Here is a 115,343-nt window from a genome sequence, read left to right on the forward strand (position 1 = left end):
CCCGCGCTACGCCGGCATGCTGGGCGAGCGTCAGATCGTGCTGCGGCTCGGCGCGAAAACCGACGATCCGTCGGGCGTGCACGGCGAGTATCAGTACACGGACACGGGCGAAGTGATCCTGATCGCCGGCGACCGCGATGGCGATACGCTCGAAGTCGAGGAATCGAACGACGGCACGCATATCACCGGCAACTGGGTCGGCAAGTTCGCGGCCGACGGTTCGGTGGCCGGCGACCGCATGAACGTCGACGATTCGGACCCGCAGGCCTTCGATCTGAAGCCGCTTGCCGCTGGACAGGCCGTGCCGGCTCCCACTGCACCGGCTGCGGCCGACAAGGCCTTACCGGATTCTCAAGGGGCGACAGGCGCTGCCGCCGGCGCGGTGAAGCCGCCGCCTTCGGCTCCGGCCAACGCCCATGCGGTGGGTGGCGTCAACAACCTGCAAACTGGCGAATAAACAGGCTGGCCGTCGCGTGGCATCGCGCCGCGCGCCCGTTTTCTGTCAGGCAAAAACCTCTCGAGTCGCCTACTCTTGCGTGAGAGACGCATGCATCCATCAGGTGCTTCCCTCATTTCCCGCTTTTCATCGAACTCCACCATGACCCAATCCAGCTTCAAACGCGGCCTGCAAACCCGGATCGTGCGCGCCGAGGACCAGATCACACCGGGCTTCGAGTCGTTCGCGATGCCGGTCACGCGCGCCTCGACGGTCGTGTTTCCCGACCTCGCCACCATGCGCGCGCTCGACTGGCAAAACGACGCGCAATGGCGCTACGGCCTGCACGCGACGCCGACCTCGCTCGCGCTGGCGCAGCGACTCGCGGCGATCGAAGGCGGCCATCACGCGTTGTTGCAGCCGTCGGGTTTGTCGTCGATTTCGAACGTGTACTTCGGCCTCGTCAAGTCGGGCGACGATGTGCTGATTCCCGACAACGTCTACTCGCCGAACCGCGATCACGGCGACTGGCTGGCGCGCGATTTCGGCATCACGGTGCGCTATTACGATCCGATGATCGGCGCGGGCATCGCCGATCTGATCCAGCCGAACACGCGTCTGATCTGGCTCGAAGCGCCAGGCTCGGTGACGATGGAAGTGCCCGACGTGCCGGCCATCACGGCGGCGGCACGCGCGCGCAACGTGATCACGGCGATCGACAACACGTGGTCCGCCGGCCTCGGTTTCCGGCCGTTCGATCACGGCGTCGACATTTCCGTGCAGGCGCTGACCAAGTATCAGTCGGGCGGCGGCGACGTGCTGATGGGCGCAACGATCACCGTCGATCGCGAACTGCATCTGAAGCTGAAAGCGGCGCGCACGCGGATGGGGATCGGGGTGTCGTCGGATGACTGCTCGTTGATTCTGCGTAGTCTGCCGAGCATGCAATTGCGCTTCGAGCAGCATGACCGCGCGGCGCTCGCCTTGGCCAGGTGGCTGAAGACGCGGCCGGAGATCGCGGCGGTGCTGCATCCGGCGATTGCCGATTGTCCGGGGCACGAGTTTTTCGAGCGGGACTTTACGGGCGCCGGCGGTCTTTTTTCCGTGGTGTTCGATGCCCGCTACAGCGCAGCGCAAGTCGACACGTTCTGCGAGTCGCTCGAACTGTTTTCGATCGGCTGGAGCTGGGGCGGCGCGCACAGTCTCGTGATGCCCTACGACGTCGCGTCGATGCGCACGGCGGCGCAATGGCCGCATGGCGGCACCTTGGTGCGCTTCTATATCGGTCTGGAAGACGAGGCGGATCTGCAAGCGGACATGGAGCAGTGTCTGGCGGCGCTCGGCTAAACGCCCGGACGTTCTGCCGCACGCTTATCAGGCCCATCGGGATGTGTTTCCGGTGGGCTTTTTCTTTTGCCGATATTTGTCAATATAGACAGCAAGCCTAACCATTTGGCATTGCCAATGCCGCCTTCATGAATCGACCCACATCAGAACAACCGCAACAGGCCATCCAGTCCAACGAAATTGAATGCCACGCTGGCCGCTTCGCGGACCACCGGCTTCGCACGGAAAGCAACTGAAAGTCCTGCTTCGGCCATCATCTTCAGATCGTTTGAGCCGTCGCCCATCGCAATCGAACGGCTCGGCTCAATGCCCAGTTGGGCGCTTGTTTCGCGCAGGGTGCGTGCCTTTACGTCGGCATTGACGACCTCGCCGAGCACCTTGCCGGTCAGTTTGCCGTCCACGATGTCGAGCGTATTCGCGTGCGTGAAATCCAGGCCGAGGCGCGCCTTCAGTTTGTCAGTGAAGAAGGTGAAGCCGCCCGACACCAGCAGCGTTTTCAATCCGGCCGCCTTCGCGCCGGCCAGCATCTGTTCCGCGCCCGGCGACAGTTGCAGTCGCTCTTCGTACACGCGTTCGAGCGCGCTGGCATCGAGCCCCTCGAGCAACGCTACGCGGCGCGTCAGACTTTCGTTGAAGTCCTTGATCTCGCCTCGCATCGACGCCTCGGTGATCGCCGCCACTTCCGCTTTCAGTCCGCAGAAGTCGGCGATTTCGTCGATACACTCGATCGTAATCAGCGTGGAGTCCATGTCCATCGCGACGAGGCCGAAGTCGCTCAACTGGCGGCCGGGTTCGACAAACGCGTAGTCCAGTTGGTGGGTGCCGCAATACACATCGAGATCGGCGCGCTGGGCGACGCTTGCATCCGCGATACGAATCGCGTTGGCGTCGATAGCAGTCGCCGATGTGCCGCGCGCAAGCGCGACGAGCGTTGTGTGATGGTCGGCGGAAAGGGGCGCGAGACTTTGAATGACGAGGTTCATGGACGACGACGCAATGACGCGAATAAAGGACGGGCGCGCGGGGCGCGGACAATCCCGTTATTGTAACGGTTCGACGATTCGCGCCCACCCGCACGAGCGCTTGCCCAGAACATAGCGGAACCGTCCACGCCGGTGTTTTTTTTGCCGACCGAATGCAAGCCTTACAGTCTGGCGTAAGAGCCGATTCGTCGTGCGCGAGGCGCACCGTCGCGCGCGACCCGTGGCACGCTTGCTGCTTCACCTGAATTCTCAGGCCTAGGGAGCGCACGATGGCACACATGATCTGGAAAGGCGCAATCAGCTTTGGGCTGGTCCACGTACCGGTGCAGCTCTATCCGGCAACGCAGTCCGAGAAGGTCGGCTTCAACCTGCTGGACAAGCGCACGATCGACCCCGTGGGGTACAAGCAGATCAACAAGCGTACCGGTAAGGACGTGACGCGCGACAACATCGTGCGCGGGTTCGAGTACGAGAAGGACAAATACGTCGTGCTATCGGATGACGAGATTCGCGCGGCCAATCCGGAGTCGACGCAAACGGTCGATATCCTCGCTTTCGTCGACGCACCCGACATCTCGTTTCTGTATCTCGACACGCCGTATTTCCTCACACCCGACCGTAAGGGCGACAAGGTCTACGCGCTGCTGCGCGAAGCCATGAAGTCGTCCGGCAAGATCGGCGTGGCGAGCGTCGTGTTGCACAACAAGCAGCATCTGGCCGCGCTGATTCCAGTTGGTCCGATGCTGGCGTTGAATACGCTGCGTTGGGCGGCCGAGGTGCGTGACGTCGACGAATTCAAAGTGCCGCCGGACGGCATGAAGGCGGCGGGCGTTACGTCGCGCGAACTCGACATGGCCAAAAAGCTGATCGCCGACATGACCGATCCGTGGGACCCGTCGCAGTATCGCGACACGTTTCGCGACGACATCATGGCGCTGGTCGATCGCAAGGTCCGCGCGGGCAAGACGGAGGAAATCACCGACGTCGAAGCACCGCGCGAGTCCCGTCAATCCGCCGACATTCTCGATTTGTCCGACCTGCTTAAACGCAGCCTCGGCCGCGGCAAGGGCAAGGCGGCGTCCGGCGGCCGCAAGCGCGCCGCGGATGAGGACGACGGCGACGACGCTCGAAGCGACGGCGAAGCGGAAGCCGCGCCAGCCACGAAAAAGGCGCGTGCGAGCACGTCGCGCAGTCGCAGCGGCAGCGGTAGTGGTACAGCCAGCCGAACGGCAGCAAAGAGCGCGGCCAAACCCGCGGCGAAAACTGCAGCGTCATCCTCCGCCACGCGCAAGCGCCGCGCGGCGGCCTGATCGATTGTCAGAGCGCACGCCTTGCCGATTTGCCGACCGGCACGGTGAGCACCGCGCTACTCGAACCGCGAGGACGTCATCGACATGAACGACAGACTCGATCAATACACCCGAAAACGGCGTTTCGATGAAACGCCGGAGCCTTCCGGCGCCGTCACGGGCCGCACGCGGGCCGGTCGTAAAACGGCACGACGCGCGGCGGACGAGGCGCTGTCGTACGTGATCCAGGAACACGATGCGCGGCGTCTGCATTACGACTTCCGGCTCGAACTGAATGGCACTTTGTTGTCGTGGGCCATACCGAAGGGGCCGAGCCTCGATCCGTCGGTGAAGCGGTTGGCGGTGCACGTCGAGGATCATCCGGTCGAATACGGTTCGTTCGAAGGCGAGATTCCGCCCGGCAACTATGGCGCGGGCAGCGTCATCGTATGGGATCGCGGCACGTGGGAGCCGATCGGCGGTGCGGAGGAAGCGGCGCGCGCGTACGCGGCCGGCAAACTCAAATTCCATCTGCATGGCGAGAAACTGCACGGCGGCTGGACGCTGGTGCGCAGTCATATGCGGGGCAGTGGCGATAAGGAGCAATGGTTGTTGATCAAGGAGCGTGATGAGCAGGCGCGCGACGAGAGTGAATACGACGTGCTAAAGGCAATGCCGGGGAGCGTGCTGGAGGATACGTCGGGTGGGAGCGAAGCGAGAAAGAACGGGGCGGCGAAACGTAGCACGGGAAAGAACACTACGACAAAAAGCACCACGGCAAAAAGCACCACGACACAAAACGGAGCCACAAAAAGCGCCGCAAAAAAACGTTCCGCGAGCGACCCCAAACGACCCGACGTCGTCGCGACCCGCAGTCCCGAATCGCTGCGGGAGCTTGCCGCTGCGCCATCCATCGAGGGCGCATTGAAGGCGCGCTTGCCGGCCACGCTCAAGCCGCAACTGGCGACGCTCGTCGACGCCGCGCCGCCCGGCGATGACTGGACCTATGAAATCAAGTTCGACGGCTACCGCGTATTGACCCGCCTCGATTCGCCGGCCAAAGGCGCGAAACGGCCAAAAGGAGCGAAATCAGCCGATCGCAGCGCGGTCCAGATCTTCACGCGCGCAGGCAACGACTGGACCAGCAAATTCGGCAAACTGGTCGAAGCATTCGAACGACTCGACATCGACAGCGCGTGGCTCGACGGCGAAGCCGTCGTACTCGACGAACGCGGTGTGCCGAGCTTTCAGGCGTTGCAAAACGCCTTCGATTCGAACCGTCCGCAGGACATGGTCATCTACCTGTTCGACCTGCCGTTTCTGAACGGCTACGACTTGCGTGGCGTGCCGCTGGAGCAGCGACGGGCGATTCTGCACGCCCTGCTGGACCCGTCGGACGACAGCGTGCTGCGCTTTTCCAATAACTTCGATTTCAGTGCCGATGATCTACTCAAGAGCGCGTGCGACATGGCGCTCGAAGGCATCATCGGCAAACGGCGCGACAGCGGTTATATGTCGGGTCGTTCGTCCGCGTGGATCAAGCTCAAATGCCGGCGACGTCAGGAGTTCGTGATCGGCGGCTACTCGGAGCCGTCCGGCAGTCGCGCGGCGTTCGGTGCGCTGCTGCTCGGCGTGTACGACAACAAAGGGCAATTGCAGTACGCCGGACGCGTCGGCACCGGTTTCGACGCCGCCTTGCTGCGCTCGGTCAAACAGGCGCTCGACGCGCACGCGACCTCGCGCATGCCGTTCGCCAGCGCACCACGCGAGCGCAGTCGCACGCCGGTGCATTGGGTCAAGCCGGTGCTGGTCGCCGAATGCAACTTCGCCGAATGGACGAGTGACGGCATCGTTCGCCAGGCGTCGTTCGTGAGCCTGCGCGACGACAAACCGGCGCGCCAGATCGTCAAGGAAGCCCCCCGTCAAGGAGCCGACGTGCAACCGCAAACCGACACCACGGTCGACATCGCCCCGAAAAAGCGCGCAGTGTCGAAAAAGTCCGCGAGCAAAGCTGGCGCAAAGTTAGAGAGTGGGAAGTCCGCCGCGACGGCGAAGTCCGCTACACCCGCGAAGTCCGCTACACCTGCGAAGTCCGCTACACCCGCGAAACCTGCCGCGACCGCGAAGTCCTCCACAACCGCCAAATCTTCCACGACCGCCGACATCGCTGGCGTGCGCATCTCGCACCCCGACCGCGTCATCGACAAAAGCACCGGCACGCGCAAGATCGATCTCGTGCAGTACTACGAGTCGGTGGCCGACTGGATGCTGCCACATCTGCGGGATCGGCCGGTGTCGCTGGTGCGTGCGCCGGAGGACATCGGCGGCGAGCTGTTTTTTCAGAAGCACAGCCAGAAACTCTCGATTCCCAACGTCGAGCAACATCCCGGCCTCGACCCCGGTCATCCGCCGCTGATTACCGTCGATACCATCAGGGCATTGGTCGGCGCGGCGCAAATGGGCACGGTGGAATTTCACACGTGGAATGCGGTGGCATCGAATATAGAAAAACCCGATCGTGTCGTTTTCGACCTGGACCCGGACGCCTCGCTCGGTTGGGAGCGCATGATCGAAGCGGCGCAACTGACGCGTTCGTTGCTGGAAGAACTGGGCCTCACATCGTTTTGCAAGACGAGTGGCGGCAAAGGTCTGCATGTCGTGGTGCCGCTCGCCAAACAGGCCGGCTGGGATGAAGTAAAAGACTTCTCGCAAGCCGTCGCGCAGCACATGGCGACGACCTTGCCGAAGTACTTCAGTGCCAAAATGGGCGCGCAGAACCGCAAGCAGAAAATCTTCGTCGACTACCTGCGCAACAACCGCGGCTCGAGCACGGTGTGTGCGTTCTCGGCGCGTGCGCGGCCCGGCCTGGGCGTGTCGGTGCCGCTTGCGTGGGACGAAGTCGCCAGTACCACCAGCGGCGATCAGTGGAACATCGCCAACCTGCACGAACGTCTCGCGCAACTCAAGAGCGATCCCTGGGCGCAGTATGCAAAAACCCGTCAGCGCATCACCGCAGCCATGAAAAAACGCCTCGACCCGGCATAACGATGGCGACTGAGCCGGACCCGGTTCACCACGAAAAGGAGCATGACCATGAAGACCTCACCGCAATCCTCGGACGGCGACAAGCAGGCCGATCCGCACGCCACCAAGCATGCCCGTTCGATGCAGGATGCCGCTGCGCCGTTGCCGCACGAAGCCGATCAGAATCCCGAGTCGCAGCACGAGGACGGTCCGCGTCACGTGGGCAAGCAGGCGCATCGCGATCTCGAGCGCGGTCTGAAGGACACGGACCGGCGCGGCGGCGACGAGTATCAGCAAAAAACCCAGAACGACACGCACACCGACGTCAATTCCGACGGCAAAGCAGGCGGCGCGAAGCACGGCAAACACTGACGGCGCCCGCGTCTGCGCGCGTCTGTGAATCGCGCCCGCGTCTCCAGACGGCGCAGGCGCCGTCAGGCCGGCTCCCGGTCCCAGTAAGGCGGGTCGCCGAAATGCGCGATCAGGAAGTCGATGAAGGCGAGCGTCTTCGGCGGTACGAAGGCGCGGCTCGGATATACCGCCCAGATCGCGACTTGTTCGGCGAGCGGATACGTATCGAGTACGCCGACGAGTTCGCCGCTGCGCAGATAGGCTGCGACGTCCCAGGTCGATTTGAGCGCGATGCCAAAACCTGCCAGCAGCGCGTCGCGAATCACTTCGCCGTTGTCGCTGACGAGGCGTCCGTTCACGCGGACCGTCAGCGGGCCGGCGGGCGTCGTGAAGGCCCAGTCGCGCTGATCCGAGAGGATGACGCATTCATGCGCGGCAAGGTCCGACGGATGATGGGGCGTGCCGCGTGCGGCCAGATAAGCGGGCGACGCGCACAGCACGCGCCGGTTCACCGCCAATCGTCGGGCCACCAGCGAGGAATCCTTCAGAACGCCGATACGGATCGCCACGTCGATTCCGGCGTCGACGAGGTCGACCAGTTGATCGGTCAGCCGGAGATCGACGCTGACGCCGGGATGACGGCGCAAAAACTCGCTCAGCACCGGCGAGACATGCTGCCGCCCGAACGAGGAGGGCATCGTGACCCGCAGGCGGCCCTGCGGCTCGGTCTGGGCGCTGCCGACCGAAGCGCGCGCAGCGGCCGCCGCATCGAGCAGGGCCTCGGCGCGCGTCATGAATACTTCACCGTCCTGGGTGAGGCTGATGCGTCGCGTAGTCCGGTGCAGCAATCGCGCGCCGAGGAGCTTCTCGAGCTGCGCGATCCGCGAACTGGCCACCGCCGCCGACAACCCGAACTCTCGGCCGGCCGCCGATACGTTGGCGAGCAGCGCGGCGCGCACGAACAGCGCAACGTCGAGCAGATCGAGCCGCTCGCGCTCGCTGGACGCAGTGCGCGCAGACGTGGCCGGAAGGTCCATTCTTCTGAATTCCAAAAAGATGTTTCAGTCATTATGACGGTTTTATAAGAATAAGAACCGCCTTAGGATGGTGTCCATGGCATCGATGTGCTGCGACAGCGACTGGCGCGCAAGTCACATCGGGCCGTCCCTCTTATCTGAACGAACAGGAGCATCCATGAAAGCCGTTGGTCTTTATCGTTATCTGCCGATCGACCAAACCGAGTCGCTGATCGATGTCGACATTCCGAAACCCGAGGCCACCGGCCGCGATCTGCTCGTGAAAGTCGAGGCGATCTCCGTCAATCCGGTCGACACCAAAGTGCGTGCACCGAAAGACAAGGTCGAAGACACGCCGCGCGTTCTCGGTTGGGATGCCGCCGGCACCGTGGTCGCGGCCGGCCCGGACGTCACCTTGTTCAAAGTCGGCGACCCGGTGTTCTACGCGGGCAGCATCACGCGGCCCGGCGCCAACAGCGAGTTCCATCTGGTCGACGAGCGGATTGTCGGACGCAAGCCGGCATCGCTCGATTTCACGCACGCGGCCGCTTTGCCGTTGACGGCGATCACCGCCTGGGAAGCCTTGTTCGACCGCCTCGGCGTGTCGCCGCAAGGTGCCGACGAAGGCCGCACGGTGCTGATTTTCGGCGGCGCGGGCGGGGTCGGCTCGATCGGTATCCAGTTGGCCAAAAAGCTGGCGAAGCTCAAGGTGATTGCCACCGCCTCGCGTCCCGAGTCGGCGAAGTGGGCCACGGAGCTGGGCGCGGATCACATCGTCGATCACTTCGGCGACGTGCCCGCGCAACTGAAAGCGCTCGGCATCGACCAGGTCGATTACGTGTTGATGTTCAACGACACCGACAAGAATTTCCCGGTTGCCGCGCAAGTCATCGCGCCGCAAGGCGGGATCTGCACGATCGTCGAAAACGTCAAACCGGTGGCGGTCGAATTGCTCAAGGCAAAGAGCGCGGCATTCCACTGGGAACTCATGTTTACGCGCTCGATGTTCGGCACGCCCGACATGATCGAGCAGCACAAGTTGCTGACCGAGGTGGCGCGTCTGATCGACGCCGGCACCTTGCGCACGACCGTCGGCGACAACTTCGGCACGATCAACGCGGCGAATCTGCGCCGTGCGCATCAACTGCTCGAGCAAGGGCGCGCGATTGGCAAGCTGGTGCTAACCGGCTTCTGATTTCCGCGACGTTTCGATGACAGCGCATGGCCGGCGTCGCAGCATTGCGCGCCGGCCATTTTCATTGGATACGCCGTGCCGCGCGACGATCTGGCGAGATTAACGCCGTGGTCCGCCGCGCGCAGAAAATGCCTTTGCGCAAGCGGGTTAACACCCGATCTTTGCGCAGCGCGCGCGGCCGCGCTTGGCGTTAGACTGGCAGGGCATCATGCTAAAACAGTTGCGTGTCTCGCGGCCCCGGCTGGCCATGGGCGGTTCAGGTTCAGTCAGGCGGCGCACAGGCAGTAGCGCTGAAGTGAGCGCGCAGCGGCACAACAACGAGGTGACAGTATGAGCTCAAGCTTCAAACTCTCCGCCGTGTCCGTTGTCGCTTCTCTCGCCTGCGCGCTCGCGCCCGGCATGCTCGTGACGATGGCGCACGCCGCCACGCCGATCACGGTGACATCGCAATCCGCGCTCGACGGTCCGATCCGTTACACGGTCCGCGTCACGTCGAAGCAGTTCGGCAATTCACAGGAAACCCGCACGATCCGCTCCGGCGAATCGGACGACTTCACGTGGAAAACCGTGCCGCCAGGCGGTCCGGTCGCCGCCACCGACGCTTGCCCGAACTACGCATCGCTGCCGATCGATACCAACGGCGCGATGATCCGGCAAACGCAGATCCGCTTCGCCCCGGTCGTCGCGACCGACGGCACCGCGAGCGTGCAGTTGAGCTTCCAGGCGCAGACGCCGCACGGTGTGAAGAGTGTGACGAGCGGCGGCAAAACGCTGCAGTGTCCGAACGACGTCACCGTCAGTCAGATTCTGCGTTTTACGATGCCGGTCAACGGCAGCACGAAAACGCTCACGCTCAACGACGGCACCGAAGTCGCGGTCAGCGCGAAGCGCTAGCCCTGTCGCTCGAAGCGGGCGTGCACCCGGCACGGCTCATCGCCGTGCCGTGGTTCGTTTGCGTTCGACCAGCCGCGCCGACAGAAACCGGTGCTCCGCCGAAAAAAGCCGCCGGTACGTGAGCAGCACCGCGCCCACCGTCCCCAGTGCGGACGACGCGGCGATCAGGAACATGATTACGATCTGATAGCGCACCGCCTGCAAGGGCGACTGACCGGCAAGCACCTGGCCGGTCATCATGCCGGGCAGGCTCACCACGCCGACCACCGCCATCTGATTGAGCGTCGGCATCATGCCCGCGCGCACGGCCTGGCGCGCGGGCATCTGGGCGGCTTCCCAGCGCGTCGCGCCGAGTGCGAGCGCCATGTCGACGCGATCGCGCCGCGCGGTCAACTCCTCGGTCATCCGTTCGATGCCGAGCGAGACGCCGGTGAGCGTATTGCCGAGGATCATGCCGAGAATCGGAATCGCATATTGCGGCTCGTACCACGGGTGAATGCGGATCACGACGAAGAGACCCACGGCCGCCACCAGCCACGAACTGACCCAGATCGACAGCACGCTGTCCGCGCGTTGTCCGGCATAGGTGCGGCTGCCGCGCTGCGCGCCCGCGAAGCCCGCGATGAGCGTCATCAGGATCATCAGCGGCAGCACCACGAACCAGTGGTCGTAGCGGAACACCCAGCCGAGCACGTAGCCGATCGCCAGCAACTGCACGACGGTGCGCAACGCCGCCCACGCGAGTTGCCGCTCGAGGTCCAGCTTTAGCGCGACCGACACTACGCCGTTCACGACGATCAGCAGTGCGGCGATCGCGACGTCCCAGAGACTCAGGTTTTGCAAAGTCATGGACGACGCTCCGGAAGAACAGTGGGCGCCGCCGCGGTCTCGTCGAGCACGCCCGCGCGCATCGTCAGATGCCGCCCGCTCATGCGCGCGGCTTGCGCCGGATCGTGCGACACCCACATCGACGCATGGCGCGCGGGTGCCGCCGCGAACCACGCGTGCACCAGTCCTTCGATGGCATGCGAGGACTCGGGGTCGAGCGAGGCGGTGGGTTCATCGAGCAGCAACACTTCCGGAGCGAGTTGCAGCACGCGGATCAGCGCGGTGATCTGTGCCTCGCCGCCGGACAGTTCGCTCGCGCGCTTGTCGAGAAAATCGGCGCCGCGGCCGGCTTGCGCCACGAGATTCGCCGCCAGTGCACGATCGAAACGCACGTCGCGATAGACGCGCAACTCGAATGGATACCGCAGATTGTCTTCCACGCTGCCGTCGACCAAAGCGGGCCGTTGCCGGATATACGCGACGTTGCGCCGGTAGCGCGGAATCGCCGTGCGCTCGACCGGCGCGCCATGCCACATGATGCGCCCCGCATCGAGTGGATCGAGCAGCGCGAGCGCGCGTAGAAACACGCTCTTGCCCGAGCCCGAAGGCCCGGTGATCGCCACGCGCTCGCCGCCGTGCAGGGCGAAGGTGGTCGGCTGCAGCAGCGTCTGGGCGCGTAGCGCATCGTGCCGGGCGATGCCGTCGGCGAAGACGAAGGGAACGTCGGTCATGGATCGGGTGTGGGGTAGCAAGCGCGTCAGCATCATAAATCAGGTCCCCGCGTCGCGACGCGCCTGACGCGAAAGCGGACCGGTTCGGGCACGTTACGTGCTGGTTGGAGCACAACGTAGAAAAACCGTGGAGCCTCTCAATGGCAGTGTCGAGCACGATCGGAAGGCGGATCGGAAAAATCATCGCGTGGCTGTTGGCGATTATCGTCATTCTGGTTGTCGCGCTGGTCATTTTCATCCTGATCTTCGACTGGAACCGGGCGCGTCCCTATATCGACGACAAAGTCACGCAGGCGATCGGCAGACCGTTCGCGATCAATGGCGATCTGAAAGTAGGCTGGAAGCATCCGGTCGGCGAAACCGGCTGGCGCGCCTGGGTTCCCTGGCCGCGCTTCTCCGCGGCCAACATCACCGTCGGCAATCCCGACTGGACCAAACAGCCGCAGTTCGCCACGCTCGACGAAATCGACTTCGAAGTCATGGTGCTGCCGCTGCTCGCGCATAACATCGTGATTCCCGCGATCAATCTCGTGAACCCGTCGGTGGATCTCGAACGCCTGCTCGACGGGCGCAACAACTGGACCTTCAAGCTGGCGTCGTCCAGCGGACCGTCGGAGTGGAAGCTCGAACTGCACGACATCGCCTTTGCCAAGGGCAATATCGCGCTGTCCGACCAGCAGAAGAAGGTCGAGATGCAGATGGTGATCGACACGCTCGGCCAGCCGATTCCGATCGGCGAGGCGATGAAGCAGCAGGAAGCGGCGTCGCGCAGTGCCTCGGCGGAAGCGATCGGTAAAGCGGGCGCCAGCAAGCTGACGGCGCAGGCCAATGCCCAGGCTGCGTCGGAGGCGGCTGCGGCATCGGCGGCAGCGGCGTCGGGCGCGTCGTCGACCGATATCACGGCATCTGGCACGACGGCCGCGACGGGTGCCTCGGGCGCGCTGGTGGCGGGCGGCTCCAGCGGCGCGAGCGCGGCGCTCAGCGAAGGTGCGAGCGGGGCGGCGATAGCGTCGGCGCCGGGTTCGGGCGCGAGTGCGGCCAGCACCGAAGCAGCCGCGAAGCGGGAGATCCCGCCGTACGCCATCGGCTGGACCATCAAAGGAACGTACAACAAGACGCCGGTGTCCGGCAGCGGCAAGGTCGGCGGCGTGCTCGCCTTGCAGGACGCCGACCGGCCGTTCCCCGTGCAGGCCGACGTGAAGGCGGGCGATCTGCATGTCGGGCTGGTCGGCACGATCACCGATCCGACGCATCTCGCGGCGGTCGATCTGCGCCTCTGGCTGCAAGGCAACAGCATGGCGCGTCTCTATTCGCTGACCGGCGTGACCTTGCCCGACACGCCGCCCTATGCTACCGAGGGGCGTCTGGTGGGCCAGTTCAAGGAAAGCGGCAACGTCTTCAAGTATGAAAATTTTACAGGCCGGGTGGGCGGCAGCGATCTGAACGGTTCACTGACCTATACGGCGCGCCAGCCGCGTCCCTTGCTGCAGGGTGAGCTGGTGTCGCATCTGCTGCAGTTCTCCGACCTCGCTCCGGTGATCGGCGCGGACTCGAACGCCAGCAAGGCCAAGCGCGGCGACGCCACGGCCCAGCCGTCGAACAAGGCACTGCCGGTCGAGGAGTTCCGCACCGACCGCTGGAAGGCGATCGACGCCGACGTGAAGTTCACCGGTCGGCGCATCGTCAAGGACGCGAATCTGCCGATCACCGATCTGTACACGCACGTCGTGATGACCGATGGCGTGCTGTCGCTGGAACCGTTGAAATTCGGCGTGGCGGGCGGCTCGCTCGCCTCGGACATCCATCTCGACGGCAGCACGACGCCGCTCAAAGGACGTTTCGCGACCTCGGCCCGGCATCTGAAGCTCAAGCAACTGTTCCCGAACTTCAAGACGATGCAGAACGCGCTCGGCGAAATCAACGGCGACGCCGCCCTGACCGCCACGGGCAATTCGCCCGCTGCGCTCGCGGCGACTTCGAACGGCGAGGTGAAGGCGCTCGTCACCGACGGCACGGTGAGCCGGCTGATCATGGAGGCGGCCGGGCTGAACGTGGCGAACGTGGTGTACGAAAAGCTGTTCGGCAATCGCGATGTCCGGATCAATTGCGCGGCGGCCGATTTCGTCGCGACCAATGGCGTGCTCGACTCGCGTGTCTTCGCACTCGATACGGACGACGCGGTGATCAACATCGACGGCAATGTGAATTTGCGCGACGAGTCGATGGATCTCGGCGTGCATCCGCATACCAAGGGGTTCCGCGTGTTCTCGCTGCGCTCGCCGCTGTATGTGAAAGGTACCTTCAAGGACCCGCACGTGGGGGTGAACGCAGCCGCGCTGGCGCTACGTGGCGGCGCGGCCGTGGGGCTCGGCCTGATCAACCCGTTCGCGGCGTTGATTCCGCTGCTCGCGCCCAGCAACAACAAGCCGCTGCCGTGCGGGCAATTGCTCGCTCAGGTTCGTCAGGCGCCGACGGCGCCGCCGCCTGGCGTCAAGCAGCAACCGAAGGCGGCGATTTCGCTGGATGGCGCGCCGGTCAACAAGTCTTCAGGCGGCAAGTCGGCGCCTGCTGCGGCCGATAAAAAGCCGGCGACGCTGTCGCCGGCCAGTGCGGCCGAATACAAGGGGAGCTGACCGTGTCTTCCTTATTGCCTGTGCACTGGTGGGACTGGACCTTCGGCGGCGGTTTGTCGATGGTCTTTCTCTGGCTGATCAGCGTGGCGCCCGCGCGCGGGCGCTTCCATGAAACGCTCGGGAAGTAGGGCGCCCTGCCTGAAGACGGACCTGAAGACGGACCTGAAGACGGAGAGACGACAACGCCGCTGTTGACCCGTCTGAACGTGACAGGGACAGCGGCGGCGTTGCAGGAATCTGAAATTGCTGCCTGACCTAACCGGTCGGGCTATCTGAGCGAACGCGGGGCGGCGTCGCCCGCTGCATCCTGGCGGCGCACGCCACGACGCGTTCCGCCGACGCGGGTTGCGCCGAATTCCGCGAGGATCTTGCCGCGCGCGCGGCTGGCGAACACCAGGAAACCGAAACCGTCGGCTTCGTACCAGTAGCCGCCGTTCTCGAGTCCGTCGAGCGGCTGTTCCAGCGCGTTGGTGATGGATTCGACGCAACGCCGACGTAACTCGGCGGGGGCGGGATAGGGTGGTTGTGCGCCGCGCACGCTGCACAGGAGCACGTCGAGCCCAGGCAATACATGCGCATAAAGGACGGGCTCGTCTTGCGCACGGGCGCGCGCAATCTTGGTGTCGAGCTGACTGAACGGTTTGAAATGCCGTAGTACCGCGAGGAACGACTCATCGCCGTCCACCTTCGCGCGCCTACGCTTTTTCGGGAAGGACATAAAAATTCGCCTGAAAAAGAATTGCAAAAAACGCAGCGTCCTCATGCGACAACTCCCGGCTTCGCGCGCCGCACGTCGATCTTTTATAGCATACGACAAGGCCGGATTCACGATGATTCGACGACTACGCCGCTCCACCGCCTCCCGCACGAATCATGCCGAACCGCCTCGCCGCGCGCTTTCGCTTCCCAGCACATCTGTTTCCATCATAGACGCACGTTGCGCCGAAAAATCATCTCATACCAATAAAAAAGTCACTTTTATGTGGGGCAGCGCTTCTTGCCGCGACATTGAAATATCTCGAATTCACGTCGATAATGGCCCGTCCGGCTGCGCCGTGCCGTGGCCGGTCCGCGCGAGCCGCCGCAGTGCGAGTGACCCTTCGCGACCCTTCGGGCGAACATGAAACTATTCACCAAGGGTTTGCTGCTGATCGCGGTGCCGAGCGTGGTCGAGCTGGCGCTTCTTGGCGTCGTCTTCGATACCCAGGAGCAGACGGCGCAGGCCGCGCAATGGGTCACCAATAGCAAGCAGATCCTCTATCAGTCGTCGGCGATCGTCGACCCGTTGCTGCGTCAGGCGGCGCGGGTACGCACGGGCATGGTGACGGGCGACGCCACCTTGATCGATCGCCATACGGTATGGGTCGACCTCGGCGACCGTCTCGCGAATCTCGATGCGCTGGTGGCCGATACGCCGCAGCAGGTCCAGCGCGTGCACGCGATGCAGCAGGCAATCGACGCGTACCGGGCGCAGACGGTCGAAATTTCGAAACTGCTGCATGCCGGGCGCAGCCCGGCTTCATTTGCCGCGCGCGACACCGACGCGTTGCCGCAGCAGATCGCCGTGTTTCGCGACCAACTCGCCGCTTTCGGCGACGAGGCCGCGCGGCTCGATGCCGACCGTGGCGCGGCGCTCACGCGGCGTCGCGAGCGTCAGCAATATGCGTTGATCGCCGCCGTGCTCGGCTCGATGCTGATCTGGGCGGCCACGGCGGTGGTGTTTTCACGCGGCATCGGGCGGCGGCTGGAAGTGCTGACCGACAACGCCGAGCGTCTGGGCAACGGACGGCCGCTCGCCGCGCCGCTCTCGGGCAACGACGAAATCGCCGCGCTCGACGCCGTGCTGCACCAGACGGGCGCGCGTCTGCGCGAGGCGGAAGCCGAACAGGTCATGCTGAAAACGCGGCTCGAAGCACGGGCGCGCGAACTGGCGGGCGTGAACGAAGAACTGCGCCAGGAGACGCAGGATAATGAAATGTTTATCTACAGCGTGTCGCACGATCTGCGCTCGCCGCTGGTGAACCTGCAAGGCTTTTCGAAGGAACTGCAGGTCTCGTGCGATGAACTGGACAGCGTCGTCGAGGCGGCGAAACTGCCCGAAAAGGAACATCGACGCATGGCGCATATTCTCGATGGCGACGTGCGCGAATCCTTGCAATATCTGCGCACCGCGGTGACACGCGCGGCGGCCATCATCGAGGCGTTGTTGCGGATTTCGCGCGCTGGCCGGCTCGAATATCAGTGGCAGCGCGTGAGTGTCGGGCGGGTCGTGGGACGAGTGGTCGACGCCCAGCAGGCGGCGATCCAGCAACGTGCGGCGGTGATCACAGTGCGCGAATTGCCGCCGGTCTGGGGCGATCCCGGCGCGGTCGAACAGATTTTCAGTAACCTGATCGGCAACGCGCTGAATTATCTCGATCCGGCGCGCAATGGGCGGATCGAAGTCGGCGCGCTGGAGCCCGAACCCGTCGACGAAACCGAGCCGCGCGCCGCGCGCATGCGAACCTACTACGTGCGCGACAATGGTCTCGGGATTCCGGCCGCGTATATGTCGAAGGTGTTCCGGGCATTCCAGCGTCTGCATGGCGACATCGTCAGCGGCGAAGGGATCGGTCTCGCGGTGGTGCGGCGTACCGTGGAGCGGCATGGCGGGCGCGTGTGGGTCGAGTCGGCGGAAGGGGCGGGGTCGACCTTTTTCGTCGTGCTGCCGGAGCAGCCCGCGCGTCTCTGAGCCAGTATGACCAACAACGATGTGCATCAACGAAACGTGAATGCGGAGAGCGTATGAGTCACGGGGAAACGGTCAGCATCGTATTGATCGAGGATGACGACGGCCATGCCACGCTGGTCGAGCGCAATCTGCGTCGCGCCGGGATTTCCAACGGTTTCGTGCGCTTTCGCGACGGTCAGCAGGCGCTGGATTATTTTTTCGGGCCGGCTGTCGCGGGTACGTCGGCTGGCACGCCGGTGGGCACTGCGGCGGGCGCCGCCGCGAGTCCGGCCGGCAGTCCGCCAGCCGGTGCGCCGCCCAGCGCCTTGCCCGCGCCCGAGGATCTGACCAATCTCGTCGTGCTGCTCGATCTGAAAATGCCGCGGGTGGACGGCTTCGAAGTGCTGCGGCGGCTGAAAGATTCCCCGCTGACGGCCTCGGTGCCGGTGATCGTGCTGACCACGACCGACGATCCGCGTGAAATCGCGCGATGCTACGAACTCGGCTGCAACGTCTACATCACCAAGCCGGTCGAATACGATGCATTCATCGAGGCGGTGCGCCGTCTCGGCTTTTTCCTGCAAGTGGTCAAATTGCCCTCGGGACATCGTCTCGCGGCGCCTTAAACGGCTCGCATGAAGCCGACCGAAAGCCGCGCATGACAAGATAGTCCATCAGACCTAGCCAAAGAAGACTCCGCATGACCGAAGAAGTGTCCACGCAGCACGCCGCGTATGTGCTGGTCGTCGATGACGACGAAGGCATCCTGCGGCTCGCGCGCAAATCGCTCGAGCGCGCGGGTTGCCGCGTCGCGATCTGCGCCGGCGTCGAAGCCGCCCGCGAGCGCCTCGCCGAGGGCGGCCCCGACCTGCTCGTGCTCGACTATCAACTGAGCGGTCCCGAAACCGGGCTCGACTTTTTCCGTCGCCTGCGTTCGGAGGGCGTGCGCATTCCGGCCATCCTCGTGACCGGCTTCACCGACGAATCCCGGGTGATCGAGGCATTGCGCGCCGGCGTTTCCGACGTGGTGCCGAAATCCGGCGATTACCTTGGCTATCTGCCCGAAGCGGTGGAGCGGGTGCTCTCGCAGGTGCGTCTGCAACGAGCCTCGGACGAAGCCCTGCTGCTGCGCGATCGCGAGCAACATTACCGCACCTTGTCGGAGGCGCTGCCGCACCTCGTCATGACCTGCGACGCGGCGGGCGATTGCGATTTCCTCTCGAAACAGTGGCACGACTACACGGGCCTGGCCGAGCACGCCTCGCTCGGTCTGGCCTGGCTCGAAGCGGTGCATCCGGGCGATCGCGAGGAAATTCGCCGCAGCTGGCTGAAAGCCGTGACGAACCGCGCCGACGACTACCGGCACGAACTGCGGATTCGCCGCCACGACGGCGAGTACCGCTGGTTCGACGCGCGCGTGGTGGCGATGCGCGACGCCGAGGGCAACGTCAGCAAATGGTTCGGCAGTTTCACCGACATTCATCCGCAGCGCGAGGCGATCGAGGAACGCGAACGGCTGCTCGCCTCGGAGCAGGCCGCCCGCCAGACCGCCGAGGACGCGAATCGCGCCAAGGACCGCTTTCTGGCCATGCTGTCGCACGAATTGCGCACGCCGCTCACGCCGGTTCTGGCGGGCGCCAGCGTGCTGGAGATGATCCCCGGGCTGCCCGACCAGGCGCGCGCGAGCGTGCGCATGATTCGCCGCAATGTCGAACTCGAGGCGCGGCTCATCGACGATCTGCTCGACCTCACGCGGGTGGCGAACGGCAAGCTGCGGTTGTCGCTGGAAACCGTCGACGTGCACGATGTGATGGACAGCGTGCTCGAACTCTTTCGCAGCGAGATTCAGGTCAAGCAGCAGGACGTCCACGTCCAGAAGAACGCCGTGCATCATTTCGTGCTGGCCGACCGCGCGCGCTTGCAGCAGATGCTATGGAACCTGATTCGCAACGCCGCCAAGTTCACGCCGGACGGCGGCCACATTTATGTCCGCACGCGCGACGAGCGCATGCACGTGCAGATCTCGGTCGAGGACACGGGAATCGGGATCGAGCCTGAGCAGATCGGCAAACTGTTCAACGCCTTCGAGCAGGGCGATCAGAACAACACGCGGCAGTTCGGCGGGCTGGGATTGGGACTCGCCATCACCAGGGCGCTGACCGATGTGCACGGCGGCACGGTCATCGCACAAAGCCCTGGCGCGCACTGCGGCGCCACCTTTACGATCACCTTGCCGACCGCTGCGCCGCCCGCGCCGGTCTCGCCGATGCCGGTGATGGAGGAAGTGCATCCGGCAGGCCTGCTGAATATTCTGCTGATCGAAGACCACGTGGACACCGCCGAGGTGATGGACCAACTGATTCGCAGCCTCGGTCACGAAGTCACGACGGTAGGCCGCGTGGACGACGCGCTGGCCGCGACCCAGTTGCAGACCTTCGATCTGGTTGTCAGCGATGTCGGTTTGCCGGATGGCACCGGCCTCGATTTCATCAAGGCGTTCCGCGAAAGGTCGGACGTGCCCGCCGTGGCGCTGACCGGATTCGGTACCGATGAGGACGTGCGTCGTTGTCTGAGCGCCGGTTTTTCTTCGCATCTGACCAAGCCTGTCAATTTCGGCCAGCTCGAAGCGATGATCGAAGGCGCGGTGCATCAGAAGGCGCAGAAGGAAAAGTAAGCGGAAACGCTGCTTGAACGGACGATTGCGTGGCTCGGACCGGAATGAAAAAAGCCTGTTGCGATTGTTTTCGCAACAGGCTTTCTTTTGGGTTCTGTCGGAATTGGCTAGTGCGATATTACGCATGCCATGGCCGAAACTTTAACGCGGCGAGTTCCTCAGCGAATCGCGGATTTCACGCAGCAGAAGAACGTCTTCCGGTGTGGGCGGCGGTTCTGCCGGAGCGGCTTCAGCAGGTTTGCGCAGATTATTGATGAACTTCACCATGATGAAAATGATGAACGCGAGAATGATGAAGTTGATCAGGACGGTGATGAACGAGCCATAACCGAATACCGCCACGCCTGCGGTCTGCAGATCTTTATACGATTCCGGACTGCCTTTGAACGTGGGCGGAATTTCGCCGAGCCGAATGAATTTGTTGGAGAAATCGAGGCCGCCGGTGGCAAGGCCGACAACCGGCATGATCAGGTCTTTAACAATTGAATTGACGATGGTGGAGAATGCGCCGCCGATAATCACACCGACCGCGAGATCCATTACGTTGCCCTTTAGGGCGAATTCTTTAAATTCCTTAACCATGCTCATAGGGGTTCCTCCCAGAAGTCGATAATCGAATGATACCAACCTGAGAAGGATAGGCTAGTGTTTTAGCCCGGAAAGCGATGATCGTTTTTTATTCTGGGAACTGTGACTCACCATGACGCGCTCTTTCGATATGCGCGGCAAAACTGACCGGATCGGTATTGGTCCCGCACAGCAGAACGCCGACCCGTTTGCCTTGCAGCTTTTCGCGCAACGGGCCGAGCAGTGCCGCGGTGGCGGCCGCGCAAGCCGGCTCCACGGCGAGCTTCAGTTGTCCGAACAAGGTCAGCATGGCCGCGCGCAATTCGTCGTCTGACACCGTGACGAGCTGGTCGATATGGCGACGGCACAACTCGTAGCTGTATTCCTCGGTGTGCGGCGACATGAGCGAATCGGCGATGCTGTGCATGTGGCCCATCCTGATCGTGTGATTGGCGGCGAAGCTCTTGCCCATCACATCCGAGCCTTCGGGCTCGACGCCGTACACATGCACGCGCGGATTCGCCAGACGCATGGCCGTGGCGACACCGGCCGCGAGACCGCCGCCGCCGATCGGCAGAACCACCGCTTCGAGGTCGGGCGTTTGCGTGGCCCATTCGTAGCCGAGCGTGGCCGAGCCCAGCACCGTGCGATAGCCATTGAACGGATGCACGAAGTAGCGGCCTTCTTCGGCCTCGATCCGGCGCACCAGTTCGAACGCCTCGGCGATGTCTTCAGCAAACACGATCTCGGCACGATATTGCCGGCACAGCGCGACGCGCGCCGGATTGGCCGCATGAAACAGCACGACCTTGGCGCTGATGCCGAGGCGCATCGCCGCATAAGCGACGGCCACCGCATGATTGCCACCCGATACGCAGGTGACACCCGCGCTGCGTTGCGCTTCGTCGAGCGCAAGCAGGTTGGTGAACGCGCCGCGCGCCTTGAAGCTGCCACCGGCCTGCAACAACTCGAACTTGAAGTTCACCACCGTGCCTTCGAGCGATGCGAAATCGAGCCGGTCGAAGACCGGCGTTCGCGTCACCCACGGCGTCAACGCAAAATGCTGCGTCGCGATGTCGTCGAGCGTGGGAATCGGCTCGCCGTCGATCGTGTGATCGGTGTGCTGTGGCGTGGCGGTGGACATGGCGTGGGCGTGAGTTAGTCGATAGATATCAGACTCTTTTTCAGGCGCACAGTTTCAATGCGCGTGGGCTTCCACCGACATGCTGTGAATGAGTTTTTGCAGGAAGCGCTCGCATGCCACCAACTGATCCAATGCGACGAATTCGTTCGCCTTGTGAGCCTGCTCGATGTCGCCGGGGCCGCAGAGAATGCTCGGAATGCCTGCCAGCGAAAACAGGCCCGCTTCGGTGCCATAGGCCACCTTGCGCTTGTCCTGGTCGGCGGTGAGTGCGCGCACGAGTTGGGTGATCGCCGCTTGTTCAGACGAATCGAGGCCCGGCGCCGCAGCGATTCTGGTGATTTCGATGGCGGCCGAAGGATGCTCGCGCAACATTTTCGGCAGCAGCGTTTCACGTGCGTACTGTTCGATACGCGCGAAGATCGGCTCCGGATCGAGCGTGGGCAGATTGCGGAATTCGAACTGGAATTTGCATTCGGCCGGCACGGTATTCAACGCATTGCCGCCGCTGATCGTGCTGGTTTGCGAGGTGGTGAAGGGCACGTCGTAGAGTTCGTCGAACGGGCCTTGCTCGCGGAACTGATCGGCCATATCGCGGATATAGCAGATCAAACGCGCGGCGTATTCGATGGCGTTCAGGCCCTTCGGCGTGAGCGACGAATGGGCGGCGTGACCGCGCACGCAGCACTGGTAAGCGTTGATGCCCTTGTGCGCCACGATCGGGCGCATGCTGGTCGGCTCGCCGACGATGCAACCGTCCGGCTTCACGCCGCGCTTCATCAGATCGTTGATCATGAGCGGCGCGCCCGCGCAACCGACTTCTTCGTCGAACGAAAGCGCGAAGTGAATCGGCCTGGCCAGCTTGGTGCGCTGCATTTCCGGCACCAGCGAGAGCGCCGCGCCGATAAAGCCCTTCATGTCGCAAGTGCCTCGGCCATACAGTTTGTCGCCGCGAATCTCAGGCTTGAACGGGTCGCTGTCCCATTGCTGGCCGTCCACGGGCACGACATCGGTGTGGCCCGACAGCACCACGCCGCCATTGGTCTCGCCATTGTGAGCGGGGATGGTCGCGAACAGGTTGGCCCATTTGCCGCTTGCGTCGTGCGTGAGCGTGGCTTCCACACCGACGGCGCGCAATTCGTCGCGCACGGTTTCGATCAGACCGAGGTTCGGATTGCGGCTGACCGTGTCCATCGACACGAGGCGGGTGACCCAGGGGAGGGAGGCGGGCGTTGTGGAATTCGAAGCAGACGACTGCGAGGACTGCGCTGATTCAGCGACGTGAGACATGACAAGACTCCGGCATTTTAGTCTTTCGATCATACCTAAAATAAATGAGTCCGTATGCTGCGGGGCGCGTTTGCGCACCGCAGCATGAACGAAAAAACACTAGACGTCCCGCGTTTTTCGCACCGCGCGAACGCCGCGCGAAACCGCGAAGTTCAGCGGGCAGACGCGGGCGTTGCGGTGCCGCGGCTCGGCGAGCCCAGCGCGCGCAAGGTTTCCTTGACCGTGGCAACCCGCACCGTGAGATCGGGGCTGCGCGTTTCAATGCGCAGCTTGTCCTGTCCCGCGAGCTTGATGTGCTTGTGTTTCTGCACCATCTCGATGATCCGCATGGCGTCGACTGGCGGGTTGGGGATGAACTGCAAAGCGATCACCGTTTCGCCCGCGTCGATCTTCGAAATACCCAGAGGCTTGGCCGCGAGCCGCAAGCGATGAGTCTCGACCAGCGCATGCGCTTGCGGCGGCAACTTGCCGAAACGGTCGATCAACTCCTCCTGAATGCCGTCGATCGAATCGTTGTGCTCGCAATTGGCCAGGCGTTTGTACAGCGACAAACGCTCCTGCACATCGCCGCAATAATCGGCGGGCAGAATCGCCGGCGCGTGCAGATTGATCTCGGTGGTCGCGGCGAGCGGCGCGGTGAGGTCGGGCTCCTTGCCTTCCTTGAGCGCCTTCACCGCATCGTTGAGCATGTCGGTGTAAAGCTGGAAACCGATCTCGTGAATTTCGCCCGACTGCTTGTCGCCGAGCACTTCGCCCGTGCCGCGAATTTCGAGGTCGTGCATCGCCAGATAGAAGCCCGAACCGAGTTCTTCCATCTGCTGGATGGCTTCGAGCCGGCGTTGCGCCTGCTTGGTGAGCCCTTGCGGATCGTGCACGAGCAGATACGAGTACGCCTGGTGATGCGAGCGGCCGACGCGGCCACGCAACTGGTGCAATTGCGCGAGACCGAACTTGTCCGACCGATGGATCAGGATCGTGTTCGCGCTCGGCACGTCGATGCCGGTTTCGATAATCGTCGTGCACAGCAATACATTCGCACGTTGCGCGACGAAGTCACGCATCACGCGTTCGAGTTCGCGCTCGTGCATCTGGCCGTGCGCGACTGCGATACGTGCCTCGGGTACGAGCGCTTCGAGCATCTGCCGACGGTTTTCGATCGTCTCGACTTCGTTGTGCAGGAAGTAGACCTGGCCGCCGCGCTTCAACTCGCGCAACATGGCTTCGCGAATCACGCTGTCTTCTTCGCGGCGCACGAAGGTCTTGATCGCCAGACGCTTTTGCGGCGCGGTGGCGATCACGGAGAAATCGCGCAGGCCTTCGAGCGCCATGCCGAGCGTCCGCGGGATCGGCGTGGCGGTGAGCGTGAGCACGTCCACTTCCGCGCGCAGCGCTTTCAGGGCCTCTTTCTGACGCACGCCAAAACGGTGTTCCTCGTCGATGACCACGAGGCCCAGCCGCTTGAACTGCACGTCCGACGAGAGCAGTTTGTGCGTGCCGATCACGATGTCGATGTTGCCTTCGTTGATCTGCTGGATCGACGCGTTGACTTCCTTGGTCGACTTGAAACGCGACAGTTCGGCGATCCGCACCGGCCAGTCGGAGAAACGGTCGGTGAAGGTTTGCGTGTGCTGTTCGGCGAGCAGCGTAGTGGGCGAGAGGAGCGCCACCTGCTTGCCGCCCATCACCGCGATAAAGGCTGCGCGCAACGCCACTTCGGTTTTGCCGAAGCCGACGTCGCCGCACACGAGGCGGTCCATCGGCTTGCCGCTCGTCATGTCGCCGATCACGGCTGCGATCGCGGCGGCCTGGTCCGGCGTTTCTTCGAAGCCGAAGCTCTCGGCGAACTTCACATAGTCTTTCGGTTCGAGCGAGAACGCATGGCCTTCGCGCGCGGCGCGACGGGCGTACAGATTCAGCAATTCGGCGGCGGTGTCGCGAATCTGCTGTGCGGCCTTGCGCTTGGCTTTTTCCCACTGGCCCGAGCCGAGCGAATGCAGCGGCGCGCTTTCCGGATCGGCGCCGCTATAGCGCGAGATCACATGCAGTTGCGCGACCGGCACGTAGAGTTTGCTGTCGCCCGCGTATTCGAGGTGCAGGAACTCGGTATCGCCTTCGCCGAGATCCATCGTGACGAGGCCCATATAGCGGCCGATGCCGTGCTGCGAATGCACGACCGGATCGCCAATCTTCAACTCGGACAGATCGCGCACCATCGAATCGACGTTGCTCGCCTGTTCCTGGCGACGGCGTCCCGTACGACGCGCGAGCGGGCCGTACAGCTCCGTTTCGGTGATGACCGCGATGCCGTCGCCCGGCACGGCAAAGCCGTTGGCGAGCGGCGCGACGCCTAGCGAAAAACGGGCGTCGCCGAGCAGCCAGTCCTGGAAGCTGTCGCTCGAAGCCGGCCGCAGGTGATTGTCCGCAAACAGTTGCAGCAGCGTTTCGCGCCGGCCCGCCGATTCCGTGGCGAACAGCACGCGGTTCGGCGTGGTGTCGAGATACGCGCGCAGCGCTGCAACGGGATCTTCCGCATGGCGGTCGATTGCCAGATTCGGCAACGGGATCGACCAGCCGCCGCCCGCGTTGGACGGCAACGCGAGCCGCGCAAACGGCTTGGCGAGCGTAAAGAAATCTTCGTCCGAGAGGAACAGGCGCTGCGGTTCGAGAATCGGCCGGTCGCGATCGTGCGACAGGAAGTTGTAGCGCTGCTTCGTGTCGTTGGTGAAGCGCCGGATCGCCGCGTCCAGATCGCCGACGAAGGCGAGCTGCGCGCCTTCGGGCAGATAGTGGAACAGCGTGGCGGTGTCTTCGAAGAAGAGCGGCAGATAGTATTCGATGCCCGCCGACGGCACGCCGTTGCCGATGTCCTTGTAGATCGACGCGCGGCTCGGATCGCCCTCGAAGGTCTCGCGCCAGCGGCTGCGGAAGGCCGTGCGCGCGGCTTCGTCGAACGGGAATTCGCGGCCCGGCAGCAGGCGCACGTCTTTCACCGGGTAGAGGCTGCGCTGCGTGTCCGGGTCGAAGGCGCGGATCGAGTCGACCTGGTCGTCGAACAGGTCGATCCGGTACGGCAGCGGCGAGCCCATCGGATAAAGATCGAGCAACGAGCCGCGCACACAGTATTCACCCGGCCGCACCACCTGGCTCACGTGCTCGTAGCCGGCCAGCGTCAACTGCGCCTTCAGTTTGGCTTCGTCGAGGCGCTGGCCCTGCGAGAACGAAAAGGTGTAGGCCGCGAGGAACGACGCCGGCGGCATCCGGTAAAGCGCCGTGGTGGCGGGCACCAGCAGGATGTCGCAACGGCCTTCGCCCAGATCGTGCAGGGTGGCGAGGCGCTCGGAGACCAGATCCTGGTGCGGCGAAAAGGTATCGTAAGGGAGCGTTTCCCAGTCCGGCAGCAGGCGCACCCGCGCTTCGGGCGCGAAAAAGCCGATTTCCTGCGACAGACGCTGCGCATCGACGGCGCTTTCGCAGACCACCGCGAGCAGCGGCACCTTCTCGCGATAGGCGAGATGGTAGCGGGCGATCAGCAGCGCGTCGGACGAGCCGTGCGTGCCGTCGAAGGCGAAACGCTGGCCGGCCTTGACGAGGGCGACGGGCGGGGAGGACTGCGATGATGCGGCGATGTCTGGCATAAATGAGAAAAAGCGGCCTCGGGCTCACACGTGATCGGCAAGTTTACGCGTGTCGGGGCATGGATGCGAAGGACCTATTATAAAATCCGTCCTTTACTTTGACTTCGCGGCCTCCGCACTCGTGACTTCCCGTCTATTTGCCCTGATTCCAAGCGCTGGCACCGGCAGCCGTTCCGGCGCCGCGATGCCCAAACAATATCGCACTGTCGCCGGTCGCGACATGTTGCATTACTCGCTGGCGGCGTTCGACGCCTGCAGCGAGTTTGCGCAAACCCTGCTGGTGATTGCCCCAGACGACCAGCACTTCGACGGTCGCCGCTTCGGCGGCCTGCGTTTTGCCGTGCGCCGCTGCGGCGGGGCATCGCGCCAGGCGTCGGTGCTCAACGGTCTGCAGGCGCTCGCCGAATTCGGTGCGCACGACGACGACTGGGTGCTGGTGCACGACGCGGCCCGGCCGGGCATTACGCCCGCGCTGATCCGCGCGCTGGTCGGCGCGCTGAAGGACGACGCGGTGGGCGGCATCATGGCCTTGCCGGTGGCGGATACGCTCAAGCGCATCGACGCGGCATCGAGCGACAGCCGGATTGCCCGTACCGAATCGCGTGACGGCCTCTGGCAGGCGCAGACGCCGCAAATGTTCCGCATCGGCATGTTGCGCGAGGCCATTCTGCGCGCCCAGGCCGACGGTCACGATCTGACGGATGAAGCGAGCGCGATCGAATGGCTCGGTCATGCGCCCAGACTGGTGCAGGGCAGCTTGCGCAACTTCAAGGTGACCTATCCGGAAGATTTCGATCTGGCTGAAGCGATTCTGTCGCGGCCTTCGGCTTCGTGAAGGTGCCTGCGGATTTCACATTTAACGAACGGACTTGAGGACTAGACGCATATGGATTTCAGAATTGGGCAGGGCTACGACGTGCATGCGCTGGTGCCGGGACGTCCGTTGATCATCGGCGGCGTGACGATTCCTTATGAGCGCGGCCTGCTCGGACATTCGGATGCGGACGTATTGCTGCACGCGATCACCGATGCGATTTTCGGCGCGGCGGCAATGGGCGACATCGGCCGTCATTTCTCGGATACCGATGCGAAGTTCGCGGGCGCCGATAGCCGCGTGCTGCTGCGCGAATGTTTTGCGCGCGTGAAGGCGGCGGGGTTTTCGATCGCCAACGTGGATAGCAGCGTGGTCGCGCAGGCGCCGAAGCTCGCGCCGCATATCGAAGGCATGCGCGCGAATATCGCGGCGGACCTCGATTTGCCGCTCGACCGTGTCAACGTGAAAGCGAAGACCAATGAGAAGCTCGGCTATCTGGGCCGGGGCGAGGGTATCGAAGCACAGGCCGCTGTGCTGTTGACCAAGAAGTGATTGAGGCGGCTGCCTGCTTCTATTAACGCAGGCAGCAACGCAATGCAGGGCGCGCAGCGGCGATAACGAGTCGACACATCTCACTCCTCTCATCGCACTGCACGCGCAAAAACGATTATTTGCCCTCAGCGGCAATGCACTGCGCGGTCGCGTTAATCACCGCTGCGATCCGGCCTACGTCGCGCAACTGCGTCGAACTCATGCCCTCGGCAACCAGCGTGTCGAAGTGCGATTTCACGCAGAAATGACACTTGCCGATAATCGACGCCGCCAGTGCATACATCTCGAAGCGCCGCTTATCCACACCGCCGTGCGACGCGTAAGCGTTCATGCGTAACTGCGCCGGTTGCGATTTCAGATCGGCGCTCTCCGTCATCTCGACGTACGGATACCAGACGTTGTTCATGCCCATTAACGCGGCAGCGGTCAACGCGCCATTCGTTTCTTCGGGCGATAGCACGCCCGCATTGCGAATCGCGCCGACGATCACCGTGCTCTTCGCGGCGAACGCCGCCGCCAACGCCACGCCGACCGCGTCATTCCCTTCGAGCGACGAGCGTGCAATCGTCCCGTCCAGATTCAGCCGGATGTCTTTGGCATAGTCCGGCACCAGCGCCTTAATCGAAGACAAGAATTCCATCGATATCTCCTATCGGGTTGTCGATAAAAAAACCCGCGGCTCTTTCAAGCTCGGCGGGCTTTTGACGGCACGGCTTAGAGCGTTGCGCCGCCGACGGCGCGGTTGCAAGGACACAGTTCGTCCGTTTGCAGGCCGTCGAGAATCCGCAGCACTTCTTCGGGGTTGCGGCCGACGTTCAGGTTGTTGACCGAGACGTGCTGGATCGTATTGTCCGGATCGACGATGAAGGTGGCGCGCAGTGCGACTCCGGCCTCCTTGTCACGCACGCCGAGCTGGTCGATCAACTCGCCTTTCACGTCGCCGAACGCGTAGTGATTCAGCTTGTCGAGATCCTTGTGCTCGCGGCGCCATGCGAGCTTCACGAACTCGTTGTCGACGCTGCCGCCCAGCAGCACGGCGTCGCGCTCTTCGAAATCCTTGGCCAGTTTGCCGAACTCGACGATCTCGGTCGGGCACACGAACGTGAAATCCTTCGGGTAGAAATAGATGATTTTCCACTTGCCCGGAAACGACTGTTCCGTGATCTCTTCGAACGCCGAGACGCCGTTTTCTTCGTGGTTGTTGAAGCCAGGCTTGGCAGCAGCAACGGTGAACGCTTCGAGTTTATCGCCAACGGTTTTCATGCGAGTGCTCCTTCGTGTGTTGGAAAAACAGCATGTTTGAGGCTACTAGCTCGTCATCACGAGCGCGTTACACGTTTTTCACTATAGCTCTATTAAACTATCCGTTCAATAGTTTTTTTCTAACACCCCGGATAGTTATTATTCAACGCGTCTTGTGGCCGCGAGGGCCGCGTTGGCGCCGGGCGGCGCCGTTTCAGGTCAGACGCCTTTGGCCAGCGGGAACTCGATCGTGACCTCGAGACCCGGTCCAGGCGTGCGATTGCGTAGACGCAGTGCGCCGCGATAACGGCCCACGAGACGCTGCACAATTGCCATGCCAAGGCCCGTGCCGTTGGCTTGCGTACGCGCCGAATTAACACGATAGAACGGTCGTGTGACAAGCGCCAGTTGGTCTTCCGGAATGCCTGGGCCTTCGTCCACCACGGACAATTCGACGCGCGAATGCGAGACTCGCGTTTCGAGAATGACGTGGGGAATGCCGTCGCCGTCGCTCAGACCGTATTTGCGGGCGTTCTCCAGCAGGTTGCCGACCACCCGGCGCATATCGGTTTCGTCCGCCTCGATCACCGCCGACGGCGCAAGCCGCGTAATCAGCCGCATGCTGTCTTCGCTCTGCATCCGCGCGGCCAGCTCTCCCGCGATCACCGACAGGTCGACAGGTTCCGGCACGCGCTGCACCGGGCGCGCGTAATCGAGGAAGCGGCCGATGATCATGTCCATCTGCTCGATGTCGTCGACCATTGCGTCCTTGGTGCTCTGATCGGACGGGCTCATTTCGGTTTCGAGCCGCAAACGCGCGAGCGGCGTGCGCAGATCGTGCGAGATGCCCGCGAGCATCAGCGCACGGTCGGCCTCGAGCTGTTCGAGGTCCTGCACCATCTGGTTGAAGCTTCGATTGGTTTCGGCCGCGACACCCATGCCGCGCTCGGGTAAGGGCTCAGGCGATTGCCCCGAGCCCACTTTGCGCGCCGCCATGGCGAGGCGCGCGAACGGCCGGTTCACGAGACTCGTGATGAAGGCCGCGCCAAAAAGCGATAGCGCCAGCGCGAACACGCCCCAGCCGGCCCATTGAAGACCCGTGGCGTTGTCGAGTTGGTCGCGGTCGAGGGCGACCCAGTAATCGTCGTCGTCGATCTTGAAGCTGATCCACACGCCGGGAATATCGTTGACGCTCTGCGCGATAACGGTGTCGTCGCCGAGCCGGCCGCGAATATCGTGTTCGATCAGCCGGTTCAGTGACTCGTCGGGCTGGAGTTTGTACTTGTCGGTGGTTTCGCGCGGGTACACGCGCACCCCTTCATTGCTCTCCAGATCCTGCAGCAGTGCGCGCCGCAGGTCGGGATCGGAATAGAGGAGTGCGGTACGCGTGAGCTTCACGATGGCGACGAGTTGCAGCGCCACGCGCTGTGCGCGCGGCTCGCGCTCGATCACCCGGAAGCTCTGGAACCACGCGGCGAGACTGACTGCGATCAACAGCGCGATCAACAGAAAGGTCCGCCAGAAAAGGCCGCCGAACGCGAGCGTCAGGAGGCGCCGGTCGATCCGCATGGGCCCTTCTTATATGCAACTGCTTTGCATGGGACCGGAGTGCGCGCCAGGGCGCCAACTCCGGTCGATACAGGAGACGAGAACAAACTCAGGCTGCGCCGTCGGGAATGAACACGTAACCCAAACCCCACACGGTCTGAATGAAACGCGGGCTGCCCGGATCGGGTTCGATCAGCTTGCGCAGACGGGAAATCTGCACGTCGAGACTGCGGTCGAACACTTCGTACTCACGGCCGCGCGCGAGCTCCATCAGCTTTTCGCGCGACAGCGGCTGGCGCGGATGACGCGCAAACACCTTGAGCACCGAGAACTCGCCCGTGGTCAGCGGAATTTCCTGGCCGGCCTTGGTGAGCGTGCGGGTAGCGAGGTTCAGCGCGAACTCGCCGAACTCGAACACCTCGGTGGTTTCGGACGGCGCACCCGGCAACTCGGACGGCGACTGACGGCGCAGCACCGCGTGAATACGGGCGACCAGTTCGCGCGGGTTGAACGGCTTGGGCAGATAGTCGTCAGCGCCCATTTCGAGGCCGACGATACGATCGACGTCTTCACCCTTGGCCGTCAGCATGATGATCGGCGTGCGGTCGTTGCTGCCGCGCAGACGGCGGCAGATCGACAGGCCGTCCTCGCCGGGCAGCATCAGATCGAGCACCAGCAGATCGAATCGCTCACGCACCCAAAGCTTGTTCATGGACGGCGCGTTCTCGGCGACATAGACATTGAAGCCCTGTTCACCGAGGTAGCGGCGCAGCAGATCGCGCAGGCGCGGATCGTCGTCGACGACGAGGATTTTCGAAGGGTTTTTAGTTTCCATGGACGGCATCTTAGCGCGATTAGAAAGGGGTGCGCGGTTGCATCATTTACCGGGTTACAGTCAGTTACAAAATTTACCCGCACTGTGGCACGACGTAAAGCACGGACGGTTAGACTCCTTTACTGAATGCGGCTGTTCGGTGGATACTTCACTCGACAAAACTCTCGCACCCGGCTCGTTACCGGGGTTTGTATACGCATTTGAGGTAGCCGGGTTGCCGCGCCACGAAGGGAACAACATGAAGGGAGGGGTTTGGCCGAATGTGCGCCTGAGCGTCATTGCACTGGCGGTTGCCAGTACGCTCGCAGGCTCGCTAGGACCCACGCTCGCCCATGCCCAGCCTTCCGCCGACAGAGCTGCGAGCGAGCATGCGCCGAGGTCGGGCTTTGGCAGAGCCAATCGCCACGCGCCTCCCATCGAGCACCCCGCATCCGACGTGATGTTGCGCACTGCAGTTCCCCCCGATCTTGATCAACGCCGTCGTGATGGTCATATGACGCCCGACGAACGGCGTCTGTTAAGGCAGCACATCGAAGATGCTGTCCGCGAACTCTACAAGCGGTAGCCATTTTCGTGCCTGGCCTCGGGCACGCACTTCACGCGGAAACCCTGCGTGAAAAATTTCGTTGCACTTCCCCCGTCAACTTTCCCGTCCAGTCTGCCGTTGAGTCGTCAGAGCGAAGCGCTGTCTGTCTGCGCGAATGCCTTTACGTGACGTCCCGCCAACCCGGATGACCGATGATGAAATGGCTCACCAGTGGTAATCGTGGCCGATGCTTTGCAGTTTCCGCGCTTGCCCTGGCGGCCATGCCTGGTTTGGCGGGTGCTCAAGCCGATGCGCAGCAAACGGCACCCCACGCGGTTCGTGCGAAGCATCGCGCGGTGGTGGCGTCGTCCGCTTCGTCGAACGATAAAGAGAGCGTGCTCGATGCCGATGATGCGCGCTTCTTTCTGACCCGTACCGGCTTCGCGCCCGACAACGCAGAGCTCGTTCAATATGTCGGACTCACACGCGAGCAAGCCGTCGACAAGGTGCTGGCGGCAGTCCGGACCGAAGCCGTCACGCCGCTACCGGAGTGGGTGCTCGAACCGGTTCCGACGCGCGACATGCGCCGCGCGTGGACCGACGATCAGCGCCGCGATGAACAGAAACTGCGCGGCCAGCGTTACGAACTATTACGCGCGTGGTGGGTGCGGGAGATGTTGAGCACGCCGTCGCCGCTCACCGAGCGTATGACGCTCTTCTGGCACAACCACTTCACGTCCGGGCAGGACAAGGTCCCGTATCCGCAACTGATGGCGCAGCAGAACATGCTGTTGCGCCGCGACGCGCTCGGCAATTTCGGCGAGCTGCTGCACGAGGTCGCCAAAGATCCCGCGATGCTGCAATACCTCGACGGCGCGAGCAATCGTAAGGGCAAGCCCAATGAGAATTTTGCCCGCGAGGTGATGGAGCTGTTCACGCTGGGCGAGGGGCATTACTCGCAGCGCGATGTGTCGGAGGCCGCGCGGGCCTATACGGGCTGGAGCCTCGATCCCGACACGCTGGCCTACGTGTGGCGGGCCAATCAGCACGACGACGGCGAGAAAACCGTGCTTGGCGAGGCCGGTCCTTTCGACGGCGACCAGGTGCTCGACATTTTGCTCGCGCAGCCGGAAACCGCGACCTTCATCACGAGCGAACTGTGGCGCGAGTTCATCTCCGATACGCCGGACCCGGCGCGCGTCGCGCCGATCGCCGCGCAGTTCCGCGCGAGTCACTACGACATCAAGGTGGCGTTGCGCGGCCTGTTCCTGAGCGATGCATTCTGGGACGACGAGGACCGCGGCGTACTGGTGAAGTCGCCGGCGGAATTCGTGGTCGGCACCTTGCGCGAGTTCGATATCGGCTACGACAACACCGCGCCGTTCGCCGCTCAGATACGCAACCTCGGCGAGAACCTGTTCTATCCGCCGAACGTCAAGGGATGGCCTGGCGGCACGACCTGGATCAACAGTTCGACGCTGCTTGCGCGCAAGCAGTTCGTCGAACAACTGTTTCGCGCGACGGAGGTGGCCAATCCGAAGCGCACGAACAATCCGATGAGCCAGCCGCTCGGCACCAGGATGGCGGCGAGCGGTGCGGTAGGCAACCCACCGGTGCAGCGCGCCATGGCGCGGGCCGGTCAGGGTGGCGTACGCTTTGACGTGCAGACGTGGCTCACACACTACAACGCTGCGCCGACGGCGCGGCCGGGCCTGTCGGCCGAGTTGCAGATGCAGCACGCGGTCTTGCCGATCACGCCGGTCGACGCCATCGAAACCGACTCGACTGCAAGCGCCTATCTGGAAGCGTTGCTGATGGACCCGGCTTACCAGTTGAAATGAGCCGGCAACGGCGCTACGCGTGACGCCGACATAATCGAACGAGGTGCAGGATGAAACGACGCAACTTTCTCTCGATGGGCGCAGCCGCGAGCGCAACGCTCTGGTTGCCGCGCGCGTTCGGCGCGCAGCTGGCGGGCGTGGACGCCGCGCAGGCTCGCGGCTATGACAACCTGCTGATCCTCGTCGAGTTGAAGGGCGGCAACGACGGCCTGAACACCGTGATTCCGTTCGCCGATCCGGCTTACTATCAGTTGCGCAAGAACATCGGCATCAAACGCGAGCAGGCAATCCAGCTCGATGAGCGCACCGCGCTGCATCCCTCGCTGCAGGCGCTCATGCCGCTTTGGCGTAGCCAGCAACTGGCCATCGTGCAAGGCGTCAGCTACGCACAGCCGAACCTCTCGCATTTTCGTTCGATCGAGATCTGGGATACCGCGTCGCGCTCCGATCAATATCTGCGCGAAGGCTGGCTAACGCGCGCGTTTGCGCAGGCGCCGGTGCCCAGCGGGTTCGCCGCCGATGGCGTGGTGATCGGCAGCGCCGAAATGGGACCGCTCGCGAATGGCGCACGCGCAATCGCGCTCGTGAATCCGGCGCAATTCGTCAAGGCGTCCCGTTTGGCCACGCCGGTGTCGTTGCACGAGCGCAATCCCGAACTCGCGCACATTCTCGACGTCGAGAACGACATTGTGAAAGCCGCCGACCGCCTGCGTCCGACTCAAGGCCAGGCACAGTTGAAGACCGTGTTTCCCGCCGGCGCGTTCGGTAGTTCGATCAAGACCGCGATGCAGGTATTGGCCGCGGGCGACACGCCGCAGGAGACGCCGAAGAGCGGTCAGGGCGTGGCCGTGATCCGTCTCACGCTCAATGGTTTCGACACGCATCAGAATCAGCCCGGCCAGCAGGCGGCGTTGCTTAAACAACTCGCGGAGGGGTTTGCGTCGATGAAGTCGGCGCTGGTCGAACTCGGTCGCTGGGACGAGACCTTGATCATGACGTACGCCGAATTCGGGCGCCGTCCGCGTGAGAACCAGAGTAACGGGACGGACCACGGCACGGTGGCGCCGCACTTCGTGATGGGCGGACGGGTGCGTGGCGGACTGTATGGCGTGCCGCCAGTGCTGGCGCGGCTCGACGGCAACGGCAATCTGCCGGTCGGAGTCGATTTCCGCCAGCTTTACGCGACGGTGCTCGGATCCTGGTGGGGGCTCGACGCGCCGGCTATCTTGGAGCAGCGATTCGAGCCGTTGCCGTTGCTGCGCGCGTGATGCGGGATCGAGCCACGCGGCGGCGGATGAGTTGCCTGCGGGTCGCCGCTCCTGCGACTATTTCGCGCGCCACGCGATCCACAGCTTGCGGATCGGCGTCAATGCGATTCGCTGATGCAGGACGTGATAACCGTCGCGTTCGATTTCATCCAGCAGCGCCAAAGCCAGCGCCGCTTGCGCGAGCAGCACGCGCTGCGTCCGGCGCTCCGCGGCAGGCACGGCGGCGAGCGCGGCATGCAACGCGTCGCGGGCGCGTTTGGTTTCGAAGCGCATGAGTTCGACGAACGCGTCGGAATATTTCCGGTTGATCAGATCCGCGGCGGTGACATTGAAGCGCTGCATTTCATCGATCGGAATGTAGATGCGACCGTGGCGCGCGTCCTCGCCCGTTTCGGCGACGAACTGCGCGAGTAGCAGCGCCTCGCCGAGCGACGCGGCCCAGCTCGATACCTGCGCGGGCTCTTTCGCGGTGGCGCGCGCCACCAGCGAAGCGAAGGTGCCGCCGACGCCTTGTATATAGCGCCGCAGATTCGGGTAGTCGAGATAGCGCGCCTGGTCGAGGTCCATCTCGAAGCCGGTGAGCAGGGCCTGCAACTCGGGGTAGTGGGCTTCGGCGTCGGGCAGGTAGGCGGCCAGCGCCTTGGCAACCGGATGCGACGGCGAGCCCGAAGCCAGCGCGCCGAGTTCGTTTTGCCACCAGGCGAGCTTGGTGCGGCCGATAGCCGGATCGCTGGTCTCCTTGACCGTTTCCTCGAACTCGCGGCGCAACGCGAACAGCGCGGTTAGAAGCGGCTGGCTTCTGGCGGGGGCCTGGCGAAGCGCGTAGTAAGTGCTCGAACCGGGGGGCGCCGCTTTCTGCTGGCAATATTCGTCGAAATTCACGGGATTGGGCGTGTGGGGAAGGGCAGTCGAAGAGGGGCACGGTGTGCGTGCGGTCAGCCAAAAATTGTAGCATCGGCGCCGCCTGGACAGATGCGGCTCAAATGCAGACAAGCGCGAATCTATCGGTTAGAATCTCGCGCTTACGCTTTCGGGCACGTGTTTTGTGGCGTGAACGGCGGCATGCAGGACATCGGGCAAGACGCATTGCGGCGCGCCCGGCTGCGAGGGTGGCGAAATTGGTAGACGCACCAGGTTTAGGTCCTGACGCCCGCAAGGGTGTAGGGGTTCGAGTCCCCTCCCTCGCACCATCTATTTGCAGCAGAGAACCCCGTTAAGTCATTGGACTGACGGGGTTTTTTGTTTTTCAGACGCCTGGTGTCGCGGACGCTGCCTGCTCGCCCGGCAACTCGGCTTGCGCGGCGCCTTCGAGAAAACGCCGGGTCGATTCGAACGCCTGCAGCATCGGCTCGGGCCAGGGCGTTTGCAACATCACCGCCTGATGGTTTTCGAATGCCGACGACAGCAGTTTGACCAGCTCCGGCGAGCGCAGATGACGCAGCAACACGCTGACCGCAATGGCGGTGGCCTGACTCGCGCCGGCGGTCTGGAGTTCCGACGCGGTGAGCGCCGCGACCTGTTTGTTGATGTCCACTGAAGCTTTCCCTGAATGAATGTGGGTGACGGTTGGCCCGAGGGCCGGTGCCGAATTTTGACATGGTTGGCGGCTTGTCGCGAACCCGGCCGCCTCGCTGTGTTCGTTCGACAGCGAAGGGTTTGGCCGTAGTTGATATATTGCGTGGAGTGGGCGCGATACGCCGTCGTCGAGCCGTGACGGAACGGGCTGTCACGACGCGGCAGTATCGTGCGAATCGGATGGTTTGACGCAAGTGGGTGCGAAGTGGATGAGAAGTTCGACGGAATCGGTTTGAAGTCGCCGCCAGGCGGTCGCTTCCCGCCGTTTCCGCCCGAGGCCGTGGTTCTGGAAATCGAGCAATGAAGCATGTCTTGAAACTGACCGGATGGTATTGCGCGCTTGTGGCCGTGCTGGCGTCCTCGCCCACGTTCGCTGCGGACGAGTTCGCGCAGCGTTTCGCGCTCCAGCTCGGCGGTGGCGCGGCCTACTACAACCTGACGCTGCCGGCCGCCGTCTACGCCGCCAGCCAGCGCAGCGATCTGGGCGATCTGCGCGTGCTCAACGCGGCAGGCGAGCCGGTGCCGTACGCGCTCGACGCGCCGGGCGAAGCGCCTCGCGCTCCGTCGACGCTGCATCCCGCGAGCTGGTTCTCGCTGCCGCCGCCCGAACCGGGCAGTACCGCCGGCACCCCCGGCGTAGCGATTGGCGCTGACGGTTCACTGCATGCCACTGCGGCGCCGCCGGCCCGCCAGCAACACGACACCGATCTGATCGACCTCGGGCCTCCGCCGCGCGCGAATCGGGTGAGCGCTTTGCTCGTGCATCTGCGCGACGACAACTACCAGGGACGTGTCACCGTCGACGCCAGTGACGACCTGCGTCACTGGCAACCGGCCGGCGGCGCGCAATTGCTGAAGGTCAGCTACAACGGCAGCACGCTCAGCCAGGATCGCATCGAACTGGATGGCGCGCGTGGGCGTTACCTGCGCGTGCATTGGCTCGACGGTTCGCCGTATGTCGAGTCGCTCGATATGGAAGTGCAGGCCACCGGTGCCGATCGCATGGCGCGCGGCGATGCGCAGCGGGCTTGGCGCGAGGGCATTGCCGCTCACGCCGGACCGAAAGCCGGGGAGTATTACTTCGCGACGGGCGGCTCGTATCCGGTCGACCGGTTGCGGTTGAACCTGCCGCAGCCCAACACGGTGACGCCCGCGGTGGTTTATTCGCGGCCGAGTCTGGATGCGCCCTGGCGCGAAGTTGCGAGCGCGACGCTGTTCCGCTTGCATAACGGCGACGTGGAGCAGACCAATCCTTCGCTCGAATTGGCGCCGGACACCGACCGTCAATGGCGCGTGATGATCTATACGCGCAACGGCGGCATCGGCAATGGCGATCTGAGCATCTCGGCGGGCTGGCGTCCGGCAACGTTGACCTTCGTCGCACAAGGCGATGCGCCGTTCACGCTGGCCGTGGGCAGTGCGGGCGCGGCGTCGGCGGCGGTGAGCCGCGCGGATTTGCATCTGGAGGCTTCGGCGGTCGCCGCGACGGCGCACCTCGGCGACCCCATATTCGTCACGCCGGATCAGGACGGGACGGCTGCGGGCAAGGATTCGGGCTTACAGCGTCGCTATTGGCTGTGGGGCGCGCTGGTTCTGGCTGTGGGCTCGCTCGCGGCGATTGGGTGGCGGCTTGCGCGCGGGATGCGCGTTCATGCGGCGGGCGTGGGTGCCGCGCCGGCTAGTGGTGGGTCCGGTGTGGCGAGCGCGACCGGCAGCAACATCAATGTAGGTGGTCCGGCCGACGCAAGCGGACCTGGCGAGCCAAGAGCCTGAATGCGGCCGGCCATCGAAACGATGGCCGGCGGTCGTGGAGTCTTACTTCTCGCTCGGGACCATCGTTTCAATGATCTTGTCGAGCGCGTGACCGAATGCGATCTTTTCCTGCTCGTCGAGGCAGTCGAACATATCGCCGTTCCACTTGCGCGCGATCGGCATCACCTTCCTGTACAGCGCGCGTCCTTCTACGGTTAGCGACACCAGCACGACGCGGCCGTCTTCCGCGCTCGCTTCGCGCTTTACCAGCCCCTGCCTGATCAACGCTTCCGCCGCGCGGCTCGCCTGGCTCTTGTCGAGGTTGGCGTGGCGCGCCAGTTCCATGATCGAGAACGGTCCAAACGAGCCGACCGAGGCGATCACCCGCGCTTCGGGCAAGGTCACGCCGAGCTTCTGCTGATACCGCTCGCTAATGCCGCGCTCGGCGAGTTTGTTGAGGACGTGCAGGCGGTACGTGAGGAACTGTTCGAGGCCGGCTTTAGCGGAGTCCTTCATGGTGTTCCCGTAGAGAGCGAAGCGGTCGCGGCGCTGTGATTGTTGCCGCAACCGTCCCGCCGGTCAACGCGCGCCGTATTTCAGGCGCGTCAGTTGTTCGGCCTCGTCGGCAAGCAGGCGGGCTGCATCGCGAATCGCGACCTCGAGCGTGATCGGTCCGGGTGCCGGCGAGAAGCAGCCGCTGAAATGTTCGGCGAGGCGAGGCAGCGCGGCCGGGTCCACCGCACCTGAAAGCAGCGTGGCCGGCACGCCCGCCGCCTGCGCGTGACGACAGGCGATGAAGGGTGCCTTGCCGTGCAGCGTTTGTACGTCCGAACGGCCTTCGCCTGTAATCAGCCAGTCCGCGCCTTCCAGTGCCGCGTCCAGACCGATCTGCCGTGCGACGGTCTCCGCGCCCGGCTCGAATTGCGCGCCGAGCATATGCAGCGCGAAGCCGAGCCCGCCGGCAGCGCCTGCGCCCGGCAAGTCGCGCGCGCTGCGGCCGAGCGCCGCCTCGAGCAGGTCGGCGAAGCGCGTGAGGGCGGCGTCGATCTCCGCGATCTGTTCCGGCTTCACGCCTTTCTGCGGGCCGAAGATCGCGGTTGCGCCGTGTTCGCCGGTAAGCGGATTGTCGACATCCGACATACCGACGAACTGGGTATCCACGAGCCGCGCGTCGAGTTGCGAGACGTCGAGGCGGGTTACGCGGGCGAGTTGCTCGGGCGTGGCGTCGAGTTCGTTTTCGAGCGCGTCGAAGAGTTTCATGCCGAGGCCGGCCAGCAGGCCGGCGCCGCCGTCGTTCGTGCTGCTGCCGCCGAGCGCGACGAAAAAGCGCCGCACGCCCGCGTCGAGCAACGCGCGAATCGCCTCGCCCATGCCGCGCGTGCTGCGCGCTTCGACCGGCACGCCCATGCCGACCGCGTCCGTGATGCCGACGATCTCAGCGGTTTCGATGATTGCACCACCGTCGGCGAGCAAGGCCGTGAGCGCCTCCCGGGTTGGGCCGGCCGCGCCGCGCACACTCAGCGTGCGGCGCTCGCCGCCGCGCGTGAGCATGGCGGCGAGCGTGCCTTCGCCGCCATCGGCCATCGGACAGATACGTACCTCGGCATCGGGGCGCGCGCGCAGGATGCCCGACGCGATCGCCTGTGCGACCTGTTCGGCGCTGAGCGAGCCTTTGAAGGAGTCGGGAGCGATGACGACGACAGGCGAGGACGACGAATTCGGCATGGTGTCTCTGTATGGTTGGAATCGTTGCGCAGGCGCTGAGGCAACCGGATGCGGACACGGGCCCCGAACGCGTTCGCTAGCTTATCAGCATGGGCGCGCCGACTGAATATGTCGAACGGCATAGCGGGAATCCTGGGCAGCGAGCCGTGGAATCGGCCGAAACAGACTGCAAAGCCCCCGCAATAGCGATAAAAACGCCTCCATTCATCGAATCCCGGCAAGCCGCGCAAATAGTTTGCTAAAATATTCGGCTCTTTGGACCCAACCGTGCTGCCAGCCGCCTGCAAGCCCGCGGCGCAGGCGCGCAATCGATGCAAGACCACAATCTGAAGCGACATCGAGAAGCGGCACGGAGAAGATAACTGATTCGCTCGAATAATTTTAGGACGATTGAAGCCATGGCTAACGTTGTTGAAAACCTCGGCAAGCTCGAACGCCGCGTAACGATTTCCCTGCCGAAGGATGCCGTGCAGAAGGAAGTGGACTCGCGTATCCGTCAACTCGCGAAGAACGTGCGCATGCCGGGTTTCCGCCCGGGCAAGGTGCCGCTCAAGATGGTGACGCAACAGTATTCGGGTCAGGTGGAAGCCGAAGTGCTGAGCGACAAGGTCGGCAAGGAATTTTTCGACATCAGCCGCGCCGAAAACCTGCGCGTTGCCGGTCAGCCGAGCTTCGCGCCGAAGGCCGACGCTACTGAAGGCGATTACGCGTTCGACGCGACGTTCGAGGTGTATCCGGAAGTGAAGCTGGGCGACGTCGCCACGGCTGAAATCGAACGCACCACGACCAGCATCAGCGAAGCGGAAATCGACCGCACGCTGGAAATCCTGCGCAAGCAGCGCGTGCATTTCCACGCTCGCGGCGAATCCGGCGAGCACGGTGACGGCGGCGCGGACACGGCGGCGAAGGAAGGCGATCGCGTGTCGGTCGACTTCGTCGGCAAGATCGACGGTGAAGTGTTCCAGGGCGGCAGCGCTGACGACTTCGCGTTCGTGCTGGGCGAAGGCCGCATGCTGCCGGAATTCGAACAGGCGGCAACGGGCCTGAAGGTCGGTGAGTCGAAGCAATTCGATCTGGCCTTCCCCGAGGACTACCACGGCAAGGACGTGGCAGGTAAGACGGCGCAATTCACGATCACGATGAAGAAGATCGAGTGGCCGCACCTGCCGGAAATCGACGGTGAATTCGCCAAATCGCTCGGCATCGAAGACGGCGATCTGACCAAGATGCGCGCTGAGATCAAAGACAATCTCGAACGCGAAGCAAAGCGCCGCACGCAAGCCATCGTCAAGAATCAGGTGATGGACGCGCTGCTGAAGATTTCGGAACTCGACGTGCCGAACGCGCTGATCGAACAGGATCAGGAACGCCTCGTCGTCATGGCGCGTCAGGATCTGGAGCAACGCGGCGTGCCGAACGCCAAAGATGCGCCGATCCCGGCTGCCATGTTCAAGGAACAGGCTGAGCGCCGCGTCAAGCTCGGTCTGGTGCTGGCCGAGCTGGTCAAGGCCAACGAACTGCAAGCCAAGCCGGAACAGATCCGTGCCGAAGTAGACGAGTTCGCGAAAAGCTACGAAGACCCGAAGGAAGTCGTCCGCTGGTATTATTCCAATCAGCAACGTCTTGCAGAAATGGAAGCGTACGTCGTTGAAGCCAACGTCGTCGATTTCGTGCTCGGCAAGGCCAAGGTGACAGACAAGGAAGTGAGCTTCGAAGAACTGGCAAGCGCAACGGCGCAAGCGTAAGCGTCGCTGCAACGGCGTGCCGGCTGTCGGAGCGACGGCCCGCACGCCGTTTTTTTGTGCTGTGAAAGTGCGTTGCGTTTTGCATGGCGGCACGTGTTGCGCCTGCACTGATCGCGCACTTGAATACGGGGTCGTCGACCACACCTGTCTAGCATCTAATATCTAGAATATTTCCAGACAAGGATCCATTGCATGACCTTTCGCGCCCAAATGCTGGACACGTTGACCTCCCAGTCGTCCCGGGATCTCGAAGCGCAGGCGCTCGGACTGGTGCCGATCGTCGTGGAAACGAGCGGCCGGGGCGAGCGCTCGTATGACATCTACTCACGTCTGCTGAAGGAGCGCATCGTGTTCCTGGTCGGCGAAGTGAACGACCAGACGGCTAATCTCGTCGTTGCGCAGATGTTGTTCCTCGAAAGTGAAAATCCGGACAAGGACATCAGCTTCTACATCAACAGCCCGGGCGGTTCGGTATCGGCGGGTATGGCGATTTACGACACGATGCAGTTCATCAAGCCGGACGTCTCCACGTTGTGCATGGGTCTCGCGGCGAGCATGGGCGCGTTCCTGCTCGCGGCCGGCGCGAAAGGCAAGCGTTTTGCTTTGCCCAATTCGCGCGTGATGATTCACCAGCCGCTGGGTGGCGCACGTGGTCAGGCATCGGACATCGAAATTCAGGCGCGTGAAATCCTGTACCTGAAAGAGCGGTTGAACAGCCTGCTGGCGCACCACACCGGCCAACCCGTCGAGCGTATCGCGCGTGACACCGACCGTGACAACTTCATGTCCGGCGACGACGCGCAAGCTTACGGTCTGGTCGATCAGGTCGCGCACAAGCGTCCTTGATCTGGTGCAGCCTCGCCCCGAGTTGGGGCAAGGCTGCCGCCGGAACGACTGCGAAATAATCAAAACTGGTCCGAGCGCCTGCGGCAAACGCCGTTACCTTGGCTCAGCTTCAGCCGCGCCCAAACTGCGAGGCTGGGGCAAACGGCGTATCATGTAATCGAGTGTCCGGAGGCTCACACATCTATGGCGGACAAGAAAGGTTCTAACAGCGAAAAGCTGTTGTATTGCTCGTTTTGCGGCAAAAGTCAGCATGAAGTCAAAAAGTTGATCGCCGGCCCGTCGGTGTTCATCTGCGATGAATGTATCGACCTGTGCAACGAAATCATTCGCGACGAAGCTGCAGGTGCGGGGATCGAAGCGGGCTTGTCCAAGTCCGATCTGCCGAGTCCGCAGGAAATCCGTGAAATCCTCGACCAGTACGTGATCGGTCAGGAACGCGCGAAGAAGATTCTCGCGGTCGCGGTGTACAACCACTACAAGCGCCTGAAGCACCTCGACAAGAAAGACGAGATCGAGCTGTCCAAAAGCAACATCCTGCTGATCGGCCCGACGGGTTCCGGCAAGACGCTGCTCGCGCAGACGCTCGCGCGTCTTCTCAATGTCCCGTTCGTGATCGCCGATGCGACCACGTTGACGGAAGCCGGCTACGTCGGTGAGGACGTCGAGAACATCATTCAGAAGCTGCTGCAAAACTGCAATTACGAAGTCGACAAGGCGCAGCGCGGCATTGTCTACATCGACGAAATCGACAAGATCAGCCGCAAGTCCGACAACCCGTCCATCACGCGCGACGTGTCGGGCGAGGGCGTGCAGCAGGCGTTGTTGAAGCTGGTCGAAGGCACGATGGCGTCGGTGCCGCCGCAGGGCGGTCGCAAGCATCCGAACCAGGATTTCATCCAGGTCGACACCACCAACATCCTGTTCATCTGCGGCGGCGCGTTTGACGGCCTCGAGAAGGTCATCGTCGATCGTACCGAGAAGACCGGTATCGGCTTCGGCGCAAGCGTGAAGAGCAAGCAGGACCGCGACGCCGGCGAAGTGCTGCGCGAAGTGGAACCGGAAGATCTGATCAAGTTCGGCCTGATTCCTGAACTGATCGGCCGTCTGCCGGTGGTGGCTACGCTGGGCAAGCTCGACGAAGTCGCGCTGATGAAGATCCTCGTCGAACCGAAGAATGCGCTCGTGAAGCAATATCACAAGCTGTTCAATATGGAACGTGTCGAGCTCGAAATTCGTCCGGGCGCGTTGCAGGCCGTGGCGCGTAAAGCAATCCGTCGCAAGACGGGTGCGCGTGGTTTGCGCTCCATCCTGGAACAGGCGTTGCTTGATGTGATGTACGACCTGCCGCAGATGAAGGGCGTTAGTAAGGTCATCATCGACGACAATGTCATCGAAGGCGACGGCAAACCGCTGCTGATCTACGAAGACGCGCCGAAAGTCGCGGGTTCGAACTGATCGGCTTTAGTGTTCAGCAAAAAGGCCGTTCATGGCGACGTGAACGGCTTTTTCGTTTATCGTGTGGTCAAAGCGAGCTTGTTTTCACAATGGAGTCACTGAACCTTCGGAGTCACTGAACTTTTCCCACACGCGGAGGCTTGCAATCTTTTTTGCTGGCCTCACCTATCGAACGAACTGATTCCACTCATGGGGAAATGAAATGTCAGGAACCCAACTCCTTCCGCCGGAACGCATTACGCTCCCGCTGCTCCCGCTGCGTGACGTAGTCGTCTTCCCGCACATGGTGATTCCGCTCTTCGTAGGCCGCCCGAAGTCGATCAAGGCTCTCGAAGCAGCGATGGAAGGCGGCAAGCACATCATGCTCGTCGCCCAGAAAACGGCTGCGAAAGATGAGCCGACCGAAAAGGACATGTACGAAGTCGGGTGTATTGCCAACATCCTGCAAATGCTGAAGCTGCCGGACGGCACCGTGAAGGTGCTCGTCGAAGGCTTGCAGCGCGCGAAAACGCTTTCCATCGAAGAACAGGAAACGCAGTTCTCGTGCGAAGTCATGCCGCTCGAACCCGACCACGCCGACAGCGCTGAAACTGAAGCGCTGCGCCGCGCGATCGTGTCGCAGTTCGACCAGTATGTGAAGCTGAACAAGAAGATCCCGCCGGAGATCCTGACGTCGCTGTCGGGTATCGACGAGGCTGGGCGTCTGGCCGACACGATCGCGGCGCATTTGCCGCTCAAGCTCGACCAGAAACAGCACATCCTCGAAATGTTCCCGGTGATCGAGCGTCTCGAGCATCTGCTCGCGCAACTCGAAGCCGAGATCGACATCCTGCAGGTTGAAAAGCGCATCCGTGGGCGTGTCAAACGCCAGATGGAGAAGAGCCAGCGCGAGTACTACCTGAACGAACAGGTCAAGGCGATCCAGAAGGAACTCGGCGAAGGCGAAGAAGGTGCGGATCTCGAAGAACTCGAGAAGCGCATCACGGCCGCCCGCATGCCGAAGGAGGCCAAGAAGAAGGCCGACTCCGAGCTGAAGAAGCTCAAGCTGATGTCGCCGATGTCGGCTGAAGCGACGGTCGTGCGCAACTACATCGACACGCTGATCGGCTTGCCGTGGCGCAAGAAGAGCAAGGTCAACAACGACCTCTCGAATGCGGAACGCGTGCTCGACGAAGACCACTTCGGTCTCGAGAAAGTGAAGGAACGCATTCTCGAGTATCTCGCGGTCCAGCAACGTGTCGACAAGGTTAAAGCGCCGATCCTGTGCCTCGTTGGGCCTCCGGGTGTCGGTAAGACGTCGCTGGGTCAGTCGATCGCTCGCGCGACGAACCGCAAGTTCGTGCGTATGGCGCTCGGCGGCGTGCGCGACGAAGCCGAGATTCGCGGTCACCGTCGTACGTATATCGGTTCGATGCCCGGCAAGATTCTGCAAAGCCTGACCAAGGTCGGCGTGCGCAATCCGCTCTTCCTGCTCGACGAAGTCGACAAGATGGGTCAGGATTTTCGCGGCGATCCGTCGTCGGCTCTGCTGGAAGTGCTCGATCCGGAACAGAACCACACGTTTGCCGATCACTACGTCGAAGTCGACTTCGATCTGTCGGACGTGATGTTCGTGGCGACGTCGAACTCGTTGAACATTCCGCCGCCGCTGCTCGACCGGATGGAAGTGATCCGTTTGTCGGGTTACACGGAAGACGAGAAGGTCAGCATCGCGCAACGTTATCTTTTGCCCAAGCAAAAGAAGAACAACGGCCTCAAGGAAGGCGAGGTCGATGTAACGGAAACCGCGATCCGCGACATCATTCGTTACTACACGCGTGAAGCGGGCGTGCGTTCGCTCGAGCGTGAAATTTCGAAGATCTGCCGCAAGGTCGTGAAGATGCTTCTGCTGAAGAAGGCGGAAGGCGCGGTGAAGGTCGACGGCAGCAATATCGACACGTTCCTCGGCGTGCGCAAGTACGACTTCGGTCTGGCTGCGAAGGAGAATCAGGTTGGCCAGGTTACCGGTCTGGCGTGGACGGAAGTGGGCGGCGATCTGTTGACCATCGAAGCCGCGGTGATGCCGGGTAAGGGCAACGTGATTCGTACGGGTTCGCTCGGCGACGTGATGAAGGAATCGGTCGAGGCAGCACGCTCGGTGGTTCGTTCGCGCTCGCGCCGTCTCGGTATTAAGGACGAAGCGTTCGAAAAGCAGGACATTCACATTCACGTGCCGGAAGGCGCGACGCCGAAGGACGGTCCGTCCGCCGGTATCGCGATGACGACCGCCTTGGTGTCGGTGTTGACCGGGATTCCGGTGCGCGCCGATGTCGCGATGACGGGCGAAATCACGTTGCGTGGCGAAGTTCTGCCGATCGGCGGCCTGAAGGAAAAGCTGCTCGCGGCGCATCGCGGTGGCATCAAGCTGGTGCTGATCCCGGAAGAAAACGTCAAGGACTTGACGGAAATTCCGGACAACGTGAAGAACGCAATCGAAATCGTGCCGGTCCGCTGGATCGACAAGGTGCTCGAACTGGCGCTCGAACGTGTGCCGTCGGCACTGCCGGACGAAGAGCCGAAACCTGCAACGCCGGTCGCGGCTGAGCCGGGCAAGGATGCGGCGACGGAAGTCGTCAAGCACTAAAACATCCGGGCTGTTGGCTGGACAAAAACCCGCGGTCTCGGCCGCGGGTTTTTTATTGTCCGCGCGTCGCGCAAAACATATGGAGACGCAGCTTTTTCCCACTTGTTGAGCAATCGGTCGACTGGTTGCAGGTACATCGATTCGCGGCAAGATTTGGTCATAAGAAGCCGCCTTCAAAACCGCCCGAATCAGGCTCAACCCCGCTTGACACAAGGGTTTCGGCCAATTCTAATGAGGCGGCTCGGCGTTGCCCGCCGGCCGCGTGATGCTAGGCGCTAGAGAGCGCCGTCACGATTGCCATAACATTCTCGGGGGTTGGAATGAACAAGACGGAATTGATCGATCACATTGCACAGCAAGCCGACATTTCGAAAGCTGCGGCAGGCCGTGCACTCGACGCCGTGATCGGTGGTGTCAAAGGTACGTTGGAGAAGGGTGGCTCGGTGACGCTGGTCGGTTTTGGCACGTTTGCCGTTGGCAAGCGCACCGCGCGTACCGGCCGCAATCCGCGCACCGGTGCTGCGATCAAAATCAAGGCGGCCAAGGTGCCCAAATTTAGGCCTGGCAAAGCTCTGAAGGATGCGCTAAACTAATGGGCTTGCTGCTTGACGAATGCGGTTTTGCTGCAAAAGCAAGTGGCGGAATCGAAGCACACTGAATCACGAAACGGGTGCTTAGCTCAGTTGGTAGAGCGGCGCCCTTACAAGGCGTAGGTCGGGAGTTCGAGCCTCTCAGCACCCACCAGTTTCAGATTCGGTTGAATGCTTCAGTTCATTCAGTAAGCGCAGTATAAGGAGTGGTAGTTCAGTCGGTTAAAATACCGGCCTGTCACGCCGGGGGTCGCGGGTTCGAGTCCCGTCCACTCCGCCAGTATCCTCGAAAGGCGAACTACGGTTCGCCTTTTTTATTGCCCGCTGTTGTAAGATCGGGCGTTCTGTTTTTGGCACTTCACGCATGCTCGATTTTTTCCGTAATCACAAACGCCTGATGATGTTCATGCTCATCCTCGTCATTGTGCCGGGGTTGGGTTTTGTGGGTATTCAAGGTTTCCGCGGCTTCTTTGACGAAAGTGCAAACGTCGCGAGCGTCAACGGTCATAAGATCACGCGCGCCGAGTACGACGACGCCATGCGTCAGCAACTCGACCGCGCTCGCCAGATGCTTGGTGCGCAGTTCGACATGAAGTCGTTCGACACGCCGGCGCGTCGTAGCGAGATGCTCGACGGCCTGATCGAACAGCGTGTGCTGGCCGATGAAACGCAACGCCTGCATCTGACCGCATCCGACGACGCCGTGCGTCGTGTGCTGCTCAACGATCCGGTAATCTCGTCGCTGAAAAATCCGGACGGTTCGATCGACGTCGACCGCTATAAGCAACTGCTCGCGATGCAGGGCATGACGCCCGATCAGTACGACGAGCGCGTGCGCTACAGCATTGCCACTCAACAGTTGCCGGCCAGCATTCAGGGCAGCGCGTTCACGTCGAAGACGCTGGCGCAGCACCTGACCGAACTCGCCGAGCAGCAGCGCGAAGTGCAGGGCATGGCGTTCCATCCGCGCGACTACGCCGCCAAGGTGCAGCCGACCGACGCGCAACTGCAAGCGTATTACGACGCGCATCGCAATGAATTCGCCACGCCTGCTACGGCCACGATCCAGTATCTCGTGATGTCGCCGGCCACGCTCGCAGCGTCCGTTCAGCCAAACGACGCGGATCTGAAGAAGTTCTACGACGACAACATCGCCCACTTCCGCACGGATGAACAGGTGCGCGCAAGCCACATCCTGATCGCGGCGCCGAAAGATGCGAGCGCGGCCGATAAGGCCAAGGCCCGGCAGAAAGCGGAAGACGTGCTCGCGCAGATCAAGGCGCATCCGGACCAGTTTGCTCAGATCGCGCAGCAGAATTCGCAGGATCCGGGTTCGGCATCGAAGGGCGGCGATCTGGGTTACTTCGGTCCCGGCATGATCGCCGGCGGCAAGGCATTCGACGACGCCGTGTTCGCGCTGAAGAAAGACGAAGTCAGTGGCATCGTGCAGACCGACTTTGGCTATCACATCGTCAAGGTGACGGACGTGAAGCCGGCCGTCACCAAGCCGTTCGACGAAGTGAAGGATCAGATCGCGAAAGACGTGAAGACGCAAATGGCCAGCAAGGCATTTACGGAAGATTCGGAAGGCTTCACGTCGACCGTCTATGAAAAGGCCAAGACCCTGCAGCCGGCCGCCGACAAGTACAAGCTGCAATTGCAGACCGCCACGGTCACGCCGCAGCCGGACCCGAAGCTGCCGCCTGACAGCCCGTTGAACAATGCGAAGTTCCTCGCCGCCGTGTTCGCGAACGACTCGGCGCAGGCACGCAACAACACGCAGGCCATCGACGTGGGCGGCAACACGCTGATCGCGGCGCACGTCACCGACTATAAGGCGGCCGCCGTGCCGGCGCTCGACGCCGTCAAGGACGCCGTGCGTCAAAAGGTGATCGCGGTGCAGTCCGACGAGGCCGCGCATAAAGACGGCGCCGCGCAACTGGCTGCGTTGGAGAAGTCCAAGTCGACCTCGGGTTTTTCGTCGCCGCTGAAGGTTTCGCGCAATGACGCGCAGGGCGTTCCGCCTGCGGCATTGAGTGCAATCTACAAAGTAGACGCGCAAAAATTGCCGACTTACGTCGGTGTGGACCTGGGCGCAGATGGCTATGCGATCTATCGCGTGAACGCCGTCGTGACGGCAGCGGCGACCGACCCGCAACATCTGGCCGCGGCTCAGCAACAGATTGCGCAAGTCGAGTCGCAATCCGAAGCTGAGGCCTACGTCGATTCGGTCCGCGCCCGTTCGAAGGTCAAGTTCTATGGCGCGCTGGACAGCAGCAACGCGCAGGCAAGCGGCGACTAACTCTCGCAGCAAGGCACAGCGCGGTTAGCGCCCGGTGCCCGGCCACAAAAAAAGCCCCGCAAAAGCGGGGCTTTTTCGTTTGACGGAACGCAGCGCGTCCGTCAAACAATGCGCCTGAGCGGCCTGCCTGAAGTCTTTACAGGCAACCGCTGATAGCGCCGGTGGCATCGCTGCCGGCCGCGCCGTTGGCACGGAAGCCGACCCACGTGCCCTTGCCGCTATATGACGGACGTACGACAGCGGCTGCGCCAGTCGGCGGCTGCTGACCCGGAACGTACACATCCATGGCTTGGTCGTTGGCCAACGTGTCTTGCGACACGACCTGCTGTTGCGAGCCGTCAGCCCACTTCTGCGCGATGCAGGTAGCGACGGTCTTCACCGGTTGCTGGCTTTCGCCGACGGATTGGACGCCAGCAGGCGGTTGAGCGGCACAGGCAGAAATTGCCACGGTCAAAGCGATTAACGGTAAATATTTCACGTTATCTCCTCAAAAGTCGCTCGGAATCGAGCCAGGTTACGCGGGATACGAAAGTGTCAGAACGATCTTACCGATCCGCGTTCCCTAAGTTCTGGAAACAAGTTGTTAGCAGGCTTTTCAGCGAGGCGAACTTGTACGAAGGAGTGGCGCGAGGGTCGGCCACACGTTGTTGAGTAGCACTGACTGTGCCTGCTGCGCGGGATGGATCTGATCGGCCTGAAACATCTCCGGCTTATCGGCGATGCCGGCAAGTAAAAACGGCACCAACGGAACGCGCAACTCCTTCGACAGATCGCCATACATGCCGTGGAACTTTTGCGTGTAGTCCGGGCCGTAATTAGGTGGTACATACATGCCGATCAGCACTACCTTCGCGTGACCTTGCTGCACCTGTTCGATGATCGTGCGCAGATTGTCTTCGGTGGTGGAGAGCGGTACGCCGCGCAGGGCGTCGTTGGCGCCGAGTTCGACAACCACGACGCTAGGTTTGAGGCGTTGCATCAGCGCCGGCAAGCGGGCTCGTCCGCCGCTCGTGGTGTCGCCGCTGATGCTGGCATTGGCGACGCTATAATCGATTCGCTGATCGGTCAGACGCTGGCGCATCAAGGCAACCCAGCCCGTGTCGCGGGGCAGGCCGTATTCGGCGGAAATACTGTCGCCGAGCACGACGATCACTGGCCTGGCTGGTTCCGGTGCATTGGCGGCGTTAGCCGCAAAGCTGACAGAAAACAGGGTGGCAGCCGCAGCGGCGCAGGCGCAGACCGTTGTCAGCGCGACGGCGCGCGGCCCCACGGCACGCACTTCCAACCTACGCTTCACCATGCTAAACAAAACTGATCCAGTCATTGAAGTGCGGGGTTTGTGCAAGAAGGTTAAGGATGCAACGGGCGAACTGACGATTCTCGACAACATCGATCTTGCTATCGATGCCGGCAGCAGTGTGGCGATCGTCGGGGCCTCCGGGTCGGGCAAGTCTACGCTGCTTGGCTTGCTCGCAGGATTGGACAGTGCGAGTTCGGGGTCGGTTCGACTGCTCGGCCGCGAACTCAGCGAGTTGAGCGAAGACGGGCGCGCGGCATTGCGCAGCGGCTCGGTCGGTTTCGTGTTCCAGTCCTTCCAGCTCATGCCGCATTTGACCGCGCTCGAAAACGTCACCTTGCCGCTCGAACTGCAAGGCGGCATCAGCACGCGCGACGCGGCTTCGCGTGCGCGCGGCCTGCTTGAACAGGTGGGCCTCGGTCAGCGCATCGGCCATTATCCGAAGCTGTTGTCCGGCGGTGAGCAGCAACGGGTGGCGCTCGCACGGGCCTTCGTCACGCATCCCGCGATCCTGTTCGCCGACGAGCCCACCGGCAGTCTCGATGCGGCGACGGGGCACGCGGTGATCGACCTGATGTTCGCGATGAATCGCGCGAACGGCGCGACGCTGATTCTGGTCACGCATGACATCGAGCTGGCGCGTCGTTGCGATGCGACCGTCACGATCGAAGCGGGCCGGCTCGCGTGAACGGGTCGCGTTGAGTCGACGCGCTGGCAAGCATTGCCGCCAGATAAAAAAGCGGGCCCCGAAGGGCCCGCTTTTTTTCGCGTGAGCTCACCTCGTTCAGGTGAGCCCGGCACGCGCTGTCACTTCTTCAACGCGGCCCGCGCTCTTGCGATCAACGCCGAGGTCGACGAATCATGCTTCTTCTCATCGACGGTTGCCGACGTCAGATCGGCCTCGACCACCTTGCCGAGAATCTTGCCCAACTCGACGCCCCATTGATCGAAGGGATTGATGTCCCACACCGACGCCTGAACCAGCACTTTATGCTCGTACAGCGCGATCAACGCGCCGAGCGAGCGCGCGGTGAGCGCGTCGACCAGCAGCGTGCTAGTCGGACGGTTGCCCGGGAACACTAGCGCCGGCGCCAGTTCCGGCTTGTCCGCGCCGGCCACTTTTTTGGCTTCTTCGAGCGTGCGGCCGAGCATCAGCGCTTCGCTTTGCGCAAAGCAATTGGCCAGCAGCTTTGGATGATGGCTGACGAGCGGATGCTCCGGCGTGAGCACGGCGACGAAGTCGATCGGCACGATAGTCGGGCCTTGATGCAGCATCTGGAAGAACGCATGCTGACCGTTCGTGCCCGGCTCGCCCCACGTCACGGCCGCAGTCGGATAGTCGACCATCTTGCCGTCCAGGCGCGCGGACTTGCCGTTGCTTTCCATCTCCAACTGCTGCAGATACGACGGCAGGAAATGCAACGCTTCCGAATACGGCGCGACCAGATAGCTTTGCGAGCCGAAGAAGTTGCGATACCAGATGCCGATCATGCCGAGCAGCACCGGCAGGTTTTTCTCGAGCGGCGCATCGCGGAAATGCTGATCCATCTCGTTGGCGCCCGCGAGCAGTTCGTCGAACTGCTTCGGTCCGATCGAGATCATGATCGACAGGCCCACCGCCGACCACAACGAATAGCGGCCGCCGACCCAGTCCCACATCTCGAACACGTTCTCTTTCGCGATGCCGAACTTGACCACTTCCGCGGAATTGGCCGAGACACCGACGAAGTGCTTCGCCAGCGCGCTTTCCGGGCAGCCTTTCTCGACGAACCAGTCGCGCAGCGAGCGCGCGTTGGTCATGGTTTCGAGCGTGGTGAAGGTCTTCGATACGATGATCGCGAGCGTTTCCTCGGGATCGATCTTCTGCATCACGTTGTAGAGATCGGCGCCGTCCACGTTCGACACGAAATGCGTGGTGATCTCCGGCGTGGCCAGATGATGCAGCGCGTGCACGACCATCTTCGGCCCGAGATCGGAGCCGCCGATACCGATGTTCACCACGTAGCGAATCCGCTTGCCGGTGTAACCGGTCCATTCGCCGCTGCGCACCTTGTCGGCGAACGCGGCCATCTTCTTTTTCTCGGCCTGGATTTCGGCGAAGAAGGGTGCTTTCGGATCGGTGGCGCGCAACGCCGTGTGCAGCGCGGCGCGATGTTCGGTCGGGTTGACGATTTCGCCCGCGAACATCGCGTCGCGGCGTTTTTCGACGCCGGCTTCACGCGCGAGTTGCACGAGCAGCTTCAGGGTTTCGTCGGTGATGCGGTTCTTCGAGAAATCGGCGGAGAGGCCGCCGCCCGCGAACGCGAAGCGCTCGGCGCGGGTAGGAGCGGGATCGTTCTCGGGAGCGAACCAGTCGCGCATGTGGGCATCGCGAATCTTCTCGTAATGCGTTTGCAGCGAGGACCAGGAGGGGAGCGAGTTCTGCGTCATAGCGTCCGTCTAACCAAGGGGCACGAAGAAAGGCGCGCGCGTGAAGCGCCGCCGAGGATGATGCAACGATGCTGTTAGAGCGATGCCGCGCAGCCGGGTTCGCCGCAGACGGCAGCGGAACTTGACGAGCCGATGGGCCAGTAGACCACCCGGGCCGCCCGTCGAAGTTTCGCCGCCATCCGCGAGGGAATCGGCTCGCGGCGCAGTCGTTCAGTATAGCGGCCTTGCGTGACAGGCGGCAGCGGTTTGGGCAGCCCGTCCAAAGGTTGGGACGGCGGCCCTTACGACTCCAGCGGCGGATAGAACATGCGGTTCAGCAGCGTGCGCACCATCGGCGCCAGTTCGCCCGCCGTCAAACCGGCCGGACCGTGGCCTTGCTCACTCAACGTGTCGGCGGCGAGCCCGTGCAGGTAGACGCCCGCGAGCGCCGCCTCGAAGCGCGGCAGATGTTGTGCGAGCAAGGCGCCGATGATGCCGCCCAGCACGTCGCCGGTGCCGCCCGTGGCGAGCGCGGCGTTGCCGGTGGGATTGATGGCGAGACGGCCATCCGGGGCGGCGATCACGGTGCCGGTGCCTTTCAGTACTACGACACTGGCAAAGCGCGCGGCCAGCGAGCGCGCGGCGGCGAGCCGGTCGCGTTGCACGGTGGGCGCGTCGGTGCCGAGCAGGCGCGCGGCTTCGAGTGGGTGCGGCGTCAGGATGCACGGGTCGCCCTGCACGCCGCGCGCGGTGACTTCGGCGGCGAGCGCGGGGTCTTTGGCGATCAGATTGAGCGCATCCGCATCGAACAGCTTCGGCACGTCGAGCCGCAGCACGTCGTGCATGACGCCCGTGGCCCGCTCGCGATGGCCCATGCCGCAGCCCACGGCGAGGGCGTCCATGCTGTCGAGCGGCAGATCGTCGATGGCGTGCAGCATCAGTTCGGGATGCGGCGCATCGTAAGGCGGCGCGCCTGCGCCGAGTAGCGCGACGTGCACCTTGCCCGCGCCGGTGTAGAGCGCCGCGCGCGAGGCCAGGATCGGCGCGCCGCACATGCCGGTGTCGCCGCCGACCACGGCGAGGCTGCCGAAGGTGCCCTTGTTGGTCGCGAAGTCGCGCGGCGGCAGGAAGGCGCCGAAAAGGTCCGGCGCGTTCAGTTGCAAGGTCGTGCGATGGTTCGAATCGATGCCGATCGGCGCGACGCTCACCGTACCCGCCAGGTCGCGGCCCTGCGCGGTGAACAGGCCCGGCTTCGCGCCGATGAACGTGACCGTATGCGTCGCGTGAACGGCGGTGCCGAGGCTATCGCCCACCACGGTGCCGGTGTCGCTGTCGAGCCCGCTCGGCACGTCGAGCGCGAGCACGCCGCCTTTGCGCGGCCGCGCCCTGGCGCGCTGCGACAACTGCCGGGCGAGCGTCGCGAACACGCCGTCGAGCGCGCGCGTCAGGCCGATGCCGAACATGCCGTCGACCAGCCAGGTGTAGCTGTCGAGCGAGGCGGGCGGCGTCGTGCCGATCGCGACGCCCGCGGCGCGCGCGACGCCGAGCGCCCAGCGCGCGTCGTCGGGTTTCACTTCGACGGGCATGCACACGTCGACGGCGATCCCGGCCCGCTGCAGTTCCGTGGCGAGGATCAGCGCATCGCCGCCGTTGTTGCCCGGCCCGGCGACCAGCCAGACCTTGTGGCGGGCTTTTTCGATCGACGTGTCGCGGGTAATCAGTTCCAGCAGGCAGCTCGCGGCGGCCTTGCCGGCGCGCGACATCAGCGTGTGCTCCGGCAACCCCGCGGCGGCCTGGGATTCGGCCAGCCGCAGATCGGTCAGCGTGAGCAGGGGCAGGGCGCGGTTGTGCGGGCGCAGGAGGGTCGGCGGCGTGAGATCGGCTTCTGTCATGGCGAGGCGTGGCATTTCACCTTCTGCAAGGTGACGAGGCTTGGGAATCGCTATGGTAGTGCCGATGCGCGCAATGCGCGAGGCGATGAACGCGTGGCGGCCGACCCGCCGAAAAAACGGGCCGGCGCCTGAGTGACTTACTGGAAGCGCTCCGCGCGCAGCGCGGCGAGGGTGTCGGCGGGTACCTCCGGCGTGTGGCCGGAAATCAGATCGGCAATCAGCTTGCCCGAACCGCAGGCGAGACCCCAACCGGCGGGCCCGTGACCGACGTTGACGAAAAGACGCGGATGCAGCGCATTGCCGATCACCGGCAAGCCATCCGGCGACAGCAGCTTGACGCCTTCCCACGGCAGCGCGGCGGAAATGCGCGCGGCGCCCGGAATCCAGTCGTGGGTCGCCTGGCCGAGCAGCGCCAGGGCTTCCTTGGTGAGCGCTTCGCCGAGCGGTTTGTCGATCTGGCCAGCGCTTTGTAGCACCGCGCCGCCCGCAATACGCAAGCGCTGATTCATCCGGCTGATGCCGATCCGTTTCACCGCGTCGACGATCGCCACGTGCGGCGCGCATTCCTCATGCGCAATCGGCGCCACGAGGTTATGCAGACGCAGCGGATGCAATGGCAAACGCAGGCCGAGGCGTTCCAGCAAGCCGAGGCTGCCGTAGCCGGCGGCCACCACCACAGCATCGGCATGAATCACGTCGACTTCGCGCGAACGGGACGTTGCGCCCGGACTCGGCGCCAGTTCCACCGAGGCGCGTTGTCCTTCGAGACGGATCGACGAGACTTCGCAGCCCAGCATGAATTGCACGCCGCCCTGGTTGTCGAGCGTCTGCTTGATGAGCTTGGCGAACAGCGCGCAGTTGGCCGTGCGTTCCTGGTCGAACAGCACGCCGCCGGCGAATTCCGGTTCGGTGCGCACGGAATGCTCGAACGCGGCGCATTCGGCCGGCGTGAGCACGTGATGCGGCACCTCGTACTGGCGCAGAAGTTCGAGCGCGCTCTGGGTCTGTTCCCACTCCTGCGCCGAGCGCACCAGATACAGCACGCCGCTGGTCTGTTCGAATTCGAGCCCGAAGCGCGTTTCGACGTCGGCCATCGTCTCGCGCGACGATTCGATCAGCGGCCGCAGATGCCCATACTGGCGGCTGAAGGCCTCGGGCTCCTGCAAGACGGCGAGCTGCTTGACGAACTGGCGGGCCGGCCCGTTAAAACCGGTCTTGCTGATTACGCCGTTTCTGGCGTTTTGCCGGCTCGCCATGAAGGTCGGGCCGAACCAGACGTCGAGCGGCGTCGGCAGGACGGTGCCGCCGTGTCCATAGGTTGCGCCCTGCGCGACGGTGGCGTGGCGCTCGACGACGCATACCCGATGACCGGCCGCGCGCAGTTGATAAGCGGTGGCGACGCCCACAATCCCGCCGCCAATGACGATGACATCCATGTTTCGATTCGATGTGCCGGCGGAACGCCGACTCGGCGCCATTCCGTCAGGCGTGACATGCGGCGCATGGCCCGGTGCGACTGGGCGGCGTGCGCCGATCTGATGAAAGGGCGAATGATAGCAGCCAAACGGACGGCCTCGCCACGCCGTTACGCGCCTGGATGGCACGCCGCAGGCCCGCCGGATGCCCTTCCCGGGGTATAATCTTGGACTTCCCTTCCGCCTCACGTCGCCTGCACGCGCGACTCATAGACGCAACGTCAAGTCCATGGCCCACTTCTCGTGTTTCCCCGGCGCTTCGGCCCTTTCCGATTTCCGTCAAACCCGCCTGCTCGACACGCTCACGCGCATCGATCCGAACATCACGGGCGTGCGCGGACAATATCTGCACTTCGTCAACGCCCAGGCGCCGCTCTCCGCTGAAGACAACGCGAAGATCGAAGCGCTGATGCACTACGGCGATCCGCTCGAAGAAACCAGAGAGCGCGGCGCGGCTGAAACGTTCCTCGTGGTGCCGCGCTTCGGCACGGTGTCGCCGTGGGCCAGCAAGGCAACCGACATTGCCCATTTGTGCGGCCTCACGCAGGTGCGTCGCATCGAGCGCGGTATCGAATACACGGTCACGCTGAAAAGCGGCCTGCTCGGCGGCAAGAAAGCGCTCTCCGACGAAGCGCGCACAGCTGTCGTAGCCGCCTTGCACGACCGCATGACGGAAAGCGTCGCGGCCTCGCGCGACCAGGCCATGCATCTGTTCGACGAACTGCCGGCCAAGCCGCTGCAAACCGTCGACGTGCTCGGCAACGGCCGTGGCGCGCTGGAAGTGGCTAACACCGAATTGGGCCTCGCCCTTGCCGACGACGAAATCGACTATCTGGTCGACGCGTTCACGAAGCTCGGGCGTAACCCGACCGACGTCGAACTGATGATGTTCGCGCAGGCCAACAGCGAACACTGCCGTCACAAGATTTTCAACGCGGACTGGACCATCGACGGCGAGAAGCAGGACATCTCGCTCTTCAACATGATCCGCAATACCGAGAAGCTGAACCCGCAAGGCACGATCGTCGCGTATTCGGACAACTCGGCGATCATGGCAGGCGGTGTCGCCGAGCGCTGGTTTCCGCGCACGCCGGCCGATCTCGGCGCGAGCGAGTTGCCGGAGCACTATCGCCGCAACGTCGAACTCACGCACACCTTGATGAAGGTGGAAACGCACAATCACCCGACCGCGATCTCGCCGTTCCCGGGCGCCTCGACCGGTTCGGGCGGTGAAATCCGCGACGAAGGTGCGACCGGTCGCGGCGCGCGTCCGAAGGCGGGTCTGGCGGGCTTCACGGTGTCGAATCTGGAACTGCCGGACGGCGTCGAGACATGGGAAAACGCGCGCGACGCGGCGCAAGTGCTCGCGCACCGCAATCCGGACGACAAGCACGAAGCGTACGGCCGTCCCGACCGCATCGCTTCGCCGCTGCAGATCATGATCGACGGCCCGCTCGGCGGCGCCGCGTTCAACAACGAATTCGGCCGGCCCAATCTGGGCGGCTATTTCCGTGCGTACGAACAGAACGTCGCGGGTCTCGTGCGCGGCTATCACAAGCCGATCATGATCGCCGGCGGCATCGGCAATATCTCGGACCAGCACACGCATAAGCACGATCTGCCGGAAGGCTCGCTGCTGATCCAGATCGGCGGCCCGGGCATGCGCATCGGCATGGGCGGCGGCGCGGCGAGTTCGATGGCGACCGGCACCAATACTGCCGAACTCGACTTCGACTCGGTGCAGCGCGGCAACCCGGAAATCGAGCGTCGGGCGCAGGAAGTCATCAACGCGTGCTGGCAACTCGGCGACAAAAACCCGATCCTGAGCATCCACGACGTCGGCGCGGGCGGTTTGTCGAACGCGTTCCCCGAAGTGGTGGATGGTGCGGGCAAAGGTGCGCTGTTCGATCTGCGCAAGATCCAGCTGGAAGAAAGCGGTCTGTCGCCGCGCGAAATCTGGTCGAACGAAGCGCAGGAGCGTTACGTTCTGGCGATCGCGCCGGCCGATCTGCCGGCTTTCGAAGCCATGTGCCAACGCGAGCGCTGCCCGTTTGCCGTGATCGGCACGGCGACCGCCGAGCGTCAACTGAAGGTGATCGACTCGGAGTCGAACGCCGACGCCGCGCATCAGCCGGTCGACATGCCGATGGAAGTGCTGCTCGGCAAGGCGCCTCGCATGCATCGCGACGTCAAGCGCGTTGAACAGAAGCTCGAGCCGGTGGATGTCACCGGCATCGCGTTGCCTGAAGTTGCGGCGAGCGTGCTGCGTCACCCGACGGTGGCCAGCAAGTCGTTCCTCATCACCATCGGCGACCGTTCGGTGGGCGGCACGACCGCGCGCGACCAGATGGTCGGCCCGTGGCAAGTGCCGGTGGCCGACGTGGCGATCACCACGATGGACTATGCGGGCTTCCGCGGCGAAGCGATGACGATGGCCGAGCGCACGCCGCTCGCCGTCATCAATGCACCGGCGTCGGGTCGCATGGCGGTCGGCGAGGCCGTCACCAACATCGCGGCGGCGCCGATTGCGTCGCTCGACAAGCTCAAGCTGTCGGCCAACTGGATGGCCGCGTGCGGCGCAGCCGGTGAAGACGCGGCACTGTACGACACCGTGAAAGCGATCGGCATGGAATTGTGCCCGGCGCTCGGCATCAGCATTCCGGTCGGCAAGGACTCGCTGTCCATGCGCACCAAATGGGAAGACCGAGGCGTCGCGAAGGAAGTGGTTGCACCGGTCTCGCTGATCATCACGGCGTTCGCGCCGGTCGAAGACGTACGCCAGCACCTCACGCCGCAACTGCGTCGCGCGAACGGCGCCGACGGCGTGGGCGACACGGTACTGATCGCGATCGACCTCGGCCGCGGCAAGCATCGCCTGGGCGGCAGTATCCTCGCGCAGGTCACGCAGCAAGTGGGCGACACGGTGCCGGACGTCGACGACCCGGAAGATCTGAAGCGTTTCTTCGCCGCGATCCAGGCGTTGAATCAGGACGGCAAGCTGCTCGCCTATCACGACCGCTCAGACGGCGGCCTGTGGGCGACGGTGTGTGAAATGGCGTTCGCGGGTCACGTCGGCGTGTCGCTGAACGTCGACATGCTGGTGCTCGATCCGAATCACGAATCCGATTACGGCGACGCCAAAGACTGGGCCAAGCAGACCAGCGGCCGCCGCGACGACCGCACGATCCGTGCACTCTTCAACGAAGAACTCGGCGCGGTGATCCAGGTGCGCGCAACGGAGCGCGACGCGGTGCTCGGCGCATTGCGCGAACATGGTCTGTCGGCGTGCTCGCATGTGATCGGCAAGATCAACGAGCGCGACACGATCGAAATTTATCGTGACGCCAAGAAGATCTACGGCGCGCCGCGCGCCGAACTGCATCGCACGTGGAGTGAAGTGAGTTGGCGCATTTCGCGTCTGCGCGACAACCCCGCTTGTGCCGACGCCGAGTACGAGGCGCTTTCCGATGCCGCCGATCCGGGCATCACGCCGGTGCTGAGTTTCGACCCGGCTGAAGACGTCGCCGCGCCGTTCATCGGCAAGAGCGCCCGTCCGCGTGTTGCGATCCTGCGTGAGCAGGGCGTGAATTCGCACCTCGAAACGGCCTATGCGTTCGACCGTGCCGGCTTCGACGCGCACGACGTGCATATGAGCGATCTGCTGGCGGGCCGCGCCAATCTGGCGGATTTCGCCGGCGCGGTGGCATGCGGTGGGTTCTCGTACGGCGACACGCTGGGTGCCGGCGAAGGCTGGGCGAAGGCGATCCGCTTCAACTCGCAACTGGCCGATATGTTCGCGGCGTTCTTCGGTCGCCAGGACACGTTTGCGCTGGGCATCTGCAACGGTTGTCAGATGATGAGCAGTTTGGCCTCGATGATCCCGGGCGCCGAAGCATGGCCGAAGTTCACGCGCAACAAGTCGGAGAAATTCGAAGCGCGCTTCTCGCTGGTCGAAGTGCAGGCCTCGCCATCGATTTTCTTCAACGGCATGGAAGGCTCGCGCATCCCGGTCGCGATTGCACATGGCGAAGGTTTTGCCGACTTCTCGCAGCAGGGCGATGCGTCGAAGGCGGCCGTGGCGATGCGTTTCGTCGATCATCATGGTCAGGCGACCGAACAGTATCCGTTCAACCCGAATGGTTCGCCGGACGGCATCACGTCGGTCACGACGCCTGACGGCCGCTTCACGGTACTCATGCCGCACACCGAGCGCGTGCATCGCGCGGTGCAGATGAGCTGGCATCCGGAAGGCTGGGGCGAGGGCAGCACGGACGCCAGCCCGTGGATGCGCGTGTTCCAGAACGCGCGCCGCTGGTTGGGTTGAGGTAAAGCGAGGCCGCCGTATCGAACGGCGGCCTTTTTTGCGCAACCAGCAACAAGCCCGCAGAAACAAAAAAACCGCCCAAGGGCGGTTTTTTTGTATTCAAACGAAGCAGTAACGCAGCTAACCCGCTTACTGAATCTTCGCGTTCTTACGCAGACCTTCTTCGAACGCCTGCAGCTTTTCCTGCTGGATCTGTTGCACGATCTGCGGACGCACTTGCTCCAGCGGCGGCGGCGTGATGGCGCGCGTGTCGTCCAGACGGATGATGTGCCAGCCGAATTGCGTGTGCACCGGCGTGTCGGTCATCTGACCTTTCTGCAGATGCGTGGCCGCGTCAGCGAATTCAGGCACGTAGGCCTTCGGGTCCGACCAGTCCAGGTCGCCGCCGTTCTTGCCCGATCCCGGGTCCTTCGAGTATTGCTTGGCGAGGTCTTCGAAGCTTGCGCCGGCCTTGATCTTGGCGATCAGGTCCTTGGCCTGCTGTTCGTTGTCCACGAGGATATGGTGAAGGTGATATTCCTTGCCGCCCGCGTCCTTGATCAGCGCGTTGTAGCGCGCCGTGACTTCGGCGTCGGTCGGCGTGTTGTTCTTCACGAAGTCTTCGATCAGCGCGCGCAGCACGACGGTTTGTTGTGCAACAGCGATTTGCGCCTTGATGTCCGGACGATTCGGCAGGCCGCGACGCAGCGCTTCCTGCATCAGGATTTCGCGGTTCACGAGTTCTTCGCGCACGGCCATTTGCAGTTGCGGCGTATTCTGCTGGCCCTGATGTACCAGCTGGTCGATCAACGCATCGGCGCGTGCTTTCGGAATCGGCGTGCCGTTGACGACAGCGATGTTCTGTGCAAAAGCAGGTGCGGCTGCGAACGCAGCCAGCAGTACCCAAAGGTGGGTTTTCTTCAAGGTCATCGAAAGTTTCCTAGCGGGGCAACAAAGCGAATTCTTCGGGCGTAGTCGCCGTGATTGCAAGGGCATGAATGCCGCGCTGCATGCCATCGGCCAGCGCATCATACACCATGCGATGCCGCGCCACGCGGGGCTTACCGGCGAATGCGACGGCCACGATCGTGACACTGAAATGACCGCCGGCGGAGGCGCCGGCGTGGCCCGCATGCTGCGCGCTATCGTCGGTGATCCGGATCGAGGCGACCGGCGCGAGCGCGGCGATGAGGCGCGCTTCGATCAGCGCCGCGCGCTCGGCGGTGGTGGCGTGCATGAACACATCGGCTTCGCTTGTCATGTCATTCTTCCTTCATATACTTCGACAGCCACAAACTCTGCCCGACGATGAACACGACGAGGCAGCCGGTTGCGCCGAACAGCTTGAAATTGACCCATTGATCGGTCGTGTAGTGATACGCGACGAACAGATTGACGAGCCCGAGCAACACGAAAAAGATCGCCCAGACGACGCTCAGCTTGCCCCAGATCGCATGCGGCAGCGTGATCTGCTTGCCCATCATCGCTTCGATCAGGTTCTTGTTGAAGGCCAGTTGCGAGACGATCAACGCGACGGAAAACGCCCAGTACAGCACGGTCGGCTTCCATTTGATGAAGGTGTCGTTGTGCAGCACGAGGGTCGCGCCGCCGAATACCGTGACGACGCCGAGGCTCACCCACAGCATCGGGTCGACTTTGCGGTGGCGGAAGGCCACCCACGCGATCTGTACCAGCGTGGCGACGATCGCCACTGCCGTCGCCGTGAAAATGCCCCATATCTTGAAGGCGACGAAAAACAGGATGATCGGGAACAGATCGAACAGGAATTTCATTATCTGGTCGGGAATTCGGAGAAAGGGTCGGAGGATCAGGGACGCGTTGCGATGCACCCGGGCGGACCGGTTCGCAAGCCGGATGTAGGGTATTCGCGACCGGCGGGCACCTTGGAAAGATGCCGGCCGGCAACGCGCCAGACTCCGCGCAGCGTTACTTGGGCTCGAATTGTAACGCAGCCGAATTGATGCAGTAGCGCAGACCCGTCGGGTTCGGGCCGTCTTCGAACACATGACCCAGATGGGCGCCGCAGTTCTTGCATTCCACCTCGATGCGCAGCATGCCATGCGTGCGGTCGGTTTTCTCCGTGATCACTTCGCCGTTGATGGGCTTGAAATAGCTCGGCCAGCCGCAGCCGGCGTCGAACTTGGTGTCCGATTCGAAGAGCGGCGTGCCGCAACAGACGCAGTCGTACACGCCGCGGTCCCAGTGGTCGTGATAGCGGCCCGTGAACGCGCGCTCGGTGGCCGCGTGGCGCGTCACCTGATATTCGATGTCGGAGAGCTGCTCGCGCCACTCGGCGTCGTCTTTCTGCACGGCGGGGGCGTCGGTCTTGAGGTCGTCGGGCTTGTTCATGATCGGGTTCCTGTATCGGGCTTGTGTTTCAGACTGTGTCTCGGGTTTGCGTCGTTATATCGATCGGGGCCGCGCTCCATCACGACGAGCAGCTGACTTCCAGCGCGCTGGCCCAGTCGGGCGGCAGCCCCGCATACGCTTCGTACTCGGGCTGTTCGTCGAAGGGATGGCGCAGCACGGCCGCCAGACGCTCGAGTTCCGAAAAGTCCTTCTCTTTCGCGCGGCGGATCGCCGTTTCCGCCAGATGATTGCGAAGTACGAATTTGGGGTTCACCCGGTTCATTGCAATGGCGCGCGCGGCGTCATCGCGTGTTTCTTCGGACAGCCGGCTGCGATAGTCGTTCGCCCAGGCGTCGAAGGCGGCGCGATCGAGGAACAGATCGCGCACCGACGTGTCGCCGCTCGCATCGTGCTTCGACAGGCGCGCGAGGTTGCGGAACGTCAGCGTGAAATCCGCGCGGTTCGCCTGCATCACGTCGAACAGACGGTTCACCAGCGCGTCGTCGCCGTCGCGCTCGAGTTCGAGGCCGAGTTTCGCGCGAAAACGTCGCTCCAGCGCCGGCGCGAAGCGCGCCTTGAAGGTGCCGAGCACGCGCTGGGCGTCTTCGATCGATTTGTCGCCGCGTACGCTTTCCTCATGCTGTTGGCCGAGCAGCGGCAACAGTCCCTGGGCGAGGCAGAACAGATTCCAGTAGGCGATCTGCGGCTGCATCCGGTACGCGTAACGTCCTTGCGAATCCGAATGATTGCAGATGTAGCCCGCGTCGAAACCATCGAGGAAACCGAACGGGCCATAGTCGATCGTGAGGCCGAGGATCGACATGTTGTCGGTGTTCATCACGCCGTGGCAGAAGCCGACCGCCTGCCATTCGACCATCAGGTCGGCGGTGGACATCACCGCTTCGTTCAGCAGCGCGAGATACGGATCTTCCGTCTCGCGGCACAGCGGATAAAAACGCTCGATGACGTGATCGGCGAGCGCGCGCAGCGCATCGACCCGATCGTTGGAATAGAAATGCTCGAAGTGCCCGAAGCGCACGAAGCTCGGCGCCACGCGCGTGACGACGGCGGCGGTCTCGACTTCCTCGCGCCGCACCGTCTGATCGGAGCCGATCACGCAGAGCGCACGTGTGGTCGGAATGCCGAGATGGTGCATCGCTTCCGAACACAGATACTCGCGGATCGACGAACGCAGCACGGCACGGCCGTCGCCCATGCGCGAATAGGGCGTGCGGCCCGCGCCTTTGAGTTGCAGCTCGAGGCGGCGCCCGTCGTGTTCGATTTCACCGAGTCCGAGCGCGCGGCCATCGCCGAGCTGGCCGGCCCACACACCGAACTGGTGCCCCGAATACACCGACGCATACGGCAGCGCCTCAGCCGGCCATTCGCGCGTGGCATTGCCGGAGAACAGCTCGGCAAATCCGGGATCGTTCTGGAGACCGGGCTCTAAACCGAGCAGCGCGGCCGTTTCCGTGGAGAAGCCGACGACATACGGCGCGCTGAGCGGCGCGGCGGGCAGACGCGTCAGAAACACGCTGCCGAGCCTTGCAAACGAGGATTCTGGCGACGTGGTCAAGGCTTCCGAAAAGGCCGTCAAAGGCCCGGATAACCCTGCAATGCTTGGGGAAAACGACATGTTGAGCGCCTCTGGATTAACCGATATTGTAAGTCCGCGCCCGCGGAGCTGCTGGCCGGCCGTCCGCCCGCCATGCGCCGCCCGGAGTTCGATCCGCGAGCGAGCGTTTCCCGGCTTTCAGAATCTCGCCGATGCCGCCGCGAAGCGCATCGGCATGGCGACCGGGCTGCAACCCGATTTTTTGCAACCCGATTGAAACGAACAAGGCGAGGAGACCACGCTTTATGACGACGCCGCTTTTTGGGCAGATGATGGATGTGCCGCTCACCGTGTCTTCGTTGCTTTCACACGCCGCACGGCATTTCGGCAGCACCGAAATCGTGTCACGGCGCATCGAGGGGGATCTGCATCGCTATACCTATCGCGATTGCGAAAAGCGCGCGAAGCAGCTCGCGCAGGCGCTGATCGGGCTCGGCGTCGAACCGGGTGAACGGGTGGCGACGCTCGCCTGGAACGGCTACCGGCATCTGGAGGCGTACTACGGCACGACGGGTTTCGGCGCGGTCTGCCACACGATCAATCCGCGGCTTTTTCCCGATCAGATCGCCTATATCATCAATCACGCCGACGACGCCTACGTGCTGTTCGACATCACGTTCGCGCCGCTCGTCGATTGCCTCGCGTCGCAATGTCCAAAGGTGCGCGGCTGGATCGCGCTGACCGACGAAGCGCATCTGCCGGTCATGCAAACGCCGGTGCTCAGCTACGAAACACTGGTGACCACGCAGGACGGCGCATACGACTGGCCGTATATCGACGAACGCCAGGCCTCGTACCTTTGCTATACGTCGGGCACCACGGGCAATCCGAAAGGTGCGCTGTATTCGCATCGTTCGACGGTGCTGCATGCTTTCGGCGCGTCGCTGCCCGATGCGATGAGCCTGTCCGCACGCGACTGCGTGCTGCCGGTCGTGCCGATGTTCCATGTGAACGCGTGGGGCATTCCCCACGCCGCGCCGCTGACCGGCGCGAAGCTGGTGTTTCCCGGCAAGGACCTCGACGGCAAGTCGCTCTATGAATTGATGGAGGGCGAGCGCGTCACCTATTCAGCGGGCGTGCCGACCGTGTGGCTCGGCTTGCTGAACTATCTGCGCGAGGCGGGCGTGCGGTTTTCGTCGTTGAATCGCACGGTGATCGGCGGTTCCGCGTGTCCGCCGGCCATGCTGCGCACCTTCGAGGAAGACTACGGCGTGCAGGTGATTCATGCATGGGGCATGACCGAGATGTCGCCGCTCGGTACGCTCTCGAAACTGACGTGGGAACAATCGCAACGTCCGCTCGCCGAGCAGCGCAAATTGCTGGAGAAGCAGGGGCATGTGCTCTATGGCGTCGATATGAAGATCGTCGGCGAAGACGGGCGCGAACTGCCGTGGGACGGCGTCGCATTCGGCGACCTGCACGTGCGTGGACCGTGGGTGATCGACCGGTATTTCCGCAAGGACGATTCGCCGCTCGTGGACGGCTGGTTCCCGACCGGCGACGTCGCCACCATCGACCCCGACAGCTTCCTGAACATCACCGACCGCTCGAAAGACGTCATCAAATCCGGCGGCGAATGGATCAGCTCGATCGATGTCGAGAACGTCGCGATCGCCCATCCTGCGGTGGCGGAAGCGGCCTGCATCGCGTGCGCGCATCCGAAATGGACCGAGCGGCCGTTGCTCGTGGTGGTCAAACGCGCGGGCTTCGAGGTGACGCGTGAGGAGCTGCTCGCGTTCTACGACGGCAAGGTCGCCAAATGGTGGATTCCCGACGACGTCGCGTTCGTCGACGAACTGCCGCACACGGCCACCGGCAAATTGCAGAAGCTGAGACTGCGCGACCTGTTCCGCGAGCACGTCTTGCCGTCCGCACTCGAGGACGAAAAAAACTGTCCGCTTGCCAGGGGAAACCCCGCCTAACGATAAATTGAACGAGCGTGCTTTTTTGTGTATTCTGCCTGCTGACCCCGGGACAATGATCGACAATGAGCCGGTAGCAGAACCGGCTCGATGAACCGGATGGGCGGCGCGCAAGGCGCCGCCTTATTGCATGGATCGCATGGAGGCAGGCAGATGGCAGTGGACTACACAACTCATGACGGCGTGGCCGTCATCACGCTGAACAATCCTCCCGTGAACGGCCTCGGCCTGTCGACGCGAGCAGGCATCGTCGAAGGCATCGAGCGCGCGCAGCACGATCCGGCCATCAAGGCCATCGTGCTGACCGGCGCCGGCAAGGCCTTTTCGGGCGGCGCCGACATCACCGAATTCAACACGCCCAAAGCGACCCAGGAGCCGACGCTCGCCACCGTCATCAAGATCGTGGAAAGCAGCGCGAAGCCGGTGATCGCCGCGATTCACAGCGTCGCGATGGGCGGCGGTCTGGAACTGGCGCTCGGCGCGCATTACCGCATCGCTGCATCCGGCGCGCAGATCGCGCTGCCGGAAGTGAAGCTCGGCATTCTGCCGGGCGCGGGCGGCACGCAGCGTCTGCCGCGCGCTATTGGCCTTGAGGCCGCGCTCAATATGATCGTCTCCGGCGCGCCGGTGATGTCGGAGAAACTGGCCGAGTCGGGCCTCTTCGACGAAGTCGTGCAAGGCGATCTGGCCGAGGCGGCGCTCGCGTTTGCCCGCAAGGTCGGCGCGCAAGATGGCCCGCATCCGAAGGTGCGCGAGCGCAAGATCGAGCATCCCAACGCGGCGGGTTTCATCCAGTTCGCACGCAATAGCGTGGCGGCCGTCGCGAAGAATTTCCCCGCGCCGCAAAAGTGTATTGACGCGGTGGAAGCGGGCGTGCAGAAGGGTTTCGACAAAGGCCTCGCGTTCGAACGCGATTGCTTTGTGGCGCTCGTGCAGACGCCGGAAAGCCATGCGCTGCGCCACGCGTTCTTCGGCGAACGCGCGGCCAGCAAGATTCCCGATGTGCCGGCCGACACGCCGGTGCGCGACATCAGTCAGGTCGGCGTGATCGGCGCGGGCACGATGGGCGGCGGCATTGCGATGAACTTCATCAATGCGGGCATTCCCGTCACGCTGCTCGAAACGAAACAGGACGCGCTCGACCGCGGCCTCGCCACGATCCGCAAGAACTACGAAGCCAACGTCAGCAAGGGCAAGCTCAAGCCCGAGGCGCTCGAACAGCGCATGGCGCTGATCACGCCCACGCTGTCCTACGACGACCTGAAGAACGCCGACCTGATCGTCGAAGCGGTGTTCGAAGAACTCGGCGTGAAAGAGCAGGTGTTCAAGCGTCTCGACGAAGTTGCCAAACGCGGCGCGATTCTCGCCTCGAACACTTCCACGCTCGACGTCGACAAGATCGCCGCCTTTACGAAGCGTCCGCAGGACGTGGTCGGCATGCACTTCTTCAGCCCGGCCAACGTGATGAAGCTGCTCGAAGTCGTGCGCGGCAAGGACACCGCCAAAGACGTGCTCGCCACCGTCATGAAGCTCGCCAAGAAGATCAGGAAGACGGCGGTGGTCTCGGGCGTGTGCGACGGCTTTATCGGCAATCGCATGATCGAGCAGTACATCCGTCAGGCGCTTTTCATGCTCGAAGAAGGCGCGCTGCCCGCGCAAGTCGACAAAGCCATCGAGAAGTTCGGCTTTGCGATGGGCCCGTTCCGCATGAGCGATCTGGCCGGCAACGATATCGGCTGGGCGATTCGCAAGCGTCGCTATCAGGAGCAACCTGACCTGCATTACTCGAAAATCGCCGACCGCCTGTGCGAAACAGGCCGCTTCGGTCAGAAGACCGGCGGCGGCTGGTACGACTACAAGGCGGGCGACCGCACCGCGCATCCGTCGAAACTGGTCGACGAGATGATCGTCGCGTTCTCGAAGGAAGCCAGCGTCGAGCGTCGCAAGATCAGTGACGAGGAAATCGTCGAACGTCTGGTGTTCGCGCTCGTCAACGAAGGCGCGAAGATTCTCGAAGAAGGCATTGCCTCGAAAGCGTCGGACATCGACATGGTCTATCTGACCGGCTATGGCTTCCCGCTTTATCGCGGCGGCCCGATGCTTTACGCGGATACGGTCGGGCTCTACAACGTCGAGCGCGCGATTCGCCGCTATGCGTCGCGCGCCAATGGCGACGCGTGGCAGCTTGCGCCGGGCATCGTGGAACTGGCGGCCAAGGGGCGCGGCTTCAACGGCTGAGCCTTGAGGCTGAAGACCACTCGAGTGACATGAATGAGGCGGCGCGCCCGGCAATGGCGCTGCGCCGCCGACACAGGAGATTTGCATGACTGACGCCGTAATCGTATCGACCGCCCGGACGGGGCTCGCCAAATCCTGGCGCGGCGGTTTCAACATGACGCACGGCGCGACGCTCGGCGGCCACGTTACCCAGGCCGCCGTCGAACGCGCGAAGCTCGATCCGGCGCGCATCGAAGACGTGATCATGGGCTGCGCCAACCCGGAAGGCGCGACGGGCATGAACATCGCGCGGCAGATCGCCTTGCGCGCGGGTCTGCCGGTCAGCGTGCCGGGCATGACGGTGAACCGATTCTGCTCGTCGGGTTTGCAGACTATCGCGCTCGCCGCGCAACGCGTGATCGCCGGTGAAGGCGACGTGTTCGTCGCGGGCGGCGTGGAGTCGATCTCGTGCGTGCAGAACGAGATGAACCAGCACATGCTGACCGAAGGCTGGCTCAGCAGGAACAAGCCGGAAATCTACTGGTCGATGCTGCAGACGGCGGAAAACGTCGCCAAGCGTTACTCGATCTCGAAGGAACGTCAGGACGAATACGGCGCGCGCTCGCAACAACGTGCGGCAGCCGCGCTCGAAGCCGGCAAATTCAAGGACGAAATCGTGCCCTTGACGGTGCTCGCCGGCGTCGCCGACAAGGCAACGGGCCGTCTCTTCACGAAGGAAGTGACCGTCAGCGGCGATGAAGGCATTCGTGCCGACACGACGCTCGAAGGCGTGTCGAAGATCCGCACCGCGCTGCCCGGCGGCGTCATCACGGCAGGCAACGCGAGCCAGTTTTCGGACGGCGCGTCCGCTTGCGTGGTGATGAACGCGAAGGTGGCGGAGCGTGAAGGCCTGCAACCGCTCGGCATTTTCCGCGGCTTCGCAGTGGCCGGTTGCGAGCCGGATGAGATGGGTATCGGTCCGGTGTTCGCCGTGCCCAAGTTGCTGAAGCAGGCGGGCCTGACGGTCGCGGACATCGACCTGTGGGAACTCAACGAAGCGTTCGCCGTGCAGGTGCTGTATTGCGCGGACAAACTCGGTATTCCGCAAGACCGTCTGAATGTGAACGGCGGCGCGATTGCGGTCGGCCATCCGTATGGCGTGTCGGGCGCGCGCCTGACCGGTCATGCGCTGATCGAAGGCAAACGGCGCGGCGCGAAGCTCGTGGTGGTGACGATGTGTATCGGCGGCGGGCAGGGCGCGGCGGGTCTGTTCGAGGTAGTGTGATCCGGCGCGCACGCAGATGAACGACGAGGGTTGCACGGTTCGGCGCAAAGGCGCTGAACCGGCAGCCTTTGTTTTTATCCGCCGCGCCTCAGGTGGACCAGCAATGGGGACATCACGGCAGCGCCATGCCGAGGGCGGGCAGGCTCAACGTACCCTGATCGACGAAGCGCGTCGTGCCGGTCAAACCGCTCGCGAGCTTGCCGCGCAACGTGTAGGGAATCTGTCCGGACTGCGCCACGCCTGCGAAAGCAAAGGCCTGGCGAACTGCGGCGAAGGCCGGCACGGTCAGCGGCACGTTGACGACGGTTTCGCCGTAGCGCGGCACCGTGCCGCTCTGATCGCTGACGCCGCTCGCAAAGGACTTGCCGTTCAGATCGAGATCGAGCGACACGCCGTCGAAGCTGACGGCGGACTCGTTGGGATTCTGCACCCGCAATTTGACGTTGAAACGCATTTCAAGGCCTTGGCCGTCGATCGGCTCGATGCCGGCGACGCTCACGCGCACGGGATCGGTGCCGAACCATCCGGCGCAGCCTGTGAGGCTCAGCGTGGCCAGTGCGAGGACGGCGGCCAGCCCGGCGAAGTGGCGAGGCAAGCGGGCGAAATTCGAGCGGAAATGCAGGCGGTAACCCGGACGGGAAACCGAACGAGCCAGCAGACGCGAGGGCAGACGAGAAGACAGAAGCAGAGGCAGACGGCACATCAGGCGGGACAGCAGCACGCGAGCAATGGACATGACCGGCACCTCGAGGCGAGCGCAATGGTGATGCATTGTACCGGCAGGCGTGGCCCGACAAGTCGCGCTTCAGGTAGCACGCCGCGATCGCGTTTTGATACGACAGCCGAACCGTTGCGCGATCCGGCGAATCTACTCGCCAGCCGGCTGTTCGGCGCACGCTGGCTCCAGGCAGTGTGCAGGCTGGGCGACTGGCGGCGCGGCTGGCCGCCCATGCACAAACGCCATAGCGGGTATCATTTCCTGCTGCGCTCACGGCGTGGAAAAGACAGCAATGCATCAGCTTCCCTCTGTGGACTCCGAACCCGAAAACTGCAATGACCGACTCATCTGCATCCCCAACCCGCAGCGCCTCGCTGCCTGAAAGCCCTTTCGTCGACCGGCTCGGCGCGCAGTTGCTGAGCGCGGCCGACGGCGTCAGTGAGGTCGTGCTGCCGCTGCAGCCGGATCACATGAACACATGGGACGTCGCCCATGGCGGCGTGACCATGACGCTCGCCGACGTCGCGCTGGCGATGGCCGCGCGCAGTCTGGCCGGCGACGGCGTCGGCGTGGTGACCGTCGAGATGAAAGTCAACTTCATGCAGCCGGGCCGCGGCGAACTGCGCGCCACCGGCCGCGTGCTGCACCGCTCGACCACGATGGCCTACTGCGAAGGCGAGATTCGCGACAGCGAAGGCCACTTCGTCGCCAAGGCGCTCGGCACTTTCAAATACATGCGGCGCCTCGCCGTGGGCCGCGACGTGACGCAGCAGCGTTTGCGTAGCGACCCGTCGGCGAAACCCGGCCCGAGCGACGGCTGAGTCGCGCAGCTTTTTTTCGAACTATTCGCCGATCACATCGGCCACTATGGAGACGATCGCATGACACAGATCAACCGGCAACTCGTGCTGGCTTCGCGTCCACAAGGCGCTGTCACGCCCGACAATTTCCGGCTCGTGGAAACCCCGCTCGCGCCGCTCGCCGACGGCGAAGTGCGCGTACGCAATCACTTCCTGTCGCTCGATCCGTATATGCGCGCGCGCATGAACGACAGTAAGTCATATGCCGCGCCGCAAGCGCTCGATGAAGTGATGATCGGCGGCACGACCGGCGAAGTGGTCGAGTCGAAGAATCCGAAATTCGCGGTCGGCGACAAGGTGGTCGGCATCTTCGGCTGGCAGGAGTACGGCACCTCGAACGGCTCGGGTATGCAGAAAGTCGACGTCACCCATGTGCCGCTATCCGCTTACCTGGGGCCGGTCGGCATGCCGGGCGTGACCGCGTGGTACGGGCTGAACCGGATCATCGCGCCGAAGGCGGGCGAGACGGTGGTGGTCAGCGCAGCCAGCGGAGCGGTGGGCAGCGTGGTGGGTCAGCTGGCGAAGCTCGCCGGTGCGCGCGCCGTCGGAATTGCGGGCGGCGCCGAGAAGTGTCGCTACGTGGTCGAGACGTTAGGCTTCGACGCCTGCGTCGACTACAAGGCCGGCAATCTGTATCAGGACCTCAAGGCCGTGACGCCCGACGGCGTGGACGGCTACTTTGAAAACGTGGGTGGCGAAGTGCTCGACGTGACACTCGCGCGCATGAACGCGTTCGGCCGTATCGCGCTGTGCGGTTTTATCGCGGGCTACGACGGCCAGCCGATGCCACTCAGGAATCCGTCGCTGATGCTCACGCAGCGGCTGCTGGTGCAGGGCTTTATCGTCAGCGAACACATGGACGTGTGGCCCGAAGCGCTCAAGCAACTGGGCACGCTGGTCGCACAGAAGAAGCTCCAATATCGCGAGACCATCGCCGAGGGACTCGAAGCGGCGCCCGAGGCGTTCATCGGTTTGCTGAAGGGCAAGAACTTCGGCAAGCAGCTCGTGAAACTGATCTGAGCGCGACGGCGCTCGCCGCAGACGCACGCTGAACATTTACTGAGCATTCACTGAACTTTCGCGACTAGCCGTTCAACTCTGGAGACACAGGATGTTCGAATTCGCAGGCAAGGTGGCGGTGATCACCGGCGCGGCCAGCGGTTTTGGCCGCGAGTTTGCGCGCAAGGGGGCGTCGCTCGGCATGAAACTCGTGCTGGCGGACGTGAACCCCGAGGCGCTCGTGCAAACCGTCGAGGCATTGCGCGCAGCGGGCGCCGAGGCGATCGGCGTGCCGACCGACGTGGCCAACGCGGCTCAGGTCGAAGCGCTCGCGCAAGCGGCGCTCGACGCGTTCGGCAAAGTGCATCTGCTGTTCAACAATGCGGGCGTGGGGTCGGGCGGTTTTCTCTGGGAAAGCTCGGTCAACGACTGGTCGTGGGTGTTCGGTGTCAATGTGATGGGCGTCGCGCACGGCGTGCGCGTCTTCACGCCGATCATGCTGGCGCAGAACGAGCCCGCGCATATCGTCAACACGGCGTCGGTGGCGGGGTTGCTGTCGCCGCCCGCGATGGGCATCTATAACGCGTCGAAACACGCGGTGGTGTCGCTCACCGAGACGCTTTTTCACGACCTGCAACTCGCACAGACGGGACAGGCGGCGCAAGGCGGCGAGGGCGCACCGGTGAGCTGTTCGCTGCTATGTCCGGCCTTCGTGCCGACCGGTATCGCCAACGCAGAACGCGCGCGCCCCACGGCGTTACGCAACGATAGCGGCCCGACGCGCTCGCAGATCGCCGCGGGCAAGCAACTGCATCGCGCGGTGCAATCGGGCAAGCTGAGCGCCGCCGATGTCGCCGACATCACGTTCGAAGCGATTGCCGCGCGACGCTTCTACATCATCACGCACCCGGGCATCATGGCGACCGTGGAGATGCGCCACGAGGATATCGAGCATCTGCGCAATCCCACGGACCCGATGTCGCTAAAGCCAGAAGTCAAAAAAGAGGCGTAGACGCAGCATGCCGCTGAATCCGAAGATCGAGCAGGTACTCGACATGATCGCGCGGGCAAAACGCCCGCCGCTTCACGACATGTCGCCGCAACAGGCGCGCGCGTCTTACGAAAAAAGCGCGCCGATCCTCGAGATCCCGAGCGCGCCGATGTTCTCGATCGACGACTTGCAAGTGCCGGTGCGCGATGGCGCGACGATTCGCGCGCGTCTGTATCAGCCGGTCGAACCGAGCTGGGCCGAACCGTTGCCGGCGCTGGTCTATTACCACGGCGGCGGCTTCACGGTAGGCAGCGTCGATACGCACGACGCGCTGTGCCGGATGTTCGCGCGCGACGGCCGCTGCGCGGTGTTGTCGGTGGACTACCGGCTCGCGCCGGAATACCGCTTTCCCACCGCGGTCGACGATGCGTTCGATGCCCTGAGCTGGCTGCACACGCACGCGGCGGAGTACGGCATTGATGCCGCGCGGCTCGCCGTGGGCGGCGACAGCGCAGGCGGCACGCTCGCGACGGTATGCGCGGTGCTGGCACGTGACGCCGGGATCCGGCTCGCGCTGCAACTGTTGATTTATCCGGGCACAAGCGGGTATCAGCAAAGCGATTCGCACGCGCGGCTCGCGAGCGGGTTTTTGTTGTCCAGCGACACGATCCAATGGTTCTTCAACCAGTACGTGCGCGAGCTGCGTGATCGCGACGACTGGCGTTTCGCGCCGCTCGACGGCCAACGCGGCGCGCCCGACTTCAGCGGCGTTGCGCCGGCCTGGATCGCGACGGCCGAATACGATCCCTTGAGCGACGAGGGCGACGCCTACGCGCAAAAGCTGCGCGCGCTCGGCAACAGGGTCGCGCTCCAACGCTATCCGGGCATGATCCACGAGTTCTTCAAGATGGGCGCCTTCGTGCCCGAAGTGGCGCAGGCCCACGCAGATGCCGCCGCAGCGCTGCGCGCAGCGTTCGGCACAGGGTAAGCGCGAACCGCTAGGCGATTTCGCGTTCGATATTGAAGGCGAAGCTGCGCTCGAAATCGCCGGGACGCACCAGTCGGTGCGAGCCGTTGTCGTCGCTACGCTCGGCAATCGCCGCGCTGATCACGTCGCCATGTGCCGTGACACGTAAGGCGGTCGTGCCGCGCGTGCCATATTCAGGCGTTTCGATAAAAGCCGCCGATAACGCCCGTTCCCGTTCGAGCGGAATGCCGGTGGACGGCAGTTCGTCGTCGCGGGCCAGACGCGGATCGCGCATCAGATCGATCAGACTGTCGAGCGGCGGTAGCGACTCGCGGGTGAGAAGCGCGCCCAGTTCGGCGCGTTTTTTGACCAGCTTTGGCCACGGTGTGTCGAGCACCGCATTCGAGATGCCGTGCGTGCCGGCTTCGAGCAACGCGGGTGCGCGCTCGGAGCGGTTGCAGTACCAGGCAAGCTCACGGCGCGTCCAGTCACCCACCAGCAGATTAAAGCCGTTGTAGATGTCGCCGGTTTGCGCAACCTGCTGCAGGTAGGCGAGCGGGGTGTCGAGTGAGGTGCCGTTCGGGGCTGTGGCCGTTGCGTTCAACCAGTCGCTCACGAGCGTGCCGCGGGTGGGCGCGTCGGCGCGCATCTCGTGCGGCGCGCGATAGTTGGTCAGCGCGGCGAACCGGCCGCTGCGCGACAGGCCCAGCCACGTGCCGCCGCCGACCAGATCGCGGCCGGCCAGCACGGCAGGCGCGTCGTGCCACCAACTGATCGGCTCGGCCGTACGGCGAAAAAATTCGTCGCGGTTCGCGGCGAGCGTGAAAAGCGGGCCGTCGATCGTATCGGGCCGCCAGTCGAACACAATCAGGCACATCGGGGCGCGTCTCCCGGTGGGGGTGTTGAAATAGAAGTTGCAGCGCCCGGAAAAAAGCGGCGCCGCAGCGCCGCCAGGTCGCGTGCGCCGCTCAAACTTCGGTCGGCAGCCCATACGGCAAGGCAATGAACCGAAGCGGGGCGCCATCGGCCGCGCCCAGATGCACCGAGCCGTTGTCGAGCGCCGCGAGCTTGATCTCGACCAGCAGATCGACGCCGCCCTCCGGCGCCGAGGCCGCGTTCACCACCATCCCGCACGGCTGGCCCGGATCGTCCGAATGGAACAGTTCCGCGCCGGCCTTGACCGTTTCCAGCTCGCCGGCCACGTTGGCAAGCGACGTGCGCCGCTTGATCGTGCCGCGATACTGGCTGCGCGCGACCACTTCCTGACCGGGATAGCAGCCTTTGCGGAAATTCACCGCCCCGAGCACGTCGAAATTGACCATTTGCGGCACGAACTGCTCGACCACCGGCTGGGTGATACGCGGCTCGCCCGCGCGGATGTCGAGCCAGTCCCACACCGCCGGCGACACGCGTTTGAGCTTCTCGTCCAGCAGCGGCAGAAGCGCGTCGACCTGCGCCTTTGGGCCGACCCACAAGTACCGCAGACGCTCGAGCGCATCCGGCACGCGAATCAATGAGCCCGCCGCACCGTCCACCTTGACGTGCACGCCGTCGGGCAACGCGTCGAACACACCGGAGAGCGCCTGACGCACGTCGCCGGCCAGACCGACGACCGCCAGCTCGCCGCTCGCGTCCACGAGTTTCGCTTTGGCGCGCAGGATGAACATCGACAGACGCTTCTGCACCGCCGCCTGCACGTCTTTCGACACCAGCAGGCGAATCGTGTCGCCGCTGCGCCAGCTCAGGAACGACGCGAGCAGCCGCCCTTTGGCCGAGCAGTAGCCGGCCAGCCGCGCGTTGGCGGCGTCGAGGTGCTGGGTGTCGTTGGTCAGCTGACCGTGCAGGAAGCTCGCTGCGTCGTCGCCGGTTGCGTCGATCACACCGAACTGCGTCAGCGGCATGTAGGCGCCGTGCTGGACGACGGCGTCGAATTCATCGGCCGAGGGACGCGGCAGGATGGGCAATGCGGGGACTTGGGCAGTGCCTGAAGCGGTAGCGAGCGGTGTGTTCATGGATTCCGGGAACAGTCAATTCTGACTTTAGCTAAGGCAAACAAGTATTATATGCAGTCCAACCCTGCCACGTTTCGCATGTCCCTCTTGAAGAAATGTTTCGCCGCCGGCGCAATCGTCGTTGTGCTGGCCGCAGCCGCAATTGCCGGCGGTTACCACTGGGCCAACAGCCCGCTCGATCTGAACCCCGCGCAACTCGACGTCACGGTCAAACCGCACAGCAGCCTGCGCAGCGTCACGCTGCAGCTCAATCGCGGCGGTGTGCCGGTCGAGCCGGAGCTGTTCGTCATCATGACGCGGCTGCTCGGGCTGCAAAGCGAACTGAAATCGGGCAACTACGAGTTCAAGACCGGCGTGAGCCCGTACGAAGTGCTGCAAAAAATTGCTCGCGGCGACGTGAACGAGTACGTGGCGACCATCATCGAAGGCTGGACCTTCAAGCGCATGCGCGCGGAGCTGGACGCCAATCCGGCGCTGAAGCACGACACCGCCGGCATGAGCGACGCCGATCTGATGAACGCGATCGGCGCGCCGGAAGCGTCGATCGGCAATGGCGAAGGGCTGTTTTTCCCCGATACCTACCTGTTCGACAAGAACACCAGCGATCTCGACGTGTACCGTCGCGCCTATCATCTGATGCGGCAGCGGCTCGACGAAGCCTGGCTCGCGCGTTCGCCGAATCTGCCGTACAAGACGCCGTACGACGCGCTGACCATGGCATCCATCATCGAAAAGGAAACCGGCAAGAAATCGGACCGGCCAATGGTGGCGGCGGTGTTCGCGAACCGTCTGCGGGTGGGCATGCCGCTGCAGACCGACCCGACCGTGATCTACGGCATGGGCGACAGCTACGCCGGCCACATCCGGAAGAAAGACCTGCAAACGGACACTCCCTACAATACCTACACCCGGATGGGGTTGCCGCCTACGCCCATCTCGCTGCCCGGTGTCGCATCGCTGCAGGCGGCGATGAACCCGGCGCAATCCACCGCGCTGTATTTCGTATCGCGCGGCGACGGCAGCAGTATCTTTTCGGACACCCTCGGCGATCACAACAAGGCCGTGGACAAATACATTCGAGGGCAATGATGGCGCGGGGCAAATTCATAACGTTTGAAGGCATCGACGGGGCGGGCAAGACCACCCATCTCAGCTGGTTTCGCGAGCGCCTCGAAGCGAAGGTCGCGAGCACCGGACGCGCCGTCGTGATGACGCGCGAGCCGGGCGGCACCTCGCTGGGCGAGCAGATTCGCGAGATCGTGCTGCATCAGAAAATGGACCTCGAAACCGAGGCGCTGCTGATGTTCGCGTTGCGTCGCCAGCATCTGGCCGAGGTGATCGAGCCGGCGCTCGCGCGCGGCGACTGGGTGTTGTCGGATCGTTTTTCGGACGCGACCTTCGCCTATCAGGGCGGCGGCCGCGGACTGCCGCGCGACAAGCTCGAAACGCTGGAGCGCTGGGTACAGGGCGGATTCCAGCCTGACCTGACGGTGCTGTTCGATCTCGATCCGGCGATCGCCGACGAACGACGCAGCGCAGCGCGCGATCCGGACCGATTCGAGAGCGAATCCGTGGCGTTTTTCAACCGCACGCGCGCCGAATATCTGCGCCGCGCCGAGGAAGCGCCGTACCGGTTCGCTATCATCGACTCTTCGCAGAGCATTGCGCGAATTCAGAAACAACTTGAAGAGCTGATTGCAGTCCTTTGATTATTAAAGAATATAAATTCGATTTATAACGGCACACCAAGTTCTTGCGACACCTCGCAAAGAACTGTCAACCGATTGATTTCAAAGAGAAACGATGATTTATCCGTGGCAAGCCGATGACTGGAAGCGCCTTCAGCAATTGCGCGGCCACTGGCCGCACGCCCTGTTGCTGCATGGCCAGGCGGGCATCGGCAAACTGCGCTTTGCGCAGCACCTTGCGCAAGGTTTGCTGTGTGAAGCGCAGCAGCCCAATGGCGAGCCGTGCGGCACATGTGTGGCGTGCAACTGGTTCAGGCAGGGCAATCACCCCGACTACCGGATCGTCGTGCCCGAGGCGCTGGCCGCCGAAGCCGGTCTGAACAACGCCGCCGACGAAAAAGCCGAGAAGGCCGACGCCGACGAAGGCAAGAAGACCCGCGCGCCCAGCAAGGAAATCAAGATCGAGCAGATTCGCGGCTTGCTCGACTTCGTCGGCGTCGGTTCGCATCGCGGCGGCGCGCGCGTGGTGGTGCTGTATCCGGCGGAAGGCCTGAACATCGCCGCCGCCAACGCGTTGCTCAAGACGCTGGAAGAGCCGCCTGCGGGCGTCGTGTTCCTGATGGTGTCGGCGCGTGTTGACCGTTTGCTGCCCACCATCATCAGCCGATGCCGCCAATGGCCGATGACGCTGCCCGCACCCGAGGTCGCGACCGCGTGGCTAAAAGCCCAGGGCGTCGCCGAAGCGCCCGCGCTGCTCGCCGAAGCCGGCGGCGCGCCGCTCGCGGCCCTCGCACTTGCCAGCGACGAAAACCGCACGCTGCGCGACTGGACCCTGAAGCAACTCGCCGCCGGTCCGCAGTGCGACGCCTTCGCCTGCGGCGAGGCGCTGCAGAAGCTGCCCGTACCGCTGGTGCTGGGCTGGCTGCAACGCTGGATGTACGATCTGCTGGCGCAGCGCACCGCCGGCGCGCCGCGTTATTTTCCGCAGGCTTCGGCGGCGCTCACGCGCTGCGCGTCGCAGGCGGACGCCAGTGCATTTGCGCGCTTCATGCGCACGGTGACGCGCCAGCGCGCGGTCGAGAACCATCCGCTGAACGCCCGGCTGGTGTTCGAGGAACTGTTTATCGGTTATCGCGAGCTGTTCGCTTAAGTCTTCCTGAGCGGCGCCTGCACGGCACGTCCGCCGTTCCGTGCGGGTCGCCTGGTCCACGCCGTCTTGCCCCATGCCGCGCTGCCAGCGGCGCTTTATCTCACGTCAAAGCACCATGAGCCTTTCCTACCGCGATGCCACGCTCGACGATCTGCCCACCATCGTCGCCATTTACAATTCGACCGTGCCGTCGCGCCAGGTGACCGCCGATCTCGAACCGGTGAGCGTCGAAAGCCGTCTGGCGTGGTTTCACGCGCATGGGCCGGCGAAGCGTCCGTTGTGGGTGGTGGAGGATTCGCAACAGCCGGGCCGCGTGATCGCGTGGCTGAGCTTTTCGGACTTCTATGGCCGTCCGGCCTATCTGCGCACCGCCGAAGTCAGCATCTATCTCGACGAAAGCGCGCGCGGCCGAGGGCTCGGCAAACAACTGCTGGCGGCTTCGCTCGCGGCAGCGCCGGCGCTCGGTATCGACACGGTGCTTGGCTTTATCTTCGGCCACAATGATGCGAGCCTGCGCCTGTTCCGCGGCTTCGGATTCGACACTTGGGGGTCGCTGCCGCGCGTGGCCGTGCTCGACGGCGTGGAGCGCGATCTGGTGATTCTCGGCAAGCGCCTCGACGCGGGCAAGGCCGCCGCCTGATTCATCCAAGCCATTCATTCGCAGGACACCACCATGTTTGTCGACTCGCACTGTCATATCAACTTCGAAGGACTCGCCGACCGCCTGCCGCAGGTGCTCGAGAACATGCGCAGCCATTCGGTCACGCACGCGCTGTGCGTCTCGGTCGATCTGGAGACGCTGCCGTCCGTGCTGGCGATCGCCAGCCAGCATGAGAACGTGTACGCGTCGGTCGGCGTGCATCCCGATCACGAGGACATGCGCGAGCCGAGTCTCGCCGAGCTGATCGAGTTGGCCGGGCATCCGAAGGTGGTGGCGATCGGCGAGACGGGGCTCGACTATTACCGTCTCGAAGGCCGCAGCATCGCCGACATGGAATGGCAGCGCGAGCGCTTTCGCACCCATATCCGTGCCGCGCATGCGACGAAAAAGCCGTTGATCATTCACACGCGCTCGTCGTCGGAAGATACGCTGCGCATCATGGCCGAGGAGCGCGCGAGCGAGCCGGGTGGCGTGATGCATTGCTTCACCGAGCCGTGGGCGGTGGCCGAGCAGGCGCTCGCGCAAAATTTTTACATTTCGCTGTCGGGCATCGTCACGTTCAAGAGCGCGACCGATGTGCAGGACGTCGCGCGCCGCGTACCGCTCGAGCGCTTGCTGATCGAAACCGACTCGCCATACCTCGCGCCCGTGCCATATCGCGGCAAACCCAATGAACCTGCGTACGTAAGTTATGTCGGACGCTTCATTGCGCAGCAGCGCGAGATGCCGGACACGGCGCTGGCCGCCGCGACCACGCAAAATTTCTTTCGACTCTTCAAGATTCCTGTGCCAGCCGGTGCGTGATAATCAAAGTCGATAAATATCAAAAGGATAGGGACGTTTCCTAAAGCAAAATATGAGAGAAATTTCGATGTCGATTTCAGCGTTTCAAGCGGCTCCGGCCATCCCGGCAGCCGCCAGCACGACGGCGCGCGGCTGGATCGCTTCGGTCCGTCGCGCGGCGTCGCGCCTCGGCTTTGCCGCGACGCTGGCTTGCGCCGCGCTGGGTTCGCTGGTTGCGTCGCCGGCGCATGCCGCGCCGATCGACTCGCTGATCAAGTCGGTCAAGTTCGACGACGTCGACAGTGTCAACAAGCTCCTCGCCAAAGGCATGGACCCGAACAGCGTGGATAACCAGGGCATTCCGCTGCTGGTGCTGGCCGCGCGCGAGAAGTCGGACAAGGTGGGCGCTGCACTGGTCGCCAATCCGAAGACCAACATCGAAATCCAGGACAAGGCCGGCGAAAACGCGATGATGATGGCCGCGCTGAATGGCGACCTCGACTTCGTCAATCTGCTGATCGCGAAAGACGCCGAAGTCAACAAGAAGGGTTGGGCGCCGCTGCACTACGCGGCCGCAAACGGCCATGACGACGTGGTCAAGGTACTGCTCGACCACTCGGCCTACGTCGACGCCGGTTCGCCGAACGGCACCACGCCGCTGATGATGGCCTCGCGCGGCGGTCACGTGTCGACGGTGAAACTGCTGCTCGACAACGGCGCGGATCTGACGGTCAAAAATCAGATCGGCATGACGGCGCTCGATTTTGCGAAGACGTACAAAGAGCCGGACGTCGTCGAAGGGCTGACGGCCCGCTTGCAGCAGACGCAACCGAAGTAAATGGACTCGCGCTCCGGGGCGGCGGGTCGCCGGCCCGGGATTGCCGCGAAATAGCCTGAAGATAGCGGCTGCACACACGCTGCGGCTTCGCAAAACAGTGCAGAATGACGACTTGGCGCGCCCCTATTTGGCGTGCCGTCCGGATGCGGCAACAGACCGCCTGATAAACGACCCTGGAAAGGAACACCATGCTGCGGGCTTTGATTTTCGCCAGCGCGCTTGCCGTACCGCTATCGGCCGCCGCGTTTACGGGAGGCGACCTCAACAAGCTGTGCACCAAGACGGATGTGGCATCGCGTAGCGCGTGTGCCGCTTATATCGAAGGCGCCGCCGACGGCATCTTCAACACCATCGACGCGATCGGCGGCACCACCGGGCCACGCGTCGGCCAGTACTTCTGTTTGCCGCAGGACGCACGCTCGGCGCAGTTGACCGATGCGGTGCGCAAATACATCGCCGAAAATCCGATCGTGGCGGGCTACAACGCCAGCACGGCGATCTCGCTGGGACTCGGTAAAGCGTTTCCTTGCCGGAGCGGGAACTGAGTCGGCGGTCGGGTTGATCGACGTGTCGACCCACGGCTGAGGCGAGGCGCTCCACACCGGGCGCGAGGCGCTCAGCGGGTTGTAAAAGCAGGAATTGGCTCGGGCCGACGCAGGCGTCGGAGCTGTCCGGGCCGGCTTTATCTCCGCGTGTCGGTTCGGCGCGTGCCGGGCCGGGAGTGCGCCCGGCAGAGCGCCGCGCAGCATGCAATGCGCGATCGCCTTCAGGGCGTCCGGCGGCGGCCATTTCGAGCGGCGCAGGCGGATCTGGCAATCCGCCGCTCACGGCCCGCGTACAGCGCGCCTCGCACGTTGCACCAGGCACTACACCATCTCGCGGCTACGCATCAGGCTTGCCGCTTCCGTCCACCGCCCAGCCCCAGAGGACCATGCTCCCATGCCGACTCTCGACGACCTCAACCGCATCGCCGAAGCGCCCCTGCACACCTGGCTCGGCGCGTTGATCGTCTCGGTCATCGCGGTGGTGCTGGCCATGGGCGTCCATCGGATCGGCGCACGCATCGTGACGCGCATCGCGCGGCCGTATCCGCTCACGAGCGTGGTGCTGCGCTATATCGACAAACCGTCGCTGTTCGTCCTCGTGATTCTCGCTCTGGAGGCCGTGTGGTCGGAAGCGCCGGACGAACTCACCTTCATCACGCCCTTGCGCGACGTCGCCGGAATCGCGCTGATCGGCGCACTGACGTGGCTATCGGTACGCTCGGCGGCGGCCATCGGCGAGGCCATCATTCAGGCCCATCCGCTCGATACCGCCGACAATCTGCAGGCCCGCCGCATCCACACCCAGGCGCGCGTGCTGGCGCGCTCGGTGATGCTGGTGATCGTGATCGTCGGCGTGGGCGGCGCGTTGATGACCTTTCCGAATGTCCGTCAGATCGGCGCGAGTCTGCTGGCGTCTGCTGGCGTCGCCGGTCTGGTCGCCGGTATCGCGGCACGGCCGGTGCTCGGCAATCTGATCGCCGGTTTGCAGATCGCGCTGTCGCAGCCGATCCGTCTCGACGATGTCGTCGTCATTCAGGGCGAGTGGGGACGTATCGAGGAAATTACCGGTACGTATGTCTCGGTGCGCCTCTGGGATCAGCGCCGGCTGATCGTGCCGCTGCAATGGTTCATCGAAAACCCGTTCTCCAACTGGACGCGCAGCAGTTCGCAGATCATCGGCACGGTGTTTCTGTATGTGGATTACCGGATGCCGCTTGCGCCGCTGCGCGAGGAGCTCGCGCGCATCGTCGAAGACGCGCCGGAGTGGGATCGCCGCGTGCAGGTCCTGCAGGTCACCGACGGCACCGAGCGCTCCATGCAGTTGCGCGCACTCGTCAGTTCGCTCGATTCGGGCCTCAACTGGGACCTGCGCTGCCGCGTGCGCGAGGGCCTGCTCGATTTCATCCAGCAACACTATCCGCAGTTCTTGCCGCGGGCGCGCGCGGAGGTGTCGGCGGAACTGGAAAACGGCAACGGCGAGCCGCTCGACTGGGTGCCGCGCGGCGCGCAGACGCCCGCCGGCAGTACCGCCGCGCATACCGAAGCCGATCCGGTGGCAAGCCGGGTGGGACGGCCGCAAGCGGTGGAGGCGGCGCCGAGGGCGAGCGTCAACGAAAAGGAAAAGGCGTAGGCCGGCCTGTAAATCCATGCAACTGATCGGGCACTAAAGCGGTCGAACCGTCCACTTACTTACGAATCCGGCGCGGCCGGGCGCATTATTCTGTTTCGGATGCTCGTCGCGAGCAGCGTGCGAAAGCCTGCCAACATCTGAATGCCGAGTCACCCGCCCGCGCCACGCGAACCAAGGAGGACAGCACTATGGGTCGACTGATCGTCGTGTCGAATCGCGTCGCAACGCCGACGGAAACCAAAGGATCAGCGGGCGGACTCGCGGTCGGCGTATTCGGCGCGCTCAAGGATGCGGGCGGCGTATGGTTCGGCTGGAGCGGCGACGTGGTGAGCGAGACCGTCGCCAACGCCGGGCCGACGCTGGAACAGGACGGCGCGGTGACCTTCGCGACCGTCGGCCTCACGCGCAAGGACTACGACCAGTACTATCGCGGCTTTTCCAATGCCACGTTATGGCCGGTCTTCCACTATCGCAACGATCTGGCGCGCTACGAGCGCGAAGAATACGCGGGCTACCGGCGCGTGAACGCATGGCTTGCGCACAAGCTGATCAAGCTGCTCGAACCCGACGACGTGATCTGGATTCACGACTATCACCTGATCCCGTTCGCCGAAGCGCTGCGCAACGAAGGCATCACGAATCGCATCGGCTTTTTCCTGCACATTCCGTTTCCCGCGCCGCAGATCCTGCTCAACATCCCACCGCACGAAGAACTGGTGAAGTCGCTCTCGTGTTATGACCTGCTGGGCTTCCAGACCGCCACCGACGAAGAGGCGTTTCACGACTACGTGGCCCGCCACGCGCGCGGCACGGTCAGCAAGGATGGTCTCGTCGAAGTGTTCGGCCGCAAGCTGCGCACCGGCGTCTACCGGATCGGCGTGTTTCCGGACGAAATCGCCGAACAGGCCAAGCGCTACGAAAGCCGTCAGCACGTGCTCGACCTCAAGCAGAGCCTGGAAGGCCGCAAGCTGATCATGAGTGTCGACCGGCTCGATTATTCGAAGGGCCTCGTCGAGCGCTTTCGCGCGTTCGAACAACTGCTGGAGCGCTCGCCCGAATGGCGCGGCAACGTCACGCTGGTGCAGATCGCACCGCCCACGCGTTCGGACGTCGCCACCTATCAGAAGATCCGTCAGGATCTGGAGTACGAAGCAGGGCGCATCAACGGTCGTTACTCGGGCCTCGACTACACGCCGATCCGCTATCTGAACCAGCAGTACGACCGCTGGAAGCTGATGTCGCTGTTCCGCGAATCGCAGATCGGTTTCGTCACGCCCTTGCACGACGGCATGAATCTGGTCGCGAAGGAATACGTCGCGGCGCAGAATCCCGACGACCCGGGCGTGCTGGTGCTGTCGATGTTCGCGGGTGCCGCGGCCGAGTTGAGCGGCGCGTTGATGGTCAATCCGCACGACGCAATCGGCATGTGCGAGGCCTTGCAACGCGCGTTGCAGATGCCGCTCGACGCGCGTCAGCGGCGTCACGAGATCAATATGGCGGCGCTGCGCAAGAACGATCTCGGCGTCTGGCGCGACAGTTTTCTGCGCGATCTGCGCAGCGTGCCCGTGCAGAAGCCCGGCAAGGGCGGCGGCCATAAGTGATGGGACTGCTGGCCGAAGCCGCCGCTTTGAGTAGCATGGCCGCTCGTGCCGCCGGCGCACGAAGCACGGTCGCATGCTGACCACGCTGGCGGTGGCGGGATACCGGTCGCTGCGCGAGTTGATCGTGCCGCTCGGGCGCCTGAATGTCATCACGGGCGCGAACGGCAGCGGCAAATCGAGCGTCTATCGGTCGCTGCGTCTGCTGGCCGAAACGGCGCGCGGCGGAGTGATCACGTCGCTCGCGCGCGAGGGCGGTTTGCCATCCACCTTGTGGGCCGGGCCGGAACGGTTTTCGCGGGCGGTGCTGGCGGGCGAGGCGCCCGTCGAGGGCACGCGTCGCAAGGATCCGGTGAGCCTGCGGCTGGGTTTCGCCAGCGAGGCGTTCAGTTATGCGATCGATCTCGGTTTGCCGCCGCTGGATCGTGAAACGCGTTTTCCGCTCGACCCCACCATCAAACGCGAGTGCATCTGGAGCGGTCCGGTGCTGCGGCCTTCGGCGCTGCTGGTCGACCGCCAGGGCGCGGTGCTGCGCACCCGCGACGAGCAAGGCGACTGGCAGACCGTTCCCCAGCCCGTCGCCAGTTTCGACAGCATGATGACGGAGTTCTCCGACCCGCGCACCGCGCCCGAAATGATTACCGTGCGCGAGCAGATCCGCTCGTGGCGTTTCTACGACCACTTCCGCACCGACGCCGAGGCGGCCGCGCGCCTGCCACAGATCGGCACGCACACGCCGGTGCTCGCCAACGACGGCGCGGACCTCGCGGCGGCCTTGCAAACCATCCGCGAAATCGGCGACCCGAACGCGCTCGACGCCGCCATCGACGACGCCTTTCCCGGCTCGCGTCTGGATGTCGCGACACACGACAGCCGCTTCGAAGTGGTGATGCATCAGCACGGTCTGCTGCGTCCGCTCAAAGGCGCGGAGTTGTCCGACGGCACCTTGCGCTATCTCTTGCTGGTCGCCGCGCTGTTGACGCCGCGGCCGCCCGCGCTCCTGGTCCTCAACGAACCGGAGACGAGTCTGCATCCCGACTTGCTGCCGGCGCTCGCCCGCCTGATCGCGCGTGCGTCCGCGCATTCGCAGGTACTGGTCGTGTCGCACGCGGCACGATTGATCGCGGCCCTCGAACGCGAGGAAGAGAGTCAGTCGATCGTGCTCGAGAAGCACTTCGGCGCGACCCGTATCGCCGACGCGGACGATCGCGATCTGCCGCCGTGGAAGTGGCCGGCGCGTTGATTGGCGCGGTACGGTCGCGCCGGTGGGATGTAAGCTAACTGTAACAGCGCCGAGCAAATGCAAGACGAAGGGCTTTTTGCCGGTACGTGGTGAATAATGCTGGGATGCCGGTGGTGCACCGCCTGGAATCGCGGGCTGGCACTGTCATACTCGGCGCCGCTGACGCGCACCGCCCCAGGCGCAAGCCGTCAGTTCACGGAGACACAATATGAAGATTGCGCAGATCGCCCCCTTGACCGAATCGGTGCCGCCCAAGCTCTATGGCGGCACGGAACGCGTCGTGTCCTACATCACCGAAGCGCTGGTCGATCTGGGCCACGACGTGACGTTGTTCGCGAGCGGCGACTCGGTGACGAGCGCGAAGCTCGAACCGGTCTGGCCGCGCGCGCTGCGTCTGGACCCGGGCATTCGCGACCGCGTCGCGCCTCACATGCTGCTGATGGAACTGGTGCGCCGCCAGGCCGAGAATTTCGACGTGCTGCATTTTCACCTCGACTACTACTCGTTCTCGGTCTTCAAGCGTCAGGACACGCCTTTCGTGACGACGATGCACGGCCGTCTCGACCTGCCGGAACAACAGCCGGTATTCGACACCTTCAACACGGCGCCGGTGATTTCGATCTCGAATGCGCAACGTCATCCGCTGCCGCAGGCCAAATGGCTGACCACGGTCTACCATGGCCTGCCGGATCAGCTTTATACCCCGCAACCGGTCGAGCAGAAATACCTCGCGTTCCTCGGCCGGATTTCGCCTGAGAAGCGCGTCGATACCGCGATCCGCATTGCCGGGCGCTGCGGCATGCCGATCCGTATCGCCGCGAAAGTGGACACGGCCGACCGCGAGTACTTCGAGCGCGAGATTCGTCCTTTGCTGGACTTGCCCTACGTCGAATTCATTGGCGAGATCGCGGATCATCAGAAGGCCGAATTTTTGTCCGGCGCGCATGCGTTGCTGTTTCCGATCGACTGGCCGGAGCCGTTCGGCCTCGTGATGATCGAGGCCATGGCGTGTGGTACGCCGGTGATCGCCTTCAATCGCGGTTCGGTGCCGGAAGTGCTGGAGGAAGGACTCACGGGCTTTATCGTCGAAGACGAGATCGGCGCGGTGGCGGCGGTCAACCGCCTGCATAAGATGCCGCGTGCGGCCGTGCGCAAGCGCTTCGAAGAGCGCTTCACTTCGCATCGCATGGCGCAGCAGTATGTCGACGCTTACCAGTCGGTGATTCGTGCGCAGAAGCGCTCGCGCTTCAAGGTGATCGACACGTCCGGCAGTTGAGTCGCGTGGCGCCGGCAGCATAAAAAAAGCGGCGATGTGCAATGCACATCGCCGCTTTTTCATGACCGCTTCGGACGGAACACAGGCACGCCCCGCAGCCTCGCCAGACCGATAACCGGACTATCAGATTTTCAGGCGCGATACCTTGGTGCCTGACAGCGACAGATCGCCCATCAGACCTGCATTGGTCAGCACGAACACTTCGACCGGCGCGGTGGCCGTAGTCGTGTCGATTGCGCCGTTTGCGCCCATTTTCACCAGCGCCACCGAGGCGTCGCCGCCGACCGACCAGCCGTCGGCATTGCGGAATTTGTCCAGTGCGTCTTGCGTCATGAACAGGAAAATGATGGCTTTCGACTGCGCGCCTGCCTGCAGGCCGAACGAACCGGAAATCGTACTGTAGTAGCCGACCGTGCCGCCGCCCACGCGCAGCGAACCTTCGCCGTACTGACCGCCGACGATGAAGCCGGCCTGCAGGACCGACGGGAACACCAGCACGCCGCGCGCCTTGGAAACCAGCTCGCGCGAACCCTGCACGGTGGTGAACAGACGCGACATGGTGCCGTCGACGCTGGCGTCGATCGACTGGCGTTTCGATGAATCGGTGGAAGGGGTGTCGTGGTTGCTGCCGTTGGTCGTACAACCAGCGAGTGCAAGGCCTCCGAAAGCGAGCGCAGCGGTAGTCTTCAGCATGAAGTTTCGTCTTTGCATCGTTTTTCTCCGTATGGTTCCGGGGCGCAACCTCGGTGTCTGTTGCCGGGTTGCTTTTAAGTTATATCACAGGAAAGCGTAAAAGGTGCGTTTGATCGGCAGGCGAAAAGCCTTGCAGGGCGGGGCTTTGCGGCAAGTCGTAAGACTCGGTGCAGTAACTTTGACCTGCCGCAGGCCAGCGCGAAACGCCGCTTGGGCCGCGCTTTGGAACGGCTACGCCCGTCTTCTCGCCGAAGGATCCCTCGGCCGACGAACACCGTTTGCGAGCACGCTGGCTCATCCGTTTTTACCGATGCGCCAAATGCACTGCATCGCTGAAATCGAACGAAAAGTGTTGCACGGACGCCGCATATCGCATCGGCACGCAATGGGGCGCGCGTGGCCCAATTCCGTCTGGATCGGATCACCCATGATTGGCGGGGCTCTTCACCGGCGGTGGCCGCCGCAATGCACGGCGCACCATGCCGATCACGACACCGATCAGGAACAGGATCACCGCGGGCACGATCCAGTAGCCGACGAACGCATGCCAGAGATAAGACATCAAAGTGGATCGGCGCACGCTGTATTCGTTGCGGGCGTCCTGCTGGCGCGCCGCATTCGCGGCCAGCACGTCGGCCGGGCAACCGGCGGCGCGCGCTTCGTCGGGCTCGCCATGGCAGCGCGCGGCTGCGCCTGCCGCGCGTTGGGCGCCGGTCAGATTCCAGGTGGTCAGCTCGCGGTTGAGGTCGACGGCGTTATAGGCCATTTCCTCGCGGATTTCGCTCACCGCCACGATCGCCACGGGTACGGCCCAGAATACGATGACGACCAGCCACCGCCTCAGCCAGCGGTTTTTATGCTTCGATACCATCCTTGCCTCCGATCGATGCTCTGCAGCACGAACGACAAGATGGCGGCCCGTCTAATGTTGTATAGGGGGGTGGGCCGTCTCCGCAGCCATCATAGAAGAAAAATGGCGGGTTCGGGCGAGTGGCGCGAGCGCGCGTGGGCGGTGAAGGGGCCGAGATAGGGTAAGCCCCGCGCCGGGTTCCGGCGCGGGCCGGATCGAGCGCGGCGAAGCGTGGCGCCGCGCTGAAGTCGCGCGGCGCGCTTCGACTCGCTCAGTTCGCCGGGGCGGACGACAGGCAGCTCTTCATGAAGGCCTTGCGATCGTCGCCTTTCTTGCCGGTGGCCTGCGTGTTGCACGCCTTCATCTTGTCCTGCTGGCTCATCGGCGCGGCGGCGGCCGGCTTGGCCGACAGACACGTCTTCATGAAGGCCTTGCGATCGTCGCCTTTCTTGTCGGCGGCCTGCTTGTTGCAGTCGGCCATTTTCGTCTGCTGACTGTTTTGCGCGAACGCCGGCGAAACCAGCACGGCGCCGAGCACGAGCGTAGCGATTGCGGATTGGATTTTCATGTGACACTCCATCGGTGGTGAAAACGTTTTTGGTCGTTCATGCGCGTGGGCGTCAACGGCATCCAGGGCCCCTCGGCGTACCCATTATGGCAAATGCTATCTGCCAGAACGGACAAAAGGGCAGTCCGGTTGACAGACTGCCGACGCTCGTTTTCCCTGAGCCGGCGGCGTCAACCGGGTCGCCGCTGTTTGAAACGGGCGAATGGAAATGCTATCGAAATTTGATATGCATTCCAGATCAATCGATGAAATCGACCCAATTGAATTACGGTTTCTCCATTCGAATCCAGCGATAAGAATGCTTAAATGCATTCGGCATTGCTGCGGGTGCACCTGAATAGTAAATCGGCAGAAAATCCCAACTCGCATGCCATGAGTAATATTGACGTGGTAGCACGATGCGGGCGCGTGGCGCCGCTGCTGATTCCTCAAACCGAAGGAGGCTCTCCATGCACTATCTGTTGATGTACGACCTGGTTCCCGACTATGTCGAACGGCGCGGCGCCTATCGCGACGCTCATCTGACGCTCGCGTGGGCCGCAGTGGAGCGCGGGGAGCTATTGCTCGGCGGCGCGCTGATCGAACCCACGGACGGCGCCGTCCTGCTTTTCACGGGCGAGTCCAGCGCAGCCGCCGAAGCCTTTGCCAAGGCCGATCCGTATGTTCTCGCCGGGCTGGTGACCCGCTGGCGCGTGCGCGAGTGGATGACGGTCGTGGGCGAGGGCGCCGCGAGGCCGACGCGCTAGACGCCAGCCGCATCCGTATCGATGCCCCTTTGCTCGCTACGCAAGCGGCCGTCACGAACCTCACTCGCGCGCGATGACGGCCTTGCTCCTGCGATGCGTATTGACTTATCCGGTCGCCACTCCGTGACACCTCGGGCACGTGAGCGCGATCGATCGGAATCGCTTCAAAAACACGCTCCACGCCTGCATCGAATTCCTAAAAGCCATTCAGCATGGTTAGCGCTTGTTGTGCTGTGCAATAACGCATTCTGGCGTCCAAACCGCAAGGGCTTCTGTTACAGCAATACGATAAATAACGCAGCCAAAAGGACAAGATTGTTTCTATCCGTAACACTTGTCTCAACCATATTCACGCAAACCCTGGTGGTGGTATGCTTCGTGCACAAATTCTCCCATGCACGAGTGAGACCACGTTTTGTGCTTCGGAATAGGGACAAACCGCACTAAATATGGGCGGTATTGACCAGCCAACAGAACGTACAAAACAAATTTGTGCAACCGCGGGCTGCACACGGATCGTGAAAGTTGAATCCGTGGCAGTCCAAAGCCGCGGCCGGGCCAGGCTGCGTGGAGAAAACCCAATGTTTTTCGATGAGCTAAGCAATGACGAATGGGCGCTGCTGGCAGCGCTTGTCTCTGATGAGCCGGCCGTCCGTCTAAATCGACGCGGCCGGCCCCGCGCCGAACCACGCATTGTGGCGAATGCCGTTCTGTGGATTCTGACAACTGGCGAGCCGTGGTCGAAGCTGCCCGGCCGCTATCCGTCAGGACCCACTTGCCGGCGCCGTTTTGAAGAATGGCAATTGAACGGCACGTTGCTCGAGATGGTTCGGCTGTTGTCGCAAACCGGGCGCGCCTTTGCGTACATTCCGCAACCGGCGCCGCCCACCGTGGCCAAACCCGTCACGCCAGTCGCGCAAGCGCCGAGCGTGCGCGAGGAAAGTCTGCGTGGTGTGACCTGGCGGAGCCCGGAATCGTGGCAAGCGCCGGGCGTGTCGAACAGCTTGAGTCAGTGGCGTTCAGCCGATCCGATTGCCGACATCACGCGTCAGCTGTCCGGTCACGCGCCCATGCAACCCGTGTCGCGTTCGCCTACCCGGTCCGCCTTGCCACTGGCAGCCGCGGGGCGCTCAGTCATGCGTGCCGATCTGGGTAGCATGGCCGGCATGCATGAGGCGGGTGCGGTCAACGCCGCGATGAGCGGCTTGACCTCGGCGATTGAATCGGCACGCGCCACACCGGCATTCGACGATCAGCGCAATCCGCTGTCGATGAGTCTCGCGCCACGCGGCACGCAGATCGACGACGCTCGCGGCTATGCAATCTTCGTCGCGGCCGAGCGGGTGCCCAACGCCATGTATCGCGCGTGGGCGGAGATCTTGAAAGACGGTAGACGCGTCGAGCGTTCCGGTCTCGTCGGCCCGCGTTTTGCGGATGCGGATGAAGCGGAACACTATGCGTTCGAATGGGCGCGGCAGTGGATCGACCGTGAATGCGAGACCCTTGCAGCCGCTGCGTCGGCTCATGTCCCGACGCATGTTTCACCGCATGCATCGGCACAAGCCAGCACGCCAGTGCCGGTGACGCCCGTGCCGGCCACTCATGCGGTGGCGCGTCCGTTACCGAGCTTGCGTCATGTGCCGGAGCCGGTGGCCGTGCATCACGGTGCGCCGTTGCCGGGTCCGCTCAGTGCGTTTCGCGGTCCGTTGCGGCGCTATCCCGCTGAACCGGCGGCCGCGTCAACAGGCACGACTGAGAGCAGTACGTCAGATCGGTTTCCGTCGTATCCGGAACTCATCTCTCACGTGGGGTAGGGCTGTAGCTGGGTAGTCGCATGGCAATCAGAACAGCGGTCAAAAAAACAGCAGCACCCCGCGGCCGGTAGGAGCAACCGCCGCAGGTTCCCGCTTCATTCTCACCTTCTGTTCTACCTTCGGTTTCAACGTTCTGGTTTTGACGTCGGGTATGGTCGACTACGCGCCTGGCTTACCTCCAGGCTGGCGCCGTTCGTCGACGGGCCAGCCTGGGGTCGGCTGATTACTGACGCCCGTAGGTGTCGTCAAAACGCACGATGTCGTCTTCGCCGAGATACGAGCCGGACTGCACCTCGATCATTTCGAGCGGCATCTTGCCCGGGTTTTCAAGCCGGTGCGTGACGCCCAGCGGAATATAAGCCGACTCGTTTTCGGAGACGATGAAGCGTTCTTCACCGCGCGTGACGAGTGCCGTGCCGCGCACGACGATCCAGTGTTCCGCGCGGTGATGATGCATCTGCAGCGAAAGCCGCGCACCCGGTTTGACGACGATACGTTTGACCTGGAAGCGCTCGCCGGTGTCGACGGAATCGTAGTTGCCCCACGGCCGATGCACCTTGCGATGGTTGGCCGCTTCGAGTCCGCCGTCGCTGCGCAGCCGTCCGACGATCTTCTTGACGTCCTGCACGCGCGATTTGTCGGCGACCAGAATGGCATCCGCCGTTTCCACCACCACGAGATCCTGGGTGCCCACGCAGGCAATCAGGCGTCCTTCGGAATGCGCGAAGGTCGACGATGAACCCTCGAACATCACGCGACCGCGGCCCACGTTCTGATCGGCGTCTTTCTCCGAGATGTCCCAGATCGCGTCCCACGAACCCACGTCCGACCAACCGGCCTGCAAAGGAACGACCACGCCCGACGCCGCCGTTTGATCGTTGCCGAGTTGCTCCATCACCGCGTAGTCGATCGAGTTCGACGGCGAGGCGCTGAAGGCGTCGCGCTGTAGACGGAAGAAATCGCCGTCCGCCTTGCCGCCCGCGACCGCGGCCTGGCAGGCTTCATAAATGGCCGGCTGGAAGTGGCGGATCGCCTTGATCCAGGTCGAAGCGCGCATGATGAAAATCCCGCTGTTCCACCAGTATTCGCGCGATTCGATATAACGCTGTGCCAATTCCAGATGCGGTTTTTCGACGAATCGATCGAGCTTATGCGCGCCGATCTTGCCGCTGCTTGCAGTGTCGCCTTGCGCATCGTTAGGCATGCCAACGGCTGCGCCAATCCGGATGTAGCCGTAGCCGGTTTCCGCGCGTGTCGGCACGATACCCATCGTGACGATATGGCCGGCCGCGGCGTGCTGTACGCCCGCCGCCACTGCCGCGTGAAAACCCTCGACGTCGGTGACCGCGTGATCGGCGGGCATCACGGCCATGATGCCGTCTTCGTCCTGCGCGGCGATCGACAGGGCCGCGGCCGTGAGCGCCGGCGCCGTGTCGCGTCCGGTGGGTTCGAGAATCAGGCGAGTCGGCTTGCCGCTCGTGCGCAGTTGCTCGGCGGTGGTGAAGCGCTGTTCTTCGTTGGCCACCACGACAAGCTGCTCGGTGAGCGGATAACCGGCTTCGAGTCCATCGAGCCGGCGCGTGGTGGATTGCAGTAGCGAATCTTCGCCGAGCAGTCCGATGAGCTGCTTCGGATGATGCTCGCGCGACATCGGCCATAGCCGTGTACCGGAGCCGCCCGCCAGAATCACGGGATGAACCTTGAGCTTGACGTTCAGGGGCGTAGCTTGCGTGGACCGGGTGTCGGCGGGCGTTGCCGTAACCGGAGCTGTCATGATGGACTCCTCGAGGCTGGGGTGAATGCGTCGAGTTTTATCATGAAGTTCGGAATCAATAAAAGCGCGTTAAATAGAAACTATCTAAAAGCGCATAATAAAAATATCCGCTTCCATGAAGAAAAAATGTCCGCCTGAATTTTTAAAAAGAAAAATTACCCGAAAAAAATCACGGACCATTTTTTTACAGCGGTCTATGCGGCAGAATGAATCGGACAAGCGCTACGTAAGTTTCGTAGGCAAACGCCCAGGTCGAGCCGACAAGGCTTACAGATGGGTGCGCAGGGCGCCCGTCAGGCACTCAATCCGGTAACAATTGCCGAACAAAATTCAGAAAAAATGCCGAAACATTGACCGATACAATTTGAGATATTTTGCGGTCTTGCAGTGGGAATTTTAATATCGCTTTATCTATACCTGTACAAGGGTATTCACTCATTTCGACTCAGGTTTTCCGATCCGGCCGGTCAGGCAAATTCAGGAAAGGGAAATGGCAGGGCAATTAGCACCGGTTCAAATCATTTCGCGTCGCGCATCGATTGGCCTGACGCGGTTCCGGCGTTGTGCGTCCCGCCGCCGGATCGAAATGCGTGACGCAATTAACCAACCAACGGATGGCACTTGACTGACGAACTGAGGGGCAGCGCATGCTGAGCGTTCTATCGAGAATCATCGACATCGCCATGGTCGCGCTCGGCGCCGCCATTGCGGCGGCCGTGCACAGCGGGAAATTCGTGTGGCTGGACGACATCCAAAGCGTCTCGCTCGCGTTCGACTGCCTGTTGGTCGTGGTGTTTTTCCCGGCGCTGGGCATCTACCAGTCGTGGCGCGGCAAGCCGCTCTACGACATGCTGAGCCGCGTTGCGGGCGGCTGGGTACTGGTGGAAGTCACCGGCGTGCTGATCAGCTTCAGCCTGCACCGCTCGGATAGTCTGTCGCGTCTGTGGCTCGTCTACTGGGCCGTCGCCACGATCGTGCTGCTGATCGTCACCAAGGTGATCGTCTATTCGATTCTGCGCGGCCTGCGTCGGGAAGGCTTCAATCAGCGCGCAGTGGCGGTCGTCGGCGACGCGCGCTATGGGCGCTTTCTGATCGAACAGATGCGCGCTCGCCCGGAAGCCGGCTTCAGCCCGATCGTGGTGTTCGACGAGAACGGCACCATCAATCCGTACGAAGACCCCGACGTCAACGACACGATCGACGGCGTACCCGTCGAACGCGACTATCAGCGCATGTTGCAACTGGTGCGCAATCGCGGCATTCGCGAACTGTGGCTCGCGCTGCCGATCTCGAAGGAAAAGGCGATCCATCGCTTCGTGATGGACCTGAAGAACGACTTCGTGAATATCCGTTTCATTCCGGACGTGCGCAGCCTCACGCTTTTCAATCAGCCGATGGTCGATCTGCTCGGCGTGCCCGCGATCAACCTGGCCGCCTCGCCGATCACCGATCTGCGCGTGCTGCCCAAGCGCGTGTTCGACCGGCTGTTCGCACTCGCCGCGCTGACCGCGCTCGCGCCCGTGATGATCGTGATCGCGCTGATGGTGAAGCTGAGCTCGCCAGGCCCGGTGTTCTTCCGCCAGAAGCGCAAGGGTATCGACGGCAATCAGTTCGAGATCTACAAATTCCGCTCGATGAAGCTGCACAAGGAAGAGCACGGCAAGATCACCCAGGCCACGCGGCGCGATCCGCGCATCACCGCGGTCGGCGCGTTCCTGCGCCGCACCAGCCTCGACGAACTGCCGCAATTCATCAACGTGTTGCGCGGCGAAATGTCGGTGGTCGGTCCGCGCCCGCACGCGCTCGAACACGACGACATCTACAAGGATCTGGTGAAGGGCTACATGCACCGTTACCGGATCAAGCCGGGCATCACCGGATGGGCGCAGATCAACGGCTATCGCGGCGAAACCGACCGCATCGAAAAGATGATGGGCCGCGTCAAGCTCGATCTGTACTACATGCAGCACTGGACCTTCTGGCTCGACATCAAGATCGTCGTGCTGACGCTGTGGAAGGGCTTTGCCGGCAGCAACGCTTACTGAGCCCGCGTCACGCAAGAAGCGCGTGACGGCACTCCTGAATCAACCATTTTGCGAGGTGTAATACATGAACCTGACGATCATCGGTAGTGGCTACGTAGGCCTCGTGACGGGCGCATGTCTGGCCGACATCGGCCACGATGTGTTCTGTCTCGACGTCGATCAGCGCAAGATCGACGTGCTGAACAACGGCGGCGTGCCGATCCATGAACCGGGTCTGCAGGAAGTCATCGCGCGCAATCGCAAGGCCGGCCGCCTGACGTTCTCGACCGACGTCGAAGCGGCCGTCGCGCACGGCGACATCCAGTTCATCGCGGTGGGCACGCCCTCCGACGAAGACGGCTCCGCCGACCTGCAATACGTGCTGGCCGCCGCGCGCAATATCGGCCGGCATATGACGGGCTTCAAGGTGATCGTCGACAAATCGACGGTGCCGGTCGGCACGGCATCGCGCGTGCGCGACGTGATCGCAGCGGAACTCGCTGAACGCAATCTGGGCCACATGTACTCGGTGGTCTCGAATCCGGAATTCCTGAAAGAGGGCGCGGCAGTGGAAGATTTCACGCGTCCCGATCGCATCGTGCTCGGTTGCGATGAAGACGTGCCGGGCGAAAAAGCACGCGAGATGATGAAGCGTCTCTACGCGCCGTTCAACCGCAATCGCGAACGCACGCTGTACATGGACGTGCGCTCGGCCGAATTCACCAAGTACGCCGCCAACGCGATGCTCGCCACGCGCATCTCGTACATGAACGAACTCGCGAATCTGGCGGACCGCGTCGGTGCGGACATCGAAGCGGTGCGGCGTGGCATCGGCTCCGATCCGCGTATCGGCTACGACTTCCTGTATGCCGGTTGCGGCTACGGCGGCTCGTGCTTCCCGAAGGACGTGCAGGCGCTGATCCGTACCGCCGCCGACCACAAGGCGAATCTGCGCATTCTCGAAGCGGTGGAAGCGGTCAACGACACGCAGAAACAGGTGCTGGCGCAGAAGATCGTCGCGCGGCTGGGTGAAGACCTGTCGGATCGCACTTTCGGCGTCTGGGGCCTCGCGTTCAAGCCGAATACCGACGACATGCGCGAAGCGCCGAGCCGTCCGCTGATCGCCGAACTGCTGCGTCGCGGCGCGCGCGTGAAGGCCTACGATCCGGTCGCGATCGACGAATCGAAGCGCGTGTTCGCGCTCGATCTGAAGGACGTGCCGCAACAGCACGCGCGCCTCGAGTTCGTGAAGGAAGAGATGGAGGCGGCCGAGGGCGCCGACGCCCTGGTGATCCTCACCGAATGGAAAGTTTTCAAGAGCCCGGACTTCGGCGCGCTCAAGCGCATGCTCAAAACACCGCTGATTTTCGACGGCCGCAACCTGTACGAACCGGACGCGCTGCTCGAACTCGGTATCGAGTACCACGCGATCGGCCGTCAGCACGCGCTGCGCATCGCACCGTCCAAGGTCGGTGCGAACGGTTTGCCGCTGGCGCACGCAGACGCACTGGAGCCGGCGCACGCCGCCGGCCGCCAGCTCGCCTGAGCCCCACGCGCCTCGCCACGGAGCCCGCCATGTTCGCCAATGTTCTGATCGTCTGCCACGCCAACGTGTGTCGTTCGCCTGCCGCCGAAATGCTGTTCAAGTTCCGGCAGCGCGCGGTGTCGCGTGCGTCGGCGGCGCCGATCGCGTTTCATTCGGCGGGCATCCGGGCCATCAACGGCCACGGCATGGACCCGGTCATGCGACGCCTGCTCGCCGAGCGCGGCGTCGCCTCCGGCATCCATTACTCGCGGCGCCTCGACCGGCAACTGGTGCGCTCGGCCGATCTGGTGCTGGTCAGCGAACGCGCCCAGATCGGCGCCGTCGAAGCGCTCGATCCGGCCGCGCGCGGCAAGGTCTACCCGCTCGGCAAGTGGGAAGACGACTCCGACGTCGCCGATCCGCACGGCGGTGCCGAAGCTGCTTATAGGGAGAGTCTCGTGCTCATCGAACATCTGGTCATGGGATGGCTGAAAAAAATATGCTGATGAAAAAAACCACTGCAAACTCATTCGCGAACGTCAAATCGAAGTTCGCCGCCACGCTTTTGCTGACGTCCTTTCTGTCGGCCTGTGCCACCGCACCGGGTAATTACCTCGACACCTCCCGTCTGAAAGACGACGGCCGGCACGACAGCCAACCCGCCGAGACCTATCCTGTCCACCTGATCGATGCAAGCGTCGTGACCGCGCAGGCGCAAGCCGCCGCCGCGAAGACCCAGGTGCTGCCGACCTCGACTTTGAGCGATCCGTCGCAGTACGTGTACCACCTCGCCCCGCAGGACATCCTCGGCATCACCGTGTGGGATCACCCCGAATTGACCACGCCGCAGGGCAGCACGCTCTCGGCGGGCGGCAACACCACGCAGTCGGTCGGCGGCGCGATGCAGCAGCCGTACACGGCAGCGTTGCCGGGCCAGGCCGATCCATACGGCCAGACGATTGCCGCCGACGGCACGATCTTTTTCCCGTTTGTCGGCCGCATCCACGCTGCCGGCAAGACGGTAGGCGAACTGCGCGAGCAGTTGAGCAGCGGCCTCGTGCGCTATATCCGCAACCCGCAGGTCGACGTGCGCGTGCTGTCGTATCGCGGCCAGAAAGTGCAGGTGACGGGCGAAGTGAAGACGCCAGGACCGCTCGCGGTCAGCGACGTCCCGCTCACGCTGGTCGACGCGATCACGCGCTCGGGCGGCACGAATTCCGACGCCGATATTCAGCGCGTGCGCCTCACCCGCCACAACAAACTCTACGTGCTCGACGCCGATCGCATGCTCGATCAGGGCGACACCACGCAGAACGTGATGCTGCAGAACGGCGACGTGATCAACGTGCCGGACCGCACCGATAGCCGCATCTTCGTGATGGGTGAAGTGAAGACACCGATCCAGGTGCCGATCGTGCGCGGCCGCATGACGATCGCCGACGCGCTGACGCAAGCGGGCGGCATTCTCGACACGGACGCCAATCCGCGTCAGATCTTCGTGATGCGCGGCATGAAGGACCACCCGACCACGCCGGACGTGTACCGCCTCGATATGACGCAGCCGGACGCGATCATGCTGTCCGCGCAATTCCAGCTGCAGCCGCTGGATGTCGTGTACGTGGGCACCGCTGCTTCGACCACCTTCAACCGTGTGCTGCAGCAGGTTCTGCCGAGCGTGCAGACGTTGTTCTACCTGAAGCAATTGACGCGTTAAACGTCTGAGCCCTCGACAGGCTCGCGCCACACCGCCCGCAAGGGGTGTGGCGCGAGACCGAAGCCAAATGCCGCCGCAACCGATACGGGATCGAATCGTGAGCAATCAAATTTCGCCACACATGGCTGGTCCGATCAAGACCGAAGAAGAGGACGTCGTCCTCGGACAACTTATCCAGGTGATCATCGACGACATCTGGTGGCTGCTCGCCATCGCCGCGGTGATCATCGGGATCGCCGGCGCGTACTGTTTCCTTGCCAAGCCGATCTATTCGGCCGATGCGCACGTGCGGGTCGAACAGTCCGACAACACCTCGCAGGCGCTGACGCAGACGCAAACCGGTGCGGCCATCACCACCGGCTCGACCTCGCTGCCGACCGACGCCGAGATCGAAATCATCAAGAGCCGCGGCGTGGTCGGCCCGGTCGTGCAACAGCTGAAGCTGAATTTCAGCGTCACGCCGAAGACCATTCCGCTGCTCGGCAGCATCGCCGCGCGCATGGCCACGCCGGGTCAACCGGCACGTCCGTGGCTGGGTCTGTCCGCGTATGCGTGGGGCGGCGAAGAGGCCGACGTCGATGCGATCGACGTGGTGCCCGCGCTGGAAGGCCAGAAGCTCACCATGAAGGTGGCTGACGACACGCACTACGAGCTCTATGCGTCGAACGGCGCGCTGCTGCTGCGCGGCCAGGTCGGGCAGCAGGCGCAGGGCGGTGGCGTGACGATGCTGGTCAGCAAGCTGGTGGCGCGTCCGGGTGAAGAGTTCACGGTGATGCGCGCCAACGACCTCGACGCCATCACGGCGTTCCAGTCGGCCATCACGGTGCAGGAGCAGGGCAAGCAGACCGGCGTGATCCAGATCTCGCTGGAAGACAAGAGCCCCGAGCACGCCGCACTGGTCGCCAATGCGCTCGCGCAGTCGTATGTGCGTCAGCACGTGTCGAACAAGCAGGCCGACGCGATCAAGATGCTCGACTTCCTGCAGAGCGAAGAGCCGCGCCTGAAAGCCGATCTCGAGCGTGCCGAAGCCGCCTTGACCGCCTATCAGCGTTCGTCCGGCTCGATCAACGCGAGCGACGAAGCCAAGGTGTACCTCGAAGGCAGCGTGCAATACGAGCAGCAGATCGCCGGCTTGCGTCTGCAGATGACCCAGCTTTCCGAGCGTTACGGCGACGACCATCCGATGCTGGTGGCCGCGCGTCAACAGATGGCCGAACTGGAAGCGCAACGCACCAAGTACGCCGACCGTTTCCGCGATCTGCCGGCCACCGAAGTGAAGGCGGTGCAGCTGCAACGTGACGCAAAGGTGGCCGAAGACATCTACGTGCTGCTGCTCAACCGCGTGCAGGAGTTGTCGGTGCAGAAGGCCGGCACGGGCGGCAACGTGCATATCGTCGACGAAGCGATGCGCCCGGGTGCGCCGGTCAAGCCGAAGAAGATGCTGATCCTGTCGGCGGCGGTGATTCTCGGCCTGATCGCGGGCACCGGTTTCGTGTTCCTGCGCCGCAATATGTTCAAGGGTATCGACGATCCGGACCACATCGAGCGCGCGTTTCATCTGCCGGTGTTCGGCCTCGTGCCGATGAGTGCCGAACAGGCGTTGCTCGAAAACGGCTTCCAGCGAGGCGGCGAGCGTCTGCGCTCGGTGCTCGCGAATGCGCGTCCGAAGGACGTGACCGTGGAGAGTCTGCGCAGCCTGCGCACCTCGATGCAGTTCACGATGATGGATGCGCGCAACCGCATCGTCATGCTGACGGGCCCGATGGCCGGCGTCGGCAAAAGCTTCCTGACGGTCAACCTGGCCGTGCTGCTCGCGAATTCCGGCAAGCGCGTGCTGATGATCGACGGCGATATGCGCCGCGGCGTGCTCGAACGCTATCTGGGCGGCGCGCAGGACAACGGTCTGTCGGAGTTGCTGAGCGGCCAGATTTCGCTCGAGGAAGCGATCCGCAGTTCGCAGGTGGATGGCCTGAGCTTCATCTCGTGTGGCCGCCGTCCGCCCAATCCGTCGGAGCTGCTGATGTCGCCGCGTCTGCCGCAATACCTCGACGGTCTTGCCAAGCGCTACGACGTGATCCTGATCGACACGCCGCCGGTGCTGGCCGTGACCGACGCATCGATTATCGGCGCGTACGCCGGCTCGACTTTCTTCGTGATGCGCTCGGGCGTGCACAGCGAAGGCGAGATCGGCGATGCGCTCAAGCGTCTGCGCGCGGCTGGCGTGCACGTGCAGGGCGGCATTTTCAACGGCATGCCGGCGCGCTCGCGCGGCGGCTACGACCGTGGCTATGCGGCCGTTCAGGAATATCTGAGCACCTGAGCCCGGTGCATTCGAGCCCCGCGCAATGACGACAAAAAAGGACATCACGATGAAAGTGACGGTACTGGTTCCGACTTACCGCCGCCCGGCCGACCTGGTGCGCTGCCTCGCGGCGCTGCAACGGCAGTCGCGCGCGCCGGACGAAGTGGTGGTGGTGGCCCGCGCCGACGACGAAGCTACCCACGCCTGTCTGCGTGACCCGGCCGTGCCGGGCACGCTGCCGCTGTCGGTGGCGCTGGTCGAGGTGCCCGGCCAGGTGGCGGCCCTCAATCGCGGGCTGGACGCGGCCAACGGCGACGTGATCGCGATCACCGACGACGACGCCGCGCCGCACGTCGACTGGGTCGAGCGCATCGCGGCCGCCTTCGAAGCCGATGCGCGCCTCGGCGCGCTCGGCGGACGCGACTGGGTCCACGAAAAAGGCCGCGTGCTGGATGGCGAGCGGCCGCTGGTCGGCAAGGTCACGGCGCACGGCAAGATCATCGGCAACCATCATCTGGGGGTGGGTGGCGCGCGTCAGGTCGACATCCTGAAGGGCGCCAACATGAGCTACCGGCGCGACGCCGTGCGCACGATCCGTTTCGATGCGCGGCTGCGCGGCGCGGGCGCGCAGGTTCATAACGACATGGCGTTCAGCCTCGCAGTAAAAAACGCGGGCTGGAAGCTGATGTACGACCCGCGCGTGGCCGTCGATCACTTCCCCGCCGAACGTTTCGACGACGACCGGCGCGACGCGCAGACCATGGCCGCGCTGCGCAACGCCGCCTTCAATTTCCATCTGATCCTGCGCGACCAGTTGCCGCCGCTACGCCGCGAAACCGCGTGGTGGTGGTGGACGCTGGTCGGCACGCGGCTCTATCCGGGTCTCACGCATGCGGCGCTCGCGCTGGTCTCGAAGCAGGCCGGCCTGAAGCTGACGCGCTGGCGCGCGGTGCGCACGGGCGCTCATGAAGCGCGCCGCGCGCTGTCGCGCGCTGCGTGAGCCCCACGTCCTGCACGTTCGCGCATCGGCGCGTGGCCCTTACGAGGGTCAACCTGAGCGATTGCCTCAGGGCGGCCGATGCCCCTTTCCACCGGCAGAGCGGAGTGTCTGCATGAGTACGAAAGTTCACGTTCATCTGTTTTACGGCGCCGACCCGCGCTTCTATCGACCGGGCGACGACATCGGTTGTCTGTACGGCTATCACCACGCCGAATCCGACGCGTTCGCGCTGACCTATTCGCAGGACGCCCGCGAAGGTAAATTCGCGCGGCTGGCGCGGCGCGCCTTGAAGGCGGCGCTGGGTTTCGATTTCATCCATACGTGGCGCAATCGCGCCGAGATGCTGCGCTCGGACGTGATCTGGACGCACACCGAACAGGAATGGCTGTCGGCGGCCCTCATGCTGCTGCTGAGCGGCAGCAAGGCGGGCGCCGAGGGCAGCCCCTTGCTGCTCGCGCAAAGCGTGTGGCTGCTCGATAAATGGCCTTCCTACGGCATCTTGCGCAGCTGGCTGTATCGCAAGCTGATGACGCGTGCCGATCAGCTCACCACGCTCGCGAGCGAGAACGCCGCGCTGTGCCAACGTTATTTCGATCGCGACGCGAAGCCGTTGCTGTACGGCCTGAACACCCAGGACTTCCCGATCGAGTCGCCTTCGACATGGGCGCCGCATACGCCGATCCGCATCGCCGCCATCGGCAACGATCGCGATCGCGACTGGGAGACGCTCATCAAGGCCTTCGGCAAGGACGAGCGCTATACGGTAAAGCTTGCGACGCGGCGCCGGATTCCCGCCTCGCTGCGTGCGCCGAACGTCGAGATCGCGCTGTTCTCCGGCATCAGGAAGCAACATGAACTGTACGACTGGGCCGACGTGATCGTCGTGCCGTTGCGGCCGAATTCGCACGCCTCGGGCATTACCGTGATGCTCGAAGCGGCCGCCGTCGGCAAGCCGATGGTGGTCACCAACGTCGGCGCATTGCAGGATTATTTCCCGGCCGGCGAAGCGTTCTATATTCCGCCGTTCAACCCGCAGGCTTTGCGCGAAGCCGTCGATCAACTGGCCGCCTCGCCGCTGGACGCATTGCGTCAGGCTCAAGCGGCGGCGGCGGGTCTGCTGTCGCGCGATCTGACCACCCGGCACTACGCGATGCAGCATGTGCGGATCACGCAGGAGATGCTGCGCGCGCGCGCGGCCTCGTCGCGCGGACGCAGCGCCGCTGCGGTGGTGGAGACGAAGGCGGCGGGCGCGGCGCCGAAGCGCGCCCAACCGCAAGCGCAACCTCAGGCGCAGGCGAGGGCACAAGCGCCGGGCCACCATTCCACCACGCGTGAATCACGCGGAGGTCTCTAAACGATGTCGACCATCACACAAACCGGCGCGGCTGACGCGAAGGGCGTCGGGCGTGTGCTGTCCGGCGGCCCGCAGGAGTGGCTGCCGCCGGCCCTGCTATGGCTGATCACGGCGGTGTTGATCATCGCGCATCAAGGCACGGTGCTCACGCTCGCGTTCCCGGTGCTCGCGGTCATGACCGGACTGTGGCTCTACTTCAAGAGTCCGGCGCGCTACATCGGCTTCATGTGGTGGCTGTGGTTCCTGAGCCCGGAAGTGCGGCGTCTGGCCGACTGGTCGAAGGGCGCATTCACGCCGACCAGTCTGATTCAGGTCGCGCCGCTCGCGGTCACGATGATCAGCGCGCTGTCGCTGCTGCGTTACTACAAGCTGCTGGCGCAACGGCGCGGCCTGCCGGTGCTGCTGATCCTGCTCGGCCTGAGCTACGCGTTCCTGATCGGCGTGATGTCGAGCGGCCCGCTGGCGGCCACCTACGACCTCGCGAACTGGCTCTATCCGATCCTGATCGGCTTTCACATCATGGCGAACACGCGCCAGTATCCGCAGTATCGGGACACCATCATCAACACGTTCATCTGGGGCATGCTGGTGATGGGCGGCTATGGCCTCGTCCAGTTCTTCATCATGCCGCAGTGGGACGCGCTGTGGATGCTCGGCTCGCAGATGAACTCGCAGGGCGACCCCGTGCCGATGGGCGTGCGCGTCTTCAGCACGATGAACTCGTCGGGCCCGTTCGCGTTCGCGATGATGGGCGCGATGGTCTACGTGATGGCCGCCACCCACCGCGTACGCTGGATCGCCGCAGCGCTGGGCTTCTTTGCGTTCGCGCTGAGCCTCGTGCGGTCCACCTGGGGCGGCTGGGTCATCGCCTTGCTGATCCAGCTCGTCAAGTCGAACAACAAGGTGCGCGTGCGCATCGTCGCGAGTGCCGTGTTGCTGGCGGGACTGTGCGTGCCGCTGCTGGCGGTCGGCCCGGTTGCCGAGCGGATGCAGGCGCGTCTGACGACCATCGTCAACCTGAACGACGACCAGAGCTACGCCGCGCGTAACGAGTTCTACGCGACCTTCGCGAAAACCGCCTTTACCGACGTTTCCGGCGAAGGCATGGGCGCCACCGGCACCTCCACCAAGCTCTCGAACGACGGCGGCCAGCTCGGCCAGTACGGTAACTTCGACAGCGGCGTGATGAACATTCCGTTCGTGCTCGGCTGGCCCGGCACGCTGCTGTACATGTCCGGAATCATCTGGCTGGTGGTGCGCGCGGTGCTTGCCTCGTTCAAGCTGCGCAACGACAAGTTCGTCTCCGCGAGTCTGAGCCTGAGCCTCGCCACCTTCGCGATGCTGGTGTTCACCAATTCGCTGGTGGGCACCGGCGGACTGCTGCTTTTCATGGGTGTTTTCTCGATTCTTTCCGCGGCGCATTACGAAAAAATAAACCGCAGACGCACGCTATTTCTTCACGGAGGCACTGATTGAGAGTCGCCATTGTCACCCACGTGGTGCGTCATAACGACGGCCAGGGGCGCGTCAACCACGAGATCGCGCGCGCCGCACTCGACGAGAACATCGGCGTCACGCTGGTGGCCTCGCATGTTGCGCCGGAGTTGCTCAACCATCCGAACGTCCGCTGGGCGCCGGTAAAAATCGGCCGCTGGTGGCCGACCAATCTGCTGCGTCAGCAGGTGTTCGCCTTCAAGAGCGCGATGTGGCTGCGCGCGCATCGCCGCGAATACGACGTGCTGCACGTGAACGGCTTCATCACGTGGATGCCCGCCGACGTCAACACCTCGCACTTCGTGCACAGCGGCTGGTTCGGCAGCAAGTACTATCCGTTCGGGCTGACCAAGGGCGTGTGGTCGGCGTATCAGTCGGTTTATACGCGGTGTAACGCGTTGCTCGAACGCTGGGCCTATCGACGCTCGAAGGTCATCACCGCCGTGTCGCAGAAGGTCGCCGACGAAATCCGCGCGATCGGTCTCACGCCCGATAACCGCGTCGATGTGATCTATAACGGCGTCGATACGCAGGGCTTCGCGGCCGCGACCGGCGATCGCGAGAAATTCGGTTTGCCGAAGGACGCGTTCCTGTTGCTGTTCGTCGGCGATCTGCGCACGCCGCGCAAGAACCTCGGCACCGTGCTCGCCGCGCTCAAGCATCTGCCCGATCACGTGCAGATCGCGGTGGCCGGTTATCTGCCGGGCAGTCCGTATCCGGAGCAGGCGAAGGCGCTGGGCATCGCGCATCGCGTGCATTTTCTCGGGCTCGTGAAGGAAATGCCGGTGCTGATGCATTCGGTCGACGCCTTCGTGTTTCCGTCGCGTTACGAGGCGATGAGCCTGTCGCTGCTCGAAGCGATGGCGGCGGGCTTGCCGGTGGTCACGGCGCGCACGGCGGGCGGCGCGGAAATCATCACGCCGGAATGCGGCATCGTGCTCGACGATCCGGATGATCCGATGGCGCTGGCACGTGCCGTGGCGCGTCTTGCCGACAACCACGAGGTGCGCCGCGCCATGGGTGTCGCCGCAAACGAACTGGCCACCGGCTTTGGCTGGGCGCGCATGGCGGAGCAATACATCGCGCTGTATCGGCAACTCGCCGGGCAGCAGAAGAATCTCCGACGCAGTGAAGCGGAAGCGGCCGCGGTGGCGAAGACCGACGCGCTCACGCTGAATTCGCTGGCTGGACAGAAGAGCGTGGAATGACGGTGCCGGCACGCGTGCTGGACACGCTGAGGCAATCGTTTATTTCATGGCTTGACCAACACAACTCTCAGAACGCACAGGGGTAACAATCATGACGACGAGTTCAATCAAATCGCTGCAGATCGGGATGCACTGGTTTCCCGAGCGCGCGGGCGGCCTCGACCGCATGTACTACTCGCTGGTCGGCGCGCTGCCGGGCGCGGGCGTCGCGGTGCGCGGCGTGGTGGCCGGTTCAGCCAAAGTTGCGCAGGACACCGGCGGCGCCATCAATGGCTTTGGTTCGGCCGCGCAGTCTCTGCCGCTGCGGCTGATGGCGGCACGTCGCGCGTTGCGCCAGGAAATCAGCACTTCGCGCCCTGACGTGATTTCATCGCACTTCGCGCTCTATACGTTTCCGGGTCTCGACGTGACGCGCGGCATTCCGCAGGTCTCGCATTTTCAGGGGCCGTGGGCCGACGAGAGCCACGTAGAAGGCGCCGATTCGCTCGGCCAACGCGCCAAGCGTTATCTGGAGCAATCGGTCTATGCGCGCTCGTCGCGGCTGATCGTGTTGTCCGAGGCGTTCGGCAAGATTCTGACGTCGCGCTACCGGATCGCGCCGGACCGGGTGCGTGTGGTGCCCGGTTGTGTGGATGTCGAGCAATTCAATCTGCCGATCACGCCGGCCGAAGCGCGTCTGAAGCTGCAACTGCCGCAAGACCGCCCGATCGTGCTGGCGGTGCGACGCCTCGTGCGCCGCATGGGCCTCGAAGATCTGATCGATGCGGTGAAACTGCTCAAGAGCCGCACGCCGGATGTGCTGCTGCTGATCGCGGGCAAAGGGCGGCTTGAGGGCGAGTTGCAGACGCGCATCAACGAGGCGGGCCTGCAAGACAATGTGAAGCTGCTGGGTTTCGTGCCCGATCGGCATCTCGCGGCCTTGTATCGCGCGGCGAATATCAGCGTGGTGCCGACGGTGGCGCTGGAGGGCTTCGGCCTGATCACGGTCGAGTCGCTTGCGTCGGGCACGCCGGTGCTGGTGACGCCGGTGGGCGGTTTGCCGGAAGCGGTGGCGGGTTTGTCGCCGAATCTGGTGCTGCCGGAGACGGGCGCGAAGGCAATCGCGGAAGGGCTCGCGGGGGCGTTGAACGGCACGTTGAAGTTGCCGGACTCAGAGGCTTGCCGACGCTATGCGCGTGAGCACTTCGATAATGCGGTGATCGCGAAGCGGGTGGCCTCGGTGTATGGCGAGGCGATTGCGGCGGGTGGGTTGCACTGAGGAACGCTATCTGACGTCGTAAAAGACACGAGGCCTGAATCGTAAAGATCAGGCCTCGCATTTTTTTGCACCGCAGACAGGGCGAGCGGCTGACTGGCAGCCGCTACGACTCAGAACGTCTCGTGATGCTCGTTACGCCCCAGATCCGCGTGAACCATCATGTGGCACAACTGTTCCAGCGTGGTTTCCGGCTTCCAGCCCAGCTTCTCATGCGCCTTGTCCGCGCAACCAATCAACAGATCCACTTCCGCCGGACGATAGAACTTCGGATTCACGCGCACCAGTGTCTTGCCCGTGGCGACATCGATACCGGTTTCGCGCTCTTCCTTGCCCGACCATTCGAGTTGATAGCCCGCTGCCGCGAACGCCATGCGCACGAAGTCGCGCACGGTCTCGGTGCGGCCGGTGGCGAGCACGAACGTATCCGGCTCATTGGCCTGCAGCATGCGCCACATGCCTTCCACGTATTCGAGCGCGAAGCCCCAGTCGCGCTTGGCGCTGAGGTTGCCGAGTTCCAGCACGTCCTGTTTGCCGAGCTTGATCTTGGCGACCGTGTCGGTGATCTTGCGCGTCACGAATTCACGGCCGCGCAGCGGCGATTCGTGATTGAACAGAATCCCGCTGCTCGCAAAGAGACCATACGACTCGCGGTAATTGATGGTCGACCAGTGCGCGAACAGTTTGGCTACACCATACGGGCTGCGCGGATAGAACGGCGTGTCCTCGCGCTGCGGTACCGCTTGCACGAGGCCGAACATTTCCGACGTCGACGCCTGGTAGAAGCGTGTCTTCGGGTTCAGAATGCGGATGCCTTCGAGCAGATTCAACGCGCCGATGCCGGTCACTTCAGCGGTGGTGACGGGCTGATCGAACGAGACGCCCACGAAGCTTTGCGCGGCAAGGTTATACAACTCGTCGGCCTGCGCGCCTTCGAGCAGGCGCAGCGTCGAGCCGAGGTCGGTCAGGTCGTGTTCGACCAGACGCAGATTCGGATGATCGAGCACGCCGAGCTCACGGATACGCCAGAAATTGACCGAACTCGTGCGCCGGTAAGTGCCGGTCACCTGGTAGCCCTTGTCGAGCAGGAGCTTGGTCAGGTAGGCGCCGTCCTGTCCGGATACGCCGGTGATGATCGCTTTGCGTGGTTGGCTCATAGCTTGCCTTCGATATTGGTAAAAGAAAAAAGAAGAAGCAGTCGCGCCGGGTAGGCGCATTTCATCGGCACACTCGGAAAGCGCATTTCAGAAGGCGCCTGCTCAAACGCACTGAATCAAGCGCACTTGAAAAAGCGCTTCAGGGCGTGCCGTCCAGCAGTCGCCGCACCAGCGGGTCGACGACCAGAAAATCCTGTTGCGCCTTCAGCCGGTAAAGCGCTGGCCTCGGATGCGCACCGTCCGACATCTGCGTCTTCCAGTCCGGCAGACTGCTGATGTACGCAAACTGGTCGACCAGCGGCACCTGCTGCTCGGTCGCCACGCGGCGCGTCATCGCGACCATCGCGGCGAGCCGTGCGTTGAGCCGGTTGTCCGGCATCGGATTCGAAGTCTGCAGAACCGGCTCCTTGCCAAGCGAACGGGCGGTCTTCACGAGCGTCGTTTCAGCGTCGTAGAACTGCTCGGGCGTCTGGTTATGCATGACTTCGTTGATGCCGTAATTGATCAGCACGATCTGCGCGCTCGAGGTCGCCAGACGCTCTTGCCAGGGCAGGCCGGCAGTCGGGCCGGCGCGGCGGTTACCCGTGCCGTCGCGCAGTTGCGTTGCCATCGTGCCGCCCACGCCGTAATTCGTGACCTGGACCTGCCCCGCGTGGTGCGCCTGCAAAGCGTCTTGCAGGAACGCCACGGCGTTTTGCGCCTGCGGCCCGCAGTGTCCGTCGCTGCAGGTGATGCCGAGCGTCGTGGAGTCGCCATACGCTTCGATCAACACCTGCTTTTGCGGGCCTTGTGCGGCGAGGGCGTGGCCGGCGTGCGTGACGAGCGCCATCGAAGCCACTGCGCCGATTTTTCGCACTGCCGCCAACGCGTGCGCGGCGCGCGATCCGCGTCCTTTCATGCGCGGCTTTGCGGCACGCGCGCACCGCCGGCGGCACCGGCGCCGCCCGATGCATGCGCCTTGCCTGCGGAACCGAAAATCAATCGCTTCTCGAACGCGAACCACGTGAAGCTGGCATAGGCGAGGGTGATCGCCAGCGCGAGCGCGGCAGTCAGATAGCGGTTCAGATGCAGCGGCCACAGCATGTACAGCACGCTCAGGTGAATCAGATAGACCGTGTAGCTGATGGTGCCGATATAGACCAGCACGGGATTGCACAGCAGTCGTTTGACGATGCCCTTGCTCTGCAAGGCGATGACCACGACTGACGTACAAAGCAGCAACGAAACGCTGTAGAGACCGGCGTTCGACAGCGGCGTATTCGCCGCGCGAAACCGCGGGTAATGCAGATGCAGCCACGCCAGTATGGCGAGCGCCGCAAAAAATCCGAGTACGGCAAGGCCTTTGAACGGCTCGAGCGCATTGCGGTCCCGTCGGACGGCAACGGCCAGCAACGCGCCCGCCGCAAGCAGATCCATGCGGAACGGGGTGAGGTAATAGATCGGCCAGAACGTATCGAACCAGGGCGTGGCCACCGCGCGCAGCACGGGCACCAGCACGATCAACGCCGCCGCGACGTAGCCGAGCACCCGCTCGGGCAGCAGCAGGATCACGAACGGCCAGAAAATATAAAACTGCTCTTCGACCGCCAGCGACCACAGCACATTCAGACTGTCGTGGCCGCTCTGGTTGAGCGCGTCGCCGATATTGGTGGCGAAGAACGCGTACCACTCCCAGTGCTGCGCCCAACCAAGACCGAACAGCATCGACGACACCACCATCAGCAGCACATAGGGCGGCAGAATGCGGCGCGCCCGGCGTGCATAGAAGTAACCGAAGTAGGACTGTTGGCGCGCCTTGCGCTCCAGCAGGATGCCGGTAATCAGAAAGCCGCTCAAAACAAAAAACAGATCGACGCCCATCCACAGCGGCGCTTTCAATGCGTGCTGGGCAAACACCGCGAGCACGGCGATAGCGCGCAAGCCGTCGAGCTGCACGATGCGGCGGGAATGGGAAGGCGCTAGGGGCGATGCGCTGGCAGTCATGAACCGTCCATGGTGTGAAGCTGCGGAAGTGCAATCGATTCTAGGGAAAAGAAAATCGTGAAAAAACGGGAATGAATTGGATAAATGAATCAGATTGCAACAGGGTGTTTCGTTATGCATTCGCAATGGATTTTTATGCTTATGTCGCGGTGATGGTGCAGTGCGTAATAAGTGCAGCCCAACGCGGCCATATCGGTAAGGATGCGTGTCAATTGGCCGCCGCGCGCACGCGTCGCGTTGCATTGAGGGTTAATCGATTTAAAAATGGATTTCTTTCACGCCGCTTAAAGCATCGAATATTTTTGAATTATTTTCGATTTTCGTTGCGGTGTTTTTTCCGCGTAATGTAAGCCGTGCGGATTGGGTGGCCAAGGACCGCGCGTGGGCCGCTCTGTTACGGCTGCGCGCCCGCCTGTCGTTCCGCACGAATCGATCGCGCGTCCCTGCGCGGCCTCTTGCGGCGCGTACCGTCACTTCACTGAATTTGCGTGGCCGCCCGGGCCGATGCCCGGACGCGCCGTTGACCGGAGGAAATGCCCTTGTCCCGTTTCACGTTCAAAAGCTGGCTAACCGTATTTGCGTGCGCCGCCGGGCTGACTTCGGGATGGGTCAGTCTGCCGGCGCACGCGGAAACGGCGTTGAACGCGAAAAACTCGTGGATCGGCAATACCTTCGGATTCGCCGACGGCACGTGGACTCAGATCAATATCACCGCGATTGCGGTGGCGCCTAACGGCAAGGTCTATACGAACGCGCCATGGGACGAAAGCGGCGCCGAGGCCAGCGTTTATCAGAACGGCAAGATGCTGGGTTTCGCGGGCGGCACGCACGGATGGGGCAATAGCGGCGGCAACGCAATCGCGATCAATCGAAAGTATGCGTTCGTGGCGATCGGCGTCGGCAATGAAAAAGGCCATCTCGTCGAGGCGGGCGTGTGGCCGGAGAAGGGCAAGCAGTGGTTCGGCATTTCGCGTCGGCAGATCGCCAATCCGAAGCTCGCCGCACCGTTCCAGCCGGCCGCGAAAACTGCCGATCCGCACGCGCAGCTGGCAGCCGGCTTCCTGATGATGAACGAAGTGCCCACCGGCACGAGCGCCGAAATCGGCGGACTCGCGGCGAACGAGACGACGTTGTACGCGGCCAATACCGCGCGGGACCGCATCGAGGTGGTCGACGCCGAGTCGATGCAGCAGAAGAGCACGTGGACCGTGCACGAACCTGGTCGCATTGCGCTTGCGCCCGACGGCACGCTGTGGGTGCTGAGCGGCACGCGCAGCGATCGCGCGCCACATGTCGAGCATTACACGCTCGCGGGCAAGCGCATCGACGAGAAGTTCGATTTGCCGGCGGATTGCGTCGCGGTCGATATCGCGGTCGATGCGCAAAGCCGCATTCTGATCGCCGATAACGGGCCGCGTCAGCAGGTGCGGTACTTCAGCAAGAAAAACGGCGGCTATGCGGAGTCGGGCTCGCTTGGCGAGCGCGGCGGTATCTTCAGCGGCGTCGCGGGCAAGCCGGGGCCGCAGCGCTTCAACGGACTCACCGGCGTCGGCGTGGATGCACGCGGCAACGTGGTTGTGTCGACCAACGGCATCGGTCCACGTTACGAGCCGATCGGCGCGGGCCTCGGCGCGACGCTCGAAAGCTATGCGCCGGACGGCAAGCAGAACTGGCAGGTGCAAGGGCTGTTGTTCGTCGACGGCGCATGGATCGATCCGGCACGCCCGGATAGCGTCTACACCGGCAACAAGCGCTTCGAACTCGATCTGTCGAAACCTGCGGGTCAAGACTGGAAATACGTGGGTTTTTTGTCGAACCGTTTCAAATACCCGGACGACCCCGTCTTCCACACCGATCAGTATCCCGGCCTGCCGATCGCCCGCAGACTGAAGGGCCACACGTTCCTTTATCTGACGGACATGTACGCGGATCATCTGAAGATCTATCGCTTCGATGCGCAGCACGACGGCGAAACCGCGATCCCCTCGGGCTTCATCGCGGGACGTGAGCGCGCGGTCGCGAAGGTGCCGAACGCGCCGCCGGGCGGCGACTGGATCTGGCGCGATACGAACGGCGACGGCAAGTTCGACACCGGCGAGTTCACCCTCAACACGAGCGGCACGAAGCTCGCGGGCGGGTGGGGCTGGTGGGTCGACACCGCCGGCGACATCTGGCGCACACGCGATAACAAGGGCATCTACCGCTTCCGTTTCGGCGGGCTCGATGCAAAGGGCAATCCGGTCTACGCGTATTCCAGCATGACGCAGTACCCCGTGCCGCAACCGTTCACGGAACTGCATCGCGCGATCTACGAACCGGACACCGACACGATGTACGTCACCGGCTACACGCCGGAAACGCCGTCCGATCGCAGCTTCTGGAAGGAGGTGGGGCGCGTGCTGGTGCGCTACGACAAATGGTCGAGCGGCCATCCCGTGCAGCGCTATTCGATCACGTTGCCGTGGCAGACGCAGAGCAAACCGATCGCCACCATCATCGGCTTGACCGTCGAAGGGCAATACCTGTTCGGCGTCGAACCGGTCGGCGCGGTGCACGTTTGGGACAAGGACAGCGGCCAGGAACTCGGCGTGATCCGTCCGGGCCCGGAAGTGGGCAGCGCGTCGGGCTGGGTCGATGTACCCAACGGTATCAGCGCCACCAGGCGCAGCGATGGCGAGTACCTCATCTTCGTCGAGGAAGACGCTCGCGGCAAAGTGATGATGTACCGCTGGAAACCCTGAAACGTGCAAGGTCGTACGGCCGCAAGGTCGTCGGCACACTCAGGCAAACGCAGTCAAAACCAAGGCATCCGATGGACAAAGGCATTCTCAAGAACGTAGCGATCAATTTTTTCGGGCTGGTGTTGCCGACTTTCGTCTCGCTCGTGACCGTGCCGTCGTATATCAAGCTGCTCGGCGTCGAGCGCTACGGCGTGATCAGTCTCGTGTGGACGCTGATCGGCTACTTCGGGATTCTCGATCTCGGCATGAGCATGGCTGCGCAGAATCACATTTCGAAGGCACGGGCTTCCGGCGACAAGAGCGAAAGCGCGCGCGTGTTCTGGAGCGCGACGTGGCTCAATCTGGCGACCGGCGTGATCGGTGGCCTGATCATCTATTTCGGCGCGTTTTTGTACACCGCGTATTTCACCAAGG

General features: G+C 63.4%; 96 protein-coding genes and 3 tRNA genes (2 of these 99 cut by a window edge). 62 read left to right on the top strand and 37 right to left on the bottom strand.

The features are described 5' to 3' along the window. Together FQ705_RS18005 and FQ705_RS18010 are read left to right on the top strand one after the other, a co-directional pair. Positions 1 to 457 carry the 3' portion of a hypothetical protein gene (locus FQ705_RS18005; protein WP_144143391.1) on the top strand. It extends 197 nt beyond the left edge of the window, so only the last 457 of its 654 coding nucleotides appear in the window; its start codon lies off the left edge, out of view; it ends in the stop codon at positions 455 to 457. A 141-nt stretch (positions 458 to 598) separates the two neighbouring features. Continuing rightward, positions 599 to 1,783, top strand: a complete 1,185-nt coding sequence (locus tag FQ705_RS18010) for a cystathionine beta-lyase (protein ID WP_144143392.1) — start codon at positions 599 to 601, stop codon at positions 1,781 to 1,783. A 143-nt stretch (positions 1,784 to 1,926) separates the two neighbouring features. Here the strand turns inward: FQ705_RS18010 and serB are convergent, their stop codons facing one another. Continuing rightward, positions 1,927 to 2,766, bottom strand: coding sequence for a phosphoserine phosphatase SerB (gene serB / locus FQ705_RS18015; protein ID WP_144143393.1), 840 nt, complete (start codon positions 2,764 to 2,766; stop codon positions 1,927 to 1,929). 269 nt (positions 2,767 to 3,035) lie between these two features. Between serB and FQ705_RS18020 the strand changes: the two genes are divergently transcribed. From FQ705_RS18020 to FQ705_RS18030, 3 genes are all read left to right on the top strand, one after another. Next, positions 3,036 to 4,076, top strand: coding sequence for a Ku protein (locus FQ705_RS18020; RefSeq protein ID WP_144143394.1), 1,041 nt, complete (start codon positions 3,036 to 3,038; stop codon positions 4,074 to 4,076). A gap of 84 nt (positions 4,077 to 4,160) precedes the next feature. Next, positions 4,161 to 7,100, top strand: a complete 2,940-nt coding sequence (ligD, locus tag FQ705_RS18025) for a DNA ligase D (RefSeq protein WP_144143395.1) — start codon at positions 4,161 to 4,163, stop codon at positions 7,098 to 7,100. 48 nt (positions 7,101 to 7,148) lie between these two features. Further along, positions 7,149 to 7,451 (top strand): hypothetical protein, encoded by a 303-nt coding sequence (locus FQ705_RS18030; RefSeq protein ID WP_144143396.1) that lies wholly within the window; start codon positions 7,149 to 7,151, stop codon positions 7,449 to 7,451. A gap of 62 nt (positions 7,452 to 7,513) precedes the next feature. On the opposite strand, the gene FQ705_RS18035 is transcribed toward FQ705_RS18030, so the two are convergent. After that, a complete protein-coding gene (locus FQ705_RS18035; RefSeq protein WP_144143397.1) occupies positions 7,514 to 8,467 on the bottom strand; it encodes a LysR family transcriptional regulator in 954 nt (317 codons plus the stop codon). A gap of 157 nt (positions 8,468 to 8,624) precedes the next feature. Between FQ705_RS18035 and FQ705_RS18040 the strand changes: the two genes are divergently transcribed. Then, a complete protein-coding gene (locus FQ705_RS18040) occupies positions 8,625 to 9,641 on the top strand; it encodes a zinc-binding alcohol dehydrogenase family protein (RefSeq protein ID WP_144143398.1) in 1,017 nt (338 codons plus the stop codon). 330 nt (positions 9,642 to 9,971) lie between these two features. Next, entirely contained in the window at positions 9,972 to 10,535 is a 564-nt protein-coding gene (locus FQ705_RS18045) for a DUF6013 family protein (RefSeq protein WP_144143399.1), read from the top strand. Positions 10,536 to 10,571: 36 nt separating this feature from the next. On the opposite strand, the gene FQ705_RS18050 is transcribed toward FQ705_RS18045, so the two are convergent. Beyond that, entirely contained in the window at positions 10,572 to 11,384 is an 813-nt protein-coding gene (locus FQ705_RS18050; RefSeq protein ID WP_144143400.1) for an ABC transporter permease, read from the bottom strand. Further along, positions 11,381 to 12,094: an ATP-binding cassette domain-containing protein gene (locus FQ705_RS18055; RefSeq protein WP_144143401.1), complete on the bottom strand. Its 714-nt coding sequence runs from the start codon at positions 12,092 to 12,094 to the stop codon at positions 11,381 to 11,383. The genes FQ705_RS18050 and FQ705_RS18055 overlap by 4 nt, the downstream gene beginning before the upstream one ends. Positions 12,095 to 12,234: 140 nt before the next feature. On the opposite strand from FQ705_RS18055, the gene FQ705_RS18060 reads away from it, so the two are divergent. Together FQ705_RS18060 and FQ705_RS34555 are read left to right on the top strand one after the other, a co-directional pair. Continuing rightward, positions 12,235 to 14,727 (top strand): AsmA family protein, encoded by a 2,493-nt coding sequence (locus FQ705_RS18060; protein ID WP_144143402.1) that lies wholly within the window; start codon positions 12,235 to 12,237, stop codon positions 14,725 to 14,727. Positions 14,728 to 14,729: 2 nt separating this feature from the next. Further along, positions 14,730 to 14,855 carry a hypothetical protein gene (locus tag FQ705_RS34555; RefSeq protein WP_260854554.1) on the top strand — a complete coding sequence of 42 codons (126 nt, stop codon included), beginning with the start codon at positions 14,730 to 14,732 and terminating at the stop codon, positions 14,853 to 14,855. A 140-nt stretch (positions 14,856 to 14,995) separates the two neighbouring features. On the opposite strand, the gene FQ705_RS18065 is transcribed toward FQ705_RS34555, so the two are convergent. Beyond that, positions 14,996 to 15,490 carry a hypothetical protein gene (locus FQ705_RS18065; protein WP_144143403.1) on the bottom strand — a complete coding sequence of 165 codons (495 nt, stop codon included), beginning with the start codon at positions 15,488 to 15,490 and terminating at the stop codon, positions 14,996 to 14,998. Positions 15,491 to 15,847: 357 nt separating this feature from the next. Here FQ705_RS18065 and FQ705_RS18070 point away from each other — a divergent pair, with 357 nt between their 5' ends. From FQ705_RS18070 to FQ705_RS18080, 3 genes are all read left to right on the top strand, one after another. Continuing rightward, entirely contained in the window at positions 15,848 to 17,458 is a 1,611-nt protein-coding gene (locus FQ705_RS18070) for a sensor histidine kinase (RefSeq protein WP_144143404.1), read from the top strand. Between the two features lie 53 nt (positions 17,459 to 17,511). Continuing rightward, positions 17,512 to 18,063, top strand: a complete 552-nt coding sequence (locus FQ705_RS18075) for a response regulator (protein WP_144143405.1) — start codon at positions 17,512 to 17,514, stop codon at positions 18,061 to 18,063. 74 nt (positions 18,064 to 18,137) lie between these two features. Beyond that, positions 18,138 to 20,111, top strand: coding sequence for a response regulator (locus tag FQ705_RS18080; RefSeq protein ID WP_144143406.1), 1,974 nt, complete (start codon positions 18,138 to 18,140; stop codon positions 20,109 to 20,111). A 141-nt stretch (positions 20,112 to 20,252) separates the two neighbouring features. On the opposite strand, the gene mscL is transcribed toward FQ705_RS18080, so the two are convergent. The 4 genes from mscL to mfd form a co-directional block, all read right to left on the bottom strand. Continuing rightward, positions 20,253 to 20,699, bottom strand: coding sequence for a large conductance mechanosensitive channel protein MscL (gene mscL / locus FQ705_RS18085; RefSeq protein WP_144143407.1), 447 nt, complete (start codon positions 20,697 to 20,699; stop codon positions 20,253 to 20,255). 88 nt (positions 20,700 to 20,787) lie between these two features. Continuing rightward, positions 20,788 to 21,822, bottom strand: a complete 1,035-nt coding sequence (locus FQ705_RS18090) for a threonine/serine dehydratase (protein WP_144143408.1) — start codon at positions 21,820 to 21,822, stop codon at positions 20,788 to 20,790. A 54-nt stretch (positions 21,823 to 21,876) separates the two neighbouring features. Beyond that, positions 21,877 to 23,109, bottom strand: a complete 1,233-nt coding sequence (gene argE, locus FQ705_RS18095) for an acetylornithine deacetylase (RefSeq protein WP_144143409.1) — start codon at positions 23,107 to 23,109, stop codon at positions 21,877 to 21,879. Between the two features lie 152 nt (positions 23,110 to 23,261). Next, positions 23,262 to 26,744: a transcription-repair coupling factor gene (gene mfd / locus FQ705_RS18100; RefSeq protein ID WP_144143410.1), complete on the bottom strand. Its 3,483-nt coding sequence runs from the start codon at positions 26,742 to 26,744 to the stop codon at positions 23,262 to 23,264. Positions 26,745 to 26,865: 121 nt separating this feature from the next. On the opposite strand from mfd, the gene ispD reads away from it, so the two are divergent. Continuing rightward, positions 26,866 to 27,579 carry a 2-C-methyl-D-erythritol 4-phosphate cytidylyltransferase gene (gene ispD / locus FQ705_RS18105; RefSeq protein ID WP_144143411.1) on the top strand — a complete coding sequence of 238 codons (714 nt, stop codon included), beginning with the start codon at positions 26,866 to 26,868 and terminating at the stop codon, positions 27,577 to 27,579. A 51-nt stretch (positions 27,580 to 27,630) separates the two neighbouring features. Continuing rightward, on the top strand, positions 27,631 to 28,110 hold the full coding sequence (gene ispF, locus FQ705_RS18110; protein WP_144143412.1) for a 2-C-methyl-D-erythritol 2,4-cyclodiphosphate synthase: 480 nt from the start codon (positions 27,631 to 27,633) through the stop codon (positions 28,108 to 28,110). A 115-nt stretch (positions 28,111 to 28,225) separates the two neighbouring features. Here the strand turns inward: ispF and FQ705_RS18115 are convergent, their stop codons facing one another. The 4 genes from FQ705_RS18115 to ompR form a co-directional block, all read right to left on the bottom strand. After that, positions 28,226 to 28,750: a carboxymuconolactone decarboxylase family protein gene (locus tag FQ705_RS18115; protein WP_144143413.1), complete on the bottom strand. Its 525-nt coding sequence runs from the start codon at positions 28,748 to 28,750 to the stop codon at positions 28,226 to 28,228. A 74-nt stretch (positions 28,751 to 28,824) separates the two neighbouring features. Next, positions 28,825 to 29,373 carry a peroxiredoxin gene (locus tag FQ705_RS18120; RefSeq protein ID WP_144143414.1) on the bottom strand — a complete coding sequence of 183 codons (549 nt, stop codon included), beginning with the start codon at positions 29,371 to 29,373 and terminating at the stop codon, positions 28,825 to 28,827. 198 nt (positions 29,374 to 29,571) lie between these two features. Further along, on the bottom strand, positions 29,572 to 30,921 hold the full coding sequence (locus tag FQ705_RS18125; RefSeq protein WP_144143415.1) for an ATP-binding protein: 1,350 nt from the start codon (positions 30,919 to 30,921) through the stop codon (positions 29,572 to 29,574). A gap of 88 nt (positions 30,922 to 31,009) precedes the next feature. Further along, complete coding sequence (ompR, locus tag FQ705_RS18130; RefSeq protein ID WP_409932452.1) at positions 31,010 to 31,744, bottom strand: two-component system response regulator OmpR; 735 nt, start codon at positions 31,742 to 31,744, stop codon at positions 31,010 to 31,012. A 229-nt stretch (positions 31,745 to 31,973) separates the two neighbouring features. Here ompR and FQ705_RS34560 point away from each other — a divergent pair, with 229 nt between their 5' ends. From FQ705_RS34560 to FQ705_RS18145, 3 genes are all read left to right on the top strand, one after another. After that, positions 31,974 to 32,300 carry a hypothetical protein gene (locus FQ705_RS34560; RefSeq protein ID WP_144143568.1) on the top strand — a complete coding sequence of 109 codons (327 nt, stop codon included), beginning with the start codon at positions 31,974 to 31,976 and terminating at the stop codon, positions 32,298 to 32,300. 173 nt (positions 32,301 to 32,473) lie between these two features. Continuing rightward, positions 32,474 to 34,102: a DUF1800 family protein gene (locus FQ705_RS18140; RefSeq protein WP_144143416.1), complete on the top strand. Its 1,629-nt coding sequence runs from the start codon at positions 32,474 to 32,476 to the stop codon at positions 34,100 to 34,102. Positions 34,103 to 34,152: 50 nt separating this feature from the next. After that, positions 34,153 to 35,370, top strand: a complete 1,218-nt coding sequence (locus tag FQ705_RS18145) for a DUF1501 domain-containing protein (protein WP_144143417.1) — start codon at positions 34,153 to 34,155, stop codon at positions 35,368 to 35,370. 57 nt (positions 35,371 to 35,427) lie between these two features. On the opposite strand, the gene FQ705_RS18150 is transcribed toward FQ705_RS18145, so the two are convergent. Beyond that, the gene (locus tag FQ705_RS18150; RefSeq protein WP_144143418.1) at positions 35,428 to 36,252 is read right to left on the bottom strand and encodes a squalene/phytoene synthase family protein; all 825 of its coding nucleotides are present in this window, start codon (positions 36,250 to 36,252) and stop codon (positions 35,428 to 35,430) included. 221 nt (positions 36,253 to 36,473) lie between these two features. Here FQ705_RS18150 and FQ705_RS18155 point away from each other — a divergent pair. Beyond that, positions 36,474 to 36,560: transfer RNA gene (locus FQ705_RS18155), tRNA-Leu, on the top strand. A gap of 56 nt (positions 36,561 to 36,616) precedes the next feature. Here the strand turns inward: FQ705_RS18155 and FQ705_RS18160 are convergent. Then, positions 36,617 to 36,904 carry a hypothetical protein gene (locus FQ705_RS18160; RefSeq protein ID WP_144143419.1) on the bottom strand — a complete coding sequence of 96 codons (288 nt, stop codon included), beginning with the start codon at positions 36,902 to 36,904 and terminating at the stop codon, positions 36,617 to 36,619. Positions 36,905 to 37,245: 341 nt separating this feature from the next. Between FQ705_RS18160 and FQ705_RS18165 the strand changes: the two genes are divergently transcribed. Beyond that, positions 37,246 to 38,718, top strand: coding sequence for a DUF3999 domain-containing protein (locus FQ705_RS18165; RefSeq protein WP_144143420.1), 1,473 nt, complete (start codon positions 37,246 to 37,248; stop codon positions 38,716 to 38,718). A 42-nt stretch (positions 38,719 to 38,760) separates the two neighbouring features. On the opposite strand, the gene FQ705_RS18170 is transcribed toward FQ705_RS18165, so the two are convergent. Next, entirely contained in the window at positions 38,761 to 39,213 is a 453-nt protein-coding gene (locus FQ705_RS18170; RefSeq protein ID WP_144143421.1) for a MarR family winged helix-turn-helix transcriptional regulator, read from the bottom strand. A 63-nt stretch (positions 39,214 to 39,276) separates the two neighbouring features. Then, positions 39,277 to 40,422, bottom strand: a complete 1,146-nt coding sequence (locus FQ705_RS18175; RefSeq protein ID WP_144143422.1) for a glycerate kinase — start codon at positions 40,420 to 40,422, stop codon at positions 39,277 to 39,279. Positions 40,423 to 40,820: 398 nt separating this feature from the next. On the opposite strand from FQ705_RS18175, the gene tig reads away from it, so the two are divergent. From tig to FQ705_RS18215, 8 genes are all read left to right on the top strand, one after another. Continuing rightward, the gene (tig, locus tag FQ705_RS18180; RefSeq protein ID WP_144143423.1) at positions 40,821 to 42,167 is read left to right on the top strand and encodes a trigger factor; all 1,347 of its coding nucleotides are present in this window, start codon (positions 40,821 to 40,823) and stop codon (positions 42,165 to 42,167) included. 192 nt (positions 42,168 to 42,359) lie between these two features. Beyond that, a complete protein-coding gene (gene clpP, locus FQ705_RS18185; protein ID WP_074763948.1) occupies positions 42,360 to 43,013 on the top strand; it encodes an ATP-dependent Clp endopeptidase proteolytic subunit ClpP in 654 nt (217 codons plus the stop codon). A 183-nt stretch (positions 43,014 to 43,196) separates the two neighbouring features. After that, the gene (clpX, locus tag FQ705_RS18190) at positions 43,197 to 44,468 is read left to right on the top strand and encodes an ATP-dependent Clp protease ATP-binding subunit ClpX (RefSeq protein ID WP_144143424.1); all 1,272 of its coding nucleotides are present in this window, start codon (positions 43,197 to 43,199) and stop codon (positions 44,466 to 44,468) included. Positions 44,469 to 44,670: 202 nt separating this feature from the next. Further along, entirely contained in the window at positions 44,671 to 47,091 is a 2,421-nt protein-coding gene (lon, locus tag FQ705_RS18195) for an endopeptidase La (protein WP_144143425.1), read from the top strand. 320 nt (positions 47,092 to 47,411) lie between these two features. Further along, positions 47,412 to 47,684, top strand: coding sequence for an HU family DNA-binding protein (locus tag FQ705_RS18200; protein ID WP_074284188.1), 273 nt, complete (start codon positions 47,412 to 47,414; stop codon positions 47,682 to 47,684). A gap of 75 nt (positions 47,685 to 47,759) precedes the next feature. Further along, positions 47,760 to 47,835, top strand: a tRNA-Val gene (locus tag FQ705_RS18205). Between the two features lie 49 nt (positions 47,836 to 47,884). Further along, positions 47,885 to 47,961, top strand: a tRNA-Asp gene (locus FQ705_RS18210). A gap of 84 nt (positions 47,962 to 48,045) precedes the next feature. Continuing rightward, positions 48,046 to 49,983, top strand: a complete 1,938-nt coding sequence (locus FQ705_RS18215) for a SurA N-terminal domain-containing protein (RefSeq protein WP_144143426.1) — start codon at positions 48,046 to 48,048, stop codon at positions 49,981 to 49,983. A 136-nt stretch (positions 49,984 to 50,119) separates the two neighbouring features. Here the strand turns inward: FQ705_RS18215 and FQ705_RS18220 are convergent, their stop codons facing one another. After that, a complete protein-coding gene (locus FQ705_RS18220; protein WP_144143427.1) occupies positions 50,120 to 50,461 on the bottom strand; it encodes a hypothetical protein in 342 nt (113 codons plus the stop codon). Positions 50,462 to 50,578: 117 nt separating this feature from the next. Beyond that, positions 50,579 to 51,283 (bottom strand): arylesterase, encoded by a 705-nt coding sequence (locus tag FQ705_RS18225; protein ID WP_144143428.1) that lies wholly within the window; start codon positions 51,281 to 51,283, stop codon positions 50,579 to 50,581. On the opposite strand from FQ705_RS18225, the gene FQ705_RS18230 reads away from it, so the two are divergent. Next, entirely contained in the window at positions 51,282 to 51,968 is a 687-nt protein-coding gene (locus FQ705_RS18230; RefSeq protein ID WP_144143429.1) for an ABC transporter ATP-binding protein, read from the top strand. The genes FQ705_RS18225 and FQ705_RS18230 overlap by 2 nt on opposite strands. 119 nt (positions 51,969 to 52,087) lie before the next feature. Here the strand turns inward: FQ705_RS18230 and pgi are convergent, their stop codons facing one another. The 3 genes from pgi to FQ705_RS18245 all read right to left on the bottom strand — a co-directional run bounded on the left by pgi (position 52,088) and on the right by FQ705_RS18245 (position 57,017). Further along, a complete protein-coding gene (gene pgi, locus FQ705_RS18235) occupies positions 52,088 to 53,710 on the bottom strand; it encodes a glucose-6-phosphate isomerase (RefSeq protein WP_144143430.1) in 1,623 nt (540 codons plus the stop codon). A gap of 281 nt (positions 53,711 to 53,991) precedes the next feature. Then, complete coding sequence (locus FQ705_RS18240; protein ID WP_144143569.1) at positions 53,992 to 55,581, bottom strand: NAD(P)H-hydrate dehydratase; 1,590 nt, start codon at positions 55,579 to 55,581, stop codon at positions 53,992 to 53,994. A 137-nt stretch (positions 55,582 to 55,718) separates the two neighbouring features. Continuing rightward, entirely contained in the window at positions 55,719 to 57,017 is a 1,299-nt protein-coding gene (locus tag FQ705_RS18245; protein WP_144143431.1) for an FAD-dependent oxidoreductase, read from the bottom strand. Between the two features lie 268 nt (positions 57,018 to 57,285). Here FQ705_RS18245 and purL point away from each other — a divergent pair, with 268 nt between their 5' ends. Then, positions 57,286 to 61,380: a phosphoribosylformylglycinamidine synthase gene (purL, locus tag FQ705_RS18250; protein ID WP_144143432.1), complete on the top strand. Its 4,095-nt coding sequence runs from the start codon at positions 57,286 to 57,288 to the stop codon at positions 61,378 to 61,380. A gap of 129 nt (positions 61,381 to 61,509) precedes the next feature. Here the strand turns inward: purL and FQ705_RS18255 are convergent, their stop codons facing one another. The 5 genes from FQ705_RS18255 to FQ705_RS18275 form a co-directional block, all read right to left on the bottom strand. Beyond that, positions 61,510 to 62,289: a peptidylprolyl isomerase gene (locus tag FQ705_RS18255; protein ID WP_144143433.1), complete on the bottom strand. Its 780-nt coding sequence runs from the start codon at positions 62,287 to 62,289 to the stop codon at positions 61,510 to 61,512. Between the two features lie 10 nt (positions 62,290 to 62,299). Next, the gene (locus FQ705_RS18260; RefSeq protein ID WP_144143434.1) at positions 62,300 to 62,620 is read right to left on the bottom strand and encodes a BolA family protein; all 321 of its coding nucleotides are present in this window, start codon (positions 62,618 to 62,620) and stop codon (positions 62,300 to 62,302) included. A 1-nt stretch (position 62,621) separates the two neighbouring features. Further along, positions 62,622 to 63,152, bottom strand: coding sequence for a septation protein A (locus tag FQ705_RS18265; RefSeq protein ID WP_105508273.1), 531 nt, complete (start codon positions 63,150 to 63,152; stop codon positions 62,622 to 62,624). 154 nt (positions 63,153 to 63,306) lie between these two features. Continuing rightward, a complete protein-coding gene (gene msrB, locus FQ705_RS18270; RefSeq protein WP_144143435.1) occupies positions 63,307 to 63,729 on the bottom strand; it encodes a peptide-methionine (R)-S-oxide reductase MsrB in 423 nt (140 codons plus the stop codon). Positions 63,730 to 63,808: 79 nt separating this feature from the next. Beyond that, positions 63,809 to 65,365, bottom strand: a complete 1,557-nt coding sequence (locus tag FQ705_RS18275) for a protein adenylyltransferase SelO (protein ID WP_144143436.1) — start codon at positions 65,363 to 65,365, stop codon at positions 63,809 to 63,811. Here FQ705_RS18275 and FQ705_RS34120 point away from each other — a divergent pair. The 4 genes from FQ705_RS34120 (at position 65,298) to FQ705_RS18290 (ending at position 70,768) form a co-directional block, all read left to right on the top strand. After that, positions 65,298 to 65,561 carry a hypothetical protein gene (locus FQ705_RS34120; RefSeq protein WP_186307907.1) on the top strand — a complete coding sequence of 88 codons (264 nt, stop codon included), beginning with the start codon at positions 65,298 to 65,300 and terminating at the stop codon, positions 65,559 to 65,561. The genes FQ705_RS18275 and FQ705_RS34120 overlap by 68 nt on opposite strands. Positions 65,562 to 65,589: 28 nt before the next feature. Continuing rightward, positions 65,590 to 67,266, top strand: a complete 1,677-nt coding sequence (locus FQ705_RS18280; RefSeq protein WP_144143437.1) for a 3-(methylthio)propionyl-CoA ligase — start codon at positions 65,590 to 65,592, stop codon at positions 67,264 to 67,266. A gap of 153 nt (positions 67,267 to 67,419) precedes the next feature. Next, entirely contained in the window at positions 67,420 to 69,504 is a 2,085-nt protein-coding gene (locus FQ705_RS18285) for a 3-hydroxyacyl-CoA dehydrogenase NAD-binding domain-containing protein (protein ID WP_144143438.1), read from the top strand. An 85-nt stretch (positions 69,505 to 69,589) separates the two neighbouring features. Further along, positions 69,590 to 70,768, top strand: a complete 1,179-nt coding sequence (locus tag FQ705_RS18290) for an acetyl-CoA C-acyltransferase (protein ID WP_144143439.1) — start codon at positions 69,590 to 69,592, stop codon at positions 70,766 to 70,768. 112 nt (positions 70,769 to 70,880) lie between these two features. Here FQ705_RS18290 and FQ705_RS18295 read toward each other — a convergent pair whose 3' ends face one another. Continuing rightward, entirely contained in the window at positions 70,881 to 71,504 is a 624-nt protein-coding gene (locus FQ705_RS18295; protein ID WP_260854555.1) for an LEA type 2 family protein, read from the bottom strand. 317 nt (positions 71,505 to 71,821) lie between these two features. Between FQ705_RS18295 and FQ705_RS18300 the strand changes: the two genes are divergently transcribed. The 4 genes from FQ705_RS18300 (at position 71,822) to FQ705_RS18315 (ending at position 75,324) form a co-directional block, all read left to right on the top strand. Then, on the top strand, positions 71,822 to 72,307 hold the full coding sequence (locus FQ705_RS18300; RefSeq protein WP_144143440.1) for a PaaI family thioesterase: 486 nt from the start codon (positions 71,822 to 71,824) through the stop codon (positions 72,305 to 72,307). A gap of 60 nt (positions 72,308 to 72,367) precedes the next feature. Next, positions 72,368 to 73,366, top strand: a complete 999-nt coding sequence (locus FQ705_RS18305) for an NADP-dependent oxidoreductase (RefSeq protein WP_144143441.1) — start codon at positions 72,368 to 72,370, stop codon at positions 73,364 to 73,366. Between the two features lie 91 nt (positions 73,367 to 73,457). Then, positions 73,458 to 74,357 carry an SDR family oxidoreductase gene (locus FQ705_RS18310; protein WP_144143442.1) on the top strand — a complete coding sequence of 300 codons (900 nt, stop codon included), beginning with the start codon at positions 73,458 to 73,460 and terminating at the stop codon, positions 74,355 to 74,357. Between the two features lie 7 nt (positions 74,358 to 74,364). Beyond that, positions 74,365 to 75,324, top strand: coding sequence for an alpha/beta hydrolase (locus FQ705_RS18315; protein WP_144143443.1), 960 nt, complete (start codon positions 74,365 to 74,367; stop codon positions 75,322 to 75,324). Positions 75,325 to 75,334: 10 nt separating this feature from the next. On the opposite strand, the gene FQ705_RS18320 is transcribed toward FQ705_RS18315, so the two are convergent. After that, positions 75,335 to 76,180, bottom strand: a complete 846-nt coding sequence (locus FQ705_RS18320) for an NRDE family protein (protein WP_144143444.1) — start codon at positions 76,178 to 76,180, stop codon at positions 75,335 to 75,337. A 91-nt stretch (positions 76,181 to 76,271) separates the two neighbouring features. Continuing rightward, positions 76,272 to 77,315, bottom strand: coding sequence for a YgfZ/GcvT domain-containing protein (locus tag FQ705_RS18325; RefSeq protein ID WP_144143445.1), 1,044 nt, complete (start codon positions 77,313 to 77,315; stop codon positions 76,272 to 76,274). Between the two features lie 78 nt (positions 77,316 to 77,393). Between FQ705_RS18325 and mltG the strand changes: the two genes are divergently transcribed. From mltG to FQ705_RS18380, 11 genes are all read left to right on the top strand, one after another. Then, complete coding sequence (gene mltG, locus FQ705_RS18330; protein WP_144143571.1) at positions 77,394 to 78,404, top strand: endolytic transglycosylase MltG; 1,011 nt, start codon at positions 77,394 to 77,396, stop codon at positions 78,402 to 78,404. After that, positions 78,404 to 79,024: a dTMP kinase gene (gene tmk / locus FQ705_RS18335; protein WP_144143572.1), complete on the top strand. Its 621-nt coding sequence runs from the start codon at positions 78,404 to 78,406 to the stop codon at positions 79,022 to 79,024. Before mltG ends, tmk begins: the two co-directional genes overlap by 1 nt. A 94-nt stretch (positions 79,025 to 79,118) precedes the next feature. Further along, positions 79,119 to 80,153, top strand: coding sequence for a DNA polymerase III subunit delta' (locus tag FQ705_RS18340; protein ID WP_144143446.1), 1,035 nt, complete (start codon positions 79,119 to 79,121; stop codon positions 80,151 to 80,153). 115 nt (positions 80,154 to 80,268) lie between these two features. Then, positions 80,269 to 80,793: a GNAT family N-acetyltransferase gene (locus tag FQ705_RS18345; protein WP_144143447.1), complete on the top strand. Its 525-nt coding sequence runs from the start codon at positions 80,269 to 80,271 to the stop codon at positions 80,791 to 80,793. A 33-nt stretch (positions 80,794 to 80,826) separates the two neighbouring features. Next, entirely contained in the window at positions 80,827 to 81,618 is a 792-nt protein-coding gene (locus tag FQ705_RS18350; protein WP_144143448.1) for a TatD family hydrolase, read from the top strand. 52 nt (positions 81,619 to 81,670) lie between these two features. Next, positions 81,671 to 82,435 carry an ankyrin repeat domain-containing protein gene (locus FQ705_RS18355; protein WP_144143449.1) on the top strand — a complete coding sequence of 255 codons (765 nt, stop codon included), beginning with the start codon at positions 81,671 to 81,673 and terminating at the stop codon, positions 82,433 to 82,435. A gap of 188 nt (positions 82,436 to 82,623) precedes the next feature. Beyond that, a complete protein-coding gene (locus FQ705_RS18360) occupies positions 82,624 to 82,980 on the top strand; it encodes a Rap1a/Tai family immunity protein (RefSeq protein WP_144143450.1) in 357 nt (118 codons plus the stop codon). 394 nt (positions 82,981 to 83,374) lie between these two features. Further along, entirely contained in the window at positions 83,375 to 84,610 is a 1,236-nt protein-coding gene (locus FQ705_RS18365) for a mechanosensitive ion channel family protein (protein ID WP_144143451.1), read from the top strand. Positions 84,611 to 84,798: 188 nt separating this feature from the next. Beyond that, complete coding sequence (gene otsA, locus FQ705_RS18370; protein ID WP_144143452.1) at positions 84,799 to 86,211, top strand: alpha,alpha-trehalose-phosphate synthase (UDP-forming); 1,413 nt, start codon at positions 84,799 to 84,801, stop codon at positions 86,209 to 86,211. Between the two features lie 73 nt (positions 86,212 to 86,284). Then, positions 86,285 to 87,451, top strand: a complete 1,167-nt coding sequence (locus FQ705_RS18375) for an AAA family ATPase (RefSeq protein ID WP_144143453.1) — start codon at positions 86,285 to 86,287, stop codon at positions 87,449 to 87,451. Positions 87,452 to 87,659: 208 nt separating this feature from the next. Beyond that, on the top strand, positions 87,660 to 88,727 hold the full coding sequence (locus FQ705_RS18380; protein WP_144143454.1) for a glycosyltransferase family 4 protein: 1,068 nt from the start codon (positions 87,660 to 87,662) through the stop codon (positions 88,725 to 88,727). A 123-nt stretch (positions 88,728 to 88,850) separates the two neighbouring features. Here the strand turns inward: FQ705_RS18380 and FQ705_RS18385 are convergent, their stop codons facing one another. The 3 genes from FQ705_RS18385 to FQ705_RS18395 all read right to left on the bottom strand — a co-directional run bounded on the left by FQ705_RS18385 (position 88,851) and on the right by FQ705_RS18395 (position 90,838). Beyond that, positions 88,851 to 89,438, bottom strand: coding sequence for a YSC84-related protein (locus tag FQ705_RS18385; RefSeq protein WP_144143455.1), 588 nt, complete (start codon positions 89,436 to 89,438; stop codon positions 88,851 to 88,853). A gap of 403 nt (positions 89,439 to 89,841) precedes the next feature. After that, on the bottom strand, positions 89,842 to 90,291 hold the full coding sequence (locus FQ705_RS18390) for a hypothetical protein (protein ID WP_144143456.1): 450 nt from the start codon (positions 90,289 to 90,291) through the stop codon (positions 89,842 to 89,844). 250 nt (positions 90,292 to 90,541) lie between these two features. Further along, a complete protein-coding gene (locus tag FQ705_RS18395; protein WP_144143457.1) occupies positions 90,542 to 90,838 on the bottom strand; it encodes a PsiF family protein in 297 nt (98 codons plus the stop codon). Between the two features lie 449 nt (positions 90,839 to 91,287). Between FQ705_RS18395 and FQ705_RS18400 the strand changes: the two genes are divergently transcribed. Together FQ705_RS18400 and FQ705_RS18405 are read left to right on the top strand one after the other, a co-directional pair. Next, a complete protein-coding gene (locus tag FQ705_RS18400) occupies positions 91,288 to 91,584 on the top strand; it encodes a YciI-like protein (RefSeq protein ID WP_144143458.1) in 297 nt (98 codons plus the stop codon). Between the two features lie 581 nt (positions 91,585 to 92,165). Next, positions 92,166 to 93,398 carry a DUF6566 family protein gene (locus FQ705_RS18405; RefSeq protein WP_144143459.1) on the top strand — a complete coding sequence of 411 codons (1,233 nt, stop codon included), beginning with the start codon at positions 92,166 to 92,168 and terminating at the stop codon, positions 93,396 to 93,398. A 223-nt stretch (positions 93,399 to 93,621) separates the two neighbouring features. Here FQ705_RS18405 and FQ705_RS18410 read toward each other — a convergent pair whose 3' ends face one another. Further along, complete coding sequence (locus FQ705_RS18410) at positions 93,622 to 95,172, bottom strand: mannose-1-phosphate guanylyltransferase/mannose-6-phosphate isomerase (protein WP_144143460.1); 1,551 nt, start codon at positions 95,170 to 95,172, stop codon at positions 93,622 to 93,624. A 647-nt stretch (positions 95,173 to 95,819) separates the two neighbouring features. On the opposite strand from FQ705_RS18410, the gene FQ705_RS18415 reads away from it, so the two are divergent. From FQ705_RS18415 to FQ705_RS18460, 10 genes are all read left to right on the top strand, one after another. Beyond that, positions 95,820 to 97,217, top strand: coding sequence for an undecaprenyl-phosphate glucose phosphotransferase (locus FQ705_RS18415; RefSeq protein ID WP_144143461.1), 1,398 nt, complete (start codon positions 95,820 to 95,822; stop codon positions 97,215 to 97,217). Positions 97,218 to 97,281: 64 nt separating this feature from the next. Beyond that, positions 97,282 to 98,742, top strand: a complete 1,461-nt coding sequence (locus FQ705_RS18420; protein ID WP_144143462.1) for a UDP-glucose dehydrogenase family protein — start codon at positions 97,282 to 97,284, stop codon at positions 98,740 to 98,742. A gap of 29 nt (positions 98,743 to 98,771) precedes the next feature. After that, the gene (locus FQ705_RS18425; RefSeq protein WP_144143463.1) at positions 98,772 to 99,227 is read left to right on the top strand and encodes a low molecular weight phosphotyrosine protein phosphatase; all 456 of its coding nucleotides are present in this window, start codon (positions 98,772 to 98,774) and stop codon (positions 99,225 to 99,227) included. Beyond that, entirely contained in the window at positions 99,227 to 100,435 is a 1,209-nt protein-coding gene (locus tag FQ705_RS18430; RefSeq protein WP_409934719.1) for a polysaccharide biosynthesis/export family protein, read from the top strand. The genes FQ705_RS18425 and FQ705_RS18430 overlap by 1 nt, the downstream gene beginning before the upstream one ends. A gap of 121 nt (positions 100,436 to 100,556) precedes the next feature. After that, a complete protein-coding gene (locus tag FQ705_RS18435; protein ID WP_144143573.1) occupies positions 100,557 to 102,755 on the top strand; it encodes a polysaccharide biosynthesis tyrosine autokinase in 2,199 nt (732 codons plus the stop codon). Positions 102,756 to 102,804: 49 nt separating this feature from the next. Further along, positions 102,805 to 103,737: a glycosyltransferase family 2 protein gene (locus FQ705_RS18440; RefSeq protein WP_144143574.1), complete on the top strand. Its 933-nt coding sequence runs from the start codon at positions 102,805 to 102,807 to the stop codon at positions 103,735 to 103,737. Between the two features lie 112 nt (positions 103,738 to 103,849). Further along, on the top strand, positions 103,850 to 105,091 hold the full coding sequence (locus FQ705_RS18445; RefSeq protein ID WP_260854556.1) for a glycosyltransferase: 1,242 nt from the start codon (positions 103,850 to 103,852) through the stop codon (positions 105,089 to 105,091). A 3-nt stretch (positions 105,092 to 105,094) separates the two neighbouring features. Further along, on the top strand, positions 105,095 to 106,567 hold the full coding sequence (locus FQ705_RS18450; RefSeq protein ID WP_144143465.1) for a glucose-6-phosphate isomerase: 1,473 nt from the start codon (positions 105,095 to 105,097) through the stop codon (positions 106,565 to 106,567). Further along, entirely contained in the window at positions 106,564 to 107,793 is a 1,230-nt protein-coding gene (locus tag FQ705_RS18455) for a glycosyltransferase family 4 protein (protein ID WP_144143466.1), read from the top strand. The genes FQ705_RS18450 and FQ705_RS18455 overlap by 4 nt, the downstream gene beginning before the upstream one ends. A 91-nt stretch (positions 107,794 to 107,884) precedes the next feature. Continuing rightward, positions 107,885 to 109,051, top strand: a complete 1,167-nt coding sequence (locus tag FQ705_RS18460) for a glycosyltransferase family 4 protein (protein WP_144143467.1) — start codon at positions 107,885 to 107,887, stop codon at positions 109,049 to 109,051. A gap of 110 nt (positions 109,052 to 109,161) precedes the next feature. On the opposite strand, the gene gmd is transcribed toward FQ705_RS18460, so the two are convergent. The 3 genes from gmd to FQ705_RS18475 all read right to left on the bottom strand — a co-directional run bounded on the left by gmd (position 109,162) and on the right by FQ705_RS18475 (position 112,188). Continuing rightward, positions 109,162 to 110,205 carry a GDP-mannose 4,6-dehydratase gene (gmd, locus tag FQ705_RS18465; protein ID WP_144143468.1) on the bottom strand — a complete coding sequence of 348 codons (1,044 nt, stop codon included), beginning with the start codon at positions 110,203 to 110,205 and terminating at the stop codon, positions 109,162 to 109,164. A gap of 139 nt (positions 110,206 to 110,344) precedes the next feature. Next, positions 110,345 to 111,103 (bottom strand): SGNH/GDSL hydrolase family protein, encoded by a 759-nt coding sequence (locus tag FQ705_RS18470; RefSeq protein WP_144143469.1) that lies wholly within the window; start codon positions 111,101 to 111,103, stop codon positions 110,345 to 110,347. Further along, a complete protein-coding gene (locus FQ705_RS18475; RefSeq protein WP_144143470.1) occupies positions 111,100 to 112,188 on the bottom strand; it encodes an acyltransferase family protein in 1,089 nt (362 codons plus the stop codon). Before FQ705_RS18475 ends, FQ705_RS18470 begins: the two co-directional genes overlap by 4 nt. A gap of 539 nt (positions 112,189 to 112,727) precedes the next feature. On the opposite strand from FQ705_RS18475, the gene FQ705_RS18480 reads away from it, so the two are divergent. Both FQ705_RS18480 and FQ705_RS18485 read left to right on the top strand, forming a co-directional pair. Then, positions 112,728 to 114,929 (top strand): hypothetical protein, encoded by a 2,202-nt coding sequence (locus FQ705_RS18480; protein WP_144143471.1) that lies wholly within the window; start codon positions 112,728 to 112,730, stop codon positions 114,927 to 114,929. 71 nt (positions 114,930 to 115,000) lie between these two features. Then, a protein-coding gene (locus tag FQ705_RS18485) for a flippase (RefSeq protein WP_144143472.1) crosses the window boundary here: on the top strand, positions 115,001 to 115,343 show its 5' end (the start). 1,124 nt of this gene lie beyond the right edge of the window; the window shows 343 of its 1,467 coding nt (coding positions 1-343); it begins with the start codon at positions 115,001 to 115,003; its stop codon lies off the right edge, out of view.

It is taken from the genome of Paraburkholderia sp. BCC1884, from assembly GCF_900996225.1.
In the GTDB taxonomy this organism is placed as follows: Bacteria; Pseudomonadota; Gammaproteobacteria; order Burkholderiales; family Burkholderiaceae; genus Paraburkholderia.

Coding starts and splice junctions, on each gene's coding strand:
- FQ705_RS18040 (WP_144143398.1), top strand. CDS start 8,625: ATGAAAGCCGTTGGTCTTTATCGTTATCTGCCGATCGACCAAACCGAG.
- FQ705_RS18375 (WP_144143453.1), top strand. CDS start 86,285: ATGCTGACCACGCTGGCGGTGGCGGGATACCGGTCGCTGCGCGAGTTG.
- FQ705_RS18450 (WP_144143465.1), top strand. CDS start 105,095: ATGTCGACCATCACACAAACCGGCGCGGCTGACGCGAAGGGCGTCGGG.
- FQ705_RS18320 (WP_144143444.1), bottom strand. CDS start 76,180: ATGTGCCTGATTGTGTTCGACTGGCGGCCCGATACGATCGACGGCCCG.
- FQ705_RS18035 (WP_144143397.1), bottom strand. CDS start 8,467: ATGGACCTTCCGGCCACGTCTGCGCGCACTGCGTCCAGCGAGCGCGAG.
- FQ705_RS18230 (WP_144143429.1), top strand. CDS start 51,282: ATGCTAAACAAAACTGATCCAGTCATTGAAGTGCGGGGTTTGTGCAAG.
- FQ705_RS18365 (WP_144143451.1), top strand. CDS start 83,375: ATGCCGACTCTCGACGACCTCAACCGCATCGCCGAAGCGCCCCTGCAC.
- ompR (WP_409932452.1), bottom strand. CDS start 31,744: ATGCCGTCCATGGAAACTAAAAACCCTTCGAAAATCCTCGTCGTCGAC.
- mfd (WP_144143410.1), bottom strand. CDS start 26,744: ATGCCAGACATCGCCGCATCATCGCAGTCCTCCCCGCCCGTCGCCCTC.
- FQ705_RS18420 (WP_144143462.1), top strand. CDS start 97,282: ATGAACCTGACGATCATCGGTAGTGGCTACGTAGGCCTCGTGACGGGC.
- FQ705_RS18225 (WP_144143428.1), bottom strand. CDS start 51,283: ATGGTGAAGCGTAGGTTGGAAGTGCGTGCCGTGGGGCCGCGCGCCGTC.
- FQ705_RS18010 (WP_144143392.1), top strand. CDS start 599: ATGACCCAATCCAGCTTCAAACGCGGCCTGCAAACCCGGATCGTGCGC.
- FQ705_RS18425 (WP_144143463.1), top strand. CDS start 98,772: ATGTTCGCCAATGTTCTGATCGTCTGCCACGCCAACGTGTGTCGTTCG.
- clpX (WP_144143424.1), top strand. CDS start 43,197: ATGGCGGACAAGAAAGGTTCTAACAGCGAAAAGCTGTTGTATTGCTCG.
- FQ705_RS18300 (WP_144143440.1), top strand. CDS start 71,822: ATGACCGACTCATCTGCATCCCCAACCCGCAGCGCCTCGCTGCCTGAA.
- FQ705_RS18400 (WP_144143458.1), top strand. CDS start 91,288: ATGCACTATCTGTTGATGTACGACCTGGTTCCCGACTATGTCGAACGG.
- FQ705_RS18145 (WP_144143417.1), top strand. CDS start 34,153: ATGAAACGACGCAACTTTCTCTCGATGGGCGCAGCCGCGAGCGCAACG.
- FQ705_RS18360 (WP_144143450.1), top strand. CDS start 82,624: ATGCTGCGGGCTTTGATTTTCGCCAGCGCGCTTGCCGTACCGCTATCG.
- FQ705_RS18090 (WP_144143408.1), bottom strand. CDS start 21,822: ATGTCCACCGCCACGCCACAGCACACCGATCACACGATCGACGGCGAG.
- FQ705_RS18350 (WP_144143448.1), top strand. CDS start 80,827: ATGTTTGTCGACTCGCACTGTCATATCAACTTCGAAGGACTCGCCGAC.
- FQ705_RS18385 (WP_144143455.1), bottom strand. CDS start 89,438: ATGCAAAGACGAAACTTCATGCTGAAGACTACCGCTGCGCTCGCTTTC.
- tig (WP_144143423.1), top strand. CDS start 40,821: ATGGCTAACGTTGTTGAAAACCTCGGCAAGCTCGAACGCCGCGTAACG.
- ligD (WP_144143395.1), top strand. CDS start 4,161: ATGAACGACAGACTCGATCAATACACCCGAAAACGGCGTTTCGATGAA.
- mscL (WP_144143407.1), bottom strand. CDS start 20,699: ATGAGCATGGTTAAGGAATTTAAAGAATTCGCCCTAAAGGGCAACGTA.
- FQ705_RS18395 (WP_144143457.1), bottom strand. CDS start 90,838: ATGAAAATCCAATCCGCAATCGCTACGCTCGTGCTCGGCGCCGTGCTG.
- FQ705_RS18415 (WP_144143461.1), top strand. CDS start 95,820: ATGCTGAGCGTTCTATCGAGAATCATCGACATCGCCATGGTCGCGCTC.
- FQ705_RS18240 (WP_144143569.1), bottom strand. CDS start 55,581: ATGACAGAAGCCGATCTCACGCCGCCGACCCTCCTGCGCCCGCACAAC.
- ispF (WP_144143412.1), top strand. CDS start 27,631: ATGGATTTCAGAATTGGGCAGGGCTACGACGTGCATGCGCTGGTGCCG.
- FQ705_RS18355 (WP_144143449.1), top strand. CDS start 81,671: ATGAGAGAAATTTCGATGTCGATTTCAGCGTTTCAAGCGGCTCCGGCC.
- FQ705_RS18045 (WP_144143399.1), top strand. CDS start 9,972: ATGAGCTCAAGCTTCAAACTCTCCGCCGTGTCCGTTGTCGCTTCTCTC.
- FQ705_RS18280 (WP_144143437.1), top strand. CDS start 65,590: ATGACGACGCCGCTTTTTGGGCAGATGATGGATGTGCCGCTCACCGTG.
- FQ705_RS18410 (WP_144143460.1), bottom strand. CDS start 95,172: ATGACAGCTCCGGTTACGGCAACGCCCGCCGACACCCGGTCCACGCAA.
- FQ705_RS18310 (WP_144143442.1), top strand. CDS start 73,458: ATGTTCGAATTCGCAGGCAAGGTGGCGGTGATCACCGGCGCGGCCAGC.
- serB (WP_144143393.1), bottom strand. CDS start 2,766: ATGAACCTCGTCATTCAAAGTCTCGCGCCCCTTTCCGCCGACCATCAC.
- tmk (WP_144143572.1), top strand. CDS start 78,404: ATGGCGCGGGGCAAATTCATAACGTTTGAAGGCATCGACGGGGCGGGC.
- FQ705_RS18435 (WP_144143573.1), top strand. CDS start 100,557: ATGGCTGGTCCGATCAAGACCGAAGAAGAGGACGTCGTCCTCGGACAA.
- FQ705_RS18080 (WP_144143406.1), top strand. CDS start 18,138: ATGACCGAAGAAGTGTCCACGCAGCACGCCGCGTATGTGCTGGTCGTC.
- FQ705_RS18245 (WP_144143431.1), bottom strand. CDS start 57,017: ATGGATGTCATCGTCATTGGCGGCGGGATTGTGGGCGTCGCCACCGCT.
- FQ705_RS18055 (WP_144143401.1), bottom strand. CDS start 12,094: ATGACCGACGTTCCCTTCGTCTTCGCCGACGGCATCGCCCGGCACGAT.
- FQ705_RS18290 (WP_144143439.1), top strand. CDS start 69,590: ATGACTGACGCCGTAATCGTATCGACCGCCCGGACGGGGCTCGCCAAA.
- FQ705_RS18390 (WP_144143456.1), bottom strand. CDS start 90,291: ATGGTATCGAAGCATAAAAACCGCTGGCTGAGGCGGTGGCTGGTCGTC.
- FQ705_RS18115 (WP_144143413.1), bottom strand. CDS start 28,750: ATGGAATTCTTGTCTTCGATTAAGGCGCTGGTGCCGGACTATGCCAAA.
- FQ705_RS18275 (WP_144143436.1), bottom strand. CDS start 65,365: ATGTCGTTTTCCCCAAGCATTGCAGGGTTATCCGGGCCTTTGACGGCC.
- FQ705_RS18460 (WP_144143467.1), top strand. CDS start 107,885: ATGACGACGAGTTCAATCAAATCGCTGCAGATCGGGATGCACTGGTTT.
- FQ705_RS18075 (WP_144143405.1), top strand. CDS start 17,512: ATGAGTCACGGGGAAACGGTCAGCATCGTATTGATCGAGGATGACGAC.
- FQ705_RS18475 (WP_144143470.1), bottom strand. CDS start 112,188: ATGACTGCCAGCGCATCGCCCCTAGCGCCTTCCCATTCCCGCCGCATC.
- FQ705_RS18325 (WP_144143445.1), bottom strand. CDS start 77,315: ATGAACACACCGCTCGCTACCGCTTCAGGCACTGCCCAAGTCCCCGCA.
- FQ705_RS18440 (WP_144143574.1), top strand. CDS start 102,805: ATGAAAGTGACGGTACTGGTTCCGACTTACCGCCGCCCGGCCGACCTG.
- FQ705_RS18285 (WP_144143438.1), top strand. CDS start 67,420: ATGGCAGTGGACTACACAACTCATGACGGCGTGGCCGTCATCACGCTG.
- FQ705_RS18445 (WP_260854556.1), top strand. CDS start 103,850: ATGAGTACGAAAGTTCACGTTCATCTGTTTTACGGCGCCGACCCGCGC.
- FQ705_RS18255 (WP_144143433.1), bottom strand. CDS start 62,289: ATGACCTTGAAGAAAACCCACCTTTGGGTACTGCTGGCTGCGTTCGCA.
- purL (WP_144143432.1), top strand. CDS start 57,286: ATGGCCCACTTCTCGTGTTTCCCCGGCGCTTCGGCCCTTTCCGATTTC.
- FQ705_RS18215 (WP_144143426.1), top strand. CDS start 48,046: ATGCTCGATTTTTTCCGTAATCACAAACGCCTGATGATGTTCATGCTC.
- FQ705_RS18265 (WP_105508273.1), bottom strand. CDS start 63,152: ATGAAATTCCTGTTCGATCTGTTCCCGATCATCCTGTTTTTCGTCGCC.
- FQ705_RS18170 (WP_144143421.1), bottom strand. CDS start 39,213: ATGAAGGACTCCGCTAAAGCCGGCCTCGAACAGTTCCTCACGTACCGC.
- FQ705_RS18020 (WP_144143394.1), top strand. CDS start 3,036: ATGGCACACATGATCTGGAAAGGCGCAATCAGCTTTGGGCTGGTCCAC.
- lon (WP_144143425.1), top strand. CDS start 44,671: ATGTCAGGAACCCAACTCCTTCCGCCGGAACGCATTACGCTCCCGCTG.
- FQ705_RS18340 (WP_144143446.1), top strand. CDS start 79,119: ATGATTTATCCGTGGCAAGCCGATGACTGGAAGCGCCTTCAGCAATTG.
- FQ705_RS18200 (WP_074284188.1), top strand. CDS start 47,412: ATGAACAAGACGGAATTGATCGATCACATTGCACAGCAAGCCGACATT.
- FQ705_RS18295 (WP_260854555.1), bottom strand. CDS start 71,504: ATGTCCATTGCTCGCGTGCTGCTGTCCCGCCTGATGTGCCGTCTGCCT.
- msrB (WP_144143435.1), bottom strand. CDS start 63,729: ATGAACAAGCCCGACGACCTCAAGACCGACGCCCCCGCCGTGCAGAAA.
- FQ705_RS18060 (WP_144143402.1), top strand. CDS start 12,235: ATGGCAGTGTCGAGCACGATCGGAAGGCGGATCGGAAAAATCATCGCG.
- FQ705_RS18120 (WP_144143414.1), bottom strand. CDS start 29,373: ATGAAAACCGTTGGCGATAAACTCGAAGCGTTCACCGTTGCTGCTGCC.
- FQ705_RS18315 (WP_144143443.1), top strand. CDS start 74,365: ATGCCGCTGAATCCGAAGATCGAGCAGGTACTCGACATGATCGCGCGG.
- argE (WP_144143409.1), bottom strand. CDS start 23,109: ATGTCTCACGTCGCTGAATCAGCGCAGTCCTCGCAGTCGTCTGCTTCG.
- FQ705_RS18430 (WP_409934719.1), top strand. CDS start 99,227: ATGAAAAAAACCACTGCAAACTCATTCGCGAACGTCAAATCGAAGTTC.
- FQ705_RS18305 (WP_144143441.1), top strand. CDS start 72,368: ATGACACAGATCAACCGGCAACTCGTGCTGGCTTCGCGTCCACAAGGC.
- FQ705_RS18380 (WP_144143454.1), top strand. CDS start 87,660: ATGAAGATTGCGCAGATCGCCCCCTTGACCGAATCGGTGCCGCCCAAG.
- FQ705_RS18405 (WP_144143459.1), top strand. CDS start 92,166: ATGTTTTTCGATGAGCTAAGCAATGACGAATGGGCGCTGCTGGCAGCG.
- FQ705_RS18165 (WP_144143420.1), top strand. CDS start 37,246: ATGAAGCATGTCTTGAAACTGACCGGATGGTATTGCGCGCTTGTGGCC.
- FQ705_RS18175 (WP_144143422.1), bottom strand. CDS start 40,422: ATGCCGAATTCGTCGTCCTCGCCTGTCGTCGTCATCGCTCCCGACTCC.
- FQ705_RS18065 (WP_144143403.1), bottom strand. CDS start 15,490: ATGAGGACGCTGCGTTTTTTGCAATTCTTTTTCAGGCGAATTTTTATG.
- clpP (WP_074763948.1), top strand. CDS start 42,360: ATGACCTTTCGCGCCCAAATGCTGGACACGTTGACCTCCCAGTCGTCC.
- otsA (WP_144143452.1), top strand. CDS start 84,799: ATGGGTCGACTGATCGTCGTGTCGAATCGCGTCGCAACGCCGACGGAA.
- FQ705_RS18470 (WP_144143469.1), bottom strand. CDS start 111,103: ATGAAAGGACGCGGATCGCGCGCCGCGCACGCGTTGGCGGCAGTGCGA.
- FQ705_RS18125 (WP_144143415.1), bottom strand. CDS start 30,921: ATGCGGATCGACCGGCGCCTCCTGACGCTCGCGTTCGGCGGCCTTTTC.
- FQ705_RS18030 (WP_144143396.1), top strand. CDS start 7,149: ATGAAGACCTCACCGCAATCCTCGGACGGCGACAAGCAGGCCGATCCG.
- FQ705_RS34560 (WP_144143568.1), top strand. CDS start 31,974: ATGAAGGGAGGGGTTTGGCCGAATGTGCGCCTGAGCGTCATTGCACTG.
- pgi (WP_144143430.1), bottom strand. CDS start 53,710: ATGACGCAGAACTCGCTCCCCTCCTGGTCCTCGCTGCAAACGCATTAC.
- FQ705_RS18140 (WP_144143416.1), top strand. CDS start 32,474: ATGATGAAATGGCTCACCAGTGGTAATCGTGGCCGATGCTTTGCAGTT.
- FQ705_RS18050 (WP_144143400.1), bottom strand. CDS start 11,384: ATGACTTTGCAAAACCTGAGTCTCTGGGACGTCGCGATCGCCGCACTG.
- FQ705_RS18260 (WP_144143434.1), bottom strand. CDS start 62,620: ATGACAAGCGAAGCCGATGTGTTCATGCACGCCACCACCGCCGAGCGC.
- gmd (WP_144143468.1), bottom strand. CDS start 110,205: ATGAGCCAACCACGCAAAGCGATCATCACCGGCGTATCCGGACAGGAC.
- FQ705_RS18070 (WP_144143404.1), top strand. CDS start 15,848: ATGAAACTATTCACCAAGGGTTTGCTGCTGATCGCGGTGCCGAGCGTG.
- mltG (WP_144143571.1), top strand. CDS start 77,394: ATGTCCCTCTTGAAGAAATGTTTCGCCGCCGGCGCAATCGTCGTTGTG.
- FQ705_RS18345 (WP_144143447.1), top strand. CDS start 80,269: ATGAGCCTTTCCTACCGCGATGCCACGCTCGACGATCTGCCCACCATC.